This is a genomic window from Tardiphaga robiniae (assembly GCF_013359755.1).
Lineage (GTDB): Bacteria > Pseudomonadota > Alphaproteobacteria > Rhizobiales > Xanthobacteraceae > Tardiphaga > Tardiphaga robiniae.
In genome coordinates this window covers 1-115,343 of sequence record NZ_JABMCJ010000077.1, presented here as the reverse complement: position 1 = coordinate 115,343, position 115,343 = coordinate 1, and the positions used below count along the sequence as shown (strand labels likewise).

Annotated in this window: 75 protein-coding genes (1 of these 75 running past the window's edge); 50 read left to right on the top strand and 25 right to left on the bottom strand. The window is 61.3% G+C overall.

Annotated elements, in window-relative coordinates:
- From HP556_RS09080 to HP556_RS09065, 4 genes are all read right to left on the bottom strand, one after another.
- Positions 1-394, bottom strand: partial view of an LLM class flavin-dependent oxidoreductase gene (locus tag HP556_RS09080; RefSeq protein WP_175366711.1) — the start only. Its footprint begins 632 nt before the window's first position; 394 of the gene's 1,026 nt are visible here — the first part of the coding sequence; it begins with the start codon at positions 392-394; its stop codon lies beyond the left edge, outside the window.
- A 78-nt stretch (positions 395-472) separates the two neighbouring features.
- Positions 473-1,171: a fumarylacetoacetate hydrolase family protein gene (locus HP556_RS09075; protein ID WP_175366710.1), complete on the bottom strand. Its 699-nt coding sequence runs from the start codon at positions 1,169-1,171 to the stop codon at positions 473-475.
- A 78-nt stretch (positions 1,172-1,249) separates the two neighbouring features.
- Positions 1,250-3,052: an ABC transporter ATP-binding protein gene (locus HP556_RS09070; protein ID WP_093761976.1), complete on the bottom strand. Its 1,803-nt coding sequence runs from the start codon at positions 3,050-3,052 to the stop codon at positions 1,250-1,252.
- A gap of 246 nt (positions 3,053-3,298) precedes the next feature.
- The gene (locus HP556_RS09065) at positions 3,299-4,108 is read right to left on the bottom strand and encodes an outer membrane protein (RefSeq protein ID WP_175366709.1); all 810 of its coding nucleotides are present in this window, start codon (positions 4,106-4,108) and stop codon (positions 3,299-3,301) included.
- A gap of 342 nt (positions 4,109-4,450) precedes the next feature.
- On the opposite strand from HP556_RS09065, the gene HP556_RS09060 reads away from it, so the two are divergent.
- Complete coding sequence (locus HP556_RS09060; protein WP_175366708.1) at positions 4,451-5,416, top strand: helix-turn-helix domain-containing protein; 966 nt, start codon at positions 4,451-4,453, stop codon at positions 5,414-5,416.
- 9 nt (positions 5,417-5,425) lie between these two features.
- Here the strand turns inward: HP556_RS09060 and galE are convergent, their stop codons facing one another.
- Positions 5,426-6,439, bottom strand: a complete 1,014-nt coding sequence (gene galE, locus HP556_RS09055) for a UDP-glucose 4-epimerase GalE (RefSeq protein WP_175366707.1) — start codon at positions 6,437-6,439, stop codon at positions 5,426-5,428.
- 115 nt (positions 6,440-6,554) lie between these two features.
- Between galE and HP556_RS09050 the strand changes: the two genes are divergently transcribed.
- On the top strand, positions 6,555-7,613 hold the full coding sequence (locus HP556_RS09050) for a glycosyltransferase family 4 protein (RefSeq protein WP_246297542.1): 1,059 nt from the start codon (positions 6,555-6,557) through the stop codon (positions 7,611-7,613).
- Here HP556_RS09050 and HP556_RS09045 read toward each other — a convergent pair.
- Complete coding sequence (locus HP556_RS09045; RefSeq protein ID WP_093761968.1) at positions 7,595-8,125, bottom strand: HAD family hydrolase; 531 nt, start codon at positions 8,123-8,125, stop codon at positions 7,595-7,597. The genes HP556_RS09050 and HP556_RS09045 overlap by 19 nt on opposite strands.
- Complete coding sequence (gene waaF / locus HP556_RS09040) at positions 8,122-9,195, bottom strand: lipopolysaccharide heptosyltransferase II (RefSeq protein ID WP_175366706.1); 1,074 nt, start codon at positions 9,193-9,195, stop codon at positions 8,122-8,124. The genes HP556_RS09045 and waaF overlap by 4 nt, the downstream gene beginning before the upstream one ends.
- Positions 9,196-9,387: 192 nt before the next feature.
- Here waaF and rfaD point away from each other — a divergent pair, with 192 nt between their 5' ends.
- From rfaD to HP556_RS09025, 3 genes are read left to right on the top strand one after another with little or no spacing between them, the layout of a single operon-like run.
- Positions 9,388-10,368: an ADP-glyceromanno-heptose 6-epimerase gene (gene rfaD, locus HP556_RS09035; protein ID WP_175366705.1), complete on the top strand. Its 981-nt coding sequence runs from the start codon at positions 9,388-9,390 to the stop codon at positions 10,366-10,368.
- A 22-nt stretch (positions 10,369-10,390) separates the two neighbouring features.
- Positions 10,391-11,860 carry a D-glycero-beta-D-manno-heptose-7-phosphate kinase gene (gene rfaE1, locus HP556_RS09030; protein WP_175366704.1) on the top strand — a complete coding sequence of 490 codons (1,470 nt, stop codon included), beginning with the start codon at positions 10,391-10,393 and terminating at the stop codon, positions 11,858-11,860.
- Positions 11,857-13,767, top strand: a complete 1,911-nt coding sequence (locus HP556_RS09025) for a nucleoside-diphosphate sugar epimerase/dehydratase (protein WP_175366703.1) — start codon at positions 11,857-11,859, stop codon at positions 13,765-13,767. The genes rfaE1 and HP556_RS09025 overlap by 4 nt, the downstream gene beginning before the upstream one ends.
- Positions 13,768-13,774: 7 nt before the next feature.
- Here HP556_RS09025 and HP556_RS09020 read toward each other — a convergent pair whose 3' ends face one another.
- The gene (locus HP556_RS09020) at positions 13,775-14,788 is read right to left on the bottom strand and encodes an MraY family glycosyltransferase (RefSeq protein ID WP_175366702.1); all 1,014 of its coding nucleotides are present in this window, start codon (positions 14,786-14,788) and stop codon (positions 13,775-13,777) included.
- Positions 14,789-15,044: 256 nt separating this feature from the next.
- Between HP556_RS09020 and HP556_RS09015 the strand changes: the two genes are divergently transcribed.
- From HP556_RS09015 to HP556_RS08980, 8 genes are all read left to right on the top strand, one after another.
- Complete coding sequence (locus HP556_RS09015; protein WP_175366701.1) at positions 15,045-16,043, top strand: NAD-dependent epimerase; 999 nt, start codon at positions 15,045-15,047, stop codon at positions 16,041-16,043.
- Positions 16,044-16,052: 9 nt separating this feature from the next.
- Positions 16,053-17,465, top strand: coding sequence for a mannose-1-phosphate guanylyltransferase/mannose-6-phosphate isomerase (locus HP556_RS09010; RefSeq protein WP_175366700.1), 1,413 nt, complete (start codon positions 16,053-16,055; stop codon positions 17,463-17,465).
- 392 nt (positions 17,466-17,857) lie between these two features.
- Positions 17,858-19,441: a TolC family outer membrane protein gene (locus tag HP556_RS09005; RefSeq protein ID WP_093761952.1), complete on the top strand. Its 1,584-nt coding sequence runs from the start codon at positions 17,858-17,860 to the stop codon at positions 19,439-19,441.
- 216 nt (positions 19,442-19,657) lie between these two features.
- Positions 19,658-21,844, top strand: coding sequence for a type I secretion system permease/ATPase (locus HP556_RS09000; RefSeq protein ID WP_089268213.1), 2,187 nt, complete (start codon positions 19,658-19,660; stop codon positions 21,842-21,844).
- The gene (locus tag HP556_RS08995) at positions 21,831-23,165 is read left to right on the top strand and encodes an HlyD family type I secretion periplasmic adaptor subunit (protein WP_116660556.1); all 1,335 of its coding nucleotides are present in this window, start codon (positions 21,831-21,833) and stop codon (positions 23,163-23,165) included. The genes HP556_RS09000 and HP556_RS08995 overlap by 14 nt, the downstream gene beginning before the upstream one ends.
- Before the next feature lie 224 nt (positions 23,166-23,389).
- Positions 23,390-24,427 carry a transglutaminase-like cysteine peptidase gene (locus tag HP556_RS08990; RefSeq protein WP_246297539.1) on the top strand — a complete coding sequence of 346 codons (1,038 nt, stop codon included), beginning with the start codon at positions 23,390-23,392 and terminating at the stop codon, positions 24,425-24,427.
- Positions 24,428-24,551: 124 nt separating this feature from the next.
- Positions 24,552-24,896, top strand: a complete 345-nt coding sequence (locus HP556_RS08985) for a hypothetical protein (RefSeq protein ID WP_089268234.1) — start codon at positions 24,552-24,554, stop codon at positions 24,894-24,896.
- A gap of 705 nt (positions 24,897-25,601) precedes the next feature.
- A complete protein-coding gene (locus HP556_RS08980; RefSeq protein WP_175366699.1) occupies positions 25,602-44,705 on the top strand; it encodes a VCBS domain-containing protein in 19,104 nt (6,367 codons plus the stop codon).
- Between the two features lie 121 nt (positions 44,706-44,826).
- Here HP556_RS08980 and HP556_RS08975 read toward each other — a convergent pair whose 3' ends face one another.
- Positions 44,827-45,306 carry a hypothetical protein gene (locus HP556_RS08975; RefSeq protein WP_175366698.1) on the bottom strand — a complete coding sequence of 160 codons (480 nt, stop codon included), beginning with the start codon at positions 45,304-45,306 and terminating at the stop codon, positions 44,827-44,829.
- A 274-nt stretch (positions 45,307-45,580) separates the two neighbouring features.
- Here HP556_RS08975 and HP556_RS08970 point away from each other — a divergent pair, with 274 nt between their 5' ends.
- The 5 genes from HP556_RS08970 (at position 45,581) to HP556_RS08950 (ending at position 52,336) form a co-directional block, all read left to right on the top strand.
- Positions 45,581-46,591 carry a Gfo/Idh/MocA family protein gene (locus HP556_RS08970; protein WP_175366697.1) on the top strand — a complete coding sequence of 337 codons (1,011 nt, stop codon included), beginning with the start codon at positions 45,581-45,583 and terminating at the stop codon, positions 46,589-46,591.
- Between the two features lie 78 nt (positions 46,592-46,669).
- A complete protein-coding gene (locus HP556_RS08965; protein ID WP_175366696.1) occupies positions 46,670-47,821 on the top strand; it encodes a DegT/DnrJ/EryC1/StrS family aminotransferase in 1,152 nt (383 codons plus the stop codon).
- 43 nt (positions 47,822-47,864) lie between these two features.
- Positions 47,865-49,397, top strand: a complete 1,533-nt coding sequence (murJ, locus tag HP556_RS08960) for a murein biosynthesis integral membrane protein MurJ (protein ID WP_175366695.1) — start codon at positions 47,865-47,867, stop codon at positions 49,395-49,397.
- Between the two features lie 102 nt (positions 49,398-49,499).
- Positions 49,500-51,797: a xanthine dehydrogenase family protein molybdopterin-binding subunit gene (locus HP556_RS08955; protein ID WP_175366694.1), complete on the top strand. Its 2,298-nt coding sequence runs from the start codon at positions 49,500-49,502 to the stop codon at positions 51,795-51,797.
- A gap of 92 nt (positions 51,798-51,889) precedes the next feature.
- Entirely contained in the window at positions 51,890-52,336 is a 447-nt protein-coding gene (locus tag HP556_RS08950) for a c-type cytochrome (RefSeq protein ID WP_093761935.1), read from the top strand.
- 77 nt (positions 52,337-52,413) lie between these two features.
- On the opposite strand, the gene HP556_RS08945 is transcribed toward HP556_RS08950, so the two are convergent.
- Complete coding sequence (locus HP556_RS08945) at positions 52,414-52,836, bottom strand: CHRD domain-containing protein (RefSeq protein WP_175366693.1); 423 nt, start codon at positions 52,834-52,836, stop codon at positions 52,414-52,416.
- 164 nt (positions 52,837-53,000) lie between these two features.
- On the opposite strand from HP556_RS08945, the gene HP556_RS08940 reads away from it, so the two are divergent.
- The 3 genes from HP556_RS08940 to HP556_RS08930 all read left to right on the top strand — a co-directional run bounded on the left by HP556_RS08940 (position 53,001) and on the right by HP556_RS08930 (position 56,759).
- Positions 53,001-53,921 carry a c-type cytochrome gene (locus tag HP556_RS08940; RefSeq protein ID WP_338117550.1) on the top strand — a complete coding sequence of 307 codons (921 nt, stop codon included), beginning with the start codon at positions 53,001-53,003 and terminating at the stop codon, positions 53,919-53,921.
- A 157-nt stretch (positions 53,922-54,078) separates the two neighbouring features.
- Entirely contained in the window at positions 54,079-55,053 is a 975-nt protein-coding gene (locus HP556_RS08935) for a DMT family transporter (RefSeq protein WP_175366691.1), read from the top strand.
- Positions 55,054-55,328: 275 nt separating this feature from the next.
- Positions 55,329-56,759, top strand: a complete 1,431-nt coding sequence (locus HP556_RS08930) for an aldehyde dehydrogenase family protein (protein WP_068738114.1) — start codon at positions 55,329-55,331, stop codon at positions 56,757-56,759.
- 199 nt (positions 56,760-56,958) lie between these two features.
- Here HP556_RS08930 and HP556_RS08925 read toward each other — a convergent pair whose 3' ends face one another.
- Positions 56,959-57,918 (bottom strand): SMP-30/gluconolactonase/LRE family protein, encoded by a 960-nt coding sequence (locus HP556_RS08925; protein ID WP_175366690.1) that lies wholly within the window; start codon positions 57,916-57,918, stop codon positions 56,959-56,961.
- A gap of 146 nt (positions 57,919-58,064) precedes the next feature.
- Between HP556_RS08925 and HP556_RS08920 the strand changes: the two genes are divergently transcribed.
- Positions 58,065-58,880, top strand: coding sequence for an NAD-dependent epimerase/dehydratase family protein (locus HP556_RS08920; protein ID WP_246297536.1), 816 nt, complete (start codon positions 58,065-58,067; stop codon positions 58,878-58,880).
- A gap of 88 nt (positions 58,881-58,968) precedes the next feature.
- Positions 58,969-60,675 (top strand): IlvD/Edd family dehydratase, encoded by a 1,707-nt coding sequence (locus HP556_RS08915; protein ID WP_175366689.1) that lies wholly within the window; start codon positions 58,969-58,971, stop codon positions 60,673-60,675.
- Between the two features lie 2 nt (positions 60,676-60,677).
- On the opposite strand, the gene HP556_RS08910 is transcribed toward HP556_RS08915, so the two are convergent.
- Positions 60,678-61,589: a ribokinase gene (locus HP556_RS08910; protein WP_175366688.1), complete on the bottom strand. Its 912-nt coding sequence runs from the start codon at positions 61,587-61,589 to the stop codon at positions 60,678-60,680.
- Between the two features lie 5 nt (positions 61,590-61,594).
- Positions 61,595-62,488: a sugar kinase gene (locus HP556_RS08905; protein ID WP_120291164.1), complete on the bottom strand. Its 894-nt coding sequence runs from the start codon at positions 62,486-62,488 to the stop codon at positions 61,595-61,597.
- A gap of 203 nt (positions 62,489-62,691) precedes the next feature.
- On the opposite strand from HP556_RS08905, the gene HP556_RS08900 reads away from it, so the two are divergent.
- A complete protein-coding gene (locus tag HP556_RS08900; RefSeq protein WP_175366687.1) occupies positions 62,692-63,537 on the top strand; it encodes a VOC family protein in 846 nt (281 codons plus the stop codon).
- A 97-nt stretch (positions 63,538-63,634) separates the two neighbouring features.
- Here the strand turns inward: HP556_RS08900 and HP556_RS08895 are convergent, their stop codons facing one another.
- Complete coding sequence (locus HP556_RS08895) at positions 63,635-64,396, bottom strand: sulfite exporter TauE/SafE family protein (protein WP_120291166.1); 762 nt, start codon at positions 64,394-64,396, stop codon at positions 63,635-63,637.
- Positions 64,397-64,627: 231 nt separating this feature from the next.
- Here HP556_RS08895 and HP556_RS08890 point away from each other — a divergent pair, with 231 nt between their 5' ends.
- From HP556_RS08890 to cnbZ, 12 genes are all read left to right on the top strand, one after another.
- Positions 64,628-65,287, top strand: coding sequence for a TetR/AcrR family transcriptional regulator (locus tag HP556_RS08890; RefSeq protein ID WP_309949136.1), 660 nt, complete (start codon positions 64,628-64,630; stop codon positions 65,285-65,287).
- A 194-nt stretch (positions 65,288-65,481) separates the two neighbouring features.
- Entirely contained in the window at positions 65,482-66,213 is a 732-nt protein-coding gene (locus HP556_RS08885; RefSeq protein WP_246297556.1) for an ABC transporter permease, read from the top strand.
- Positions 66,214-66,288: 75 nt separating this feature from the next.
- Positions 66,289-67,281, top strand: coding sequence for an ABC transporter substrate-binding protein (locus tag HP556_RS08880; RefSeq protein ID WP_089266958.1), 993 nt, complete (start codon positions 66,289-66,291; stop codon positions 67,279-67,281).
- 50 nt (positions 67,282-67,331) lie between these two features.
- The gene (locus tag HP556_RS08875) at positions 67,332-68,183 is read left to right on the top strand and encodes an ABC transporter ATP-binding protein (protein ID WP_175366685.1); all 852 of its coding nucleotides are present in this window, start codon (positions 67,332-67,334) and stop codon (positions 68,181-68,183) included.
- A gap of 11 nt (positions 68,184-68,194) precedes the next feature.
- Complete coding sequence (locus tag HP556_RS08870) at positions 68,195-69,607, top strand: enolase-like domain-containing protein (RefSeq protein WP_175366852.1); 1,413 nt, start codon at positions 68,195-68,197, stop codon at positions 69,605-69,607.
- Positions 69,608-69,609: 2 nt separating this feature from the next.
- Positions 69,610-70,761 carry a Gfo/Idh/MocA family protein gene (locus HP556_RS08865; protein ID WP_175366684.1) on the top strand — a complete coding sequence of 384 codons (1,152 nt, stop codon included), beginning with the start codon at positions 69,610-69,612 and terminating at the stop codon, positions 70,759-70,761.
- Positions 70,762-70,769: 8 nt separating this feature from the next.
- On the top strand, positions 70,770-71,969 hold the full coding sequence (locus HP556_RS08860) for a dihydrodipicolinate synthase family protein (protein WP_175366683.1): 1,200 nt from the start codon (positions 70,770-70,772) through the stop codon (positions 71,967-71,969).
- A gap of 1 nt (position 71,970) precedes the next feature.
- Positions 71,971-72,834, top strand: coding sequence for a sugar phosphate isomerase/epimerase family protein (locus HP556_RS08855; RefSeq protein ID WP_175366682.1), 864 nt, complete (start codon positions 71,971-71,973; stop codon positions 72,832-72,834).
- 655 nt (positions 72,835-73,489) lie between these two features.
- Positions 73,490-74,197, top strand: coding sequence for a TetR/AcrR family transcriptional regulator (locus tag HP556_RS08850; protein WP_175366681.1), 708 nt, complete (start codon positions 73,490-73,492; stop codon positions 74,195-74,197).
- A gap of 1 nt (position 74,198) precedes the next feature.
- Positions 74,199-75,395: an efflux RND transporter periplasmic adaptor subunit gene (locus tag HP556_RS08845; RefSeq protein WP_089266964.1), complete on the top strand. Its 1,197-nt coding sequence runs from the start codon at positions 74,199-74,201 to the stop codon at positions 75,393-75,395.
- Between the two features lie 116 nt (positions 75,396-75,511).
- Positions 75,512-78,601, top strand: a complete 3,090-nt coding sequence (locus HP556_RS08840; RefSeq protein WP_175366680.1) for a MexW/MexI family multidrug efflux RND transporter permease subunit — start codon at positions 75,512-75,514, stop codon at positions 78,599-78,601.
- Between the two features lie 127 nt (positions 78,602-78,728).
- Positions 78,729-79,472, top strand: a complete 744-nt coding sequence (gene cnbZ, locus HP556_RS08835; protein WP_175366679.1) for a 2-amino-5-chloromuconate deaminase CnbZ — start codon at positions 78,729-78,731, stop codon at positions 79,470-79,472.
- A gap of 3 nt (positions 79,473-79,475) precedes the next feature.
- On the opposite strand, the gene HP556_RS08830 is transcribed toward cnbZ, so the two are convergent.
- Together HP556_RS08830 and HP556_RS08825 are read right to left on the bottom strand one after the other, a co-directional pair.
- A complete protein-coding gene (locus HP556_RS08830; protein WP_175366678.1) occupies positions 79,476-80,939 on the bottom strand; it encodes a UdgX family uracil-DNA binding protein in 1,464 nt (487 codons plus the stop codon).
- A gap of 21 nt (positions 80,940-80,960) precedes the next feature.
- A complete protein-coding gene (locus HP556_RS08825) occupies positions 80,961-82,202 on the bottom strand; it encodes a putative DNA modification/repair radical SAM protein (RefSeq protein ID WP_175366677.1) in 1,242 nt (413 codons plus the stop codon).
- Positions 82,203-82,364: 162 nt separating this feature from the next.
- Between HP556_RS08825 and HP556_RS08820 the strand changes: the two genes are divergently transcribed.
- From HP556_RS08820 to HP556_RS08810, 3 genes are read left to right on the top strand one after another with little or no spacing between them, the layout of a single operon-like run.
- Positions 82,365-83,156 carry an ImuA family protein gene (locus HP556_RS08820; RefSeq protein WP_175366676.1) on the top strand — a complete coding sequence of 264 codons (792 nt, stop codon included), beginning with the start codon at positions 82,365-82,367 and terminating at the stop codon, positions 83,154-83,156.
- A complete protein-coding gene (locus HP556_RS08815; protein ID WP_175366675.1) occupies positions 83,050-84,636 on the top strand; it encodes a Y-family DNA polymerase in 1,587 nt (528 codons plus the stop codon). Before HP556_RS08820 ends, HP556_RS08815 begins: the two co-directional genes overlap by 107 nt.
- On the top strand, positions 84,633-87,986 hold the full coding sequence (locus HP556_RS08810) for an error-prone DNA polymerase (RefSeq protein ID WP_246297534.1): 3,354 nt from the start codon (positions 84,633-84,635) through the stop codon (positions 87,984-87,986). The genes HP556_RS08815 and HP556_RS08810 overlap by 4 nt, the downstream gene beginning before the upstream one ends.
- Positions 87,987-88,018: 32 nt before the next feature.
- Here HP556_RS08810 and HP556_RS08805 read toward each other — a convergent pair whose 3' ends face one another.
- The gene (locus tag HP556_RS08805; protein WP_089266972.1) at positions 88,019-88,306 is read right to left on the bottom strand and encodes a hypothetical protein; all 288 of its coding nucleotides are present in this window, start codon (positions 88,304-88,306) and stop codon (positions 88,019-88,021) included.
- Between the two features lie 98 nt (positions 88,307-88,404).
- Between HP556_RS08805 and HP556_RS08800 the strand changes: the two genes are divergently transcribed.
- From HP556_RS08800 to HP556_RS08785, 4 genes are all read left to right on the top strand, one after another.
- Positions 88,405-89,802, top strand: a complete 1,398-nt coding sequence (locus HP556_RS08800; protein ID WP_175366673.1) for a CoA transferase — start codon at positions 88,405-88,407, stop codon at positions 89,800-89,802.
- Positions 89,803-90,022: 220 nt separating this feature from the next.
- A complete protein-coding gene (locus tag HP556_RS08795; protein ID WP_175366672.1) occupies positions 90,023-91,192 on the top strand; it encodes an efflux RND transporter periplasmic adaptor subunit in 1,170 nt (389 codons plus the stop codon).
- A gap of 36 nt (positions 91,193-91,228) precedes the next feature.
- The gene (locus HP556_RS08790; protein WP_175366671.1) at positions 91,229-94,351 is read left to right on the top strand and encodes an efflux RND transporter permease subunit; all 3,123 of its coding nucleotides are present in this window, start codon (positions 91,229-91,231) and stop codon (positions 94,349-94,351) included.
- A 251-nt stretch (positions 94,352-94,602) separates the two neighbouring features.
- Positions 94,603-97,167, top strand: a complete 2,565-nt coding sequence (locus HP556_RS08785; RefSeq protein WP_175366670.1) for an HWE histidine kinase domain-containing protein — start codon at positions 94,603-94,605, stop codon at positions 97,165-97,167.
- 1 nt (position 97,168) lies between these two features.
- Here the strand turns inward: HP556_RS08785 and HP556_RS08780 are convergent, their stop codons facing one another.
- Positions 97,169-98,584: a TolC family outer membrane protein gene (locus tag HP556_RS08780; protein ID WP_175366669.1), complete on the bottom strand. Its 1,416-nt coding sequence runs from the start codon at positions 98,582-98,584 to the stop codon at positions 97,169-97,171.
- Between the two features lie 330 nt (positions 98,585-98,914).
- On the opposite strand from HP556_RS08780, the gene HP556_RS08775 reads away from it, so the two are divergent.
- Positions 98,915-100,765 carry an acetyl-CoA hydrolase/transferase C-terminal domain-containing protein gene (locus HP556_RS08775; protein ID WP_175366668.1) on the top strand — a complete coding sequence of 617 codons (1,851 nt, stop codon included), beginning with the start codon at positions 98,915-98,917 and terminating at the stop codon, positions 100,763-100,765.
- On the opposite strand, the gene HP556_RS08770 is transcribed toward HP556_RS08775, so the two are convergent.
- Together HP556_RS08770 and HP556_RS08765 are read right to left on the bottom strand one after the other, a co-directional pair.
- Positions 100,762-101,541, bottom strand: coding sequence for an enoyl-CoA hydratase (locus HP556_RS08770; RefSeq protein WP_175366667.1), 780 nt, complete (start codon positions 101,539-101,541; stop codon positions 100,762-100,764). The two genes, HP556_RS08775 and HP556_RS08770, sit on opposite strands and share 4 nt — an antisense overlap.
- 75 nt (positions 101,542-101,616) lie before the next feature.
- Positions 101,617-102,300: a hypothetical protein gene (locus HP556_RS08765; protein ID WP_175366666.1), complete on the bottom strand. Its 684-nt coding sequence runs from the start codon at positions 102,298-102,300 to the stop codon at positions 101,617-101,619.
- Positions 102,301-102,630: 330 nt separating this feature from the next.
- On the opposite strand from HP556_RS08765, the gene HP556_RS08760 reads away from it, so the two are divergent.
- Together HP556_RS08760 and HP556_RS08755 are read left to right on the top strand one after the other, a co-directional pair.
- Entirely contained in the window at positions 102,631-103,176 is a 546-nt protein-coding gene (locus HP556_RS08760; RefSeq protein WP_175366665.1) for a sigma-70 family RNA polymerase sigma factor, read from the top strand.
- Between the two features lie 2 nt (positions 103,177-103,178).
- Positions 103,179-103,817: an NrsF family protein gene (locus HP556_RS08755; RefSeq protein ID WP_175366664.1), complete on the top strand. Its 639-nt coding sequence runs from the start codon at positions 103,179-103,181 to the stop codon at positions 103,815-103,817.
- Between the two features lie 40 nt (positions 103,818-103,857).
- Here the strand turns inward: HP556_RS08755 and HP556_RS08750 are convergent, their stop codons facing one another.
- From HP556_RS08750 to HP556_RS08735, 4 genes are all read right to left on the bottom strand, one after another.
- Positions 103,858-105,186 carry a flavin-containing monooxygenase gene (locus HP556_RS08750; protein ID WP_175366663.1) on the bottom strand — a complete coding sequence of 443 codons (1,329 nt, stop codon included), beginning with the start codon at positions 105,184-105,186 and terminating at the stop codon, positions 103,858-103,860.
- Positions 105,183-106,157 (bottom strand): NAD-dependent epimerase/dehydratase family protein, encoded by a 975-nt coding sequence (locus tag HP556_RS08745; protein ID WP_175366662.1) that lies wholly within the window; start codon positions 106,155-106,157, stop codon positions 105,183-105,185. The genes HP556_RS08750 and HP556_RS08745 overlap by 4 nt, the downstream gene beginning before the upstream one ends.
- Before the next feature lie 190 nt (positions 106,158-106,347).
- The gene (locus HP556_RS08740) at positions 106,348-107,460 is read right to left on the bottom strand and encodes a DUF2336 domain-containing protein (RefSeq protein WP_175366661.1); all 1,113 of its coding nucleotides are present in this window, start codon (positions 107,458-107,460) and stop codon (positions 106,348-106,350) included.
- 69 nt (positions 107,461-107,529) lie between these two features.
- The gene (locus HP556_RS08735; protein WP_175366660.1) at positions 107,530-108,678 is read right to left on the bottom strand and encodes a GGDEF domain-containing protein; all 1,149 of its coding nucleotides are present in this window, start codon (positions 108,676-108,678) and stop codon (positions 107,530-107,532) included.
- 551 nt (positions 108,679-109,229) lie between these two features.
- On the opposite strand from HP556_RS08735, the gene HP556_RS08730 reads away from it, so the two are divergent.
- From HP556_RS08730 to HP556_RS08715, 4 genes are all read left to right on the top strand, one after another.
- Positions 109,230-109,799, top strand: a complete 570-nt coding sequence (locus HP556_RS08730) for a sigma-70 family RNA polymerase sigma factor (RefSeq protein WP_089266985.1) — start codon at positions 109,230-109,232, stop codon at positions 109,797-109,799.
- On the top strand, positions 109,796-110,530 hold the full coding sequence (locus HP556_RS08725) for a hypothetical protein (protein ID WP_089266986.1): 735 nt from the start codon (positions 109,796-109,798) through the stop codon (positions 110,528-110,530). Before HP556_RS08730 ends, HP556_RS08725 begins: the two co-directional genes overlap by 4 nt.
- 80 nt (positions 110,531-110,610) lie before the next feature.
- Positions 110,611-112,362 carry a S8 family serine peptidase gene (locus tag HP556_RS08720; protein WP_246297528.1) on the top strand — a complete coding sequence of 584 codons (1,752 nt, stop codon included), beginning with the start codon at positions 110,611-110,613 and terminating at the stop codon, positions 112,360-112,362.
- 407 nt (positions 112,363-112,769) lie between these two features.
- Entirely contained in the window at positions 112,770-113,291 is a 522-nt protein-coding gene (locus HP556_RS08715) for a TIGR03809 family protein (RefSeq protein ID WP_093761862.1), read from the top strand.
- Here the strand turns inward: HP556_RS08715 and HP556_RS08710 are convergent.
- On the bottom strand, positions 113,288-114,658 hold the full coding sequence (locus tag HP556_RS08710) for a TIGR03808 family TAT-translocated repetitive protein (protein ID WP_175366658.1): 1,371 nt from the start codon (positions 114,656-114,658) through the stop codon (positions 113,288-113,290). The genes HP556_RS08715 and HP556_RS08710 overlap by 4 nt on opposite strands.
- Positions 114,659-115,343 lie beyond the last annotated feature (685 nt).

Below are 115,343 nucleotides of genomic sequence, written 5' to 3'. Positions count from 1 at the left end.
TCTCATACTGGTCGAGCTTGAAGCCGAACAGCGGGAAGGATTCGGTGAACGAGCCGCGGCCGAGAATGACCTCGGCGCGGCCATTGGAGACCGCGTCTACTGTGGCAAAGCGCTGGAAGACGCGGATCGGATCGTCGGAGCTCAGCACGGTCACAGCGGAACCGAGGCGAATGCGCTTGGTGCGCGTCGCGATGGCCGCGAGCACGACTTCGGGCGCCGATACGGCAAAGTCTGCGCGGTGATGCTCACCGACGCCAAAGAAGTCGACGTCGAGCTGATCGGCGAGGACGGCCTCGTCGATGACATTCCGGATGACTAGTGCATGTGACAGCATTTCGCCGTCTGCACCACGTGTGACGTCACCGAACGTGTCGAGACCTAGTTCGAGCGGCATGGATCGCTTCCCTGATGGAGCCGAAACGAAAAAGGCCGCGCATCATGCGCGGCCTTTCGCAGTAAAGGCGTGCGGCCCTTACTTGGGCGCGGTGATTTCGAACTTCAAGGTGCCGATGCCATCGACGCCGCATTCGACCTTGTCGCCTGGCTGAAGCGCTGCAACGCCGGCCGGGGTACCGGTCAGGATCACGTCGCCGGCGCCGAGTTCGACCTGCAGCGAGAGCTTCGCGATGATCTCGGCGATATTCCAGATCATTTCGGACAGGTCACCCTTCTGGCGTTCGGTACCGTTCACCGAGAGCCAGATCTTGCCCTTGGAGGGATGGCCGACCTTCGAAGCGGGGACGAGCGCGCCGGTGGGCGCCGACATGTCGAACGACTTGCCGATTTCCCAGGGCTGCTCTTTCTTGCGCGAGATGGTCTGGAGGTCGCGGCGGGTGAGGTCGACGCTGACGCCATAGCCCCAGACGTGATCGAGCGCCTTGTCCGGCGAGATGTTGAGGCCGCCGCTCTTCAGCGCGACGACGAGCTCGACCTCGTGCTGCATGTCCTTGGTCAGGGTCGGGTATGGGATTTCGCTGCCATCAGGAACGATCATGTCGGCATGTTTGGCGAAGAAGAAGGGAGGGTTGCGCTCGTCATTGCCGAGTTCGCGGATGTGCTCGAGATAGTTGCGGCCCACGCACCAGACGCGGCGAACCGGGAATTTCGTAGTCTCGCCCTGAACGGCGATGGCGGCCTGCGGCGGAGGAGCGATAACGAACGATGCGGTCATGGACGGCTCTCGGGCTGGTTGTGAAGGCTGGGATCAAAACGGATGCCGCGCTTGCGCGGCAGAAAACAGAGGCAAGTCTTACGCCGACGCATGAAGCGGTGCCAGCGGCGAAGCATCACGATGTTGCAAGCGGAAGAACGAGGCGTAGCGCCCGCCACGGCGCAGCAGGTCGTCGTGGCGGCCGCGCTCGACGATCTCGCCGCCCTCGACCACCAAGATGGCGTCGGCATGCATGATCGTGTGCAGGCGGTGGGCGATGACAATCGTGGTGCGATTCTGGCAGAGATGCTCGATGGCTTCCTGCACCGATTTTTCGGATTCGGAATCCAGCGCTGCGGTAGCTTCGTCCAGCAGGATGACCGGCGCGTTCTTCACCAGCGCGCGCGCGATGGCGATGCGTTGGCGCTGGCCGCCGGAGAGTTGTGCGCCATGCTCGCCGACCGGCGTCTCGTATCCGAGCGGGAAACCCATGATGAAATCATGGGCGCAGGCGGCCTTGGCTGCCGCGACGATCTCGTCTTCCGTGGCGCCCGGTTTGCCGAAGGCGATGTTTTCGCGGATCGTGCCGCGGAACAGATAGACATCCTGGCCGACATAGGCGGTCTGGCCGCGCAGCGAGCGCCGCGAAACCTGGCCGATCGACTGGCCGTCGATGGTGATATCGCCTTCGCTGACTTCGTAGAGTCGCAGCAGCAGCGCGAGCACGGTGGACTTACCGCCCCCTGACGGGCCGACCAGTGCGGTCACCTTGCCGGGCTCGGCGACGAAGCTCATGCGGTTGAGCACGACCTCGTTGGGGCGATAGCGGAACGTCACGTCATGCAATTCGACGCGCGCATCGGTCAGCTTCAGCGCCGGCTTGTGGTCGTCATTCGGCTCGGAAGCCGGGCTGTCGACGATTTCCAGCAGCGTATGCGCGCCGATGATCTGACTGTTGAGGTCGATGTTCAGCCGCGCCAGCCGCTTCGCCGGCTCATAGGCCAGCAGGAAGGCGGTGACGAAGGAAAAGAATTGGCCGGGTGTCGCGCCCATCGCCACCACGCGATAGCCGCCATACATCAGCGACGCCGCGATGGCGAAACCGCCGAGGGTTTCCATCAGCGGGCTGGAGCGGCTGGAGACGCGCGCCATCTTGTTGGCGTTCTGCTCGACGGCCGTGATGCTCGCTTCCATGCGCTGCTGCATGGTCTGTTCGAGCGTGAAGGCCTTCACCGTGCGGATGCCCTGCAGCGATTCCTGCATCACTTCCAGAATCTCGGTGGTGCCGGTGAACTGGTTGCGGGCGAGCCCCTTGATGCGCCGGACCAGCTTGCGCAGCACCAGCATCGCAGGCGGCGCCACCAGGAAGCCGAACAACGCCATATAAGGATCCTGCATCACCATCACGCCGACTAGCGCGATCAGCGACAGCAGGTCGCGGCCGACGGCGTTGATCAGCAGGCTGAGCACCTGTGTCACCGAATTGGCGCCGGCGGTGAGCCGCTGCAGGAATTCTGACGAATGCCGCTCCGAGAAGAAGCCGATGCTCTCGTTCATCAGCTTGGCGAACAGCCGGCGCTGATTGTTCGCGACGATGGCGTTGGAGATCTTCGAGAGAATGACGGTATGGCCGTAGGTCGATGCGCCCTTGATCAGGAAGATCACCACCACGAAGCCCGAGAACAGCGCGATCCGCTCGATGCTCTTGTCCACATAGGCCTGGTTGATGACCTCGCCGAGCATATAGGCGGCGCCCGCGGTAGTCGCGGCGGAGACGGCCATCAGCAGGAAGGCCAGGAGGTAGCGCCGCCAATAGGTGACCGCCTGTTCGGCGACCAAGCGGCGGATCAGCGCCCAGGCGCCGTACGGATCGTCAGTGACTTTGCGAGTAATCTTGGCCATCCGCGGTCCAGCGACGGCGCCGGGCAGGGATTTGCCGAGGCGTCAGGGTCAGCTTGCGAAACAGCCGCCTGATTGCCCGTTAAATCGCGGTTTTTCAAGCCAAAATCGGGCTTGCCAAGACTTTGTTAACCCATTGGCCCGGCGGTGTCCGTCACCGGATTCGGGCCGATTTTGCCCTGGAATCTCTCGGAAGCACGGCACGCGACAGGTACGCGCCATGCTTCCGGTTGGCAGGATGTAACCCGATCAGAACCGGTAATTCACGCCCGCTTTCATGGTGTGGAACCTGGTATCGACCGCGATGCTGGAGTTGGATGAGAAGCCATTGGCGATGTCGTTGACGGCAGTGGAGAACAGCGTGCTCCGGCCAAGATCCACATAGAGATATTCGGTCTTGAATGACCACTGCGGGGTGAATGCGTATTCGAGGCCCGCGCCCGCGGTCCAGCCCCACTGTGTCTGGCCGGCCGACACCGCCGCAACCTGGCCGAGCACACCATTCGGGCCGGTCAGAGTAAAGTTCCCGTTGGTGTTGACCCGGCCATAGGCGCCGCCGCCGGTGCCGTACAGGAAGACGCGGTCCCATGCATAGCCGAGCCGTCCGCGAATCGTGCCGAACCATTCGACTTCGGAGCCGGTGCCGAATGCCGCGGACGTGGTCACGCCGTTATTGTTCAGCGTCTGATTGCCCTCGAAGCGGCCCTTGATGCCGGACCACTGGAAGTCGGTCTCGATGCCGACGACGAAGCCGCCGTTGTATTGATAGTTGTAGCCAGCCTGTCCACCGCCGAAGAAACCGCTCGAGGTCAGGCTGAAATTGCCGTTGGTGCTGGCAACGAGCGCGGCTGCCTCGGCCTGCAGCTGCCGCTGTGTAGCCTGAAACGGATAGTCGAACTTGTCGCCGCCGAAACCGACATTGGCGCCGACATAGAAGCCGGTCCAGGAGAACACCTGGACCGGCGCGACTGGCGCCTTCACCGGATAGGGCATGTCGGCCGCAATGGCAGGAACGGCTGCACCGACAAGCAGTGCTGCGCCAGCGAATACTCTCTTCATGATCAGGCCCCTCAGTTTCTTGCTCTCGGCAAGTGATTTCCGATGCATCGCCGTCATCGGCGATCGCATGTGAAGTGTCGTCGAGCCAAGGCATCTGCGAATGATGCCGGGACTCGCGGCTTCCACGTGCACAATGACAGGGCTGGCGGAGAGGTCTTGTTCATGCGCGTAGCAGATTTTAGCTCTCGCGCACTGCCACTAAACTTCGCGTCGATGTGGCGTTGTCGCAACAGCACATATGCGCACTATACAACCACGGTTACAGAACGTCGCACTGCCGAGATTTTTCGTGATGAGTTTGTTCTGTGTTGCTACACTATTCGTCGGAAATGAGTTGGACGTATGCATCAGGCCAGTTTCGTCTCAGATGGATTTGATCCGGAATTGCTGGATCACCAAAAATTCGCACTGTGGTGCGAAAACATGGAAGCGCTCACCTGCTGCGTGGACATCACACGTGCTGAAGATCAGCCATTCTCGGCTTTCGTGCACTGGGCAGATTATTCGAATGTGCGGGTCACCCGGTTCGGCGGCACGTTCAGTCGAATCCGACGATCCAGAACGGCAATCTCGCGCGGGCCGGACGATGATTTCTGTTTGATGTTTCATCGAGGCGAGGGGACGCTGGTCGTCGATCAGGTGGGGCGCGAAACGGCCTTGTCGTCAGACTGCGCTTTTCTCGGCACGAACGGACGTCCGGCAGATTTGCGATCGGATGCGGATTTCTCGTCGACGACGCTGACCGTCAGTAGGGAGCGCCTGTTGCCTCTCATTGGAAATGTCGACGATCTCCTGATCCAGCCGCTCGACGAACGGCGCGCAGCCGTGGCTCATCTGCGACGCTACATCGACATCTCGGTCGATCTGCTGCGCGATCCGCATGATGCGGAGCTCGACAGCCATATCAGCACGACATTGCTGGATCTGACGGCGCTCGCGCTAGGTGCCCGCGGCGACGCTGCACAACTTGCGTCGATGCGCGGTCTGCGCGCGTCGCGAACGCAGGAAATCATCGCCGAGATCGATCGCCATTTCGCGGAGCCGGGTTTCTCGGTGGGGCAGGTCGCGCGCCGGCTGGATGTGTCGCCGCGCTATCTCCAGGACCTTCTGCAAGATACCGGATCGAGTTTCACCGAACGCCTTCTGGAGCGCCGTCTGCAACATGCAATGCGTTTGCTGACGAGCGAGCAGGGTGATCGGCTGAAGATCAGTGAAATCGCGCTAGCCAGTGGCTTCAACGAGATCTCATACTTCAATCAGCGATTTCGTCGGCGTTTCGGCGAGACGCCGACGCAGTGCCGGCGCTGATCAAACTACTCAGGCCGATTTCGCCATCAATTCGATGCCATGGCGCTCGCGGGCGAGCTTCTCTTCCCAGGCCAGCGCGTGGCGGGCGATGGTTTCGAGATCGTCGTATTGGGGCGTCCAGTCGAGCGTCGCGCGGATTCGGGTGGTATCGGCGATCATGGTCATGATGTCGCCGTCGCGGCGCGGGGCGTACTGAACCGCGAAATTTCGGCCCGATGCACGGCGCACGGCTTCGATGGTTTCCAGCACCGAATAGCCGCGGCCATAGCCGCAATTGAGGGTCGTGGATGCGCCGCCTTCGCGCAGGTAGCTCAATGCGGCGCGGTGGGCCTGAACGAGGTCGCTCACATGAATGAAGTCGCGGATGCAGCTACCGTCGGGCGTCGGGTAATCGGTGCCGAATACGTCGATCTTGCTGCGCTGACCAGTGGCGGCCTCGACGGCGATCTTGAGCAGATGCGTCGCGCCCATGGTGGCGAGGCCTGTGCGGCCCTGCGGATCGGCGCCGGCGACGTTGAAGTAACGCAACGCGACAAACTCCATGCCATAGGCCGGTGCGATGTCGTGCAGCATGATCTCGGTCATCAGCTTCGATGATCCGTAAGGCGACAGCGGTCGTGTGGGGGCATCTTCTGCCACGGGCGTAAAATCGGGATTGCCGTAGACGGCAGCGGTCGATGAGAAGATAAATTTTTTGACGCCGCATTTCACTGCCGCGCTGAGCAGGTTGCGTGTCGTCATCGTGTTGTTGCGATAGTAGGCAAGCGGGTCGCGCATCGATTCCGGCACGACGACAGAGCCCGCAAAATGGATGATGGCGTCGATGCCATGGGCAGCAATGACGCCCTCGACAAGGTTCTCATCAGCGACATCGCCGATAAACAGCGGAACGCCCTCGGGGAGATATGTTGAGAAGCCCGTCGACAAATTGTCGATCACGACCACGCTCTCGCCGGCTTCCACCAGCGCATGGACCATGTGACTTCCGATATAACCGGCGCCGCCGGTGACAAGGACGGTCATTGGATTTACTCACTCTCCCGTTTTGGGAACGCTATCGCGCCCGGGATGAAGAGTGGGTTTCGACGGCCGGCAACTGGCCACTATGCTTAATGTTGCGTATAGGAAATCGGGCGAAATGGAGTCACCTGTGCCGATTGCGGGCAAAACGGCCGATAAACTGCAGCTGATCGTCACGAATCTGCACTGGCGCTACTCCGGTGTGACGGCGACCAACCGCATGGTGGCGCCGAAACTCGCAGACATGTTCGACGCGGCTTGGCTTGGATCCGACGCGCCCGCCGGCATTGCGCGCATGGATATCGGCGATCTCGTGAAATTGTGGCTGCGCCGCAAGCCTGTGATTTGGCACGCGCGGCGCAACAACGAGATGATTGCCGGCGTTCTGCTCAAGGCGCTCGGGTGGCCGATGAAACTGCTCTTCACCTCGGCAGCGCAGCGCCGTCATACCTGGATCACACGCTGGCTGATCAGCCGGATGGATGCCATCATCGCGACCAGCGACATTTCCGCGTCATATCTGAAACGGTCTGCGACGGTGGTGACGCATGGTGTGGATACCGACCGCTACGCGCCGCCCATCGATCGCCGAGCGGCGTTTGCCGAGGCGAAGCTACCGGGGCGCTATGCAATCGGCTGCTTCGGCCGCGTGCGCGCGCAGAAGGGCACCGATCTGTTTGTCGAGGCGATGTGCGAGTTGTTGCCGCGCTATCCCGATTTCATCGCCGTCATCGTCGGCGCAATCACGCCGGACCAGATCGGCTTTGCCAATGACCTCAAGAAGAAGATCGCCGATGCCGGTCTGCAGTCGCGCATCGTTATCACCGGCGAGTTGCCGATCGAAGAGGTCGAGCGATGGTATCAACGCCTGACGATCTACGCTTTCACTTCGCGCAATGAAGGCTTCGGTCTGACGCTGATCGAGGCGATGTCGGCGGGGGCCGCGCTGGTCGCAACGCGTGCGGGCGCCGCGGAGATCGTGGTCGAGGAGGGCGTGACCGGCAAGCTCGTGCCAACCGGCGATGCAGTGGCACTCACGCTAGCATTGGAGCCGCTGATGCGCGATCCCGATGCCGCTGCAGCCATGGGTGAACGTGCGCGCCAGCGTGTGCTCGACAAATTCAGCCTCGATGCAGAAGCGCGCGGAATCGCGGAAGTTTATCGCAGGCTGCTCTGACCCTGCAGGATATCCGCAACGAACGCGTCCAAGTCGCCGCCTGCAAACAGGAAGCCGGGCAGGTGCGCAGCCTTGGCCGCTTCGATATCCGAATCGCGGTCGCCGATGGCAAAACTACCTTTGCGTTGCACAGGCCAGTGCTGCATCAGGTCGAGGATCATGCCCGGGCTCGGCTTGCGCCAGTGATGATCTTCCAGATAGCCAGCAACTGATCCAGCCGGATGATGCGGGCAATAGCGGACGTCATCGATGCGGGCGCCTTGTGCCGCGAGTTCGGAGCGCATCCACTTAAACAGCGTATTGAGTTCGTCTTCGGTGAAATAACCGCGTGCGACGCCGGACTGGTTGGAAAACAGGAAGACGAAATAGCCGGCATCGTTGAGCCGGCGAATAGCCTTGGCCGCGTTCGGCATCCAGCGGATGCGATCGGATGTGCCCATATAGCCGTCGTCGTAATTGATGACGCCGTCGCGATCGAGAAACGCTGCGGGCTTTGCTTGCGTGGTCGTCATATCTGCGCGCTTCTGTTGGACGCCTCGGCCATCACGCTCTGGATAATCTCGGCGACATCGTCGGCCGGAATGTCCCGCATGCAGGCATGGTTGTTCATGGTGCAGACCGGTCTGTGACACGGCTGGCAGGGAACGATGGTCTTGGTCTGCACGGTGGCCGCCAGCGGATTGAGCGGTCCCCAAAGCTGCGGGCTGGTCGGTCCGAAAATGCCGACGGTCGGCGTGCCCACGGCGGCCGCAATATGCATCAGGCCGGAATCATTGGCCACGGCGACATTGGCGGCGGCCATGCCGATCACGCCATTGCGCAGGTCGCCCGTGGTGAGGTCGCGAGCGCGGGGACCGGCGGCGGCAATGATTTCGTTGGCGAGGTCCTTCTCGCCCGGGCCGCCGATGACCCAGACGTCCAGCCCGCGCTCGACCAGCAGTTTTGCGGCCTCGGCATAATAGGTCCAGCGCTTGGAGGAACCGACCGAGCCGGGACCGAGCGCGACCGCCGGACCGGTTCCCAGTCCATTGGTCTGCCGCCAGCGCGCGATCTCGTCGGCGGGCACGCGGAACTGGGGCACCGGCCATTCCGGCGGCAGTGGCGTGCCGTCCGGCAGCGCCAGCGCGCATTTCTTGTCGATCATGCGCGGCAGTTTCTTTTCGCCCCAGCGCCACTGATTGATCAGGCCGAAGCGCGCCTCGCCGACAAAGCCGATGCGCTCCGGGATGCCCGCCAGAGCGGGTGCCAGAGCCGATTTCCAGGTCCGCGGCATCACCAGCGCGGTGCCATAGTTCCGGGCGCGCAGGGTGGCCGCCAGTTCCCATTGCTTGGCGAGCGCGAGCTGGCTGCGAGGCAGGTCCCAGACGATGCCTGCGCGCACGCCCGGCATGTAGTCGACCAGCGGGGCGACCAGTCTGGTCACCAGCAAATCCACCGGCCGGTTCGGCCAGCGCTCCTTCAGGACCCGGACGACTGTATGACCCCGGACGAAATCACCGATCCACATATAGGGCACGATCAGGATCGGCCGGGTATCGTCCGGATCGACCATCACGCCCTGGTATGGGGAATTTACGTTCATTCTTTCAAGGACTTCGCTGTTCTGCCGCGGGCTATATCCGGCTCACGTCGGTACCCGCTCCATTCGGACAGGTAAAGCCATTTGGGATGTTTCCAACCATGTCCCCATGGCGGCGACGAACATCCCGTTGCCCAAGTTGCCTGTGGGGCAGGGTTGAGGCAAAGGTGGGTCAATCATGAGATCGGGGACTTCATGCTGCTTGTGACCGGGGGAGCCGGTTTTATCGGATCGAATGTCGTGGCCGCGTTGAATGACGCCGGCCGCGCGGACGTGGCCGTCTGCGACGTGCTCGGCCATGATGGAAAATGGCGTAATCTTGCCAAGCGGCAACTTGCAGATGTAGTGCCGCCAGCCGAGCTGATGGACTGGCTGAAGGGCCGCAAGCTCGATGCGGTCATTCATCTCGGCGCGATTTCGGAAACCACCGCGACCGACGGTGATCTTGTGATCGAGACGAATTTCCGCCTCTCGATGCGCCTGCTGGACTGGTGCACGGCCAATGCGACGCCACTGATTTATGCATCGTCCGCTTCGACCTATGGCGATGGTGCGCAGGGCTTTCGCGATGAGCAGACCATTCCCGAACTCAAAAAACTGCGGCCGATGAACCTCTACGGCTGGAGCAAGCACCTGTTCGACCTCGCGGTGGCCGAGCGCGTCGCCAAGGGCGAAAAGATGCCGCCGCAATGGGCCGGTCTGAAGTTCTTCAACGTGTTCGGGCCGAACGAGTACCACAAGGGCTCGATGATGAGCGTGCTGACGCGGCGCTTCGACGATATCAAGGCCGGCCGCGGCATCCAGCTGTTCAAGTCGCATCGCGAAGGTATTGCCGATGGCGATCAGCGCCGCGACTTCATCTATGTCGAGGACGTCGTCCGCGTAATGATGTGGCTGCTGGCGTCACCCAATGTCAGCGGCATCTTCAATGTCGGGACGGGAACCGCGCGCAGCTTCAAGGACCTGATGCTGGCTGCCTACACTGCACTCGGCACCAGGCCGAACATCGACTATATCGACATGCCCGAGCAGATTCGCGGTAGCTATCAGTACTTCACGCAGAGCGAAGTCGATCGGTTGCGCGGCGCCGGCTACAACGGCGGTTTTACAACATTGGAAGATGCGGTCTCGCATTATGTGAAGGGCTTCCTCGACCAGCCCGATCGCTTCCGTTGACGGCACAACAGGTACCGGTGTGATGTTTGATTTCGACGCCCTGTCGCACGCGATTGCCGACCAGACAGTGCTCTGCGTCGGCGATCTGATGCTCGACGAATTCGTCTATGGCGAGGTGTCGCGGATTTCGCCGGAAGCGCCTGCGCCGGTCATCGCGGTTCGGCGCAGCGAGATCAATATCGGCGGCGCCGGCAATGTCGCACGTAATATTGCAGCCCTCGGCGCGAAATGCATCTTTGTCGGTCTGGTCGGTGAGGACGATGCCGGTGCAACGCTCAAGAATGCGCTCGCGCAGGAGCCTCTGATCGAAGCATTGCTGGTCACGGATTCATCGCGCCCGACGACGCGCAAGGTGCGCTTTGTGTCCGAGCATTTCTCGACGCATATGCTGCGTGCCGACTGGGAACTGGCTGCGCCCGCGTCCGCCGCCATCGAGAAGCAATTGATCGATACAATTTTGCCGCAACTCGCGCGTGTCGACATCGTACTGCTGTCCGACTACGCCAAGGGCGTGCTGACCGCGCGGGTGATCCGCAACGTCATCGACGCAGCGAAGAAGCTCGGCAAGCGCGTCATCGTCGATCCCAAGAGCGCAAATTTTGCGATTTATCGCGGCGCGACCTTGCTGACGCCGAACCGCAAGGAATTCGCCGAGGCAACGCGCAGCCGTGCAGACAGCGACATCAACATCGCGACCGCCGCGCAGGAAGCGATGATTCTGGCGGACTGCGCCGCGATGCTGGTGACCCAGAGCGAGCATGGCATGACGTTGGTGCCACGCGATGGCGAGCCCATCCATGTGCCGGCGCTGCCGGTCAAGGTGCGCGACGTCTCGGGTGCCGGCGACACGGTGGCGGCGATGCTGGCTGTAGCGCTGGCGGCCGGAGCTGACTGGGAAGCGGCATTGCGCGCGGCAACTGCCGCGGCAGCGGTCGCTGTCAGCAAGAAGGGGACGGCGGTGGTCACACCGTCCGAACTGCGTCGCCGGATTTTGCCGCATGCATTTCTGGCCGCTGAAGAGAAAATCGTGGCATCGACTGAGCTCAATGCGCAACTGGCCGACTGGCGCAAGCAGCAGTTGCGGATCGGTTTCACCAATGGCTGTTTCGATATCCTGCATCCCGGTCATGTAAAGGTTCTGACGGCAGCGCGAGCGACTTGCGATCGCCTGATCGTCGGCCTCAACAGCGACGTGTCGGTGAAGCGTCTGAAGGGCGAAGGGCGCCCGGTGCAGGACGAACGCGCCCGCGCGGAAGTGCTTGCGGCGCTGGAAGCGGTCGATCTGGTCGTGATTTTCGAAGAGGATACCCCACTGAACCTGATTACGCAGATCGCGCCGGCGACGCTGGTCAAAGGCGGCGATTACACGCGAGAGCAGGTGGTCGGCCATGAGGTTGTCGCCGCCAACGGCGGAGAGGTGATCCTGATCGATATCCTGCAAGGCCACAGCACGACGTCGCTGGTCGAGCGCGCGCGCAGCGGACAGTCATGACACGCATCACACAGTTTTCTGCCCGCAACTGGCTGATTGCGACGCATGACGCCATCGTCACGGCGGCCGCGGTCGTTCTCAGCTTCGTGCTGCGTTTCGATGGCGAAAATCTGTGGGATCGGCTGCCGCTGCTCCTGAAGATCCTGCCGTACTTCGTCGTCTTCAGCTTTTTCGTCTGTTACCTGTTCAATTTGACGACGACGAAGTGGCGCTTCATTTCGCTGCCCGATTTGCTGAATATCATCAAGGCATCCACGGTGCTGACGGGCGCGCTTCTGGTGCTCGACTACATCTTCCTGGCGCCGAACGTGTACGGCACGTTCTTCCTCGGCAAGACAACGATCATTATCTACTGGTTCATCCAGATCTTCTTTCTGAGCGGATCGCGACTGGCCTATCGCTATTTCCGTTATACACGTACGCGCAATCAGGCGCGCGCGATGGATGCGTCACCGGCACTGCTGATTGGTCGTGCGGCCGATGCCGAGGTGTTCTTGCGCGGTATTGAGAGTGGTGCCGTCAAGCGCATGTGGCCGGTTGGTATCTTATCGCCGGCGATGTCCGATCGTGGACAGGCGATCCGAGGTGTGCCGGTCCTGGGCGGCATCGATGATCTCGGTAATGTCGTTGATGACTTCAGCACGCGGCAACGCCCGATCGAACGGATCGTGATGACGCCGTCGGCGTTTGAAGCAGAGGCGTTACCTGAGTCGGTATTGATGCGTGCGCGCAAGCTTGGGCTGACGGTTAGCCGGATTCCGTCGCTCGAGGAAAGCCGCGATACGCCGCAATTGGCGCCGGTGGCAGTCGAGGATCTGTTGCTGCGGCCGAGCGTCAAGATCGACTATGCCCGACTGGAGAATTTCGTGCGCGGCAAGGCGATCGTCGTGACCGGCGGTGGCGGCTCGATCGGCTACGAGATCTGCGACCGCGTCATCACGTTCGGCGCGGCACGGCTGCTCATTATCGAGAATTCAGAACCGGCGCTTCATGCGGCTATGGAAAAGCTGGCGGCCAAAGTCACCAGCGCAGCGATCGAGGGCCGCATCGCCGATGTCAGGGACCGCGAGCGCATTCATCAACTGATGATCGCCTTCAAGCCGGATGCGGTGTTTCACGCAGCCGCGCTGAAACATGTGCCGATCCTGGAGCGTGACTGGGGCGAGGGTGTCAAGACCAACATCTTCGGTTCTGTGAATGTCGCCGATGCGGCGCTCGCATCGGGCGCTGATGCGATGGTGATGATCTCGACCGACAAGGCAATCGAGCCGGTGTCGATGCTTGGCCTCACCAAGCGTTTTGCCGAGATGTATTGCCAGGCGCTCGATGGCGACGCCATCAGCGGCAGTGACGCCAAATCACCCATGCGGCTAATCTCGGTGCGGTTCGGTAATGTTCTGGCGTCGAATGGGTCCGTCGTGCCGAAGTTCAAGGCGCAGATCGAAGCCGGTGGGCCGGTGACGGTGACGCACCCCGATATGGTGCGCTACTTCATGACCATCCGCGAGGCCTGCGATCTGGTCGTCACCGCTGCAACCCATGCGATGAATGCGCAGCATGCCGACGCATCGGTCTATGTGCTCAGCATGGGGCAGCCGGTGAAGATCGTCGATCTCGCCGACCGCATGATCCGGCTGTCCGGTCTTCAGCCCGGCTACGATATCGATATCGTATTCACGGGTGTTCGACCGGGCGAGCGGCTCAACGAGATATTGTTCGCCGAGCAGGAGCCAACCAGCGAGATCGGTATTGCCGGCATCGTCGCTGCCCGCCCGAACGAACTGCCGTTGGAGACGTTGAACAGCTGGCTTGCGATCTTGCAGAAAGCCATTGAGGCGGATCAGCACGAGGTCGCTGTGGCGACGCTAAAGGATGCGGTGCCGGAATATCGGGCGGCGGCGCAGTGAGTCTGCGTCAGCGGCGCGGCGTCGAGAATGCCCGCAATGCCGTGGCGACGGCGACGCTGCCAAGGACAAGCAGAGCTGTGTCGGTGACGCCTGAGCGGAAATAGATCGACAGCCCGGCCAGGGCCGCCAGGCCGATATTGAGTACGAACACTGTTCGCACCACCTCGATCACGGTGAAGCCATTGTCCGTCGCGCGCTGATAGAAATGCGAGCGATGCGCCAGCCACACCGGTTCGCGTTTTGCCAACCGCCGCAGCAGGGTGATGGTCGCATCGGCAAGGTAATACAGCGGCAGCAGGATGGCGGCAGCCAGATGGTGCGCATAGGCGAGTTGCAGGAAGCACCAAGCCAGCAACAGCCCGATGGGGAGGCTGCCGACGTCGCCCAGAAACATCTTCGCAACGGGCCGATTGAACGGCGCGAAGCCGAGTGTGGCGCCGCAGAGCGCAGCGGCAATGAGCGCCGTTGATAACGGCAGTTGCCCGGAGAAGCCGATCAGCACCAGCGCCGCGGTGATCGGAATCACTTCGGCCACTGTGATCCAGTCGAGCCCATCCATGAAATTCACGAGATTGACGAACCAGAGTGCAGCCAGCAGCAGCAAGCCGCGTTCGATCCAGAGAGGCAGGTCCGGTGTAATCTGCAGTGTCGGGGGCAGAGCAAACAGGATCGCGGCAATACTGACGGCTTGCAGCAGCAGTCGCGGCGTCACGGAAATCGGACGCAGATCATCAATCGCGCCGATGGTCGCGATCAGGATCGTTGCCCCGAATAGTACCCACAGCGCCGGTGTCGCTGAAACGGAAAGACTTGCAATCGAGCACCCGGCAACCAGCAGCGCGACTGATATCACCGCGATGCCGGCGCCTTGCGGTGTCGGCACCTTGTGGGACGATCGGGCGTTCGGTCGCGCCATTGCATAGCGGATGAGCAGCGGATGAATAGCGTTGATGCAAACCGCGGACAGAACGGCGGCTACAACCAGAGCGACGAAGGTTGTAATCAATTCGAATGACGACATCGGGATGACATTGATCGCAGGAAAGACATGCGTTGCGGGGAAGATTTGGGTCGCAATGAGACAAATAGTTCGGAGTTATGCACGGCGGCTCTTCTTACCCTGTTTTCATGGCATAGCTAGCGGCGAAGGCCGCGCTTCTGACGCAATCGGATGCTGCGATGCCGAAGTGTTGCAACATCATCGCCTGGATGGCTAATGGAATGCGACACGGATCGTCATGCAACATGGCGATTTCTGGCGAATGTCTGGGGACACGATGTCTGAACAACCCATCCTTGTCACCGGTGCTGCCGGCTTCATCGGCTTCCACGTGACGCGGCAGCTGCTGGCCGAAGGCCGAACGGTCGTTGGTCTCGATAGCGTCAACAGCTATTACGATCCGGCGCTGAAGGAGGCGCGGCTGAAGCTGCTGGAGGGCCAGCCTCGCTTTACCTTTGTGAGAGCGAATCTGGCAGTTCGTCCCGCGATCTCGGCGCTGTTTGGCGAATACAAATTCCCTGTTGTCATTCATCTCGCTGCGCAGGCGGGTGTGCGTTATTCCATCGAGCAGCCACACGCCTATGCCGATGCCAATCTCGAGGGTTTTCTCAATATCCTCGAAGGATGCCGGCACAATGGCTGCGCGCATCTGCTCTATGCGTCGTCATCCTCGGTCTATGGCGCCAACAAGAAGAAGCCGTTCTCCGTCAGCGACAGGGTCGACAATCCGGTCAGTCTCTATGCTGCGACGAAGAAGGCCAACGAGTTGATGGCGCATTCCTACAGCCATCTCTATCGCCTGCCGACCACCGGGCTGCGTTTCTTCACCGTCTATGGTCCATGGGGCCGGCCGGATATGGCGATCTTCCTGTTTACCAAGGCGATCCTCGACAAGCAGCCGATCAAGCTCTTCAATCACGGCAACATGCGACGCGACTTCACCTATGTCGACGACGTTGTCGGTGCTATCGGGCGGCTGATTGATCATGTGCCGACCGGTAGCGAGGACGAGGCGCCAGCGCGAATCTACAACGTCGGTAACCACAAGCCAGAGGACCTTTTGCATGTGGTCTCGGTTCTTGAGAAGGAACTGGGGCTTGAGGCGATCAAGACGATGCTGCCGATGCAGCCGGGCGATGTGCCTGAGACCTTTGCCGATGTGGACGATCTGATGCGTGACGTCGGCTTCAAACCGGATACCTCGATCGAGGAGGGGATTCGGCAATTCGTGACGTGGTATCGCAGCCACTACGGTAATCTGAACGCGAAGGGTTGAGAGCGACTGATGAGCAAGCGCATTATTCCCCTGATCATGTGTGGCGGTGCCGGGACGCGCCTGTGGCCGTCGTCGCGTGAGGGGCGCCCGAAGCAATTCCTGCCATTATTCGGGCCGCGCTCTACCTTTCAGGACACCGTGATTCGCGTATCTGATGCTGGCCTGTTCGATCGTCCCATTGTCATCACCAGTGCCGCCTATCGGTTCATGGTGCGCGAACAGCTCGCCGAGATCGGGCTCGATGCAGACATTCTGCTCGAGCCGGCGCGGCGCGATTCAGGCCCGGCCATTGCCGCCGGTGCCGCGTTCGCCCAAACCCGCGATGAGGACGCGGTCGTGCTTGCACTTGCGGCTGATCACGTGGTGCGCGACGTCCCGGCTTTCGTGGCGGCGTGCCGGGCTGGTCTGGTGGTTGCCGATGCCGGGCACATCGTGACGTTCGGCGTGCAACCGGAGCGTCCGGCCACCGAATACGGCTATATTTCACCAGGCCAGTCGCTTTCTGACAAGGTGAAGAGCGTCGCCAAATTCGTCGAGAAGCCGGACCTGCAGACGGCAACCGGTTATATTGAGGCCGGCTATCTCTGGAACAGCGGCAACTTCATGTTTCGGGCGGGGATGCTGCTCGATGAATATCGTGGTGTCGACGCCGATAGTGTCGAGACCATCACCAGCGCTGTGGCGAAAGCCGGCCGCGATCTCGGCTTCTTTACGCTCGATGCGGACGCTTTCGGGAAGGCAAAATCGATCTCTGTCGACTATGCCGTGATGGAGAAGACGAGGAAGGCGGCCGTGGTGCCGGTGTCCTGCGGCTGGTCGGATGTCGGCTCGTGGCTCGCAGTGTGGGAGCTGTCCGACAAGGATGCGCAAGGCAATGCCGCGCAGGGCGTGGCTGTGTTCGAGGACTCGCGTAACTGCAACGTGGCCAGCGATGGTCCGGTGGTGGCGCTGGAGGGCGTCGACGATCTCGTGGTGGTGGCGACGCACGACGCCGTGCTGGTCTCCCGTCAGAAGGATGCCAACGGCTTGAAACGGCTTGTGGCGAAGCTGAAGGTCACGGCGCCGCAGGTCACCGAGGATCATCTCAAGGTGCATCGCCCATGGGGATCTGTGCAGGCCCTTGAGGATGGCGAGCGCTATCAGGTCAAGCGCCTTGTGGTGAAAGCCGGAGAGCGGCTGTCACTCCAAATGCACCACCATCGCTCCGAGCACTGGATCGTTGTGCGTGGCAGCGCGAAGGTGACGATCAACGATCTGATCAAGACCGTCCACGAGAACGAATCGATCTACATCCCGCTCGGTGCCACGCATCGTCTGGAAAACCCCGGCAAGATTCCGCTCGAGCTGATCGAGGTGCAGACGGGCAGCTATCTCGGCGAGGACGACATCGTTCGCATCGAGGATGACTACAAGCGGAACTAGCGGCCGTCGGGCGATACTCGCCCGAATCGATGCACCCACAGCGTGCATTCGCCTGAATTGGTGCCGGTGAGGGGTTACCGCGATCCCTTCATGCCGTATCTTTTTCCATTTTACGAAATAGCGATGGTTGCCACAATTGGGCGCGCTCTGGCCCGCCCAGCGCGCATTCATCGTCCTAGGGGCAGTTCTGCCACTCACGAAATCGTGTTAACCTGTTGTTAGGTATTGATAAATACCTGAAATCAGGGACGAAAATGACAGCGCCGTGACGGATAAGCGGACCGTGCCGCCTCCGGACGAGGTAATGCATTCTTGCAACAATGAGTCAGTTTTCGATCCAAAATGTGGCTTTCGGATTGCGGCAAGTTCCGTTTCTTGTTAGCGCTCAATCCATGAAGCAGATCGCAAAGATTTTCCTTGTAGTTGTATTGCTAGGATCGAGCGGCAAGTTCGCTCATGCAGCCGAGCCATTTTTCATTCTTGACGCCATCAATCAGGCGGTAAAGACGAACCCAGGTGTCGGCGAGGCGTCTGCCAATCGCCGCGCCACCGAAGCCGAGCTTCGCCAGAGCCAAGGTACTTTGCTGCCTCAGATCAGGCTGCAGGCGAATACCGGCCCCGAGATGTTGAACCGGGCAATCGTCCCTGCGCCGGCCGGCAATGGCTCTTATGTCAACGGCAGTGAGGCGTCGGTAACGGTGCGCCAGCTGGTGTTCGACGGCTTTGCGTCAATCAACGACATCTGGCGTCAGGCTGCGCGGGTCGATGCTGCGGCGTTCCGGGTGCTTGAACGGACCGAACTGATCGCGCTCGATGCGGCTGAAGCCTATGTCGATGTGACCCGCTATTTGCGTCTGGTCGCGCTTGCCGAACAAAATCTCAAGGTTCATCTCGAACTGCGCGCCAATGTCCGCGCGCGTTTCGCTGGCGGTCGTGCCGGTGAGGGCGATACCCAGCAGGCGGAAGAGCGTGTAGCCGCAGCAGAAGCCGTGTTGTCGGATTTCCGCCTCAGCCTCGATTTCGCGCGCGCCAAGTATCGCAAGACCGTCGGTCTTGAGCCGTTCAATGTGCGCTTCCCCGGTCGCTTGCCAGATATGCCGGCAACCAAGAACGAGTCGCTTGACGTCGCCTTCAAGTACAATCCGACGATCCGCGCCGCTGGTGCAGATGTCGATGCGGCCAAGCGTGCTTTCGACTCGACCGCCGGCGCATTCGTTCCGAACGTCGCCCTGGAAGGCCGCGCGCTGCGCGGCAAGGATTCGATCACCTATCCGGGCAACCGCGACGAAGTCAGCGGCAAGGTTGTCGTCAGCTGGGATATCTTCCGCGGCGGTCAGGATGCGTGGAAGCGCGCCGAAGCTGGCGAACGTATGATCGAGCAGCAGCAGCGCCATGCACGCCTGCAGCGTGATGCGCTGGAGTCGCTCGACAAAGCATGGGCTGCGCGCACGATCACGACGGAACGTGCAGCAGCGCTAGTGCGTGAAGTTGAAGCCGCTCGCCGTACTTTCGTGGCCTACAACAAGGAATATGAACTCGGTCAGCGCACGCTGATCGATCTGCTGAACTCGCAGAACCAGTATTTCAACGCCAACGTCTCGCTGGTGTCTGCACGCGGCGTCACCGTGTTCGCCGACTATCAGTTGCTGGCAGCCATGGGACAGTTGCTATCCTATCTGAAGACCGGCAAGCCGCCGGAGTCTGAGCCGATCGAGAGCCGTGCATCCGGCCTGATCCCGTATCGCCTGCCGCCGATCCTGCTGACGGCGCCGGAGCCGGGATCCGAACCGCTTAATACGGTTTTGCCCTTCCAGACCTGGAATTCGCCTTTCGCACCGGCGCTGGAACCGAAAGCCGTGCTGTTCGGTGATCGCTGGGCCTCGCAAGATCTGTCGAACGCCAACGCATTGTTCGTGACATCGGGCCAGGTCGGGCAGGGCAGCGTGTCGGCCGATGCTTCTGCGGGGCGCCGTTAACCAATTAAGCACGCGGATTTATAATCCGCGGTCGGGTTTACCGTAAGTTCAGCAATTCGTCTGAACCGCGAAATAGTGCAGGCGCTCCGCAAGGATCGCCTGTAAAGCTGGCAAGTCATATTTTGTAAGGCCAGTAGATCCGCGCACGGGTCATACAAGGCGCCTGGAATTTCCGAGGCTGCATTGAACATTCGCTCACCCCAGTTCGATATTGCAATGGACCTGCCGGCTGCGCCCGTAGCGGAGGTCGAGCATCAGCATGCTGATCCGTTAACGGACAGCCTGCTTTATCTCGCCGCTCATCACGGCAGAGCTGTCAGCCGCAGTGCGCTGCTTGCCGGTCTCCCGGTCGAGCGCGGCGTGCTGACAACGGCTCTGTATGAGCGCGCGGCGCAGCGGGCGGGCCTCGAGGCCGAACTGAACGAGCGACCGCTCAAGGATATCCCTGCGCTGGTCCTGCCTGCTGTGCTTCTGTTTCACGATGGTTCGACGCGGATTCTGCGCGGCATCGATCTGGCGAGTGGCCGTCTGACACTGGCAACCCCCGTCGGTGACGGTGCGATCGCCATGGAGCGGATCGAAGCCGTCGAAGAGAAATATGCCGGCTTCGTCTATTTCGTCCGTCCGGCGTCCGTCAGCGATCCGCGCGCGATCGCCGCCGGCGATCTGCCGAAGGCTCACTGGTTCTGGTCCGTCGTCAGCCGGTTCGGCTCCAACTACAGCCATGTCGCCATTGCAGCTTTCATCGTCAACATGCTGGCGCTCGCCGCGCCGCTGTTCACCATGAGCGTGTATGACCGCGTTATTCCGAATGGCGCGATCCCGTCGCTGGTTGCACTTGGTATCGGCCTGTCGCTGGCGATCGCTTTCGACTTCCTGCTCAAGGTGGTCCGCAGCCGCATCATCGACATGACCGGCAAGAAGATCGACGTGGTGCTGGCGTCGAACATCTTCGAACATGTGATGGCGCTGAAGATGGACAAGCGTCCGCCCTCGGTCGGCATTCTCGCCAATCAGATGCGCGACTTCGACTCGGTACGCGAATTCTTCACATCGGGCACGGTCGTGTCGGCGACCGATATGATATTCGCGATCATCTTCATCGCAGTGCTGTTCGTGATTGCCGGCCCGCTGGCCTGGATCCCGCTGGCGATGCTGCCTGTGATGATCCTCGTCGGTCTCTTGATCCAGCGGCCGCTCGATCGTGCGATGAAGCGCCTGCAGGCGGAATCGGCCGCACGCCACGGCATCCTCATCGAATCGCTGAACGGTATCGAGACCGTTCGCGCAGTTGCTGGCGAGAGCCGGGTGCAGACAGTGTGGGAACGTTCCGTCGCCGCGACGGCGCGTTCAAGCGAAGGCGTGCAGTTCTGGTCGTCGCTGGCGATGACCAGTGCGAGCGTGGCGACGCAGTTGTGCAGCCTGTTGCTGGTCGTGGTCGGCGTGTTCCTCATTCTCGACGGCAAACTGTCGGTCGGTGCGCTGGTTGCGGCCAATATGTTGTCGGGCCGCATTCTCGGTCCCATCGCCGGCATCGCGGCCGTGATGACGCGCGCGACACAAACCATGTCGGCCCTGCGGTCGATCGATCGCCTGATGGCGACGGAGCGCGAGCGACCGCCGGAAAAGATCTTCGTGGCCCGCGAGATCACCAAGGGCAGCATCGAATTCCGCAATGTCAGCTTTTCCTATCCGAACAGCCCGGCCAAAGCGCTCGACGGCATCTCTTTCCATGTGAAGCCTGGCGAGAAGATCGGCATCATCGGCCGGGTCGGCTCAGGCAAGACCACGGTCGGCCGTCTGGCGACGGCGTTCTATCCGCCGAGCGAAGGCAGCATCCTGATCGACGGCATCGATATCCGGCAATACGACCCGGCGGACCTGCGCGCCGGCATCGGTTTCGTGCTGCAGGACACCGATCTGTTCTATGGCAAGCTGCGCGACAACATCACGCTGGGCCGTCCCGATGCGACCGATGAGGAAGTGCTCGCGGCTGCACGGCTGTCCGGCGTCGAGACCTTCATCGCCGGTCATCCGCAAGGCTACGATATGATGGTTGCCGAAGGCGGCCGTAGCCTGTCGGGCGGCCAGAAACAGGCGATCGGCCTCGCGCGCGTGCTGATCCGCAAGCCGCGCGTATTGTTTCTCGACGAACCCACGGCGCATTTCGATGTGCGCAGTGAAGGTGAATTCCTCGATCGCCTCAAGACGCTCGCCAAGGGTGAGATGTCCATTATCGTCTCGACGCATCGCCCGTCGCTACTGTCGCTGGTCGACCGCATTCTGGTGTTCGACAACGGCAAGATCGTCGCCGACGGTCCTGCCGATCAGATCCTGACGCGCTTGCGTCCGCAGCCGCAGGCTCCTCAAGCCGCGGGGAGGCCGGTCAATGTCGCAGTCTGATTTCGCATTTTCGAACGACGTTCGTGCGGCCATGGAAATGCGCACGCCGCGCACGGCGCGGATGTTGTTGATGACCGTCACCGGTCTGCTCGTCGTGTTCCTGCTGTGGGCACACTTCGCCGTGCTGGATGAGGTGAAGCGCGGCAATGGCAAGGTGGTGCCGTCGCGCCAGACCCAAGTGGTGCAATCGCTCGAAGGCGGCATCATCAGCGAATTGCTGATTCAGGAAGGCGCCATCGTCAGGAAAGATCAGCCGCTGGCGCGCATCGAAGATACGAACTTCGCGGCGCAATTTGGCGAAATCCGCGAGCGGCGCGGTGCCATGGCTGCCCGCGTGATCCGACTGGAGGCAGAGACCTTCGGCAAGACCAGCGTCGAGTTTCCGGAAGACCTCACGAAGCTTGCACCGCGTGCGGTTCAGACCGAGCGCAGCGTGTTCGACGCCCATATGCGCAAGCTTGCGCAGGACATCGACGTGATTGCCCAGCAGGAATGGCAGAAGAAAAAGGAAATCGACGAGCTCCGTGCGTCGGAAACCCGCTTCTCCGAGACGCTGACGCTGTTGACCCGCGAAACCTTGCTGACGCGCCGGCTCTATGAGCAGAAGGTCGTTCCCGAGATCGAGATGCTGCGGTCCGACCGGCAGGCCACCGACATGCGCGGCCAGCTCGCGGTGGTGCAGGCGACCATGGTCAAGACCGAGGCCGCCGTGAAGGAAGCGCAGTCGCGGCTTTTGAATATCACCACGGCATTTCGTTCCACGGCGGAAGATGATCTCGCGAAATCGCGCGGCGATCTCGCGGTGCTCGACGAAAACATCAAGTCCGCGCAGGATCGCGTTCGGCGCACCGAACTGCGGTCGCCGGTCTACGGCATCGTTAACAGACTCAACGTCACCACCATTGGTGCGGTCGTTGCACCAGGCGCCAGCGTGATGGAGATCGTGCCGCTTGAGGATACGCTGCTGGTCGAGGGGCGCATTCGTCCGCAGGACATCGCCTTCATCCGTCCGGACCATGAGGCGGTGGTGAAGCTCAGCGCCTACGACTCTTCGGTCTATGGTTCGCTGCACGGCCGGGTCGAACGTATCAGCGCCGATACCATCACCGATGAGAAGGGTGACAAGAACGAGCGCGGCGAGACGTTCTACCGCGTCATGGTGCGCACCGAAAAGAACCACCTCGGCACTGCCGAGCAGCCGCTGCCGATCATTCCCGGCATGGTAGCGACAGTCGAAGTCCTGACCGGCAAGAAGTCGGTGCTGGATTATCTCGTGAAGCCTGCGCGCATGCTGCGTGACGAGGCGTTTCGCGAACGCTGATAGCGCTACGGAGCATCTCCGCTGCTCCGTATGTTACCTTGCTCCCAGCCCGTCAGAGTCAACGAACTCTTAAAACGCAGGCTTCACTAAAATTCGAGCGAATGCGTTGGTAGGCGATTGAGCGCGTTTAACGACATACAAGCCCAGGTTGACGTGTTTTAACCGGCCCGAAGCAGCCCCCGATTTATCCCTGATGCCACAAGATCCGGACGGGGATCGACGCAATGACGTCGGCTGATGCTCCGGACAACGGGGCGTCAGTCATGTTGCGTATCGATCAGACGCGGGCATTCCCGCGTGCGCTGGGGTTCGTGCTCGCCGGTGTTGTAAGCGTCAGCGCTTGCGATGGAGCATTTGCAAAGTCACGCGCGAAGAAGATGGTGCTTGAGCGCCCTGTGATGGAATCGGTGATCGCGGGCATGACCGCGCCGCCGGTTCGGTTCTTCACGATCAACCAGGTGCTGGCCAAGCGTGACAGCGAGAACCGTGCAAAGCCCGGCAATATCGAACTCGCATCCTTGGACGCGTCGCAGGGATCAGATGCCAAGGTAATCAGCGATGCGCCGTCTCCGGCCGCGATCCTGCCTGCCACCAGCGAGGAGCCGTTCGGCCTGTTCACGTTCCGCGCGCCTGAAGGGCTGCTATGGACGAAATGGCGCGGTGTGGAAGAGCGTATGCGCGCCGACTTGAAATCGATCGAGGATTGCAAGGCTGATAGCGAGAACTGCGCCGCCGGTGCGCGCAAGTTTGTTGCCGTCACGCGTTCCGCCGCCGAGTTGGGTCTGCGCACACGCGTCGAGGCGATCAATCGCGACGTCAACTATGCGATCCGCTATGTCGGAGACTATCAGCAACACGGCGTCGCCGATCTGTGGAGTTCGCCGCTTGAGACGCTATCTGCGGGCATCGGCGATTGCGAAGATTATGCGATCGCCAAATTCGCCATGCTCGTCGCAACGGGCGTGCCGGAGGCCGATATCAAGATGATGCTGGTGCGTGACATGGCGGTGCGCCAGGACCATGCGGTGCTGACCGTCCGTGTCGATGGCCGCTGGCTGGTGCTCGACAATCGCTACTCCCGACTGTCGGAAACACGCGATCTGCCGCATTTCATGCCGCTTTTCGCCATCGACCACAAAGGCGTCAGCCTGTTCGCCGCGCCCTATGCCGCGCGTCCGCATCATGAGAGCGAGACCGACATGTTGCCCGCGGCCGAGGTGGACGGCTTCGGCGGGGGCTCTTCCTTGCCGCTGGCGCTCTGAGATAGTTCGACAACACAACGTCGACAATCGGCCTGATATCGACTTTTTATGCGCTTCGCGATCTTGTACTTCCGTGCATCTTGGGCTCTTAATGCGCCAGGGTGAGGTCGACGAGGGGATTGAGATGCGCTTCAAGCACACGCTGTTGGGTTTGTTGGTGGCGGCCGGAATGGCTTCCGGTGCAACTGTCTCGCATGCCGAAGGCCTGCTTCCAGGCGCTGCCTTCTCCGTCGATTGTCAGAATGGGGCGGTCTACAAGCTGACCTCCGGCCGGGTGACCTTTCCCGGTGATATTGTCACCGGCCATCTGTACCTGACCCCGCACCGTGCAATGCCTGTTCGCCTGATCCCGATGGGTGAGGGATATCGCTATGCAGGCCGTGGCGTTTGGCTGGATGGCATTCGCGAGCACGCGCTGTTGTATCGGGCCAAGTATAGCCCGGTCGCGTGCGTCGTTACCCGCATCTAGACTTTTATCCTATCAATTATCTCCTGCGATAGCAGTCCTGCGATAGCAGTCCTGCGATAGCAGTCCTGCGATAGCAGTCCTGCGATAGCAGTCCTGCGATAGCAGTCCTGCGATAGCGAGTTGCGTATCTGCGCAGCTTGCCGATTCACGTCTGTGTCCGAGAACAAGTCCGCGATCCCAGAGATTCGCGGAATGCGCACTGCAAATGGCGACCTTGCCATCTGGCCGTGACACGAATGCGCTTTAAGCAACTGTCCCATTTCGAAATTACTCGCGAAGGGCGATCACTGCGCGACGGTTCGCGCGGCTGTCGATATCGGCTCGCGAAAGCAAATTCAGGCGCCCGTCCAATATTGGCGGAGGTGCCTGTGGTTGTGAGCTGATTTCGTTGTTCAGTGCGATATGAGAAGTCATCTTATCAAGTATAAAATAAGTCGTTTTTTCGAATACTTTCTTATTTTTACAATAGATACGCCGCGATTTGTGGATTTTTCCGGGCATTCCCAAAAATAGACTGTCTAGAAGAAGTATTACTGTGGAATGGTTCATCTTTATTAATACGCTGTTTCATTTTTGAACTTAACCAATGCAACGAAAACGCTTCAAATTTTACAGGTATTCATTGACGTCTCTACGTTCTTAAGAATATTTTAACCCTCGCAGGACTTGGACGTTTTTCGGTCCGATCAGCTTGAGGTTGTAGTCATGAACGCTCCCGTATTGCTCGCGCAGCTCGCCGGTTCCACCACGCAGACCCCGCCGTCTCCGAAGAACCTGAAGCTCGAGAAGCCGCAAAATGGGCAGGCGATTTCGGTCCATCTCGACGGGAACACCAAGCTCGATTTTGCTGATATCGCGAGCGAGAAGCTGACCTTCGTCAAGGTCGGTGAAAAGCTGATCATCCTGTTCGACAATCAGTCGACGGTGACTGTCGATCCGGTGTTCGACTCGATGGGCAAGCCGCTCACCGATCTCGCATTCGACATGGGCTCCGATCGCACGCTGACAGGCGAGCAGTTCGCGCAAACATTTCCGATCACCACCGATCAGTCCGTTCTGCCCGCAGCCGGCGGTGCAACGGGCCCGACAGGCGGCGCGAATTTCGGTGATGCGACCGTTGGCGCGCTCGGTGCTTCGGGCGCGCGTCTCGCGCTGCTGACGGGCGAAGACACTGGGGGCGGCTTCGACAATCTGGACGATGGAACGCCTAACCCGTCGCCGATTCCCGGCGGCGTGACGGCGGTGACGCTGAACGAAGACGGTTTTGCGGAAGGTAATCTCGGCGGCACCGGTGACACGGGCGGCACCGCGACGTCCGTGACCGGTTCGCTCAATGTCGATTTCGGTACCGATGGTTCGAATCGCAGCTTCGCATTCTCGCTCAATCAGCCGACGCTCGCCGGCCTGACCTCGGATGGTCAGACCGTTCAGCTCGCTTTCACCACCGTGAACGGCCAGCCCGTGCTGATCGGCTATGTCGGTGGCGATTTCAATGTCGCCGCCAATCAGGTCTTCACGGTGTCCCTGGATGCTTCATCGCTGCAGGGCAACTACACCTTCACGCTGTTGCGTCCGCTCGATCATCCGATCGGCGGCACCGAAGACACGATCAATCTCTCGATCAACGTGATCGCGACGGATGGTAGTGGCGACACTGTGGCCGTCACGATTCCGATCGGCATCAACGACGATACGCCAGTGATCGGCACGCCTGCCGATGCCGCGCTGACGGATCCGCTGTCCGGCAATCCGGCGACGCAGACGGGCTCGCTGGGAATCTCCTGGGGTGCCGATCGCTACAACGATCATGTCGATGGCGGCGTATCCGCGACCACCGGCGCAACGGGTGACCGCTCGGTCGTGTTTGCCAACACGCAGGTGACGGCCACCGGCGACGGCGCAACGGCCATCGGTACGCTGACGTCGCATGGCGAGACCGTCCACTACGTGCTGCTCGAAAACGGCACTGTGCTGGTTGCCTATACAGGCGCGACCGCCCCGACCAGCCTCGCCGACCTGCAGCAGAGCGGCACGCCGAGCGGTGAAGGCGAGGGTGGCGAAGGTGGAATCGCCAACAACGTCGTCTTCGTCGTGACCCTGTCCGACGCCAGCAATAGCGGCAGCTATGTCGTCACCCAGTATCGTTCGCTGGATCACGATAATGGTTCAGCCACGTTCCAGAACATCGATCTGGCCTTCAACTTCACTGCGACAGACAGCGATGGCGATACGGTCAACGGCACGCTGCATGCGGTGATCGCGGATACGGTGCCGGTTGTGACCGGTCCGGCCGACGCAAGCACACTGAGCGAAGGCAACGGCGAAACGCCGCCGAGCGAAGGTGGCGGGGACATGCTCTCCTTGCTGGTGGTCGGCGGTTCGTTTACGCCGAAGGACACGGGCGCCGTATCGCTGCACATCGATTGGCGTTCGGACAATCAGAATCCGACTGCTGCGGGCGGCGCGCATGATCGCTCGGTCACATTCACCGCTGCGACGCAAGCCGCTCTCGAAAACCTCGGCCTGACTTCCGACGGCGCGACGATCATCTACACGATCTCCGCGGGGGGCACTTTGCTGACGGCAACGACTGCTGCCACCGAAGGCCATAGCGCGCGCACCATCTTTACTGTGCAGTTGTCCGACAGCGGAAATGGCAGCTACGACTTCACCTTGCTGGACAATCTGGACCATCGGGGCAGCTCCGAAGGCAGCCAGGCGCTGACATTTGGCTTCATTGCGACCGACAGCGATGGCGACTCGACGGTTCCAGCGAGTTTCACGGTCAATATCACCGACGAAGCCTTGTCTTTCTCCGCCGAAGGAGTCGTGCCCCAGTACGTCGATGAAGAAGGCAATGCCGGCGACAGCTATCCTTCCAATCCGGGCGATCTGGCGGGCGAAGGCAAGACGGCAACGGCATCGCTGAACATTTCGTGGGGAGCAGACGACGGCAACAGCTCCGTGAACGGCGGCTTCAGCGGCACGCAGGTCAATGGCGATCGTTCGGTCGTCTTTGCGGATAACGCGATTGCTGCGCTTCAAAATCAGAATCTCACGTCGAACGGCGTCGCGCTGCAGTATGTCCTGTCGACCGATGGTACGACGCTGACGGCCTATCAGGGTTCAGGCCGTCTCGATGGCGACAAGGTGTTCGCCGTCACGCTGTCCGATCAGGGCAACGGTTCGTACAATTTCACGATGCTGGGTCATCTCGATCACCCGATTTCGGGCGTTGAAGACGATCTGACGCCGGTATTCAATTTCACGGCGCGCGACGGCGACGGCGATGCGATCTCTTCGAGCTTTTCGGTGACGATCAACGACGACGCGCCAGTGGTGCCAGTCACCACGCCGGTCAATCTGATTATCAATGGCGACTTCTCCGCCGGCGACTGGTCGGGCGTCGCGAGCTGGGGCAATTACAGCACCAATGTCACCGGCTGGACCATTACCGGCGACCGTCTCGAGCGCGTCAATAGTGGCTATCTCGGCGCGACCTTGCCGAATGGCGGTCACATGGTGGATCTGGAAGCCTCGCCCGGCGACCTGACCCTGTCCCAGACCATTGGCGACATGACCACCGGCCAGACCTATCATCTGTCCTTCGCGATCGGCGAAGCGACGGGGCCGTATGGTGCACATCTGGAAGTGTATTGGAACGGCACCCTGGTTGGCAGTTATTCGCCGCAAACCGGCGCGATGCAGACCATTGATCTGACTGTCGTTGCCGATGGCACCAGCAACACGCTGTCGTTCAAGGAAACGGGCGCCATCGATAACAGCGGCACCTTCCTCGCTAATGTCAGCCTGACGGCGGCAGCGGTCGGCATCGTCGATGAAGATGGTTTGGCCAACGGCGTGGCAGGCGGTGTCGGTGATGTCGCCGGTCAGGTGACCGTGGTCACTCATGCGCTGAATATTTTGTGGGGATCCGATAACGGCAACAGCGTCGTTGATGGCGGCATCACGGGCTTGCCGGTGAATGGTGACCGCGCCGTTACTTTCGATGCGTCGAACGTGAGCGCGCTGTCGGCCTTGGGCCTGACCCATAACGGCACCGTGATCACCTATCAAATCTCTGCCGACGGCACCAAGCTGATCGCCTCGGCAGGAGAGCAGGAGATCTTCCACGTCGCGTTGTCCGACGTTGACACCGGCTCCTACACTTTCACGCTGACCGGCAGTATCGATCACCCGCTCCATTCGGTCGAAGACAATGTGACGCTGAACTTCGCAGTTCGTGCGACTGACAGCGATGGTGACAGCATTCCCACGTCATTCGCCGTTCTGGTCAACGACGATGCCCCTTCGATCGGCAAGATCGGCGATCAGACGATTGCAGAAAGCACCAGCACCGAGTTCTCCAATACCTTCCTGACTCAGACTCTGTCTGACGTTTCGTTGAATATCTCGTGGGGTGCGGACGACAACAATTCCGGCGCGTTCAATCGCTCTGTCGCCTTCGATGCCGCGCTCGCTGGTACGGCACCGAGCGGTCTGACTTCGAACGGCGTTGCCTTGATCTATGTGCTGTCGGCTGACGGCACCGGGCTGACGGCCTATCGTTTTGACGGCACCAATTATATCGGAGTCGGTGGCGGCAATCTCGGTACCTCGCCATCGGATGCTGCACGCGTGTTCAGCGTGCAACTGTCGGATCTCGGCAACGGTAGCTACACGTTCCAGCTCTACGACAATCTCGATCACAAGACGGGCGATGGGACATCGCTCAATCTCTCGTTCGGTTTCACCGCGACCGACAGCGACGGCGATACGACTCCGATCTCGAATTTCACCGTTGTCGTCACCGATAATGTCCCGCTGCTGGTCGGTAATGCCGACGTCGGCGCGCTCACGGAAACGGGACTGCCGACAGTCTCGTCGACCTTTGGCAACCTTGGCATCGACTGGAATGCTGATGATCGTGGTTCGGCCCATCTTGAGTTCGTAAAGGATTCCAATGGCCTGGCTATCGTTCCGCAGGGTCTGACCTCGGACGGTGTTGCGCTTGCCTACACTGTGCGCCTCGCGGCCAACGGTGTTGATGAAGAGCTCGTCGCCTACAAGGTCGGCGACACTGTGGACCATCCCGTGTTCATCGTCGCGCTGAATGGTCTGGTCAATCCGGCCTTCGCTGCCACGCTGTTCCAGAATCTCGACCATGTCGGCGCTGGTAACGACAGCAGCCTGACGCTCACCTTCACGGCGCATGCGATCGATGGCGATGGCGATACGGTTGATCGCACCTTCACGATCACAGTCGCGGACACCAAGGCGACGGTCGGGACACCCGAGTCGGCTCGGGCGGATGAGGACGCGTTCGGCAATCCGGCCGGCCTCAGCCTGATCACGGACAGTGCTATCGACACCGATAACAACAACCGCACCGTCGGCGGAAAGCTCAACATTTCCTGGGGCAGTGACGATTCCAATACGGTCGTCAATGGCGGCACCACCGGCGCTCCGGTGGCCGGCGATCGCGCTGTGACATTCGACGCGTCGAATATCACGACGCTGCTTGGCCTGAACCTGACGCATAACGGAGCGGCGCTGAGCTATCAGATCAGTGCCGATGGCCAGACTCTGACTGCGAAGGCGAATGGCGAGGAGATCTTCAACGTCAAGCTGTCGGACGTCGACAACGGTTCCTACATCTTCACGCTGACGCGTAACCTCGACCATCCCGACCACTCGGGCGAGGACAATCTGCCTCTGTCGTTCAAGTTCAACGCGACCGACTCGGACGGCGATGTCACGGCCGGCAATTTCACCGTCGAAGTGAACGACGATAGCCCGGTGATCGGCACCCCGGCCTCGGCCCAGGCCGACGATAGTTCACTCGGCAATGTGGCGGGTCTGTCGATCATCACCGACTCGAGCATCGATACCGACAACAGCAGCAAGACCGTTGGCGGCAAACTCAATATCTCCTGGGGTGCCGACGACGGCAACAATCTCGGCAATGTCGGCATTACCGGTGCTTCCTCGGTCAACGGCGATCGCGCTGTGACGTTCGATGTGAACGCGACCAATACGGCACTTAACGCGCTTCATCTGACCCATGACGGTACGTCTCTGGTCTATAGCTACAGCTCGGGTAATTCGCTGCTGACGGCGAAGGCCAATGGCGCGACCGTGTTCACGGTGCAGCTATCGGATGACGGTTCGGGTAAATACATCTTCACGCTTGTCGACAGCCTCGATCATCCGACCCACGGTACGGCAGATAATCTCAATCTGACCTTCAATTTCATCGCCACCGACAGCGATGGCGACAAGGCGACCTCCACCTTTGCGGTCGCCGTCAACGACGATCTTCCGACCATCGGCAGCCCGGCCTCATCGCGTGTCGATGAAGACGACCTGTCGGCTGGCAACCATGACGGTCTTGCGCCGATCACCGATGTGACGGTCGATACCGACAGCAGCCGACTGACCGTGGGCGGCAAGCTGGGCATTTCGTGGGGTGCCGATGACGGCAACAGCTCCGTCAATGGCGGCATCAATGGCGCGTCAGTGAATGGCGACCGCGCCGTCACCTTCGATAGCGCGACGACGGCTGCGCTGACCTCGCAGCATCTCTCTCAGGGCGGCGTTGAGCTGACCTATGTCATCAGCAACAACGGCACGGTGCTGAAGGGCATGGCCGGTACGGCGGAAGTGTTCAGCGTCACGCTGTCCGACCAGAACGACGGTTCGTACATCTTTACGCTCAAGGGCAAGCTCGACCATCCGGATACGACAACCGAAGACAATATCGACCTGACCTTCAACTTCACCGCAACGGACAGCGACGGCGATACGGCCACGTCATCCTTCAAGGTCACCGTCAACGACGACGCACCGACCGCCGCTGGCGAAACCGCTACGGTGGCTGAATCCTCGCCGGCGCTCGGCACCGGCAACATCATTCTCGCTTTCGATCGTTCCGGAAGCATGAATGATGATCCCGATGGCTCGGGCGGTTTCTCGTCGCGGCTTGCGCTGGCGAAGGCTGCAGCCATTAATCTCTTGAATACGAGCAATGCTGATCAGGTTCTGATTGTGACATTCTCGGACAACGCCACGTCCTCGTCCTGGATGACCAAGGCGCAGGCGATCGCGTATATCAACAGCAATTCGTTCCCGGGAACGAACGGTGGCACGGACTACGACAACGCCACGGCCGCAATCCAGGGCGCCACGATTCCGTCTGGCGGTACCTCGGTCTACTTCTTCACCGATGGCCAGCCGACAGGTAACGGCGGTCTCAACAGCACGGAACGTGCTGCATGGGAAAGCTTCCTGCAAAGCAAGAGCATGACGTCCTACGCCGTCGGCGTGGGTAACAGCATCGGCGCCAACGATCCCGACCTCAACGATGTCGCCTATCCCGGCTCACCGCTGATCATCACAACGGCCAACGATCCGGCGCTGCTCGGCACCATCACGCCGACGCTGCCGACCTCGGTTACCGGCAATATTCTTAGCAATGACCACTTCGGCGCCGATGGTGGGCGGATTCTGTCCATCACGATCGGCAGCGTCACCTATACCTGGAATGGCGCGTCGACCATCACCAAGAGCGGCGGGGAAACCGGTACGATCCTCGGCAATGCGTTGTCGATCGACACAGGCATCAACGGTCACCTGAACTTCAACTTCTCGACCGGCGCCTGGAGCTACAACGCGCCGTCCCAGCTCGTGACCAACACGACCGAAACGTTCTCCTACACATTGATCGATGGCGATAATGACACCGCCGGCGCCAATCTGGTCATCAGCGTCACCGCGGTGAACGACGCGCCGACCAACACCGTTCCGACCGCGCGCGTTGTGAATGAAGACACTGCGATCGTTTTCAGTTCCGGCAATAGCAACGCGATCTCGATCGCGGATGCCGATCACAACGGTGGCAACGAAACCGTCACGCTGTCGGTGCTGCACGGCAATCTGACGTTGTCGGGTCTGAGCGGTCTCACCGTGACCGGAAATGGCACGGGCAATGTAACCGTCACAGGCACGGTTGCGGCAATCAATTCCGCGCTGAACGGCCTGAGCTATCTGCCGTCCAACAACTACAACGGCGCTGATACGCTAACGATCGTGACCAACGACAACGGTAACAATGGCGTGGGAGGCGCCAAGAGCGACACCGATACGATCGCCATTACCATCAACCCGGTGAACGATGCGCCCGTGATCACGCCGGAAACGCGTGAAGTTTCGTATATCGAGAACGGTAACGATCTGAAGCTGCTGTCGAACGCAGTGATCACCGATCCGGACAACCCGACCTCGCTCAATGGCGGCTTCATCTCCGTTACGCTCGGCAACACCGTTGCCGGCGACCAGCTGCAGATTGCCGACAACAGCAGCGTCCGCCTGCAGGGCAGCAATGTGCAGGTTTCCAACGGCTTCGGCGGCTGGACGACGATCGGCACGATTTCGGCCGGCGGCTTCGGCGGTACGTCCGTCACCATCACCCTGAATTCGAATGCCGATGTGGCTGATGTGCAGACTGTCGTGCGCAGCCTGGCGTTCTATTCGAGCTCCGACAATCCGACAGGCGTAGACCGCACGGCGACCGTCACCTTCAACGATGGCGGCCATGACGGAAGCGGCGGCCCATTGTCCGACACCTCGACGGTGACCATTCATGTCACTCCGGTCAACGACGTGCCGGTGATCGCTGGCGGTTCCGAGCGCTCGGTTTCGGTGGCGGAGAACACCACAGGAGTGACCACCGTAACGTCCACAGATCCTGACGGTGGCACGCCGACTTACTCGATTGTGCAGACCGCAGGCACCGACTTCGCGAAGTTCACGATCAATCCGGTCACCGGAGCGCTCAGCTTCAACGCAGCGCCCGATTACGAGAATCCGACCGATGTCGGTGGCACCAATAACAACAACACTTACGAGGTCGACGTCCGCGTGTCGGACGGCAATGGCGGTACGGCCGTTCAAACGATCAACGTCACCGTCACCAATGTGAACGAGGCGCCCGTGCTGGCGCCGGACACGAATTCGATTAGCTATACGGAGAACGGCAACGCGCTGAAGCTGATGCCGAACGCGTCGGTCACCGATCCGGATAGTCCGTCGAGCTTCGTGGGCGGTTCGATCACCGCCTCGCTCGGTGCGACCGCGGTCAGCGGCGACCAGCTGGTATTCGCCGGTAGTAGCGGCGTCTCGTTGGTCGGCAATGTCATCTGGGTTGGTTTCACCGTGGTCGGAACCGTGAGCGGTTACGGCACTGCAAACATGACGATCAGCCTCGCGGCTGGCGCCACCGACGGCAATGTCGAAACGGTGCTGAAGGCTCTCGCCTATCAGTCGACCTCTGAGAACCCGACGGGTGCGGATCGCACGGCGACCGTCACCTTCAACGACGGTGGCAATGACGGCAGTGGCCCGGCGTTGTCCGATACGTCGACTGTCACCATCCATGTCACGCCGGTGAACGATGCACCGGCTGCCATCAACGACACGGGCTCGGCTACGGAGAAGGGCGGCGTTGCCAATGCCACCGGCGGCAGCAATGCCACCGGCAATGTGCTGAGCAACGACAGCGATGTCGATGATCTCCAGACCTCGCTGGTGGTTTCCGGCGTGCGCGTCGGCACCGCCGGCAGCACCGGGACCGTCGGTTCGACTCTGACCGGCGCGCATGGCTCGCTGGTGCTCAATGCCAACGGGACCTACACCTATGTCATCGACGAGACCGATGCGCAGGTGCAGGCACTGAACGTCAATGGCACCATCACCGATACTTTCACCTATACGGTCCGGGATCCGAGCGGTGCGACCGACACCGCCCAGCTCACGATCACCGTCAACGGTGCCAATGATGCACCGGTGGCGACCGACGATACGGGCAGCGCCACCGAAAAGGGCGGCGTCAGCAACGGCAGCGGCGGTGTCACTGCGACGGGCAATGTGCGGACCAACGACGGCGATGTCGACAACACGACGTCCTCGCTGGTCATTTCCGCCGTTCGCACCGGCGGGGAAGCCGGTACGGGTACCGCAGGTACAGTCGGTTCGTCACTGGCTGGCCAGTATGGCAGCCTCAAGCTCAATTCCGACGGCAGCTACACCTACACGGTCACGGAAACGAACAGCACGGTCCAGGCTCTGAACGTCGGTCAGTCTGTCACCGAAACCTTCACCTATACGGTGCGCGATGCGGGTGGTCTTACCGACACAGCCCAGCTCGTGATCACGATCAATGGCGCCAACGACGCGGCTGTCATCACCGGTAACGTCACCAGCTCGGTGACGGAAGCGAGCGGCGTTGCCAACGCTACGCCCGGAATCCCGACCGCGACCGGCGATCTCAACGCGACCGATGTGGACAATGCTGCGACCTTCACGGTGCAGAGCAATGTCACGACCAGCTACGGCACTTTCTCGATCGGTGCCGACGGCGCCTGGACCTATAACCTGAACAACGCCAACAGCACGGTTCAGGGCCTGAACAACGGCGGCACGCTTCACGACCTGATCACCGTCACAACGGCAGACGGTACGTCGAAGCAGATCGACGTCACCATCAACGGCGCCAACGACGCTGCAGTTGTGTCTTCCGCAACCGTGAACCTCACCGAGACCAATTCGGCTGCGTCCATCAGCGCCACCGGCTCGCTGACGATCACTGACGTCGACAACCCTGCGACCTTTGTTGCCCAGAACAATGTTTCGGGCACCTATGGCAAGTTCTCCATCACCTCGACGGGCGCGTGGACCTACACGGCCAGCACCGCCCATGACGAATTCCAGGTCGGCCAGATCTATACCGACACGTTCTCTGTGAGCGCAGCGGACGGCACGCTGACCAGCGTGACGATCAAGATCGCCGGCACCAATGACGTGCCTGTGCTGACCGTGACGAATGGTATCAGCGACGACATCGGCGACGGTTTCCAGAGCGGTGGCTATACCGGCTCGACCGGCAGCCCGAACCTGTGGACCACCAACTGGACCGAAGTCGGTGACAACAACTCATCAAGCAACGGCGACATCCGAATTTCATCCAGCGGCGGTAACTCTTACGTTCGACTGGGTGATAGCGACGGTTCAAATTCATCCTTGCAACGCACGGTCGATCTCAGCGGGACGTCGTCGGCCACGCTGACCTTCGACTATCGGCGCGTTGATCTCGATAGTTCGAGTGACCAGGTTTTCGTGCAGGTCTCGACCGATGGCGTGAACTTCACGCAGATTGCTGTGATCGGTGGTGGAAACTTCGATGACAATGGCTTCTTGAGCGCCAGCATCGATCTCTCAGCCTACCGTTCGAGCACAACGACGATTCGCTTTGTGGCGTCGGGTGGGCTTGGCGACAACGATTACGTCTATCTCGATAACGTCAATATCTCCTACAGCAACGAGCCGACTTTCACCGAGAACGGCTCGGCGGTCGCGATTATCAGCAACGCGACGCTGTCCGACGTCGACGATGCAAACATGGCGTCGGCCACGGTTGTCCTGACCAACAAGCAGGCCGGTGATCAGCTCTGGATCAACAGCACGGCTCTGTCGAACGGTTCGACCGGCACCGTGAACGGTGTGTCCTACCTGGTGGCGGAATCCGCTGGCGCAATCACCATTACCTTCAGCGGGGCCGCGACCAAGGCGGCCTATGAGCTGGCCATCGAGGCGGTGAAATACGCCAGCACCAGCGAGAATCCATCCACGACGGATCGCTCGTTCCAGATCACCGTCAATGACGGACACGACAATTCCAACACCGGAACGGCTGTCGTCCACGTCATTGCCGTCAACGACGCACCGCTGGCGGTGAACGACACCGGCACGGCGACCGAAAAGGGCGGCGTGGCTAACGGCACCAGCGGCAGCAACGCTACCGGCAATGTGCTGAGCAACGACACTGATGCGGAGACTGCCAGCGCATCGCTGGTCGTTTCGTCCATTCGCACCGGCACGGAGGCTGGCAGCGGCACGTCCGGCACGGTTGGTTCGTCGCTGCTGGGCACTTATGGCACGCTGACGCTGAATGCTAACGGCAGCTACACCTATGTTCTCAACGATAACAACGGCACCGTCCAGGCACTGAATGTCGGTGGAACGCTGACCGATACTTTCACCTACACGGTGAAGGATCCGAGCAATCTAACCGATACCGCCCAACTTGTGATCACCATCAACGGCGCCAACGATGCCGCGGTGATCTCGGGCACGACGACGGGCTCGGTGACCGAGGCCGGAGGTGTCAGTAACGCAGTAACCGGCACACCTACCGCGACAGGCACGCTGACTGACACCGATGTCGACAATACGCCGAACACCTTCACGGCTGTATCGGTGGCGACCGGTACGACCAACGGTTACGGCACCTATACGATGACCGCAGGCGGGGTGTGGACCTTCACGCTGAACAACGCCAACGCCGCGGTGCAGGCGCTCAATGTCGGCCAGACGCTGACAGACACGTTCACCGCGCAGACGGTGGATGGCACGTCGCAGGCGGTGACCGTGACTATCAACGGCACTAACGATGCTGCGGTGATTTCGGGTACGACCACTGGCGGTGTGATCGAGGCCGGCGGTGTCAGCAATGCGACGGCTGGCACGCCCACCGCGACGGGCACGCTGACCGACACCGATGTCGACAACACGCCGAACACCTTCCAGGCAGTGTCGTCCGCGACCGGTACGACCAATGGTTACGGCACTTATACGATGACTGCCGGCGGGGTGTGGACCTACACGCTCAACGACAGCAATCCTGCGGTTCAGGCGCTGAACTCCGGTAACACGCTGACCGATACCTTCACGGTCAAGACGGCGGATGGCACGTCGCAGGTGGTGACCGTGACCATCAATGGCACCAACGATGCCGCAGTGATCTCCGGCACCACCTCCGGAAGTGTGATCGAGGCCGGCGGTGTCAGCAATGCGACGGCTGGCACGCCGACGGCGACCGGCACGCTGACGGATACGGACGTCGACAACACGCCGAATACGTTCCAGGCGGTCGCGGCGGGGGCGGCCACAACGGGTGGTTACGGCACCTATGCGCTGACCGCTGGGGGCGTATGGACCTATACGCTCAACAACGCCAATCCGACAGTTCAGGCGCTCGGCGCTGGTGGGATCTTGACCGACACCTTTACGGTCAAGACGGCGGATGGCACGCCGCAAGTGGTGACGGTCACCATCCACGGCGCCAACGATGCGCCGACGCCGCAGAACGACGTCTACGTCACGGACGAAGATCACAACGTGACGTTCAACGTCCTTGCCAACGATACCGATCCCGACGGCAATGTCCTGCATTTGACCGGCGGCCTCGGTGGCTTCCAAGGCCCGTTCGACTCGGCCAGCCTGGAGTCAAACGGCAACCTCACTGTCAGGCCGTCTGCGAATGCCAGCGGAACCGTGGTCCTGACCTACCAGGTGAATGATGGAACTCTGACGACCCAGGCCACCGTCACGGTCGATATTCGCCCGGTCGCGGATAGTGCGGTGCTAACGGCCTCGGGCGGCAACGAAGACAACGCCTTTGCCATCCACATTGCCTTGGGCGATACCGACGGTTCGGAGAAGGCCACCCATATCGAACTCAGCGGCTATCCCGCCGGGACGACCTTCAATCAGGGTTCGCTGCAGGGCGGCGTTTGGGTCATCGACAATCCTGCCGGGATCGACCTCGCGCACCTCACCGCAACGACACCCACCAATTACGACGGTACGTTCAACCTCGGTGTAAGTGTGACGGTCGTCGATCACGCCACGCTCACCACGGGTCTCGTAACCGATACCGCGACTTCGACTGGCACGATCGCAGTGACGGTCAATCCTGTGAACGATGCGCCGGTGCTGACGGCGGACGATGCGACGCTCACCGAAACGGCAGGCACGGACGCCGGGCTGCTAAGCACGACCGGCAATATCCTGAGCAACGATCACGACGTCGATGGCGACACGCTCAGCGTCAAGACCATCCGGGCGGCGAACGGCGTCCCGACCGATGAAAGTCCCATCGCCATCGCTCCGGGCGGCAATGTGACGTCGCATGGCATCTACGGCGATCTCGTGATGCATTCGGACGGCAGCTACACCTATACGGCGAATGCCGCCTTCGATGCGCTGGCGGACGGCGTCCAGAAGACCGACGTCTTCAAGTATGTCGCGACCGACGGTAACGGCGGCGATGTCGCGCAGTACCTGACGGTTCACCTCACCGGTGTTGATGACGCGCCGACCACGACGGCCGTGACGTTGACGGCGATAGCCGAGGACAGCGGGGCGCGTCTCATCACCCAGGCCGAACTGCTGTCTCACGCGACAGACGTCGATGGCCCGTCGCTGACCGCGACCAACCTCCAGATCGTGTCCGGCACGGGTTCGCTGGTCAACAACGGCAATGGCACCTGGACCTATACGCCGGCAGCCAACGACGACACCAATGTGTCATTCTCCTACACCGTGACCGATGGCGCGCTGACAGCCGCCGGTTCGGCGACGCTCGACATCACGCCGGTGAACGATGCGCCGACGACCACGCCAGTGATGCTCACCGCGATTGCCGAAGACAGCGGTGCGCATATCATCACCAAGGCGCAGCTGCTGGCTAACGCTGTCGACATCGACCACGACACGCTGAACGTCACCAACGTGCAGATCAACTCCGGCCTGGGTTCGCTGGTCGACAACGGCAATGGCACCTGGACCTACACCCCGGCGGCCAACGACGACACCAGCGTGTCGTTCTCCTACACCGTGACCGACGGCTCGCTGCCTGTCGCTGGCTCGGCAACGCTCGACATCACGCCGGTCGACGACATTGCGTCGCTGACCTTGGTCGACTTCACGCAAACTCTGACCGCGCCGAAAGTTGGCGACGTTCTGAAGGCAACGCTCGGCACCGATCCGGATGGCGCAGAGTCTAATATTGTCTATCACTGGCTCCGCGATGGAACCGAATTCTCAAGCGGCTCTTCGTCGACTTACACGCTTGTTTCGGCCGATGTCAGCCACCAGATCTCGGCCTACGTTACCTACAAGGACGCGCAGAACTACAACGACACGACCGCTACCGTCGCGATCACGCAGGCCGTGATCGGCGGCAACAACGCACCGGCCTTTACGACCAGCGATGTGGCAGGCGGCGTGGTTGAGGATGCCGGAACAACACAGGGCGCGACCCTTATCCAGAACGGCAACTTCGAAAACTATGACTATGCCAACTCCTTTGCCGCGAACTGGACGCCATCCAGTTCCGGCGGCTTCTGGAGCCCGGCTTGGTATGCAAACCACACAAGCTCGGGCTTCCTGGGGATGGTCGAATACGGCGGCAATGAAAGCTTCAGCCAGACCGCGATCCCGACCACTGCCGGCACAAGCTATCTCCTCGACTTCTGGGTCCTGGAATATTCGACCACTGCGACGCTCTACGTGCAGTGGAACGGCAATACGATCGCCGCTGCCAGCGATGGAACCGGGGGCTGGAAGGAATACAAGGTCACGGTGACCGGGACCGGCAACGACACGCTGACCTTCATCGGCAACGATCCCAACTATACGTCGATGCGCCTCGACGACGTTTCGGTGACGAAGTTCACCGCCAACACAACGCAGACCGCGTCTGGTGTGCTGCACTTCACCGACGAGGCTGCCGACACCCATACGGCCAGCTTCACGCAGGGCAGCGCGCTCAACTCTGCAGGGACGGCCTATCTCGGCACGTTCAGCCTCGATAGCGTAACGGAAACGAGTGGCACCGACTCGATCGGCTGGCACTTCTCGGCCAGCAACAGCGCCCTGCAGTCCCTCGCGGCCGGACAGACGGTAACCCAGACCTATGAAGTCGCGGTTACCGACGACCACGCCAACACGTCCATCAAGGAAGTCACGGTGACGCTGACCGGCGTCAACGACGCCCCGGTGTTCGGATCGGGCACCGCCACGGGGGTCGTGGCGCAATCGACCCTGCCGACGGGCAATCTGCTGACGAATGGCGGATTCGATACCGGCAATACCAGCGGCTGGACGGTGGTGGCGCAGCCCAATACTTACGCGCAGGCTGACAGCACGTTCAATTTTGCCAGCGGCAACACTTGGAATTTCGACGTCTATGGCACCAACCCTGCAACCAGAGAAGGCATCGCGACGATTTCGCAGTCGATCAGCACCGTCGCCGGTCAGCACTATCTGCTGGCGTTCGACTATGCGGGAGCCTATGGGCTGAGCCCGGATTCGACGCTGAAGGTCTCGTGGGCCGGCTCGCAGATCATCTCGTTGAGCGGCATCCAGAATACCAACACCGATAGCGGCGTTGGTTCGCCCTATACCTATCTGGTCACGGGTGATGGCAACTCCGACGCGCTGACCTTTGCTTTCGACGCGAAGAACCAGGACCTGCGCATCGACAGCGTCTCGCTGGTGCGGGCCGAAGTCGCGCAGGGGTCGATCAGCTTCAGCGACGTCGATCTGACCGACAACACGCATACGGTGTCGGTGGCGAGCAAGACCGTGAACCCCTACGGCTACATGACCGCGACGGTCGACGAGGCCACCGACCAGGTGAATTGGACCTTCGTGGTCAAGGATTCCGAGATTGCGGGTCTCGCCGTCGGCCAAAGTGTCAACGAAACCTACACGCTGACGCTCGACGATCATCATGGCGGCGTCGTCACCAAGGACGTTACTGTCACGGTGAACGGCTTGCCAGGAGCTCCCGTCATCACCGGTATCACGGCCGCCAGCGATAGCGGTGCGATCGGTGACAACATCACCAACGATACGACGCCGTCCTTCGTCGGCACGGCGCAGGCGTTCTCGACCGTCACGGTCAAGGACGGCGCCACGGTCCTCGGCACCACCACGGCAGACGCCAACGGCGCGTGGACCTTTACGCCGGATGCGGGGCATGCGTTGTCGTCGACCACGCACACCACCATCACCGCGACCGCGACCGATATCGCGGGACACGTCAGTGTTGCTTCCGCCAACTACACACTGACGATCGACACCTCGGCCCCCAGCAGCCTGGCTGGAACGACGCTGGATCTGACCGACGCTAGCGACAGCGCGGGTGCCAGCAACAGCGACAACATCACCAAGATTACGACGCCGACCATCACGGTGGGGCATCTTAACGGTATCCCAATGTCAGTTGGAGACGTCATCCAGATCATTGATACCAACCACGGCAACGCCGTGGTGGGCAGCTACACCGTCCAGGCAGGCGATCTGAATGGCAGCAGCCAATGGAATAGCGCCGGTGGCGGTGCTGGCGGCGTCAAGGATATCGTCCTCACAACCCTTGATGATGGTGCGCATAACTTCACTGTGCAGTTGGTCGACAAGGCCGGCAACACCGGCACCCAGGGCGGCACGTTGACGGTGACGGAAGACACCACGGCGCCGAGTGCGCCGAGCATTAGCGTTATCGACAATGTCGGTAATATCCAGAGCACGAACCTGGCGGACGGCGCGTTCAGCGACGATACGCAGCTTGTGGTGCACGTCAGTCTGACGGGTACAGGGGCTGTCGCGGGCGACACGGTGCAGCTCTCGAACAACACCACGGCACTGGGCGGTGCGGTGACGTTAACGGGCGCGAATATCACCGCCGGCTTCGTCGATATCACGACGCCGACGCTGACCAACGGATCGTCCTACAACCTGAGAGCTGCGATTACGGACGTGGCAGGTAATGTCGGCGCATTGTCCACCAACGGTGCCAATGACGTGACGATCGATACGACCAAGCCGACGGTGAGCGGCGAGGCCATCACCAGCGCGACCGGTATCCAGAATGGCTATCTCAATGGCGGCGATGTCGTGAGCATCACCGTCAACATGAGCGAGGTTGTGACGGTGACCGGCACGCCACAACTGGGGCTGAATATCAACGGCGCCACGGTGCAGGCGAACTACGCATCGGGCAGCGGCAGTTCGACGTTGGTGTTCACCTACACGATCGTGGCAGGTCAGAACGACAGCAACGGCATCAGCATCAACACCAATGCGCTGAGTTTGAACAGTGGCACGATCCGCGACGCGGCTGGAAACGACGCGACGCTGACCTTCGGTACGGTTTCGGACAACGCCAGCTACAAGGTCGATGCGATCGCTCCGAATGCTCCGACCGGACTGCAATACACTACGAGCGGTACCGATCGCTTCTTCTGGAATGCGGCGACGGACAACACAGGCGGATCGGGGATTGATCACTATCTCTATGAAACCGACACCGGAACACTGACGTCACCTGTTGGTAATTTCACTTCTACAACGGCTCTTTCCGTCAGCTATGCTCCGAGCGGAACCGCTGGCCGTACCGTTTTCGTTGAGTCGGTCGACGTTGCCGGTAATGTTAGTGCCGCCTCGCGGATAACGTTCACGGCTCCCGCCGGGACCTCTGGCGAGGCTATCAACCTCGCACTGACCGCTCCGACCGACCACGTCGGCTTGGTCTCGCTCACCATCGCCGGTCTCGCCGCCGGCTGGACTCTGAGCGAGGGTACGCACAACGCTGACGGAACCTGGTCGATCCTGACCAGCGACCCGTCGTCGCTCTCGGTCACGTCGCCCGACGGCTACACTGGCGCGCTGGTTCTCCACGTTACCGAAACCTGGACCAACGCCGACGGCAGCACGGGCACAGCCTATGTCGCCGACAACGTCGAAGCCTATGCCAAGGGTGCGCCGATCTTTGCCTGGTCGGGCGACGATACGCTCACCGCGTCGAGCGGGGACGACACGTTGGTGTTCGCCAACAAGATCGGCACCGACGTTGTGCACCACTTCGATACCGTGCACGATAAGATCGATCTGATCGGCTTCGCCGGCTTCTCGAGCTTCGCGGACGTTCAAGCGCATCTCGGCACCGATGCGGCAGGTAACGCCATCATCACGCTCGGCGATGGTCAAACGATCACCTTGAACGGCGTCAGTGCTGCGTCGCTCAGCGCGGACGACTTCCTGTTCAACGAGACCCCACTCACGCACAATGCGGGCGATATCGTACTCAGCAATGGTGCACTGATGCCGTTCAGCGGTGTGCTCGACAACACCGGCAGCATCCACCTCGCTTCGACCGGTGGTGAAACCGCCTTTGAGATCGTGCAGCGTGGTCTCACGCTGCTCGGTGGCGGAACGGTAACGCTGTCCGATAGTTCGTCGAATGTCATCTTCGGCAGCGCCGACGATGTCACGCTGACCAATGTCGACAACACTATCTCCGGCGCGGGCCAGCTCGGCGATGGCCATCTCACACTGGTCAACGAAGGCACGATCGTTGCCGACGGCAGCAATGCGCTCGTCATCGATACTGGCGACAACGCGGTCATCAACAGCGGCACACTGGAAGCAACCGGCACCGGTGGGCTCAATGTGCACAGTGATGTCGTCAACAATGGTCTGGTGTGGGCTAACGGCGGCGACCTGGACTTCGATGGCAATGTAACCGGCAGTGGTTCAGCGCTGTTGTCAGGCCATGCCAGCATCGAACTCGGCGGTGCGTTCAACGAGCACATCCTATTCGATGGCACGGCCGAAGGCACGCTGGTGCTCGATCATTCGGCCGACTTCGGCGGCTTGGTATCCGGCTTCGATGGCAACGACACCATTGATCTCGCCGACATCCTCGGGAGCACGGCTTCGGTGAACTACACCGAAAACGCTCAAGGCACCGGTGGTGTTCTGACGGTGACGGATGGCGCTCACACGGCCAACATCGCATTTGCCGGACAGTATTCGACTGCAGACTTCCACCTCAGCAGCGATGCCAGCAACCATGTGTTGGTCCAGCTCGAAAGCCAGGCCCGTCAATTGACGAACGCAGCCTGATTTTTGCGACAGCCGGGAAGGCACAACAAAAATCGCCGGAGGATAACTTCCGGCGATTTTATTTAATGGGTGTTATAAATGAAGGAATGGCCGCACGGGCCAGTGAGATCGGACTTGCCTGTCAGATCTTCTGCCCCGCTGGAGCCTTCGGCCCCGCGGGCACACCTCCGCCACTCCCGCCCACATCGATCCTGATCCGCTGCACCTCCGTGCGCCCGGCCGGATACTTCACCTCGATGGTCACTTCATCGCTGCCAACGAAGTCCGCCTTCGACTGATAGAAGGCGATGAACCCTGGTACTTCGAGCGCGAGGCACTGCTTGTAGTTGGTGGCGCTCACCTTGCCGCGCTTGATGCTGACGGTGCCATTCGCGGGTGGGGTGATCATGCGCAAGGCGGGCAGGGTGCCCGAGGTGCAGTCGGGCTGGACGTTGAGATAAACGCCGACCTGGAAGTTGCGCGCGGTCGGGCCCTTGGCGGTCCGCTCGACGACAGATGGTGTCGCGGCCGGCGGCATGGGCGAGGGCGTCTGCGCCCAGACGGCGGTTCCCGCCAGAGTGCTTATGACGAGACTCAGCGCGACAACCGGCTTGCGAAACATGGAATTTCTCTCGATGGGCGGGTGATAACGGCGCGTCGCGACATCCCAAGGATGTAGCAAAAGTGCTGTCATATCAATGGATCGGACGCCCGTGGGGCGGATCGACGAGGGGCGGTTGGCCGGTCTCACGGTTTGGTGTAATTCTTTGAATCAAAACGTGTTTGGGTAGCTCCGCGGGGCAATCGCCACATCTGTGGCGGGCATGCTAGGAGAACCCACGGCGCCAGTATGGTGAATCGCCGCGCCGGCCCTTAAGAATTCTGAGGTTTGTTGAATGGTGTCGAAAGAAACTTCCGCAGCGAAGGATGCGGTGCGCACGCTGCGTGTCGGCGTCGTGGGCGCAGGTGTCATGGGCACCAATCATGGCCGCGTGCTGGCCGGGCTGCCGGGCATCGACATGGTCGGCATCGTCGATCCCATGCTCGAACATCGCACCCGCGCCGAGAAACTGATCGGCTGCAAGACCTTTGCCGATCTGGACGCGCTGCTGGCTGCTGGCGTCGATGCCGTGACTATTGCAGCGCCCACTCACTTGCATCACGAAGTCGCGCTGGCCTGCATCGCCAAGGGCATCCATGTCCTGGTCGAGAAGCCGATTGCGTCCACCGTGGAAGAGGGACGCGAGATCGTCGATGCCGCGCAAAAGGCTAGCGTGACTCTGATGATCGGCCATGTCGAGCGTTTCAACCCCGCCGTCGCCACCATCAAGAAGGCGATCGAGGGCGAGGACATTCTGTCGATCGGCATCACACGCGTCGGCCCGTTCCCGCCGCGCATGTCCAATGTTGGCGTTGTCATCGATCTTGCCGTGCATGACATCGACCTGATCCGCTGGTTCACCGAGAGCGACATCGTCGAGGTGCAGCCGCAGCTGGCTTCCGCCGTCGCCGAGCGCGAAGACATCGCGCTGCTGCAGTTCCGCACGGCATCCGGCGTGCTCGCTCATATCAACACCAACTGGCTGACGCCGTTCAAGGCGCGCACCGTCACGGTCGCAACGCGCGGCAAATATGTGATGGGCGATCTGCTGACCCGGCAGGTCACCGAATGTTTCGGCTTCAAGACCGATGGCAGCTATTCGATGCGCCATCTGCCGGTCGGGCAGGACGAGCCGCTGCGCGCCGAATTGATGGCGTTTCTCGATGCGGTTCGCACCGGCGGCCTGCCGGCTGTGACCGGCGAGGAGGGCGTTGCCTCGCTCGAGATCGCGATCCAGTGCCTGGAAGCGCCAAAGAAGCGCGCGGCCACAGCATCACGCCCGGCGCCCCGCAAGGTGGTTGGCTGACGCAAGCGCGACCCGGCGCAAGCATGCGCCGGTTTCCAATATTCAGACTTCAAGACGACATTCTGCAGGCCAGGCATCATGAACCAGCACACCCGTATCGACCCCGTTCCCTTCATCGATCTCAATGCGCAGCGTCAGCGGCTCGGCACATCGATCGACGAGGCGGTCACCCGTGTGCTCAATCACTGCCAGTTCATTAATGGTCCGGAAGTCGCCAGGCTCGAAGCAGAACTCGCCAAATATTGCGGCGCCAAGCACGTGATCAGCTGTGCCAGCGGCACCGACGCGCTGATGATGGTGCTGATGGCCAAGAAGATCGGCCCGGGCGATGCCGTGCTGTGCCCGTCCTTCACCTTCTGCGCCACCGGCGAGGCCGTGGCGCTGGTCGGCGCGTCGCCCGTATTTGTCGAAGTCGATGAAGTCACTTTCAACATCAGCCCTGAATCCGTGAAGCGTGGCATTGCCACCGCCAGGAAGGCCGGTCTGAAGCCCCGGGCGATCATCCCGGTCGATCTGTTCGGCCAGCCCGCCGATCTCGATGCGGTCAACGCCATCGCCGAGGCCGAGGGCCTGTTCGTGCTGGAAGATGCTGCGCAGGCCTTCGGTGCCACCTATAAGGGCAAGCGTATCGGCACCTCGGCGCTCGCCACCACCACCAGCTTCTTTCCGGCCAAGCCGCTCGGCTGTTTCGGCGACGGCGGCGCGATCTTCACCGATGACGACCAGCTCGCCGAGGACCTGCGCAGCATCCGTATCCACGGTCAGGGCTCCGACAAATACGACAACGTTCGCCTTGGCATCACTGGCCGCCTCGACACCATTCAGGCCGCGGTGCTGCTGGAAAAGCTGAAGATCTTCGACGATGAAATCGCCGCCCGCAACAAAGTAGCCGACCGCTACGCCCGCAGCCTCGGTAACCTCGTCACCGTGCCGCGAGTCGCCGAAGGCAATACGTCGATCTGGGCCTGCTACGTAATCCGCCTGCCGAAGGGCACCGACCGCGACGCCTTTGCCAATGCGCTGAAGGCGCAGGGCGTGCCGACCGCGATCTATTACGCGAAGTCGATGCATATGCAGACTGCCTATAAGGACTATCCGGTCGTCGATGGCGGCCTGCCGGTCTGTGAGGCGCTGTCGGCCGATGTCATCAGCTTGCCGGTTCATGCCTATCTCGACGAGGCCACCCAGGATCGTGTCATTCAGGCTGTGCGCGACGCACTGGCGGCCTGATTTGGCCGTTTTGCGCAGCCGCTTCATGCTGTAGAAGCGGCTGATGCTGGGACGCATTTTCACCGTCGGCGGATATACGCTGCTCTCGCGGATTACCGGTTTCGCGCGCGACATCATGCTCGCGGCGATCCTTGGCGCCGGGCCGGTGGCTGACGCCTTCTTCGTGGCGCTGCGACTGCCCAATCATTTCCGCGCCATTTTCGCCGAAGGCGCGTTCAATGCCGCTTTCGTCCCGGCCTATGCCCATGTGACGGGAAAGGGCGGGCCGGCATCGGCACATCTGTTTGCCGATCGCATCTTCACGCTGCTGTTTGCGTCGCAGGTCGTCCTGCTCATCCTGGCCATTCTGTTCATGCCGCAGGCCATGAGCATCCTGGCGCCGGGCTTCACCGATGATCCCGCGCAGCGTCATCTCGCCATCGAGCTGACACGCATCACTTTTCCCTATCTGCTGCTGATCACGCTGGTGACGCTCTATGGCGGCATGCTGAACGTCATGCAGCGCTTTGCCAGTGCCGCGGCGGCCTCGATCTTCCTCAATATCTCCATGATGGCGACGCTGGCGCTGGCTGCGTTCTTTCCGAGTGCAGGTCACGCGGCGGCCTGGGGTGTGCTGATTTCGGGCTTTCTGCAATATTTCCTGCTCGCCGGAGACTTGCAGCGCCATGGCGGGCTACCGCGTTTCGCGCCGCTGCGCCTCGACGAGGACGTGCGCGGCTTCTTCCGCGCGCTCGGCCCGGCGACGCTGGGTTCCATGGGCACGCAAGTCGCATTGTTTGCCGACACCATCATCGCGACCTTCCTGCCGGTCGGCGCGCTGTCGGCGCTGTATTATGCCGACCGTCTCAACCAGTTGCCGATCGGGGTGATCGGCATCGCCATCGGCACGGTGCTCTTGCCGGAAATGTCGCGGCGGATGGCGGCAGACGATCACGTCGGCGCCATGGGCGCGCAGCGCCGCGCCTTCCTGTTCACGCTGTTGTTCTCGCTGCCCTTCGTCGCTGCATTCCTCGTGGTGCCCGATGTCATCATGCGCGCGATGTTTGCCCGCGGGGCCTTCACCAAGGCCGATGCTGCCGTCGCTGCGGCGACGCTCGCTGCCTATGCCATAGCGCTCATCCCTTTCGTGATGATTCGCAGTGCGGTCGCAACTTTCAACGCGCGCAAGGACACCACGACGCCGATGATTGCCGCGCTCACCGGTATCGCAGTCAACGTCGCGCTGAAGATTCTGCTGATGGGACCTCTGGCGCAGATCGGCCTCGCGCTTGCTACCGCGGCGGGAGCCTGGATCAATCTGTTGCTGGTCATCTTCTTCGCTATGCGGGCCGGCTATCTCGAATTCGATCGAGCGTTCCTGCTGGCGCTGGGCAAATTCGCGTTGACCGGCGTGGTCCTCGCTGCGGTGCTGTGGGGGACCGCGCGTCTTGTGGCGGAGCAGTTTGCGGGCCTCACCAGCCTCCGCGACGAAGCGACGCTGGGAGTTCTCATCATCGTGACCGTCCTGGTCTATTCGGCATTGGTCCTGATGCTTTTCGGCAAAAGCTGGCTGCACAGCCTGGTCCGCGCCAGATAGCTCGCTTCATCGTGTCCCAAAGTCGGGCAGGGCGACGCTCTGTGCCACTTGCCGCCATCCTCCCGCAGTGTAGATTGAGTCTAAACTGCATGCGGAGGAACGATGGCCCCCATCAAATTCGGCGTCGGACAGAGTGTCCTGCGCAAAGAAGACGACGCCCTCATTCGTGGCCGTGGCCGCTATACCGACGATCATGCGCCCGTCACGCTGCATGCCCTCGTGCTGCGCTCGCCGCATGCCCATGCCAATTTCAGCATCGATGTCAGCAAGGCGCGCACACTTCCGGGTGTCGCTGCGATTCTGACGGCGGAAGACACCAAGGACCTCGGCGGTCTGCCCTGCCTGTTCAATCTCGAAGATCATCCTTTCACCGGGCCGGATTATCCGATCCTCGCCGCCGGGGAAGTCCGCCATGTCGGCGACGCCGTGGCCTTCGTGGTTGCGGAGACTATCGCGCAGGCGCGCGATGCGATTGAGGCGATCGAGGTCGAATGGAAGTCGCTGCCGTCTGTGAACGGTCTGGTCAATGCCGTCGCCAAGGGCGCGCCGCAGGTGTGGGCCAAGCATGCCGGCAATGTGCTGTTCGATGTGCCGATCGGCGACAAGAAGGCGGTCGATGCGGTGTTCGCCAAGGCACCCGTGATCGCCGAAGTGAAGATCGTCAATCCACGCGTCATCATCAATTATATGGAGACCCGCGCGGCGATCTGCGAATACGATGCCAAGCGCGATTACGTGACGCTGACCATCGGCAGCCAGGGCAGCCATCGTCTGCGCGACATCCTCTGCGATAACGTGCTGAAGATGCCGAAGGACAAGATGCGCGTGATCTGCCCTGATGTCGGCGGCGGTTTCGGCACGCGGCTGTTTCCCTATCGTGAATATGCGCTGGTGGCCTTTGCTGCCAAGAAGCTCGGCAAGAATGTGAAGTGGGCGGCGGATCGCACCGATCACTTCCTCGGCGACGCGCAGGGCCGTGACAATGTCACCCATGCACGCATGGCGCTCAGCGAGGACGGCAAGTTTCTCGCCATGGATGTCGACCTGATGGCCGACATGGGCGCCTATCTGTCGACCTTCGGGCCATATATCCCGCATGGCGGTGCCGGCATGTTGCCGGGTCTCTACGATATCCAGACATTCCATTGCCGCGTCCGCACCGTGTTCACCAATTCTGTGCCGGTGGATGCCTATCGCGGCGCCGGCCGTCCCGAAGCGGCCTATGTGGTCGAGCGTCTCGTCGATCAATGCGCGCGCAAGCTCGGCATGTCGCCGGATGCGATCCGCCGCAAGAACTTCATTCCGCCGAAGGCGATGCCGTACAAGACCGCGACCGGCAAGGTTTACGACTCCGGCGATTTCACCGCGCATATGAAACGCGCGATGGATGTTGCGGGCTGGAAGGAATTTCCAAAGCGGGCCAAGGCCGCGAAGAAGGAGGGCCTGGTTCGCGGTATCGGCATGGCCACCTATGTGGAAGTCTGCGGCACCATGGGCGACGAGACCGCCAACGTTGCTGTTGGCGCCGATGGTGACATCACGATCCTGATCGGCACCCAATCCACAGGACAGGGCCACCACACCGCCTACGCGCAGATCGTCGCCGAACAGTTCGGCGTGACGCCGGATCGCGTGCACATCATTCAGGGCGACACGGCGAAGGTGGCGACCGGTCTCGGCACCGGCGGCTCCGCATCGATCCCGACCGGTGGCGTCAGCGTGCAGCGCGCCACCAGGCAGCTCGGTATCAACCTCAAGGAGCTGGCGGCGGATGTGCTGGAAACCAGCGCCGCCGACCTCGAGATCGATGGCGGCGTGGTGAAGATCGCCGGCACCGACCGCTCTGTGTCATTCGCCGATCTCGCGAAGAAGGCCGATCCGTCGAAGCTCAATGCGTCGGAAACCTTCAGCAGCGCCGACGGCACGTTCCCGAACGGCACCCATCTGGTCGAGGTCGAGATCGATCCTGCGACCGGCAAGATCGCCATTGTCAATTACGTCATCGTCGACGATTTCGGCGTCACGCTGAATCCGTTGCTGCTGGCCGGCCAGGTGCATGGCGGCACCATGCAGGGCATCGGCCAGGCGCTGATGGAGCAGGCGGTCTATGATCCCGAGGACGGCCAGCTCGTCACTGGCACTTTCATGGACTATGCGCTGCCGCGCGCGGCCGACGGCGCGCCGATCTCGTTCGAGACCCACAACATCCCCTGCGTGACCAATCCGCTGGGGGTGAAGGGGGCTGGCGAGGCTGGCGCCATCGGCTCCTGTCCGGCCGTGATGAACGCCATCATCGATGGTCTCTATCGCGAATACAAAATCGAGCACGTCGACATGCCTGCAACTCCTGAGCGGGTGTGGATGGCGATCCGCGAGCACGAACGGCTCCACACGCTGTAAAGCGCCGCCGCCGGGAATAGCCGGATGGCGGCGGGGTTCATCTACATGTTGCGAACTAGTCCTAATTGAATTCCAAACAGGGGTATTGGTTGATGAAACGTGCGCTTCTCGTTGTCGGAGCTTTGCTGTTGGGTGTGGGGGCGGTCTCGGCCCAGCAGGAGATCGTCAAGGAACGCCAGACGCTGATGAAGTCCAATGGTCGCGCTCTTGGCGGCACGCTCAGCGCGATGGCCAAGGGCGACAAGCCCTATGATCAGGCCGCGGTCGAGGCCGCGCTGACCGTGCTGGACGAAACCGCCAAGAAGCTGCCGACGCTGTTTCCGGACAGCACCAAGGGCCTGAAGGCTGAAGGTGACTATTCGACGTCACCGAAGGTCTGGGAAGACAAGGCCGGTTTCGATGCCCACATCGTCACCTTCGCCAAGGCCGTCACCGACGCCAAGGCCAAGATCAAGGATCTCGACAGCCTCAAGGCGAATGTCGGCGGCATCGGCAAGGCATGCGGCGGCTGCCACGAGACGTTCAGGCTGAAGATCTGAGCTCGATTGTGAACTCTGAATGAGAGGGCGAACGCCGTAGCGCTCGCCCTTTTGTTCAACCATCGTTGGTTCGAATGTTACTTCGTCACCTGTCCGCGGATCTCGCCGCCTTTGTTGGCCTCAGTGTGGACGTTGACATAGTACTTGCCGGCTAATAGGTCGGCGGCCTGTGCGTCGGTCAGCGTGGCGCTGCCTTCGGAGCCGGATGTGGCTGGTGTGATCGGTACGGCCACTCCGGCATTCTTGCCGGCTTCGGCGGGGCCGTGGAAATGCGCCATGGTCGCAGGACCCGTGAGGCCGGAATAGGTCAGCTTCCAGGTCAGCTTCTTGGTAGCGGGATCGAAGTCGATATCGGCGGTGCCCTTGCCGGCGCTGGTATTGGCGGGCACTTCGGAAGCGCTGTTGAGGGTCGCCTTCATCTTGTCGGCGCAAGCGGGGCCGGCGAGGGCGATGCTGGTGCCGAGCGCGAGGGACGCGAGCATGATCGAACGAGGTGACATGGTTTTCTCCCTGATGATGGTGAGGTCGTCATGGCTGGAAACATCCGAGACGCCAATTCATTCCCCCGGGAGCCTAAGGGATGGATCACGGTTTCGTTCCGGCAGCGGCTGTTCGACGCGCTTTATGTGCTGAAGTTTGACCCGGATACCAATTGGACATGCACGTGCTGAAACGGCTTTTCATTCTCGCATTTGTCGCGGCTGTCATCGGCCTCGGCGTGTTCTGGTGGCTGACGATTCCCGTAACGGTGGCTGCGAGCACGCTCCCGCCGCACACGCCCAATCCCGGCAATGGCGCAGTGGTCTTCAATGCCGGTGGCTGCTCGTCATGCCATGCGACGCCGGCGCAGCAGGATCGGCTCAAGCTCGGGGGCGGGCTCCCGCTGACATCGCCGTTCGGTACGTTCTATGTGCCCAACATCTCGCCCGATCCCACGGCCGGTATCGGCCGCTGGAGCGAGGCTGATTTTGTGACGGCGCTGCTGAAGGGCACGTCGCCGAACGGCTCGCATTACTTTCCGGCTTTTCCCTACACGTCCTACCAGCAGATGAAGGTGGAGGATATCAGGGACCTGTTCGCTTTTCTGAAGACGCTGCCACCGGTAGCCAGCAAGGCGCCGGATCATGCGGTGCCATTTCCATTTAACATCCGCCGCAACCTCGGCGTCTGGAAGCTGCTGTTCCTCGATGGCAAACCCTTCGAGGCGGATGCTTCGAAGTCGCCGCAGTGGAATCGCGGCAGCTATCTGGTGAATGCGCTGGGCCACTGCGCCGAGTGCCACAGCCCGCGCAATGCATTGGGCGGCATCGTGACGTTACAGCGCTTTGCCGGCGGTCCGAACCCCGACGGCGAGGGTTGGGTGCCCAACATCACCCAGAAGCGTCTCGGTGACTGGAGCGAAAAGGACATCGCGTATTTTCTCGAAACCGGGCAGACGCCGGACGGCGACACCGCCGGTGGCTCCATGGCCCGTGTGATCCGCAATACCTCCCAGTTGAGCGCAGACGACCGCTCGGCGATGGCGCTCTATCTGAAATCGCTCCCTGCGGTGGAGGGGCCCATTAGGCCCGCCAAAAAGGGCTAAAACCGTCCGCGCAAGGTTGGGTTGTGGCGAGGTGCAGCCTTGCATGGAAACCCGCCAAGCCATGTCGCATCGGCGGTTTTCGTGAGGAGGCTCACGTGATTGTGTGCTGCAACATGAAGACCCCCACGATTCCCCTGATCTCCATTTCCCCGAACTCATGAACATCTTCAAAGCCGTGTCGCTGAAGATTGCCAGCACCATGGCGTTTGCCATCATGGGCGCGCAGGGTCGCTATCTCGGCAGCGACGTGCCGCTCGGCGAGATCGTGTTTGCCCGCGGGTTGTTTGCGCTGATCCCGATCGTGCTCTTTTTCGGCTGGCGCGGTCAATTGCACGGCGCGCTGCGTACCAACCGCGTCTCCGCGCATCTGGTGCGCGGTTCGTTCAGCGTGATCGGGACGTTCTGCACCTTCGGCGCGCTGGCGCGATTGCCGATCGCGGATGTGACCGCCATTGCCTTCATCGCGCCGCTGATCACCGTGGTGTTCGCCGCGATCTTCCTGAAAGAGCAGGTCCATGCCTATCGCTGGTCAGCGGTGGCAATCGGTTTTTCCGGCGTGATCCTGATGCTGTCGCCGTATTTCCACGATCACGCAGTGCTGACCACGTCGATGATCATCGGTCTGTCGCTGGCGCTGCTCAATGCCTTCTCGTCGGGCGGTGCGACCATCCAGATCCGCCGGCTGACCGCAACGGAGTCCTCATCCGCGATTGTCATCTTCATGACGCTGATCGTGATGGCGGCGTCGCTGCTCACGGCGCCATTCGGCTGGCGCTGGCCGACGAGTTTCGAATTGGCGCTGCTGATCGGCATCGGCATTTCCGGTGGGCTCGGGCAGATGCTGTTCACCGAGAGCTATCGCTATGCGCCGGCGTCCTTCCTTGCACCGTTCGACTACACGGCGATGTTGTGGGCCTTCTTGCTCGGCTTCTGGATGTTCGGCGAAGTGCCGACGCCTTACGTGGTCGGCGGCGCGGTAATCGTCGCGGGCGCAGGCATCTTCGTCATCCTGCGCGAGCGCCATCTCGGCCTGAAGCGGCTGCGCGACACGCCAATGTCGCCGATTTCCACCATGGCCGACGATGAAGCCGACCCGGATGCGCCCATCGCTGTCCGCGCAAAGTCACGCTGATTTTTCGCTCAATTTTGTTGCAATGCACACTGCGCTTTGCTGGCAAGCTGTGCCATTTCGATTTTAGAACGCGCGCAAAACACGGGGCCTTGCTCCTGCCACGCGGCTGGATTTATATGCATTTGCTGCTTTCACGCGGCACCCCGTGCATGACGGGCTCATGAGGCGAAATGACCGCGCAAGGGTGCTTGCCGGACGTGTCGTTCCTTCCCAGATAGACCCGGCTGCACAGAATTTTCTGACGACAGACGTTCCCGCAATCAAAGAGGTTACCAATGGTCAACCGCCTGCAATTCTACATCGATGGCGCCTGGGTCGATCCCGTCGTCAAAAAGACCACCCCTGTCGTCAATCCGGCGACTGAAGATGCGATGTACGACATTGCGCTGGGCTCCAAGGCCGACGTCGACAAGGCTGTCGCCGCTGCCAAGCGCGCTTTCGAGACATTCTCCCAGACCACCCGTGAAGAGCGCATCGCGCTGCTCGAAAAGATCATCGCGGTCTACAAGACCCGCATGTCGGATATCGGTGCGTCGGTCTCCGACGAAATGGGCGCTCCGCTGCCGATGGCCGAGAAGCTGCAGGCCGGTGCCGGCCTCGGTCATCTCGTCGCCACGCTCGACGTGCTGAAGACCTACAAGTTCGACGAGGCGCACAATGCCGCCATGATCACGAAGGAGCCGATTGGCGTCGTTGGCATGATCACCCCGTGGAATTGGCCGCTGAACCAGATTGCCTGCAAGGTCGCGCCTGCGCTCGCCGCCGGCTGCACCATGCTCTTGAAGCCGTCGGAATATACCCCGACCTCAGCGCTGATCTTCGCGGAAATCCTCCATGAAGCCGGCGTGCCGAAGGGCGTGTTCAACCTCGTCAACGGTCTCGGCCCCGACGTCGGCGTCGCCATGAGCGAACATCCCGATATCGACATGATCTCCTTCACCGGTTCGACCCGCGCCGGCATCGACGTTGCCAAGCGCGCCGCGAATACCGTGAAGCGCGTCAGCCAGGAGCTCGGTGGCAAGTCGCCGAATGTGATCCTTGACGGCGCCGACTTCGTGAAGGCCGTCACCGGCGGCGTCGCGCACATGTTCAACAATTCCGGACAGTCGTGCAACGCGCCGAGCCGCATGATCGTGCCGCAGGCGAAGATGAAGGAAATCGCCGCCATCGCGAAGGCCCAGGCGGACAAGACTAAGGCCGGCGATCCGCGCGCTGATGGCACCGTCATCGGTCCGGTGGTCAATCGCGGCCAGTGGGACAAGATCCAGGGCCTGATCCAGAAGGGCATCGAGGAAGGCGCCACGCTGGTCGCCGGTGGCCCCGGTCTGCCGGAAGGCGTCAACAAGGGCTTCTATGTGCGTCCGACGATCTTCGCCGACGTCACCGAGAACATGACCATCGCGCGCGAGGAAATCTTCGGGCCGGTGCTCGTGATCATGGGGTCCAAGGACGAAGCCGATGCGCTCCGCATCGCAAATGACACCCCGTACGGCCTCGCTGGCTACGTCTCAGCTGACACGGTCGAGAACGCCCGCAAGTTCGGCCGCCGCATCCGCGCCGGCAACGTCAACCTGCAGGGTGCTCCGAACGACCGCACCGCGCCGTTCGGCGGCTACAAGCAGTCGGGCAACGGCCGCGAATGGGGTAAGCACGGTCTTGAGGACTTCCTCGAGGTCAAGGCAATCGCTGGCTACACCGCGGCGTAAGACCGCGTCGTTGAAGCGCAAGCTTCGTGACTAAAAACGCCGGCATGGAGCCATCCATGCCGGCGTTTTTGTTTCTACGATGGTCTCTCCGCCGTCATTGCGAGGAGCGAAGCGACGCGGCAATCCAGAAGGCCACAAGCGTGGAAAGACTGGATTGCTTCGCTACGCTCGCAATGACGTTGAGAGGGCGGTGTACCCGTCAGCCCCCCAACGCCCCCTGCGTGTTTACATACACCGCATAGATCGACTGGCTCGATGCCATGAACAGCCGGTTGCGTTTCACGCCGCCGAAACAGACATTGGCACAGCGCTCGGGCAGCGCGATGCGGCCGATCTGTTCGCCGTCGGGCGCGAAGATGAAGACACCGTCTAGCTCCGGCTTGCCCATGCCCCAGCCGCACCACAGATTGCCATCGATATCGCAACGCATGCCGTCGGGCGTGCCCGGGCCCGCATCGATCAGCACGCGCTTGTTCTTCAACGTCTTGCTGTCGGCGGCGACGTCGTAAGCGAGAATCTTGCGGTTCGGCACGCCGCGGGATTCCACGACATAGAGCAGCTTTTCATCCGGCGAAAAACACAACCCGTTAGGACCCAGCACATCATCGACAACAATGGTGGATTTCAGCGTGTCGCCATCGATACGGTAGATGTTCTGTCCGATTTCGGATGGCGCCTTGTTGCCCTCATAGTCGCTCATCAGACCGAAGGGGGGATCCGTGAACCAGATCGAGCCGTCGGACTTCACCACGACGTCATTCGGCGAGTTCAGTTTCTTGCCTTCGAAATTATCCATCAGCACCGTGATGGAACCGTCATATTCAGTGCGGGTGATGCGGCGCCCGTGTTCGCAGGTGATCAGGCGCCCCCGGCGATCCCGCGTATTGCCATTGCCGTAATTCGATGGTTTGCGGAAATCGCTGATCGCGCCGGTTTCCTCTTCCCATTTGATAATGCGGTTGTTGGGAATGTCCGAACACAACAGATAGCGGCCGTCACCGAAATAGACCGGCCCTTCGGCCCAGCGCATGCCGGTGGCGATGCGTTCAATGGCGCCGAGCTTGATCCAGTATTTTTCGAAGCGGGGATCGAGGGCGTGAATGGCGGGGTCGGGATAATAGGTCGCTGGCTGCCAGCCGCGCGATGTTATGTCGGACATTGGCGTCTCGTTCTCTGTCGTTTCCTCGGATGCGTTTGCTAACATCGGCGAGGGTAGGCGGCAAGCAATGCCGGTTCCACTGCCTTGCCGTTGCGCCTGTACCGCGCCATACTTGTCTGACAACTGACAACATTACGAGGGACGGAATGAAGATCTTGATGACGGGCGCATCTGGCGGAATCGGCACGCGCTTGCGGGAATTGCTCCCGCTGATCTATCCGGACCTCGTGCTGAGCGATCTCACAACGCCGCCAAATCTCAAGCCAAACGAAAATTTCAAGCAGGCCGATCTGGCCGATCTCGCCGCGGTGGAGGCGATCTGCGAGAGCGTGGACGGCATCCTGCATTTCGGCGGCTTCTCGGTGGAGGGACCTTGGGACACCATCCTGCAGGCCAATATCATCGGCGGCTACAATCTGTTCGAGGCCGCGCGCAAGAAGGGCGTCAAGCGCATCGTCTTCGCGTCGTCGAACCATGCGGTCGGCTTCTATCCACGCCACAGCAAGATCCCGCCGGATGTCACGGCGCGACCGGACAGCCGCTACGGCGTCAGCAAGGTGTTCGGCGAGGCGGTGGGCTCGCTCTATGCCGACAAATACGGGCTGTCGGTGACATGTCTGCGGATCGGCAATTTCGGTGATCGGCCGCTGGATCAGCGCCGGCTGTCGATCTGGCTGAAGCCTGAGGATCTGGTGCAGCTCTGCCAGATCGGGCTCGAACATCCCGCGATCCATTTCGAGGTGCTGTATGGCGCATCCTATAACGAGCGCGCCTGGTGGGATAACTCCCGCGCCTATGAACTCGGTTATCGCCCGATCGGTAAAGCCGAGGATCACCGCGAACACGCGATGGCGGAACAGGCGAAGATGAAACCCGATCCGGTCGGTGATTTCTATCAGGGCGGCGCATTTTGCAGCGCCGAATTCGCCGGCGATTTCAGCAAGGTGTGGGAGCCGAAATAGGGGCCCAGCCAGTCCGTCCCGCGCATTGACAAGAATTTTGGCGGCTTCATAAGAAGCATTCAAAACAAGCTTGGAATGGGAACGCGACATGGCCGACGGATTGCGCAAGGGGCTGACCAGTTACGGCGATGCCGGGTTCTCGCTGTTCCTGCGCAAGGCCTTCATCAAGGCCATGGGCTATTCCGACGATGCGCTGGATCGACCCATCGTCGGCATCACCAACACCCATAGCGATTACAATCCGTGCCACGGCAATTCGCCCCAGATCATCGAGGCGGTGAAGCGCGGCGTGATGCTGGCCGGCGCGCTACCGATGGTGTTTCCGACCATCTCGATCGGCGAAAGCTTCGCCCATCCGACCTCGATGTATCTGCGCAACCTGATGGCGATGGATACCGAGGAGATGATCAAGGCGCAGCCGATGGATGCGGTCGTCGTGATCGGCGGCTGCGACAAGACGTTGCCGGCGCAGATCATGGCGGCGCTCTCAGTGGACCTGCCGACGGTCGTGATCCCGGTCGGCCCGATGGTGGTCGGCCATCACAAGGGCGAGGTGCTCGGCGCCTGCACCGATTGCCGACGCATGTGGGGCAAGTTCCGTGCCGGCGAGATCGACCAGCAGGAAATCGACGACGTCAATGCGCGCCTCGCGCCGTCGGTCGGCACCTGCATGGTGATGGGCACGGCCTCGACCATGGCCTGCATCACCGAAGCCATGGGCCTGTCGTTGCCGATGAGCGCGACAATCCCGGCGCCCCATGCCGAGCGCTTCCGGTCCGCCGAAGCCAGCGGCAAGGTTGCCGCGACGCTCGCCAAGAACAAGGGGCCGAAGCCGAGTGAATTTCTGACGCCGGGTTCGTTCCGCAATGCCCAGGTGGTGCTGCAGGCGATCGGCGGCTCGACCAACGGCCTCATTCATCTCACCGCGATGGCCAACCGCACGCCGAACCGGATCGATCTCGCCGCTTTCGACGAGCTTGGCCGCGACGTGCCGGTGCTGGTCGATCTGAAGCCGTCAGGCGATCACTATATGGAGCACTTCCATCACGCGGGCGGCGTGCCCAAGCTGATGGCGCAGCTCGGCGATCTCATCGATCTCGACGCGAAATCCGTCACCGGCGAGACGTTGCGCGAGATCGTGGCGAATGCCGAAGAAGTGCCGGGCCAGGACGTGATCCGCTCGAAGGACAATCCGATCAAGCGCGAAGGCGGGCTGGCAATCCTGCACGGTAATCTGGCGCCGCGCAGCGCGGTCATCAAGCATTCCGCTGCGTCGCCCAAGCTGATGCAGCACACCGGCCGTGCTGTTGTGTTCGAGTCCGTCGAGGACATGACCAACCGCGTCGATGACCTTGATCTCGATGTCACTGCGGATGACGTGCTGGTGCTGCGCAATGCCGGTCCCAAGGGCGCACCGGGCATGCCTGAGGCCGGCTATCTGCCAATCCCCATGAAGCTGGCGCGTGCCGGCGTGAAGGACATGGTGCGTATTTCAGACGCGCGCATGAGCGGTACAGCCTTCGGCACCATTGTGCTGCACATCACGCCGGAGAGCGCCGTGGGTGGCCCGCTGGCGCTTGTGAAGAACGGCGACATGATCCGTCTGGATGTGGCGAAACGGTCGATCGATCTGTTGGTCGACGATGCCGAGCTTGCGAAGCGCCAGGCTGCGCTCCCGCCAGCGAAGACGCCGGACTGGGCGAAGCGCGGCTATGCGCATCTGTTTCACACCACGATCCTGCAGGCCGATGACGGCTGCGATTTCGACTTCATGACGGCGAAGGGGAAGGGTTGACGCTAGCCGGCAGCCGCCGACACCTCTTTCGCTGTCGGCATCGACGGCCCGGCGCCCATCCGCTGTACGCAAAGCGAGGCGGCGACATTAGCATAGCCAATGGCGCTCTGCAGTGAATGTCCATCCGCAAGCTTTGCGGCAACAGCCCCCACGAAACAGTCGCCGGCACCGGTGGTGTCAATGGCCTTCACGATGCGGGCGGCTTCGAGGTGGACCCGGCCATCGATCAGCGCGATCGCGCCGCGCTTGCCCAGCGTGATGCAGATGTTCGGCCGATGATCGGTTTGCAATGTCGATGCGGCGGCGATGAAGCGCGCATCGGGATCGGTGTCGTGCAGTTCGAGACTTGCAAGCAGGCCGAGTTCGCTTTCATTGAGGATCAGAATATCCACCAGAGCCATCAGCTCACGGTCAATCGGCATCGCCGGTGCCGGATTGAGAATTGTCGTTGCACCGGATGCGCGCGCCCGCGTGAAGAAAGCCGTGATGGCCGGCAGCGGAATCTCGAATTGGCTGACGGCGACATCGCCTTTTCGGAGTGCGGGCGCGGCGACATCGGCCGCACTCACCAGCGCGTTGGCGCCGGGAATGACAATGATGGTGTTGTCGGCATTTGCGACGGTAATGATCGCCGCTCCGGTGCCAACGCCAGTGACTTCGCGCACGTGAGCGAGATCGACGCCCTGCATGGCCAGAAATGCCCTGGTGTCGTGGCCAAAGGCATCCGCGCCGGTACAGCCGATCAGCATGGTCGCTGCACCAAGTTTCGCCGCAGCCACGGCCTGATTGGCGCCCTTGCCGCCGGGAAAATACAATACCTCGCGCCCTGCCACGGTTTCGCCGGTCGCCGGATGGCGGTCGGCGGTCGCGACCACATCCATATTGATGCTGCCGGCAACGATAATCCGGCCCATGGTGGTCACACCTGCGCCCGATATTCCTCACGCACCGCTGCGATGTCAGCCAATGTCGGTAGTCCCGCTTCGTTACCAAGTCGCTGGATCTTGAAGGTCGATGCGGCCCGCGCGAATTTGAAATGCTCGGCCCAGCTATGGCCGGGATTGGCCAGATACGAATAGACGTAAGCGCCGTGGAACACGTCGCCGGCTCCATTGGTATCGATCACCTTCTCGCGCGGGATCGGCAGCGCGGGCAGTGTATGTACGGTGCCGGCTTCGTCATACCAGAGCAGGCCCTTCTCGCCGAGCGTGACGCCGCCGACGCGGCAGCCGCGGCTCTTGAGATAGTCGAGCATTTTCTCCGGCGTCAGATCCATCTGCTCGCACAGACGTTCGGCGACGATGGCGACGTCGATGAACTCCAGCAGCTCATGGGTGTTGGTGCGCAAGCCGCCGCCATCGAGTGAGGTGAGGATGCCAGCCTCGCGGCAGAGCTTCGCGTAGTGGATCGCGGCATCGGGCTGATGGCCGTCGATATGCAGCGCGCGGCAGGCGCCGAGATTGAGCAGCGGGAAGGGATGGATATGTTCGTCGTCACGGCAGCGGACGATGGCACGCTTGCCGTCTTTCGGCATGATGAAGGACAGCGACGAACTCGCCACTTTGCGCGGATGGACCTCGATGGCGTATTTCGCCGACATGTCCATGAACATGCGGCCGAGCCAGTCATTGGCGACGGTGGCGATAAGATCGGGCACGATGCCCAGCTTGGCGCAGCAGAAGGCGGCGGTGACCGCATTGCCGCCGAACGACACGGCATAGTCGGAGGCGACATGTTTCTCGTCGCCGGTCGGCATATGGTCGGTAATGAACGTGACGTCGATATAGGTCTGTCCGATAAAGAGTGCCTTCATGAATCCGTCCGTCTCGCCTGAGGGATGGCTGCACCGTCCGGAGACGGCGCATCAGTCAGCTTAACAGCGGTTGCGACGAGGTCACCACCGAAATTGTGCGATGCCGCAGGATGCCGCAGCCGGGCGGAGTCGGTTTTCAGCATTGCGGCTCGAAAACTGGCATAGTTCGATCACAACAACGCCACGAAGAGGGGAGGGATGCGATGATCGCCGGGCTGGATCACGTCGTCATTTTGCTGGAGGACCTGGAGGTGGGGATCGCCACCTATCAGACCCTGTTCGCCCGCGCGCCCGCCTGGCGCAGCACCAGCGACGGTGCGGCCATGGCGATCTTCACGGTGGCCAACATGTCGGTCGAGCTGATGGCGCCTGTCGGTCACGGCCCGGCCGCCGATCGCATCAGGGCCGTGCTGCCGGAGCAGGGTGCGACGCTGGCCAGTATCTGTTTCCGGACTGGCGATATCGCTGGGATGCATCGCCGGCTCGATCGCCTGGCGCTGAAGCCTGATCCCATCGCCGAGGTCGAGAGCAGGGATACCGAGACCGGCGCCACACTCTCCTGGAAGCGTACCCGTGCGGCGACGGACGCGACGCGCGGTGTCCGGCAATTCTTTCTCGAACTGTCCGACGAGCGTCCGGTGTCGCCCCCGGTGGGCGATGCGCCGTTCCTTGGCCTCGACCATATCGTTGTCGCCACGCAGGATCCGGAGCGCGCCGCTGCGCTCTATGGCGCGCGACTGGGCCTCGACATGGCACTGGATCGCTCCAATCCGGAGTGGGGCCATCTGATGTTCTTCCGCTGCGGCGATCTGATCGTCGAGGTCGTGCATCGCCCCGACGACAAGGCCGACAAGAATCGCGACAAGCTCTGGGGCATGACCTGGCGCGTCGCTGACGCGGATGCCGTCCGCGAGCGCTTGCTCGCCGCGCATGTCAACGTGTCGGAGGTGCGTAGTGGCCGCAAGCCGGGCACCCGTGTTGTCAGCCTCCGCGATGGCACCTGCGGAATTCCGACGCTGCTGATCGAGCGGACGGGGAAGGATGTGTAGAGGTGTAGGATGGGTAGAGCGTCTTCGCGAAACCCATCATTTAAACGCATGAAAGCGATGGGTTTCGCTGCGCTCTACCCATCCTACGTATTGCCACCTACCGCCACAACATCGAACAGCCCTGCCACAGCAGCACCAGCGAGATCACCAGCAGCAGGGCATAGGCGATGTTGTAGAACAGATTGGTGGGCGTGTGTTTCACCAGCCAGATGCCCATGAAGTTCGCGATGATGGCCATCGGCAGCAGCGCCAGCGATGTCGCGAAATTGCCGGCGTGGAATTGGCCGAGTGCGAAATAGGGCACGATCTTCAGCGCATTGACGACGGCGAAGAAGATCGTCGTGGTCCCGACCAGCACCAGCTTCGGCAGCCGCTGCGGCAGCACATAGACCTGAAATGGCGGGCCGCCGGCCTGAGTCATGAAGGATGTGAAACCCGATACCGCGCCCCAGAATACGCCACCGGCCGGGCCCATGCGGGTCGGTTCGATTCTGGCGCGCTTGCGCCAGACGTCGATCACGAAGATGAGGCCGATCAGACCGACGGTGATACGCACGGCATTGTCGGAAATATAAGAGGCAAGCAGCCACGCCAGCGTCATGCCGGCGACGGCGCCCGGCAACATGATCTTCAGATTCGAGGCGTCCCACTCGCGGCGATAGACATAGATCGAGATCAGGTCCTGCGTGATCAGCACCGGCAGCAGCAAGGCGGCCGCTTCCAGCGGTGGCAGATACAGCGCCAGTAGCGGCGTGGCGGCAATGCCGACGCCGGAGAAGCCGCCTTTGGAGAGGCCAAGGAAAATCACCGCCGGAATGGCGACGGCATAGAAGAACGGGTCTGTGATGATGGCAGGCACAAGCAGGTCCGGTTGGGGCAGGGCAGTGATAGCGACGGCACCTGCAAAAGGCGATGCCCGTTTGCGTATATGGCCCGGAACATGCTTTGTTCTCAAGCGGGCAAACGCATGCTACACGCGATAGACGTGCGGCTGTTGCGTCATTCCGCTGAGCGACGGGATCCGGGTTTGGCAAAAACAACTAAAAAAGCGCCGAAGAAAGCATTGAAGTGGCAGCGTGACCCGGAAGGGATGCGTCTGCGCATTCTCGAGGCTGCCAAGAAGGAATTCGCGAGCAAGGGCCTAGCCGGTGCGCGCGTCGATCGCATCGCTGCGCAGGCCGGCGCCAACAAACGCATGCTCTACTATCACGTCGGCAACAAGGATGCGCTCTATCTTGCGGTACTCGAAGGTGCCTATGAGCAGATCCGCGCCGAAGAACGCACGCTCGATCTCGAACATCTCGATCCGCCTGAGGCCATCGAGAGCCTGATCGCCTTCACCTGGAACTATTTTATCCGCAACCCGGAATTCCTCGCGCTGCTCAACACCGAGAATCTGGAGCGCGCGAAGCACATCAAGCGCTCCACGAAGGTGAAGTCGATGCATTCGCCCTTCGTGGAGATGATCCGCACGGTGGTTTTGCGCGGCGTCGCGTCAGGCGATTTCAAGGTCGCGATGGATCCGGTGCAGCTCTACATTTCCATCGCCGCGCTGAGCTTTTTCTATATCGGCAACAATGCCACGCTCAGCGTGATTTTCGGCAGGGATCTCCTGGCGAAGGAGGCGAGGGACGAGCGGCTGGCGCATATGGTGGCGCTCGTCCTGGCGGCGCTCACCGGCCGATCCGTGGCCGAATTCCAGCTCCCGCCGGCGACGGTTGTCCACACCTCGGCCCGCCAAAGCGCCTGAAATCATTGTGTAATTTTCGCTAGTTAAGCGGCCAATTGACAACGGTGAAGCCATGCGCTGTATTTATCCAACGAGTTAAATGCGACCGCGAAGCCGGCATCTGGGAGACGAGACGCGTGAGTGAGAAGAAAGCACCCGGCAGTATATCGAAGCTGCTGAACGCCTCATGGCTGCGCCCATTCCTGTTGCTGGTGATGATCGTGGTCGGCTGGGATCTCGCGATCCGCATCTTCAACATTCCCGCCTATCAAATCCCTGCGCCCGGCGACGTCGTGAAGGTGCTCTACACCGATTGGCCCGAGCTGCTCGCGCAGTCAGGGCCGACGACTTACGCGACACTGCTCGGCTTCCTTGCATCCGCCGTGTTCGGCATCCCGATTGCCATGCTGATCGCCGGTTCGCGGACCGTCGAAAGCTATGTCTATCCGCTGCTGGTGTTCTCGCAGTCGATTCCCAAAGTCGCCATCGCGCCCTTGTTCGTGGTGTGGTTCGGCTTCGGCATCGTGCCGAAGATCATCGCGGCATTTCTGCTCGGTTTCTTTCCCGTCGTCGTGTCGGCGGTGCAGGGGTTCAAGTCGGTCGATCCCGATATGGTCGATCTCGCCCGCGCCATGAAGGGCAGCCGCTTGCGCGTGTTCTGCGCGGTGAACCTGCCACACGCACTGCCGGCGATCTTCTCCGGTCTCAAGGTGTCCGTCACGCTCGCCGTCGTCGGCGCGGTGGTCGGTGAATTCGTCGGCTCCAATTCCGGCATCGGTTATGTGCTGCAGCGCTCCATCGGCACCTTCGATCTGCCGACGATGTTTGCGGCTCTCGTGATCCTCGCGCTGCTCGGCGTCATTCTGTTCTGGCTGGTCGATCGCATCGAACGTTTTGCGATTCCCTGGCACGTCAGTCAGCGCGCGGATGTCTTCATCGGGTCCTGATCGGGGACGCGCAATTTCCAAACAAGCGGTCCGGCGAAACGGGCCGCGATCACCTGCTTCAATGGGAGGCTAAAAATGCTGAAATGGGTTACTGCTGTTTCGACTGCCGCGATCACCGTCACGCTCGCACTCGCCACGCCGGCGGCTGCGGCCGACAAGGTGACGCTGATGCTCAACTGGTATGTCTATGGTGAGCATTCGCCGTTCTATTACGGCAAGGCCAAGGGCATCTATGAAGCCGAAGGCATCGATCTCGACATCCAGGAAGGCCGCGGTTCGGCGGCCACCGTGCAGGCCGTTGCCGCCAAGAGCGTGAACTTCGGCTATGTCGACGTTCCCACCATGATGCGCGCAGCCGTGAAGGGCGCCCCGGTGATCGCCACCGGCGTGCTGCTGCAGACCTCGGCCATGTCGGTGATGGGCTTCGTCGACAAGAACATCAGGAAGCCGGACGACATCAAGGGCAAGACCGTGGCGATCACGCCGGCGGATTCCATGACCCAGATCTGGCCGCTGTTCCTCAAGAAGGCGGGCCTCAAGGAATCCGATTTCAAGACCGTCGCCGGCGACGGACAGACCAAGCTCAACGCCGTCATCAACGGCCAGGCTGACCTGCTGCTCGGCTACGTCATGGACCAGTCCATGAAGATCAAGGATGCCACCGGCAAGGATGTGTATCCGATCAAGTTCGCCGATTACGGCATTCATCTGGTGTCGTCGGGCATCATCACCAATACCGACTATGCCAAGGCCAATCCGGATCTCGTGAAGCGCTTCATGTCGGCCACCACCAAGGCCGTCGAAGCTGCGTCGAAGGAGCCGAAGGCTGCCGCGCAGTCGATCCTCGATGCCAACCCGAAGGGCGGCAAGATCGAGACCCTGACCCAGGGCTTCGAACTCACCATCCCGCTCTACACCACGCCGGAAACCAAGGGTAAGCGCCCGTTCCAGGTCACCGATCAGAACATGAAGGAATCGGTAGAGCTGATGGTCGAATATGGCGGTCTGGAAGCCAAGGCCAAGGAAAATCCGAAGGCCTTCTACACCAACGAATATCTGCCGAAGTAACCGGCCCGGTTATCTCGACCGAACTGACGAAATCAACAGGACCAGCCGTAATGACTGCAGCGATGAGGACCATGAGCGTCGATCAACCGAGTGCGCATCTTCGCGTCGTATCCGAGCAGTCCGCACCATCGAAGGCGTCGGGGATCAATCTCTCCGGCGTCTCCAAGACCTATGGGACCGGCGACGGCCAGGTGCAGTCGCTGCGTCCCCTGGACTTCCACATCAATGACGGCGAATTCTTCGTCGTGGTCGGTCCATCCGGGTGCGGCAAGTCCACGCTGCTTAAGCTGATCTCCGGCCTTCTTGCGCCGACATCAGGCGAAATCCACGTCGACGGCAAGAAAGTCACCGAGCCTCATGGCGATGTCGGTATCGTGTTCCAGAATGCGCTGCTGCTGCCGTGGCGGAACATCATCAACAACGTGTTGATGCCCATCGACATGAAGAATCTGCCGCGCGAGAAATATATCCCGCGCGCGAAAGAGCTTCTGAAGATGGTCGGCCTCGAAGGCTTCGAGAAGAAGCTGCCGTGGCAACTCTCCGGCGGCATGCAGCAACGCGCCTCGATCTGCCGTGCGCTGGTGCACGATCCCAAAATCATGATGATGGACGAGCCGTTCGGCGCGCTCGACGCCATGACGCGCGAGAAGATGAATGTCGAGCTGTCGCGCATCCAGCGCACCACCGGCAAGACGATTCTCCTCATCACCCATTCGATCCCGGAAGCGGTTTTCCTTGCCGACAAGGTGCTGGTCATGACCGAGCGCCCCGGCGGCATTGCCGCGATCTATGACGTGCCGCTCGGCCGCGAGCGCACGCTCGATGCGATGTCGAACCCGATCTTCACCGATCTGGTCGCGCGCATCCGCAAGCACTTCATGACCAACAGCACGCTGGACTAGCGCCCATGTCCATGTCGACACGGATCGCCTTGCGAGACATTACGCTGTTCGAGCGCCACGTGGCATTCGTGCGGCCGTTTCGCTTTGGTGCCGTGACGGTCAATGCCGCGCCGCAGGCTTTCGTGCGGGTCGAGCTTGAGGTCGAAGGCAAGGGCGTGTTCGTCGGCGCCTCAGCCGAACTGATGGTGCCGAAGTGGTTCGACAAGCGGCCGCATCTGGCCATCGGCGACACCGTGAACGAGCTGCGGCAGTCGCTGGTCATCGCCAAAGAGCTCTATCGCGCGCAGTCCGGTTTCATCTCGGCCTTCGGCCTGCATGCGGCCTGCATCGGCGACCAGATGAAGGCCTGCGCCGAACTGGACATTCCACCATTGGCGGCGGCTTTCGGGCCGGCGGAGATCGACAAAGCTGTGCTTGACGCACTGCTACGTGGCTTGGGCACGGATTTCTTCACGGGCATGAAGGCCAACGTCGCCGGTCTTACCGCGCGTCTTGCGCCCGATCTCGGCGCTGACGATATCGCGACGTTCCTGGCCAACCGTCACCGGCTTGGGCGCGTCGCGCTGCGCCACACCGTTGGCCTCGATGATGTGATCGAAGGCGAGGGCGGTGTCGCCGACCCCAGAGAGAGTAGCGGCGCACGATACTTCAAGCTCAAGATGAATGGTGATCCCGCGGCAGACGCCGCACGCCTGACCCGGATCGGCAACGCGCTGACGATGTTGCCTTACGATTATCAGGTGACGCTCGACGCCAACGAGCAATATGCCGATCTCAACGCGCTCGGCGCGCTGGTCGATCGCCTCGACAATGACAGCGCACTGGCGCCGATTGCATCCAGGCTACTTTACATCGAACAGCCGATGCCGCGCGACATCACGCGCGAATCGCCGCTCGGCAAACTGTCGTCGCGCAATTTCATCATTGATGAGGCTGACGACAATTGGGATGCATTCCCCGCCGCCAAGGCGCTGGGCTATCGCGGCATTTCCTCGAAATCCTGCAAGGGCTTCTACAAGTCGATTGCGAATGCGACTCGCGCTGCGGCGTGGAGCGCGCAGGGCGTCGATCATTTTATCACCGGCGAGGATCTCACCTGCCAGGCCGGCCTTGGCATGCAGCAGGATCTGGCGCTTGGCGCGCTGATCGGCGTCACCCATGCCGAACGCAACGGCCATCACTACGTCGATGGTTTCGGCACTGCACCAGCGGAGGAGGCCGAGGCCTTCCTGACGGCGCATCCCGATCTCTACCGCCGCGATGGCGATATCGTCCGTCTGTCGATTCACGACGGCGATCTTCTTACGGGATCGCTGACCTCTGCCGGATTTGCATCCGGCGCACATCCGGACTGGTCGGTGCTGTCGCCGCTCCAGCTCGCTTCATCCGATCATTCTCAAACTAAAGTTCTCCAGGAGTCCTGACTATGGCTGTCCACCGCCTCGGCATCATCATGAACGGCATCACCGGCCGTATGGGTCTCAACCAGCATCTCGTGCGCTCGATCGTCGCGATCCGTGCGCAGGGCGGCGTGACCCTGAAGAACGGCGACCGCATGATGCCGGATCCGATCCTGGTCGGCCGCAATGCCGAGAAGATCGAAAGCCTCGCCAAGAAGTATGGCATCGAGCGCTGGACCACTGATCTCGACAAGGCTTTCGCCGACAAGAACGACAGCATCTTCTTCGACGCGGCGACCACCCAGGCACGCCCGGGTCTGCTCAACCGCGCCATCGAGGCCGGCAAGCATATCTATTGCGAGAAGCCCATCGCGACCAATCTCGAAGCCGCGCTCGACGTCATCAAGAAGGCCAACGCAAAGGGTCTCAAGCACGGCACCGTGCAGGACAAGCTGTTCCTGCCCGGTCTGAAGAAGCTTGCGATGCTCCGTGACTCTGGCTTCTTCGGCAAGATGCTCTCGGTACGCGGCGAGTTCGGCTACTGGGTGTTCGAAGGCGACTGGCAGGAAGCCCAGCGCCCGTCCTGGAACTACCGCGCCGAAGACGGCGGCGGCATGATCCTCGATATGGTCTGCCATTGGCGTTACGTGCTCGACAACCTGTTCGGCGAAGTCGAGAGCCTGACGTGCCTTGGCACCACCGACATCCCGGCGCGCTGGGACGAGCAGGGCAAGAAGTACACGGCCACTGCCGACGACTCGGCCTATGCGACCTTCAAGCTGAAGGGCGGTGTCATCGCCCACATGAACATGTCCTGGGCCACGCGCGTCTATCGCGATGATCTCGTGACCTTCCAGGTCGACGGGACCCACGGTTCGGCCGTTGCCGGTCTCACCGAGTGCATGATCCAGGCGCGTCAGGCGACGCCGCGCCCGATCTGGAATCCCGACGAGAAGCGCACCCACGATTTTTATGCCGACTGGCAGAAGGTTCCGGACAACGCCGTCTATGACAACGGCTTCAAGGAACAGTGGGAAATGTTCATCCGTCACGTCTGTGAGGATGCGCCCTACAAGTACACGCTGCTCGAAGGTGCCAAGGGCGTGCAGCTCGTCGAATGCGCGCTGGAAAGCTGGAAGGAGCGCCGCTGGATCGACGTTCCCACACTCAAGGTCTGAGGTCCGCCATGAACAAGCCAGTCATGCCCACGTCGACTGCGTCGTCTCTGTCGCTGAAGCTGCCGAAGGCCGATCGTTCGATCGAGACCTATCGTCTCGCAGCGTCGCGCACGTTTCCGGCCAAGCTGGAAGGCACGCTGAACCGCATCGCCTTCTCGGCGGCGCATATCGTCGCCGATCCGCTGGCGGAGTGCGATCCGTGGCTCAATCAGACCATCGATTGGGACCGCACCATCGCATTTCGTGAACACGTCTGGGATCTCGGTCTCGGCGTCGCAGAAGCGATGGACACCGCTCAGCGCGGCATGGGTATGGACTGGCCGACCTCGCTCGAACTCATCACGCGCTCCGTCGCGGCGGCCAAGCCGCGCGGCGCGCTTGTGTTCTCCGGCGCCGGCACCGATCACCTCGCGGTGGAAGATGCCAAGTCGATCGACGACGTGATCAAGGCCTATGAACAGCAGTTCGAAGCGATCGAGAAGGTCGGCGGCCGCATCATCCTGATGGCGTCGCGTGCGCTGGCCAAGCTCGGCAAGAGCGCCGAGGATTACGGCCGCGTCTATGACCGCATCCTGTCGCAGTCGGCGCAGCCGGTGATCATCCACTGGCTCGGCGACATGTTCGATCCGGCACTGGCGAATTACTGGGGCACGTCGAGCCTCGACACCGCGATGGATATCGCCGTTGACGTCATCAACCGCAACGCCGCCAAGGTCGACGGCGTGAAGGTGTCGCTGCTCGATGCGCAGCGCGAGATCGACATGCGCCGCCGCCTTGTGCCCGAAGTGAAGATGTATACCGGCGACGACTTCAACTATGCCGAACTGATCGCCGGCGACGACAAGGGCTTCTCCCATGCACTGCTCGGCATCTTCGATGCCATCGCGCCGGCGGCATCCTATGCGCTGTCGCGTCTGGCGGCAGGCGACGAGGCCGGTTTCCACGACGTGCTTGGTCCCACGGTGCCGCTGTCGCGTCACATCTTCAAGGCGCCGACGCGGTTCTACAAAACGGGAATCGTGTTCATGGCCTATCTCAACGGCCATCAGGATCACTTCACCATGATCGGCGGGCAGGAGAGCACGCGTTCGACGCAGCATCTCGCCGAACTGTTCCGTCTCGCCGACAAGGCCGGTCTTTTGGCCAATCCCGAACTGGCGACGCAGCGTATGAAGGCGATCATGGCAACGCGTGGGATCGAAGCCTGAGATGCGGGACTTCTCGAATGACCATCGCTGGCTGTCGCTGAACACGGCGACAGTCCGCAAGCAGGGCGACTTCGTCGCCATCGCAGAAGCCTGTGCCCGCCACAAGATCCGCGGCGTCTCGCCGTGGCGCGATCAGGTCGCTCATGTCGGCCTCGACAAGGCCGTGAAGGCGGTGCGGGATCACGACCTCGAACTGTCCGGCTATTGCCGCGGCGGCATGTTCGTCTCGGACGAAGCCCATCGCCAGCAGCAGCGCGACGACAACAAGCGCTGCGTCGATGAAGCGGTGGCATTGGGCTCACCGTGCATCGTGCTGGTCGTCGGCGGCCTGCCGCAATATTCGCGGCCGGGCTCTGCGCCGTCGAAGAACATCATCAATGCGCGTGCGCAGGTCGATGATGGCATCGCCGAGATGATGGAATATGCGAGGCAGGCGAAGATGCCGCTGGCCATCGAGCCGCTGCATCCGGCCTATGCGGCCGATCGTGCCTGCGTGAACACCACCGAGCAGGCGCTTGATATCTGCGACCGGCTCGATCCCAACCGCACCGGTATGCTCGGCGTCGCCCTCGACGTCTATCACATCTGGTGGGATCCGGAACTGTATGCCCAGATCGCGCGGGCAGGGCAGGACCGTCTGCTCGCATTTCACGTCTGCGACTGGCTGGTCCCGACCAAGGACATCCTCAACGACCGCGGCATGATGGGCGACGGCGTCATCGATATCAAATCCGCCCGCGCCGCCGTCGAGGCGCAGGGCTTCGCCGGTTATTCCGAGATCGAGATCTTCTCGGAGAACTGGTGGAGCAAGTCGATGGATGAGGTGATGACGACCTGCATCGAGCGGCATAAAACGGTGGTGTAGAGCACGGTGTGGTGCCGAAACGCACGAACCTCTCAATTGTCATTCCGGGACGCGCTCTTGCGCGGGCCGGAATGACAATTGAGAGGTAGAGCTTAAACATTTTTTCCTATATATTCTGACAATATACCTAGAAGGATTGTCCTCCGCTCATCCGGTTCGCGAGGCGCGCTTCTAGAGGCGTCTTGAGGTGGAGCTGGGATTGTGGCGCCCGCGGGCGGCGAGGGGACGTACCTCGCGCATTCGGGAGGCCTTGGGTAGCCGTCCGGGCCCATTACGGGGCTCTGCCGGAAACGGCTGGACTGGGACAGGCAAAGCGGGGAAACCTGCCGGCGCCACGTCCCAGGAAGCACGGCCCGGGGACAGAAATCGCCCCTAGCAGTCGCAGACTACGTAAACTTGTCTGCGGTGTGGCGCGCCGTGAGGCGTTGCGCGGTTGCAGCTTACCGGCGTTCCGGTGGAGCGGATCGCGATAAAAACCACCCTTTGCGCCTCACGGCGCGCTGCCACCCCTCATCTTGAGGGGACCGCATAGCTTGGCGCATAGGCGTCGCGAGAATGCAACACTGTGGCGGCCAGATACCACCTGCAGTCATTCTCCGGATGCGATGCACCATTTTCTTGACACGAATAGAGGTGAGTGCTTACTCACGACGCTATGAGCACACTTCGAATGACCCATGACCTCAGGCGCGAGCTGATCCTCAGCGCGGCGAAGCGATGCTTTGCGCGCAACGGATTTGCCGGCACGACGACGAAGAGCGTGGCGGCTGCAGCGTCGATTTCGGAAGGCTTGCTGTTCAAGCATTTCCCGACCAAGTCGGCGCTCTATGCCGAGATCCTGGCGGAGGAATGCGAAGCCGATCCCGGACTGAACAAGCTGCTCGGTCTGCCGCCGTCGACCGAGACGCTGGTGATTTTGATTCGCGGCATGGTCGGGCACTTCCTCGACATTCCGCGCGATCCCGATCCCGATCATGAAGAGGCACAGCGCCTGCGGCTAATGGTCATCAGCCAATTGCAGGACGGTGAATTCGCCCGGCTGCTGTTTGACAAGATCGGCGAACTGATTGGCCCGACCTTTACGGCGTCACTTGAACACGCTGTCCGAACAAACGACGCGGTTCGGATCGGAAAAGAGCCGATGGGTCTTTTCTGGTTCGCGCACCACACCGCGATGATGGCGGCATTATCGCGCCTTCCCTCGGTTCCCTGTTTGCCTTATGCCAGCACCGCCGACAACGAGCGGCAACTTTGTGAGTTTATTCTCCGCGGTATCGGACTGAAAGACACGGCGATCGCGACGTATATCGATCGCGAGCTTCCGGCGTACCTGATGCCAGCGACTACGACAGAAAGCGCATGACATGACACTCACGACCGAACCCAACAGCACTACGGCGCCGCGTGCGACTGTCGAGAAGCCCCGTCCGCGTCCGCGGATGGTGCGTTGGTTCATCATCGTCGGCATCCTGCTGGCGATACTGGTGGGCGGCCTGGTGGGCTTCAACGCGTTCCGCGCCCACATGATCAAGCAGTTCTTCGCCACCATGAAGCCGCCGCCGACAGTGGTGAGTGTTGCGGATGCCAAGTCCGAAGTGGTGCCCAACCTGATCAGCGCCGTCGGCGATCTCGCCGCCGTGCATCAGGTCAACGTCACCTCCGACGTCAACGGCCGCATTACCGACATCCAGTTCACCGCGGGCGCGACCGTCAAGGCCGGCCAGCCGCTGGTGCAACTGTTCGACGGACCGGATCAGGGCGACCTCGCCAACTTCAAGGCGGCTGCCACTGTTGCGCGCATCAATCTCGACCGCGCCAAACAGCTCGCCGAGCGTCAGGTTGGTCCGCAGGCCACCGTCGACACCACGCAGGCGGCGTATGATCAGGCCCAGGCCAATATCGCCAAGACCGAAGCGGTGATTTCGCAGAAGCAGGTGCGCGCGCCGTTCGACGGCGTGCTCGGCACGCGTCGGGTCGAGGTCGGCCAGTACCTGACGGCCGGCACGCAGATCGTGTCACTCACCGATCTGTCCGCCGTCTACAACAACTTCACGGTCACGGAAAAAGACTCCGGCAAGCTGCAGGTCGGTCAGGCTGTGCGCATTTCGGTGGACGCTTATCCGGGCCGCAAGTTCGAGGGCAAGATCACCACGATCGAGCCGCAGATCAGTGCGGATACGCGCAACATTCGTGTTCAGGCGACGCTGCAGAATCCGGAAGGCATTCTGAAGCCGGGCATGTTCGCGACCACGACCGTCGTGCTGCCGGACAAACCGGCTGTGATCACCGTGCCGGAAACCGCAGTCGACTACACGCTCTATGGTGACTCGGTTTACCTGATCACCGAGAAGAAGACCGACGATGGCAAGACCGAGCTCTCGGCGGTGCGCACCTTCGTGCGCACTGGCGACCGCATCGATGGCCGTGCGGTGATCACGCAGGGCCTGAAAGCCGGTGATCGCGTCGTGGCGGTCGGACAGCTCAAGTTGCAGTCCGGCGCGCTGGTGTCGATCTCGACCGATCCATTACCGCAGATTCCGGCGAAGCCGCCGCTGAACTGAAACCCGATGGACGGGCCGCGACATGCGGTCCGTCCCGGTTCATCTGAATGAATTTTCTCGCATCGTCGCGCGGCCTGTGATGGCCGGCAGATGGTGCCGATGACGGAGCGACCGCAATGGTCTTCACGGATATCTTCATCAAGCGCCCGGTGCTGGCGCTGGTCGTCAGCTTGCTGATCCTGCTGATCGGTTTCAAGGCTGCAACCAGCCTGCCGATCCGTCAGTATCCGAAACTGTCGAACACCGTGATCACCGTCACCACGGTGTATCCCGGCGCGTCGCCGGACCTGATGCAGGGCTTTATCACCACGCCGATCGAGCAGGCCGTCGCGGCTGCTGAAGGCATCGACTACATGACGTCGGCATCGACGCAGGGCCAGAGCCTGATCTCGGTCTATATCAAGCTCAACGTCGATCCCAATGCCGCGCTCACCGAAGTGCTGTCGAAGGTCAATTCGGTCAAATATCTGATCCCGCGCGAAGCGAATGACCCCGTCATTCTGAAGTCCACGGGATCGACGACGGCGGTGATGTATCTCGGCTTCTCCAGTGAGGAACTATCCGGCTCGGCGATCTCCGACTACCTGACGCGCGCGGTGCAGCCGATCCTGTCGACGGTGGACGGCGTGGCGTCGGCCGAAATCCTCGGCGGTCAGACCTTCGCCATGCGCCTGTGGCTCGATCCGCTGCGCATGCAGGGCCGCGGTGTATCTCCGGACGATGTAGCTGCGGCGATCCGCGCCAACAACTTCCAGGCGGCGGCCGGTCAGACCAAGGGCTATTACATCGTCTCCAATGTGACGGCGAATACCGACCTGCAGAACGTCGAGCAATTCAAGCGCATGACGGTGAAAGCCAAGGACGGCGGCTTTGTCCGTATGGAGGATATCGCCACCATCGAGCTTGCCGCGCAGAGTACAGACGCGAGCGTGGCGTTTAGTGGCGAGCGCGCGATCTTTATCGGCGTGCAGGCGACACCGCTCGGCAATCCGCTCAACATCGTCAAGGGCGTGCGCGCGCTGTTCCCCGAACTCGAGCGTAACCTGCCGCCATCGCTGAAGATGAAGGTCGCCTACGACTCCACCAAGTTCATCACGTCGTCGATCGAGGAAGTTCAGAACACGCTGATCGAAGCCGTCGGCATCGTGATCGTGGTGATCTTCCTGTTCCTGGCTTCGTTCCGCTCGGTCATCATTCCGGTGGTGACGATTCCGCTGTCGCTGGTCGGCGTCTGCAGCCTCATGCTCGTCATGGGCTTCAGCATCAATCTGCTGACCTTGCTGGCGATGGTGCTCGCCATCGGCCTCGTGGTCGACGACGCCATCGTGGTGGTGGAGAACATCCACCGCCATCTCGAGGAGGGCAAATCGCCGGTGCAGGCGTCGCTGGAAGGCGCGCGCGAGATCGTTGGTCCGGTCATCTCCATGACCATCACGCTGGCGGCGGTGTATGCGCCGATCGGCTTCATCGGCGGTTTGACCGGTGCGCTGTTCCGCGAATTCGCCTTCACGCTGGCGGGCTCGGTGATCGTATCCGGCGTTATCGCGCTGACGCTGTCACCGATGATGTGCTCGGTGCTGTTGAAGCAGGAAGAGCCGGGCTGGTTCGCCAAGAAGGTGGACAAGGTGTTCGGCGCCACCACGCGCTGGTATGGCCGGCAGCTCGATCGCTCGCTGGACTATCGCCCCATCACGGCCATGTTCGCCGTTGTGATCCTCGGTCTCGTCGGCTTCATGTACATGAATACGTCGAAGGAGCTGGCGCCCGAGGAAGATCAGGGCATTCTGTTTGCGGTGACCAAGGCACCGAAATACGCCAACATCGACTACGCGGATTTCTATGGCGATCGCATGGACGAGGCGTTCAAGAAGTTCCCGGAAACCGATCTGCGCTTCATCATCAACGGCACCAACGGTCCGAGCAACGGTATCGCCGGCATGCTGCTAAAGCCGTGGGACGAGCGCAAGCGTTCGTCCACGCAGCTGAAGCCGCTGGTGCAGGCCGAACTCAGCAAGATCGAGGGTGTCAACGCCTTCGCATTCAACCTTCCGGCGCTGCCGGGCGGTCCCGGCGGTCTGCCGATCCAGATGGTGATCAGCTCGACCAACGGTTTCCAGTCGGTCTATGAGGAGATGGTCAAGTTGAAGGACACCGCGCGCAAGAGCGGCCTGTTCATCGTCAGCGACAGCGATCTCGATTTCAATCAGCCGGTGGTGCGCGTCTCCATCGATCGCTCCAAGGCCAACGACCTCGGCATTACGATGTCGAGCATCGGCAGTACGCTGGCGACGCTGCTCGGCGGCAACTACACCAACCGCTTCAACCTCGAGGGGCGCTCCTATCAGGTGATCCCGCAGGTGCCGCGCGGCATGCGGCTCTCGCAGGATTCGCTGGCGAACTACTATGTGCCGACGATCACGGGTCAGCAGGTGCCGTTATCGACGCTGGTGAAGGTCGAAACGGGCACCAACCCGAACGCGCTGTCGCACTACAACCAGCTGAATTCGGCGACCTTCCAGGCGGTGCCGATGCCCGGCGTGACGGTGGGGCAGGCGGTCGACTTCCTTGAGGGTGCCGCCAAGCAACTGCCGTCGGGTTTCAACCACGATTATCTCGCGGATTCCCGGCAGTATGTGCAGGAAGGCAATCAGCTGGCAGTGGCGTTCGGCTTCGCGCTGATCATCATCTTCCTGGTGCTGGCAGCGCAGTTCGAAAGTCTGCGCGATCCGCTCGTGATCATGATTACTGTGCCGATGGCGATCCTGGGCGCGTTGATCCCGCTGTTCTTCGGCATGGCGACGATCAACATCTACACCCAGGTCGGCTTGCTGACGCTGGTCGGTCTGATCTCGAAGCACGGCATCCTGATGGTGGAGTTCGCCAACGAACTGCAGCTCAAGGAAGGTCTCGATCGTCGTTCGGCCATCGAGATGGCTGCCCGCGTGCGTCTGCGTCCGATCCTGATGACCACGGCTGCGATGGTCACCGGCCTGTTGCCGTTGCTGACCGCGGCGGGCGCAGGTGCTGCGAGTCGCTTCTCGATCGGCCTCGTGGTCGTCTCCGGCATGATGATCGGTACGCTGTTCACGTTGTTCGTGCTGCCCGCGGTTTACGTGGCCATCGCCACCGATCACCGCGCCGGCAAAGAGACGGAGCGCGCCAAGCAGATCGAGGAATTCGATCTGGAGCATACGCGGACTGCCTGATCGCACGGACGCAGCCTTGCGAAGCTGAGCTTGCGGGGACACATGGTTTGAGGTTGGATGGCGGATCGCTTCATGCGATCCGCCATTATCTTTTGGCGGCCCGCATGGCCTCCACAGGACCCATCCCATGACGCGCGATTTTCCGGCCGGCAATTATCGCTATCTTCCCGCAGTTTTTCAGTATTCCAGCGGCGTTGCCGCCAATGCGGATTTCGAGATCGAGCGCGTTCGTTTCGACACTTGGCTGCCATTGGCCGATGGGTTTGCGCGTATTGCCGATTACATTCTCGCGGCGGATCGCCCGCTGACATCGTTCTGCGCCTGCGAGTTGCGCTCGCCTGCAGTGGTCGACGAAGCTGGCTTCCGGACATTCAACGAGCACTATGTCAAGACGCTTGCTGAATGGGGCATCTTCGACGGCACGAATAATCCCGTCGCGCGCAGCAATGTGTGCCTTGAGATCGATCCGCCGAGTGAACCGTCGTTTTACGCGTTCTCGTTCACGCGGCCGTCGCTCGGTGCCAAGCCGACTTTCGTGATTGCGGGTGGTGCTGAAGCGCGCGGCGGTCCTGGAACATATCCCGAGCGCATCACGCGCTATCGCGAGACCTCGCTGGACGCATTCCGGGAGAAAACGAGGATGACCATGAGCAATATGGAGGAGCGTCTGGGCGAATTCGGCTTCTCATGGCAGGACACGACTGCGACGCAGATCTACACGGTACAGGACTTCCATCCCGTGGTGGCCGATGAGCTGGTCAAGCGCGGTGCGTCGCGGCAGGGCATGACCTGGCATTTTGCGCGGCCGCCGGTGGTCGATCTCGAATTCGAGATGGATACGCGGCGTGTAATGCGTGAATTTGTGATTTGACCGTCAGGTTGCGCGCGCTGACGCGCTCAGATGCTTGGCGACGATGCGCAGGTCATCGACGAAATGCGCATATTCGCGGGCTTTGGCATCTTCGTCGGGTAATCGTAGCAGATAGGATGGATGTACGGTCACGAGAACCTGTGTGCCGTCGTCAGCCTCGATGATACGGCCACGCGTCTTGCCGATCGGCGTGATCTTGCCGAGTACGCTTTGCGCGGCTGTCGCGCCCATCGCGACGACGAGCTCGGGTTTCACGGACGCTTTTTCGCGCTCATACCAAGGACGGCACGCCTTGATTTCCGGCGTTGCCGGCTTCTGGTGCAGACGGAATTTTCCGCGCGGCACGAATTTGAAATGCTTTACGGCATTGGTCACATAGACTTTGTCTCTGACAATGCCGGCTTCCTTCAGCGCCTTGTCAAGCATCTGTCCGGCCGGCCCGACAAACGGCTTGCCGGCGAGGTCTTCCTTGTCGCCGGGCTGTTCGCCGACCATCATCACAGAAGCATGCTGAGGGCCTTCGCCGAACACGGTTTGCGTCGCATCTTTCCACAAATGGCAAGCACGGCAATCGGCGGCTTCGTCGCGCAATGCGGCAAGACTTTCTTTCCCGGTATCTTCGGCCGTTTTGGTTGCATGCGACTTGACCATCGTCTCCTCCCGACGTTGCGGTTTCCTGGGCGCGCTGGCTTCTGCCGTGATCATGTCACCTGTGATGCGTTCAGCTTGCGCGATCAGCGGCTTGATCAGCGCGGCTTCGGGCAGGTTGCGCCAGTATTTCTTCGGCATCTCGTTCTGCATCGCCTTGGTCTTCAATCGCGCCGGATTGAAGATGTTGGCGTAATAGGTCAGCCATACCTCTTCGAGCCGATCCTTGGTCGGCGCATCGGCCTTGCTGACGCCGGGCGTGATGGAAATCGCGTGGCCGTCCCAATGCGCGCAGAGATCCGGCGTCAGGATCGACCACGCCATGTCGGCGAAGCGCCGCGCGAAGAACGGCGCGGCGAGTTCAACGATGTGATGTTCGGGCTCGAACCAGGCGACGAAATGCGACTTCGGCTCACGGCCGAGTTCGCGAAACCGCACGAAAGCATGCATCTTGTGTTCGTCGCGCCGGACAGCCTTGGCCATCGCCTGCAATTTAGCGATGTCGGAATCGATCGCGACGTGGATCAGATTGGGATTGTCGCGCAGCCGCCACAGCAAGCGATAGAGCAGGGCGAAGCGTTCGGGATCGCGATGCAGGATCGCGGTGTGCGCCAGTTCGACGAATTTGGCCGAGACGTTGAAAGCGCCTTGCGTGGCGTCAGAGAGCAACGTCTCGGGCGAGGCCGGAAACAATTCAGGCTCGGCGCCTGCAACCGTCCATGTCACGTCAGTGGGAGCAATGTCGTTGATCGCCAGTTTGCGTGCCGCCTTGCGCCAGCCTTCGAAATCGGTGTCGCTGTCCAGCACGATACTGTGCATCAGGTCTCCTGAAATGAAACTCTAAAACCCAAATCCCAATTGCGTCGCCTTCGGCTTGAACCGCTCGGCCAGTCTCGCGCCGTCCAGCAAATTAACGGCCGGGCGATGATCCGGAAGAACGATGAAAGGCAGTGCCTTGTTCCGCGAGATATGCAGCCGGGCGAGATCGCCAACGCGGATAGACGAGATGCGGCGCGTTTCGATGATCCGCTGCACGGCCTTGGCGCCGAAACCGGGCACGCGCAAAAGGTCTTCACGGCTGGCGCGGTTGACGTCGAGCGGGAAGCGGTCGCGGTTTCGCAGCGCCCAGGCGAGCTTCGGATCCATGTCCAGCGACAGCATGCCGTCATTGTCATCGACGATCTCGTCGGCGTCGAAGCCGTAGAAGCGCATCAACCAGTCAGCCTGATACAGCCGATGCTCGCGGAGCAGCGGCGGGGCGCGCAGCGGCAGTGCGCGGCTGGCATCGGGGATCGGGCTGAAAGCGGAGTAATAGACACGCTTCAGATTGTAGGACCCGTACAGATTAGCCGAAGTCCGGATGATGGTTGAATCATTGGCGCTGTCGGCGCCGACGATCATCTGCGTGCTCTGGCCGGCTGGCGCAAAACGCGGCCCGACCTTGCCGCGCGGCGTCGGCTTGCGACCCTCGCGGGCTTCATCGAGCTTCAACCGCAATCGACCCATGGTGCGACGAATGGCGCGGACGTCTTTCTCCGGCGCCAGCTTTGCCAGGCTGTCTTCCTCGGGCACCTCGATATTGATCGAGAGCCGGTCGGCATATGTGCCGGCTTCGGTGATCAGCGTATCGTCGGCTTCCGGAATGGTCTTGAGGTGAATATAGCCGTGGAAGTGATGCTCCTCGCGCAGTTTTCGCGCGACGGCGACAACCTGTTCCATCGTGTAATCGGCGCTGCGAATGATGCCCGACGAGAGAAACAGTCCCTCGATGTAATTGCGCCGGTAGAAATCCAGCGTCAATTGCACCACTTCGTCGACGGTGAAGCGGGCGCGCGTCACATTGCTGGAGGCCCGGTTGACGCAATAAAGACAATCGTAATTGCAGGCATTGGTGAGCAGGATCTTCAGCAGCGAGATGCAGCGGCCGTCCGGCGCATAGGAATGACAGATCCCCATGCCTGCATCGGTCGAGCCGATGCCTTTGCCGTCGCGGGAGTCCCGTTTCTCGGTACCGCTGGACGCACAGGACGCGTCGTATTTCGCGGCATCTGCCAGGATCTCCAGCTTGCGCTTCAGGTCCATGTTCAAAAATCCCTTTGATTTCAAATGCTAAAAAAGTGGCTGATGATCCCGATTGACTCGGCTTGCCATCTTAGCTTTATATTAGAACATATCATGAACAAATGGGCCGGCAATGGGTTCACTAAAAACCCGTGATGGCAAAACAATTTCGAGGAGCGGCGCATGACCGGCGCACGCATGACCACGCTCGCGCAATTGCGCGGCAGCATCGAACGCATCGAGACCCACAGCGATACCTATGCGCCGGATCGCGTGTCGCTCGGTCATGCCGAGGCGGACGCGGCGCTGCAAGGCGGGCTAGCACGTGGCACCATGCATGAGGTGTTCGCCGAAGGCCGGCACAGCGCGGCGGCCACGGGCTTTGTCGCCGGCCTCGCGCACCGTGTCTCGGCAAAGCGGCCGCTGCTGTGGATCCGGCAGGATTTCTCCGAACGCGAATGCGGCGCGCTGGCCATGAGCGGCTGGCGTGAGCTCGGCCTCGATCCGCGCCTGCTGGTCACCGTGCGCGCGCCCGATGTCGAGACGGCATTGCGGACCACGGCTGATGCGCTGGCCTGCGATGCGCTGGGCAGCGTCGTGCTGGAAACCTGGGGCGACAGCAAGCAGTTCGACCTCGTCGCCAGCCGCAAGCTCACGCTGGCGGCGCGCGGCTCGGGCGTCACGTGCCTGTTGCTGCGGACTGCAGGCGTTCCGGTCTCAAGTACGGCAGAGACGCGCTGGATCATCCGCTCCGCGCATTCGCCGCCATTCAGGCCCTGGCAATCATGGGGCGTGCCCATGCTCGACGTGCAACTGGTTCGAAATCGCCACGGCCCGAACGGGCAATGGATCATGGAATGGAAGTGTGATGAGTGCGTTTTCCGTGACACATCGGCGCATCCTCAGCCTGTGGCTGCCGCGCCTGCCAACCGATCGCATCAAACGTCAGCTCGCGCGCAACGGCGCGCCAGCTAATCTGCAAGCAAGTATTGTCGTCGCCAAGCAAAGCAATGCGCTGCAGATTTCCGCGCTGGACGATGCCGCGGCGAAGCTCGGCCTTGAACCAGGTCTGCCGCTTGCCAATGCCCGTGCGGTCTGTCCGGACATTCAGGTGTTCGATGCCGATCCTGTCGCCGATACGCAGGTACTGACCGACATCGCCGATTGGTGCGACCGCTTCACGCCACTGGTGGCGCTGGATCTGCCGCATGGTCTGTTTCTCGACATCACCGGCTGTGCCCATCTGTTCGGTGGCGAGGCCGCACTGATGGAGCAGCTCTGCGCGGCGCTGTCGCGGCAGGGTTTTATTGTCAGTGCAGCGATTGCGGGGACATCGACATGCGCGCGCACGCTCAGTCGATATGTACATGGCCGGATCGTCGCCGCGGGCGAGGAGGCCAAGGCAGTGACGTCGCTGCCGTTGTTCACGCTCGGCGCCGATGAGGCGATCATCCGCGGATTGCGCCGCGCCGGCTTGAAGACCATCGGCGATGTCGCCTCGCGGTCGCGCCCTGAAATCACTGCGCGCTTCGGCGCGGAATTCACGACGCTGCTGGAACAGGCGCTGGGGCAAAGCGATGCACCGATCTCGCCGCGCAAGCCGCTGCCGGATTATATCGTCGAGCAACGTTTCGCCGAACCGATTGCCACCGATGGCGTGATTACGCTGACACTGGCCAAGCTGGCACGCACGCTGATCGATGCGATGGACAGGCAGGGCAAGGGCGCGCGGCGGCTGGAAGCGGCGTTCTTCCGCACCGACGGCGCGGTGCGGGTGATCACCGCGGAAACCGGCCTGCCGGTGACCAAGGGCGAGGTGATCGACCGGTTGTTCCGCGAGCGACTGGACGCGATTGCAGATCCACTCGATCCCGGCTTCGGTTTCGATATGATCCGCCTGTCAGCCAGCCGCACGGAAATCGTCGTGCAGCAGCAGCGCGACCTCGATGCCAATGTTCACGCCAATGACGAACTGGCCGACCTGATCGACCGTATTGCTGCGCGGATCGGGTCGCGGCGTGTGCTGGTTTATCTGCCCGTCGAGAGCCACATTCCCGAACGCGCGATGCTGGGGGTGCCGGCACAGCATCATCTGGCTGCCGCCATGCAGGCAGCATGGCCAGTGCGTGAAGACGAACCGCCTTTGCGGCCATTACGGTTGTTCGAGCAGCCCGAACTGATCGACGTCCCGCTTGCGGAGTTTCCAGACAAGCCACCGAAGAAGTTCACCTGGCGACGCGTCTCTCACAATGTCGTTCATGTGGAAGGTCCGGAGCGTGTGTCGATGGAGTGGTGGCGTTCGCAGGAAGCGAAGCCCACGCGCGATTACTTTCGCGTCGAGGATGAGGCAGGTCAACGTTTCTGGCTCTTCCGCGACGGGCTTTATGGTGAGATCAGAGACGCGGACGATCAAGCCGTTTCGCCGCAATGGTTCGTGCATGGGCTGTTCGCATGAGCACGGGCGGCGTCGGCGCGCCTGATTATGCCGAGATTGGTGTTACCAGCAATTTTTCGTTCCTGCGCGGCGCGTCGCATCCGCAGAACTATGTGCATCAGGCCAGTGCCGAGCGGCTTTATGCCATCGGCATTGCCGATCACAACACCATGGCCGGAGTGGTGCGTGCCTTTGCCGAGCTGGACCACAAGGATCTTGTCTACAAACCGAAGCTTCTGATCGGCACACGGCTGGTCTTCAATGACGGCACGCCTGACATCCTTGCCTATCCGTGCGATCGTGCTGCCTATGGTCGACTGTGCCGGTTACTCAGCATGGGCAAGCTGCGCGGCAACAAGGGTGAATGCCTGCTGCAGCTCGGCGATCTCGCTGACTTTAGCGAAGGGCTGCTGCTTGTTTTGATGCCGGCCTATCGTATTGAGAGCAACCTTGTCCTTCGCACGTTCGACGCACTGTCTCAATTTTCGACGGGCGGTGTATGGCTCGGCGCCAGTCCGTTTCATCGGGGTGATGACAAACGCCGTCTGGCCAAGTTGCAGCGCATCGCAGCCACTGCGCGCGTGCCCCTGATTGCTACCAATGATGTGCTCTATCACACGCCAAATCGCCGCATCCTGCAGGACGTGGTCAGTTGTATTCGCGAGAAGACCACCATCGAGCAGGCCGGCCGCGTGCTGGAAATGAATGCCGAACGGCATCTCAAGTCAGCGGCCGAGATGGTCAGACTGTTTCGTGATTATCCCGATGCGATCCGTGAAACCATCCGTTTTGCCGATCGCATCACGTTTTCATTGAACCAACTCCAATACCAATATCCCGACGAACCGGTGCCGCCGGGAAAGACCGCGCAGCAGCATCTTGAAGATCTGACCTGGGAAGGAATGAAACGGCATTTTCCTAAGACAGAAGATCCGAAGCTTGTTGCCACCTTGGAAAAGGAACTCGCGCTCATTAAGGAGCTCGGCTATGCGCATTATTTTCTGACTGTCCACGATATCGTCCGCTATGCGCGCAGCCAGAAGATCCTGTGTCAGGGGCGGGGCTCGGCTGCCAATTCAGCAGTTTGCTACATGCTGGACATCACCTCGGTGAATCCCGCCGAGGTCGACCTTTTGTTCGAGCGCTTCATCTCCAAGGAACGACTTGAGCCGCCGGATATCGACGTCGATTTTGAACACGTCCGGCGCGAGGAGGTGATGCAGTATGTCTATCGCCGCTACGGCCGCCATCGCGCGGCGATCATCGCCACCGTTATTCATTACCGCCCGCGCTCGGCGATCCGCGATGTCGGCAAGGCGCTGGGACTGACCGAAGACGTCACCTCGGCGCTGGCCGATACTGTCTGGGGCAGTTGGGGCAAAGGCCTCAACGAGATGCAGGTGAAGCAGGCAGGGCTTGATCCGTCCAATCCGATGATCGTGCGGGCCGTCGAACTTGCCACCGAGCTGATCGAGTTCCCGCGCCATCTGTCGCAGCATGTCGGTGGCTATGTGCTGACGCAGGACCGGCTCGACACCTATGTGCCGATCGGCAATGCGGCAATGGATGATCGTACCTTCATCGAATGGGACAAGGACGACGTCGACACCATGAAGATGATGAAGGTGGATGTGCTGGCGCTGGGCATGCTGACCTGCATCCGCAAATGTTTTGATCTGATCTTTCGTCACAAGGAGAGGCGCTACGAACTCAAGGACATCAAAGCGGAGGCCAAGGATGCCCCACCGGTTTTCGCGATGCTCCAACGCGGTGAATCTCTGGGCGTGTTCCAGGTCGAAAGCCGCGCGCAGATGAATATGCTGCCGCGGCTGAAGCCGAAGACATTCTACGACCTTGTCATCGAGGTGGCGATCGTTCGTCCGGGGCCGATCCAGGGAAACATGGTGCATCCCTATCTAAAACGACGGGCGATGAAGCCGGAAGATATCGAATATCCACACCCCAAAGGGGGGGATGAAAATGAGTTGCGCAAGGTTCTGCACAAAACCCTCGGCGTGCCGTTGTTCCAGGAACAAGCCATGCGCATCGCGATTGAAGCGGCGCATTTCACTCCGGAGGAGGCTAACGGTCTGCGCCGCGCCATGGCGACGTTTCGCAATGTCGGCACCATGCATACGTTCGAGGAGAAGATGGTCGGCAAGATGATCGACCGTGGTTACGACAAGGCTTTCGCCACCAGTTGCTTCGATCAGATCAAGGGCTTTGGCAGCTACGGTTTTCCCGAGAGCCATGCGGCGAGTTTTGCGCAATTGGTCTATGTCTCGTCATGGCTGAAACATTATCATCCGGATGTATTCTGCTGCGGGCTCTTGAATTCGCAACCGATGGGATTTTACGCACCTTCGCAGATCGTGCGCGACGCGCGCGACAACGACGTCGATGTGCGCCAGATCGATGTATCCTTCAGTCATTCGCAGAATACGCTGGAAGAACCCAGTGGAGACTATTGCGCCGTTCGCCTCGGCTTTCGCCAGATCGATGGATTCAAATGGGCGGATCCGGATGAGAAGCGCGAACGTGAAAAAGTTGGCAAGCCGCCGGGAGAAGACTGGGGCGAGCGCATCGTTGCCGCGCGAGAGCGACAGCCTTTCACCTCGCTGGAAGATTTCGCCCGCGATACCGCTTTGCCAAAACGCGCGCTGATCATGCTGGCCGATGCCGATGCATTTCGCTCGATCGGGCTCGATCGCCGTGCCGCACTATGGGCGGTAAGGCGACTGCCCGATGATGTGCCGTTGCCGTTGTTCGAAGTTGCGACCGCACGCGAGCAGCCGGACGAGAATGCGAAGCCTCTGCCTGAGATGCCTTTGCCCGAACAGGTGGTCGCCGATTATCAGACTATCCGGCTGTCACTGAAGGGACATCCGATGGAGTTTTTGCGGGCGAACTTCACTCGCGAGAAAGTGGTGACCTGCGCGAGCGTCACACATGCCAATGACAGACGGCGGGTGCGTTGTGCCGGCGTCGTGCTGGTGCGGCAGCGGCCGGGCAGCGCCAATGGCGTTGTCTTCATGACACTGGAGGACGAGACCGGCATCGCCAATATCGTGGTCTGGCCGAAGGTGATGGAGCAGTTTCGCAGGGAGGTCATGGGTTCCAGACTCATCCTGGTCGAGGGGCGCATCCAGAGCAGTCCAGAAAAGGTCGTCCATCTGGTTGCCGAACGGCTGATCGATCGCTCGGACGATCTGAAGTATCTTGGCAACGATGCGCTTGGTGGACCCCGACAAATGCTGTCAGGTCCAGAGCCGATCAATGACGATCGCCGCGAGCATCCCGACAATCCCGCCCAGCGCATTCGCCATCCGCGCAATGTACGGATCCTGCCGCGCTCGCGAGATTTCCATTAAGCGCCGTTCAGAAACCATTCAGCCGTTCTTACCTATTCAGGTGATGCACCGACTGGCGGTCCGCCGGGCGGCCGGTGCAGGAAAGTAATAGTGGCATAGGCGCCGATCCATGAACCGACGGCGGCGAACCCCACATACATCCAGTTTTCGGTATAGCTGATGACGGCATAGGACGAGAGTACATACCAGACGCTGCTCCAGGTGGCCGCAGGGATGCGCCGACGGGCCACCACCGCAGAGGTGAACATCACATAGACCGCGTCGGTGGCAGCCGTGGCCAGCACCACGGCGCCGGCTGTCAATGGATCGATGGTGGCCATGGTCTCTCCTCCATGCTTGTACAAGATGATGCGATGACGGATGTGGTCACCTGGAAGCGTGAGCTGAATCGGTGGCGTGGGAAAGGGGGAGGACGTTGATGTACGGCATTCGTGAACCGCTCGCCGACCTCTGGCGGCAGGTTGGCGGTGATATTGCGGCTCTCCAGCGTGTCACGCTGACCGGCAATGAGCCGCAATTGCCATCGTCATTCCATGTCGGTGCGGCCGCTCAGGTCAGCATCGCTGCGGCCGGAATGGCGGCTGCCGAAATCTGGCGGCTACGCAGCGGGCAGACGCAGACTGTCTCCGTCGATATGCGCCATGCCATCGTCGAATGCCGCAGCGAACGCTATCTGCGCTGCGACGGCAATCCGCCGCCGCCCGCCTGGGATGCGATCGCTGGTGTCTACAAGACCGGCGATGGCAAGTTCGTGCGGCTGCATACCAATTTCCCGCATCATCGCGACGCTGTCTGCCAGGTGCTGTCATGCGCGCCGGAGCGTGAAGCGGTGCAGGCGGCTCTGATGCAATGGAACGGCGAGGCCTTCGAGACCGCAGCCTATGCAGCCGGCGGCGTCGTGGCGCTGATGCGCTCCCATGACGAATGGATGGGGTTGCCGCAGGCCAAAGCCGTTGCTGAACTGCCGCTCGTCGAGATCATCCGGATTGGCGACGCCGAACCGAAGCTGTGGCCGATCGGCGCCCGGCCGCTCGCGGGGCTGCGCGTGCTCGATCTCTCGCGCGTCATCGCCGGTCCGGTCGCTGGTCGTACGCTTGCGGCGCATGGGGCCGAGGTGATGCTGGTCTCCAGCCCCGATCTGCCGGCGATCCCGTGGCTCACTATCGATACCGGCCGCGGCAAGCTCTCGAGCTTCGTGGATCTCCAGAGCGGGCAGGGGCGCGACACCTTGCGAGGATTGCTCGCGCAGGCGGATATCTTCTCGCAGGGCTACCGCCCGCAATCGCTCGCGGCGCTCGGCTTCTCGCCGGAGGAGGCGGCCCGTGTCAGTCCCGGTATCGTCTATGTCTCGCTCTCCGCCTATGGCCGTTCCGGGCCGTGGGCCGGGCGCCGCGGCTTCGATTCTCTCGTGCAATGCGCGACCGGCTTCAACCATGCCGAAGGGCAGGCGGCGGGCGTCGATGGGCCGAAGGAATTGCCGGCCCAGATGCTGGATCACGCCACAGGCTACTTAATGGCATTCGGCGCCATGATCGCCCGTGCACGTCAGGCGCGTGAAGGCGGCAGCTGGCACGTGCAGGTCTCTCTTGCCCGCACCGGTCAATGGCTGTGGGATATGGGAAGAATCGCGGAAGGTCTCGCGGTCGACGACCTCAAGGGTGAGATGGTCAAAGCCTTTACCGAGGATATGCCGTCCGGCTTCGGCCAGTTGTCGGCGGTCCGTCATGCAGCCGTGTTATCGCGAACCCCGGCATCGTGGACGCGTCCGGCCATGCCCCTCGGCAGCCATCCGGCGGTATGGCCGTCCGGCAATTGAAACCCATTTGCAGGATTTCAAAATTTTAACGAAGATTCGTAAGTGCACACGCGTTTTTAGATTGTCTGAACGCCCAGATGCGCACTATTAGCGCGTGAATGGGACAAATCGCCGCGGAATAAGTGCGTTTCCTACCAAGGACTGGACAGTGACGAATTTAGATCAACGATCTCAGCTGTTTAGCGGAAAGCGCCTAATTGCGGGCGGTTGCATTGCTGCCATGCTGGTCGCCGCAGGCATCGGCTACGTGCGGCTGTCCACCCCGTCGAAGGGGCATTCCGACGTTTCGAGCCAGTCGCGGAAGAATCCGCAGCGCTATACGACGTCGCCGTCTGAATGGGCCAGCCTGACCATCGAGCCGGTAACCGTGCGTGCCTTCCGCGCCGAACACGTCACCGAGGGCAAGATTGCCGTCGATGAGGACCGCTCGACCCCGATCTTCTCACCCTATGCCGGCCGCGTCACCAAGCTGCTCGCCAAGCCAGGCGACCACGTCGAAAGGGGCCAGCCGCTCTTTGTGATCGAAGCGGCCGACACCGTCGGCGCGCAGAATGATTTCGTTGCCGCGACCACGGCGCTCAACAAGGCGAAGTCGCAATTCGACCTCGCACAGATCCAGGACAAGCGCGCCCGCGACCTGTTCGAAGGCAAGGCTGTGCCGCTGAAAGACTATCAGCAGAGCCAGGCCACGCTGCTGCAGGCACAGAACGATCTGCGCACCGCCGACACGGCACTCGAAGCCGCACGCAATCGCCTGCGTATTCTTGGCCTCTCGGAAGATGCCATCACGGCGTTTCAAGAGAAGGGCCGCATCAATCCGGAAACGACGATCTACGCGCCGCTTGCCGGCACGGTTGTTCAGCGCAAGATCGGCCCCGGCCAGTACATCAGCGCCGGCGCTGCCGACCCGGTCTTCGTGATCGGCGATCTCTCATCGGTGTGGCTCACGGCCTTTGTGCGCGAGACCGAAGCTGCTGCCGTACAGATCGGTCAGGAAATGAGTTTCACCGCACTCGCGCTGCCGGGCCGTGTGCTCACTGGCCGCATCAGCTATGTCGCGACTGCGCTCGATCCCGCGACGCGCCGTCTACTGGTCCGCGCCACGCTGGACAACAGCAACGGTTTGCTGAAGCCCGAAATGTTCACCACCGTGACGATCTACGCGCCTGGCGACCAGCCGACGATAGGCGTGCCGAAAACGGCGCTGATCTATGAAGGCGATCAGGTCCGCGTTTGGGTCGCGCACGACGACAAGACCATCGAGCTGCGCACGATCAAGACCGGTATGACCAATGGCAATCTCGTCGAGGTCCATGGCAACCTGAAAGCCGGCGAACGCATTGTCACCAAAGGCAGCCTGTTTATCGATCGCGCGGCCTCCGCCAGCTAAAACCCAGCTTCGGCTCTTCTGAAAGGTCCGATCTGGATGGATCGTCTTGTTGCCCTGGCCGTCGACCGTCGCTTCCTGATGGTGGCGATGTTCGTCGCCGTATTCGTCGGCGGTTTGTTCGCGTTCAATCAGCTGAACATCGAAGCCTATCCCGATCCGACCCCGCCGATGGTCGATATCGTGACCCAGAGCAACGGTCTCTCTGCCGAGGAAATCGAACGCTACATCACGATTCCGATCGAAGCGCAGGTCGCGGGCATCAAGAACCTCAAAACGATCCGCACCATCTCGCTCTACGGCCTCTCGGACGTCAAACTGCAGTTCTCGTTCGACTACACCTATGACGAAGCGTTGCAGCAGGTCCTGAACCGGTTGTCGCAGCTCGGGACCTTGCCGGGCAATGCGCAGCCGACGATATCGCCGATCTCTGCGGTGGGTGAAATCTTCCGTTACCGTCTGGTGGGACCGCCGAACTACAGCGTACTCGATCTCAAGACTCTGCAGGACTGGGTGATGCAGCGCCGCTTTCGTGCGGTGCCTGGCGTCATCGACGTCATTGGTTGGGGTGGCAAGACCAAAACCTATGAGATCCAGGTCGACTTCAGCAAGCTCGTTGCCTATGGCTTGACGCTGCCGCAACTGCTGACCGCCGTCGGCAACGCCAATATCAATGTCGGCGGCAACACCGTGAATATCGGCGCGCAATCGGCCGTGGTGCGCGGCGTCGGCCTCATTCGCTCGATCGACGACCTTTCCAATACGATGATCTCCCAGACCAACGGCAATCCGGTTCTGGTCAAGGATGTCGCCACGGTGTCGGTCGGCGAGAAGCCGCGCCTCGGCATTGCCGGTCTCAATCAGGAGGACGATATCGTCCAGGGCATCGTGCTGATGCGCCGCGGCGAGAAGAGTTCACCGACCATCGCGCGTGTCGAACAGCTGGTGCAGCAGATCAATCGCGGAGGCATCTTGCCGCCCGGCGTGCGGATCGAACGTATCTATGACCGCAAGGACCTGATCGACACCACCACGCATACGGTGCTGCACAACATGGTCGTCGGCATCCTGCTGATCGTGCTGCTGCAATGGATGTTCCTCGGCAACTTGCGCAGCGCGCTGATTGTTGGCGCCACTATTCCGTTCGCCCTGTTTTTCGCTGTCATCATTCTGGTGCTACGCGGCGAATCCGCCAACCTGCTATCGGTGGGCGCCATCGATTTCGGCCTGATCGTCGATGGTACGGTCATCATGGTAGAGGCCATCTTCAGACGGCTGACCCAGACAACGGAGCTTTCCGAAGCGGAGCGTAGCCACATCTCGCCCGAGACCATCATGGGGATGAAGAAGCATGGCATCCTCAGCGCATCCGCTGACGTGTCGCGCTCGATCTTCTTTGCCGCCGCTATCATCATCGCTGCGTTCCTGCCGCTGTTCACGCTGTCTGGCGTCGAGGGCAATATCTTTGGACCGATGGCGCGGACCTATGCTTATGCGCTGGCCGGTGGCCTGATCGCGACATTCACCGTCACGCCTGCGCTGAGCGCGATCATTCTGCCGGCGCATGTCCACGAGACCGAAACATGGATCATGCGCCAGCTGCATCGCCTCTATATGCCGGTGCTGCACTGGGCGGTCGCCAGCCGAAAGATCGTACTGGGCATTGCGATCGGTCTCGTCGTGGTGACTTTCTTCATGGCGCGTTTCCTCGGCCTGGAATTTCTGCCGAAGCTGGAAGAGGGTAATCTCTGGATCCGCGCCACGCTGCCGCCGACGATCTCGCTGCAGGAAGGCAATACTTACGTCAACGAGATGCGCAGGCTGATCCGCCAGCAGCCCGAAGTGGAATCCGTCGTCTCGCAGCATGGCCGTCCCGATGACGGCACCGACGCAGCTGGCTTGTTCAATGCGGAATTCTTCGCCCCGCTGAAGCCTGCCTCCGAATGGCCGGCGCCTCAGGACAAGGATGCACTGACGGCGCGCCTGCTCAAGGAACTGCAAACGAAATTTCCCGGCGTCGAGTTCAATTTCTCGCAATATCTGCAGGACAACGTCTCTGAAGCCGTCTCCGGCGTGAAAGGCGAGAACTCGATCAAGCTCTACGGCAACGATCTGGATGCACTCACCAAGACCGCTAACGAGATCAAGGCCGTACTGTCGACGGTGCAGGGCGTGACGGATCTCGCCGTGTTCACATCGCTGGGGCAGCCAACCATCCAAATCGACGTCGACCGCGCCAAGGCTGCGCGCTACGGATTGTCGCCCGGCGATATCAACGCCACCATCAAGGTGGCCATCGGCGGCGACTCCGCTGGCGATCTCTATGAGCCCGGCAGCGATCGGCATTTCCCGATCATGGTGCGGTTAGCGCCGGAATATCGCCGTAGCGCTGAGGCGATCCAGAATTTGCGCATCGGCGCACCCGGTCCGAACGGCACGATCGCGCAGATCCCGCTAAGTGAAGTGGCGTCGATCAATCTCGTCTCCGGTGCGGCCTATATATATCGCGAGAACCAGGAGCGTTATCTGCCGATCAAGTTCTCGGTACGCGAACGCGATCTCGGCAGCGCCATTCAGGAAGCGCAGGACAAGGTCGCCGCGCTCGTTCAGCTGCCGCCGGGCTCGCGGACCGAATGGGTCGGTGAGTTCGGCAATCTTCAGGACGCTATCGCACGGCTTTCCATCGTGGTGCCGATCAGCCTCGCTCTGATCGGCGTGCTGCTCTGGTTCAACTTTGGCTCGATGGCCGACACACTGCTGGCCATGAGTGTGATCCCGATGGCGATCTTTGGCGGCGTGCTCGGTCTACTGATCACGGGTATTCCGTTCAGCGTATCGGCGGCGATCGGCTTCATCGCGCTGTTCGGCATTGCTGTCATGGACGGCATCCTGATCCTGTCACAATACAATCAGCTGATCGACGAGGGCTATGAACGTATCAAGGCTGTGATCCGGACCGGCGAGTTGCAACTGCGGCCGGTGCTCATGACCTGCATCGTCGCGGGCGTCGGCCTGTTGCCGGCAGCGCTGTCGGAGGGAATCGGGTCTCAGGTCCAGAAGCCGCTGGCGGTTGTCGTCGTCACCGGCATGATGCTGGCACCTCTGGTGATCCTGATTACCCTGCCGGTGCTGATCTCGTTCTTCTCGAGCCGGGCGCGTTAAATCAGCTTGCGACGGGAGCGGCTCGGGCTGTCCCTGAGGCAGCCCAATGGCCCATATCCAAAAAACCGGCCTCGGCATGGATCGAAACCGGCGCTTGCCCGTTGACCGGTTTCCCACCGGGCTATTCCAGCCCCCGTGGCGTTTCGGTAGGTGCTCTTGAACGCTGTATTTACTGATCTTTTTTCAAAGATGCAGCCGTGCCATGCTGGCGGCCGTCGTTTCGAGCGCCGCATCTTTTCAGAGACTTTTTGATGCTCACCAAGACCGCCTCTGTCGACCTGACCAATTGCGACCGCGAGCCAATCCACATCCCCGGCAGTGTTCAACCCTATGGTTGTCTGCTCGCCTGCGACGGATCCGTCGGGATGGTCCGGCGCCATTCGGTCAATGCCGGCGCGATGCTGGGCGTGGGATCAGGCGACATCAATGGCCGCAGGCTGGACGATCTGATCGGCGAGGGGCCGGCGCACGACATTCGCAACGCCATCGCCAAATGGGGCAACCAGCAGCGCCCCGGATTGCTGATCGATTTCAAGGTCGCGCATTCGCAGACCGCGTTCAACGTCGCTGTGCATCGGCACAAAGGCGTCAATATCATCGAATTCGAGCCGGCTGATGCCAGCGATGCGACACCCCCTCTGGAGTTGTCGCGCTTGCTGATCGGCCGCATCGGCCAGTGCAACGATCTCGATGTGTTGTTTGACAATGCGGCGCGGCTGCTGCGCGGCGCACTCGGCTACGACCGGGTGATGGTCTATCAATTCGCTCATGATGGCTCCGGCCGGGTGATCAGCGAGGCGCGCCGCGGCGATCTCGAGAGCTTTCTGGGGCAGCACTTCCCGGCCGGCGACATCCCGCAGCAGGCGAGGGTGCTCTACGTGCAGAACACCGTGCGGATCGTCTCGAATGCGAGCGGCGAGCGCGTGGCCATTGAGCCGGAATTCGACACGTCCGGTGAACCGCTCGACCTGTCCTTTGCACATCTGCGCAGCGTTTCGCCGATCCACTGCGAATATCTGCGCAATATGGGCGTCGGTGCGTCGATGTCGATTTCCATCATCCACGACGGCGTGCTCTGGGGGCTGATCGCCTGCCATCATTATGCACCGCGCGCGCTTTCCATGGAGAAACGCGTTGCTGCAGAGATGTTTGGCGAGTTCTTTTCCATGCAACTGGCCGGGCTTCTTCAAAAACGCAAACTGGCTGCTAGCGAAAGCGCGCGGCGCTATCTCGACCAGCTGTTGCACAATGTTTCGCATCACGGCGATGTCGAAGACCTGCTCAAGGAAAGCATTCGCGATTTTAGCGTACTGATGCCGTGTGACGGTATTGGCCTATATCTCAACAAGACCTGGACGTCTTATGGCAGTGCGCCACCGGCTGCCGCAGCGCCGGCGCTCATGGGCTTCATCAATTCAGTGGCCGAGGGCAGGGTGTGGGCGACGAGCGCATTGTCAGATCGATTGCCGGCGGCTGAAGACTATGCCGTTGCCGTTTCCGGCGTGCTGGCCGTGCCCTTGTCGCAACTGCCGCGCGATTATCTTCTGTTCTTTCGTAGCGAAGTTGCGCAAACCCTGAACTGGGCGGGTGATCCCAACAAGACGTACGAAATCGGTCCATTGGGCGATCGGCTGACACCGCGCAAGAGCTTCGCGATCTGGAAGGAGACCGTACAGCGCCAGTCCCAGCCATGGTTGCAAAACGAGCGCGACACCGCCGAGGCCGTGCGCTCGGCTTTGGTGGAAGTGGTGCTTCGCCACAACGAATTACTGGCGGATGAGCGGCACAAGGCTGACCTGCGCCAGAAAATGTTGAATGAAGAGCTCAATCATCGCGTCAAGAATATCCTGGCACTGATCAAATCGCTGGTCTCCCACCCGGTCGAGGATGGCCGCAGCATCGAGGATTATGTCGCCTCCCTGAAGGGACGTATTCAGGCCTTGTCGCTTGCGCATGATCAGGTCATCCGCGGCGCCGGTGGCGGTGCGTTGAAGGGATTGCTCGATGCGGAATTTTCGCCGTATCGCGAGTCGGTGAAAGCGATCGAGGTGACCGGCCCCGATGTTTCGCTCGACGCTCGGGCCTATTCGGTACTCGCATTGGTGCTGCACGAACTGGCCACCAATGCCGCCAAATATGGTGCGCTTTCCGTAAGCACGGGGCGCTTGTCGCTCCAGTGGAAACGCACCGATATCGGCGACTGCGAAATCCACTGGCTTGAGCGCGACGGCCCCCTTGTCACACCGCCATTGCGGCCGGGCTTTGGATCGATGCTGATCAGTCGCAGCATTCCCTATGATCTCGGGGGTGAAAGTGATGTCGATTATGAGCCGGCGGGCGCGCGCGTGCGGTTGCTCATCCCGGCGCGCTTCGTTGTCTGGCCCGCGCCGGCGGCGGCGCGCAACGTGCGCGCCCGACGCGAGGATGACAGGCCGATGGCGTCGATGCGCGGCTTGAAGGTGTTGATGGTCGAGGACCAGCTTCTGATTGCCATGGACGTCGAGACCATGCTGACCCACGAGGGCGCGGCATCGGTCGAGACAGCATCTTCGGTCAAGGAGGCATTGATCGCGCTGGCGATCATGAGGCCTGATGTGGCCATCCTCGACGTCAATCTCGGCAATGGCAGTTCGGTGCCGGTAGCCCAGGCATTGCGCGAGCGGGGCATCCCCTTCGTCTTCGCCACAGGCTATGGCGAAACCAGTCTGATCCCGGCGTCGATGGATGACGTGCCGATCGTACGCAAACCCTACGACCTCGCATCGTTGGTCGCCGCGATGACCACGGCGATGGCAAAGAAGAGTTCAGCCGGATAATTTATTGCCCCGAAGGCGTGCGGAGCCCGTGCCAGGCATCGCGCACCTGATGATAGTGAACTTCTGGCAGGTAGTCTGGCGTGTTCAGCCCGAGCGTCTTCACGTCTAGCCTGCCGATTGCGCTGAGCAGCGAATAGGATGCGATGACCCGGTCACGCTGCGCGCCAATCAGGCGTGCCTTTGCCTGTACGAGATCCTGCTGTGAGTTCAGGACGTCGACAGTGGTGCGCTGACCGCCTTGGGCCTCGCGCTGTACGCCCTGCAGTGCAACGCCGGCAGCGCGTACTTCGGCTTCAGCGGCACTCACCGCCGTCTTCGCGCCTTCATTTGACACCCATGCACCGACGACTGCGGTGCGGGCCTGATTGCGGACCTGTTCGAGCACCAGGCGGCTGACCGACGACAGTTCCTTGGCCTGGCGCGTCTGCGCAGCACCGAGGCCGCCGTCATAGATCGGCGCAGTCAATTGGCCGACGATCGAAGCCTGGTCGGTGCCAAAAGTGCCAAGCGTCGGATCCGACTGGCTGGATTTGCTGGCGCTGCCTTGTAGCGTCAGAGTAGGCAACAGGCTGCTCTCGGCCACTTTGATGGTCGTGGTCGCCACGTCGACATCGTAGCCGGCTGCCAGCACGGCGGGGTGCGCCTTGAAAGCCTGATTGACGGCATCGTCGCGGTTGCGCGGCAGCAGCCGATCCATCGGTTCCGCCGGACTGAGCCGCGAGGGTGCAGCACCAATCACCTGCGTATAAGTTGCCTGGCTGATGGCGAGATTGACCTCGGCGGCGTTGAGATCGGCCTGGCCACGCGCCAGTCGCGCCTCCGCCTGCGAGGTGTCGGTGGGTGTGACGTCCCCGGCGTTGAGCCGCTTCTGGGCGATGCCGAGGGTTTCGCGCAGGGAGGTGACGTTGGTGCGCTGCGCTTCGACCAGCGATTGGTTGGCGAGAACATTGGTATAGGCAACGACAGCATCGAGCAGCACGCCCTGGCCGACATTGCGCAGCGCTTCCCGGCCGGACTGGACCTGCAATTCCGCGACGCGGACACTGTTGGCTGTCTTGTTTCCGTTATAAAGCGTCTGGGTGACCGTGACGCCGATGGTCCATGGCTTCAGCGTTGCGCCCTGGATGGTGTTGTCTACGAGCAGGTTGCGCACGGCCTGAAGGCCATAGCTCAGCGTGGCTGCCACCTGAGGCCGGTAGCCGGCCATCGCCTGTGGGACGTTCTCATCGGTGGCGCGCTGGCGGGCCCGTTCGCCGTTCAGCTGCGGATTGGATTGATAGGCTTTGGCAAGGGCTTCCCACACCGTTTCGGCACGGGCATCGACGGCAGCAAAAATGCCATAGCCAATCAGGCTCAGGGCCATGCCTGTCCGAAGCGCGCGCCTTGCGGCGAGGCCAAATATGCCGTGACGAACCATATTATCCCAAAGCAATCTTCGGACGTCCGCCCCCGCTGACGTCTAGGTATGTTTAGAGGGCGTTGCCTTTGCAGGCAAACCATCCGGCGAAGAACCTCCGGGCTTTTGCGCTTTCCCCACAGGGCATTTGGCTGCCCCGATTTGCTTGATTGATCAGGACTCTAGGGAGGATGGGGCGCTCCGTGAATGCGACGAATAAACCCGCTTCACATGGCCGCGTGTGTTGCATGTCGGGCACATTTCTGAATAACCGCACGCAGTGGTAACTCTATCCGGCTTTGCTGCGCGATTGCGCTGAGGAGCTGCCGATCCTGCCCAGCCGGAATGCTTATGCCCAAGATCTTCACTGATCCCGACGCCATCGCTGAAGACATCATTCGCGACGTCGGGACGACGCTCGTGGTCGGGCTGCCGCTCGGGCTTGGCAAGGCCAACCATATCATCAATGCGCTCTATCAGCGCGCGCTGGCCGATCGCAATGTCAGACTGACGTTCTTCTCTGCCCTGACACTGGAGAAGCCGAGACCATCCAGCGAGCTGGAGAAGCGCTTCATCAATCCGGTGATCGAACGGCTGTTCGGGGGCTATCCCGATCTCGCTTATGCAAACGCGCTGCATAAAGGTGAGCTGCCGCCAAACATTCAGGTCAACGAATTCTTCTTCCTTGCGGGAAAATGGTTGCGGGTTGCCGACGCGCAGCAGCACTATATTTCGGCGAACTACACCCATGCGTCGTCCTATCTTCTGACGCGCGGGCTCAACGTCATCACGCAATTGGTGTCGAAGCGTGTGGTCGATGGCGCCGCGCGCTATAGTCTGAGCTGCAATACCGACACCACACTTGATCTGATGCGGGCGCGCAATGAAGGTCGCGTCTCGTTCAGGCTAATCGGTCAGGTCAATTCGGAATTGCCCTTCATGCCGGGGCAGGGTGATCTTACCAGCGATGAGTTTCACGCGGTGCTCGAAAGCCCGGAGACTGAATTTCCGCTGTTTGCGCCCCCGTCCGAACCGGTCAACGACACCAAATACGCGATTGGATTACACGCTGCCGGCCTGGTGTGCGACGGCGGCACGCTGCAGATCGGCATTGGGCAAGTGGGCGATGCGCTGGCGCAGGGCCTGATCGTTCGCCACCGCGACAATGCGGCGTTTCGTAATCTGATGCAGCGTCTTGCCCCCGACGCGCCTCCGAAAGAAGTCGCGACGTTCGAACGCGGCCTCTACGGCGTCAGTGAAATGCTGTTCGAAGCATTTCTCGGTTTGATTGATGCGGGCATTCTCAAGCGCGAGGTGGATGACACCATCGTGCATGGCGCGTTCTTTCTTGGGCCGAAGGCATTCTATCAGGCGCTGCGCGACATGACGCCGGAGCGTCTGGCGAAAATCCAGATGATGCCGGTGTCATTCACCAACGAACTCTACGGTGACGAAGATGCCAAACGCCGTGCGCGCGTCGATGCGCGCTTCGTCAACAACACGATGATGGCGACGCTGATGGGCGCTGCGATCTCCGACGGTCTCGAGAACGGCCAGGTCGTGAGCGGGGTCGGCGGGCAGTATAATTTCGTCTCACAGGCTTTTGCTCTGGAGGGTGCACGCTCGATCCTGACTCTCGAAGCGACGCGCGCCGGCAAGAAGCCAGCCTCCAATATTCGCTGGAGCTACGGTCACACCACAATCCCGCGACACCTGCGCGATATCATCGTGACGGAGTATGGTGTCGCCGATCTGCGCGGGAAATCCGATGCGGATGTGATCGCGGCCATGCTGCAGGTGTCCGACTCGCGCTTTCAGCCGGAGCTGATGCGACAAGCCAAGGAGGCCGGAAAGCTTCCCAGGAGCTATGACATTCCTGCAGCATATCGCGACAACGTGCCCCAGCGAATCTCCGCTGTCCTCAGGTCGGCGCGGGACGCCGGTCTGCTGCCCATGTTCCCGTTTGGTAGCGACTTCACCGAAGTAGAACAGCGCCTGATCCCCGCACTACAGATCCTCAGCGCTGCATCGGCGTCGCCGCAGAAGCTCGCTGGATTGTTCTGGGAGGGCATGACACATACAGCCAGCGCATCTGATGAGGCGGCGCTGGCGCGGCTCGGGCTCGATCGTCCGGCCACATGGGCCGAACGCGCCTATCGTGTGCTGGTGTCCGCCGCGCTCGCGCGCAGCGGCTCAGCCTAGCGATTCTTGTTGACCGGCTTCCGCTTCTCGATGAAGGCGGCCATGCCTTCTGAACGGTCTTCCAGCGCGAATGTCGCATGAAACAGATCGCGTTCAACCTTGAGGCCTTCGGTGAGCGGCGTCTCGAAGGCGCGATTGACGGCGTTCTTTGCCATCGTCGCTACCGGGCGTGACATGGCGGCGATCTTTTCCGCCATGGCGATGGCTTCTTCCATCAGCTTGTCGGCCGGGACAATGCGGCTGACGAGACCGGAGCGCTCGGCTTCCGCCGCATCCATCATGCGGCCCGTCAGGCAGAGGTCCATCGCCTTTGATTTGCCGATGGCGCGGGTGAGGCGTTGGGTGCCACCAATGCCGGGAATGGTGCCAAGAGTGATTTCCGGCTGGCCGAACTTCGCGGTGTCTGCGGCGATCATGATGTCGCACATCATGGCTAGTTCGCAGCCGCCGCCGAGCGCATAGCCTGAGACGGCAGCAATGGTCGGTTTGGTACAGGTGGCGACACGGTCGCCGCCGATCGCGGTGAAGTCGCTGGAGAACATGTCGATGAAGCTCTTTGGCTGCATCTCCTTGATATCTGCCCCGGCGGCAAATGCCTTCTCGCTGCCGGTCACGATGATGCAGCCCACGGCGGTGTCGGCTTCCAGCTCGTCGATGGCGATCTTGATTTCGCCGAACACACCGAAAGAAAGCGCATTCAGCATCTTCGGGCGATTCAGCGTGATGATGCCGACCGCGTCTTTGCGCTCAACGATGAGGTGTTCGTAGCTGCTCATGTTCCATCCCGCGGATTTTTGCGAAGCTGCCAGGATCGACAGCCCCGCGCAATTTGCCCGCTCGGGGGATGGGGTTCAAGCCATAAACATACGGGCCGCAGAGGCCATGGTCAGCAAACCGCCAAATGCGATGAAGATCTTACCAACAAGGGAGGTCTTGTCCCAGGTCGTGCTGCTCTCGGTGGCGACTTCCGGTGCCGGTGTGTCGATGGTGGCCTTTGCGAGCGTCAGCGGCGGCTTATCGTTGCTGATGGCACGATCGAGGTCGTTGAGCTGGTCAGCGGCAACGAGCTGCGCGTTGCTGGCGCCGGAATCCGGCGACGTCGTTGCGGGCTGTTCCTGCTGGCCGCCGATTTGGCCAAGCGCGCTGCCGGCTTGCGATGACATGTTGTAGGTGTTGGTCGCTGCTGTCTCAGAGGGCCATTGCGCATTGGCATTGGCGACCAATGACGGGATGGCAGTATCGCTGCTTCCCGGCTTCGCGTCTTCCGTTTTGGCAGTGTCCTCATCAGCCGATTTTTTCGACGTCTTGGTTGCCTGCCGGTCGGACTTGCGCGATTTCGTTTCGCTCTTCCTGGCACTGCGGTGCTTGGTGGCCTTCGCTGCTGGTTCGGCGGACGTGTCTGCAGCGCTGCCAACCGCTGCGGCCGGCTCGGATGCTGGAGCGTCGTTTTCGGTCGCGTGAAGCGGTGCCGATGTGCAGATCCACAATCCGGCTGCGATGACCAATGCCGCACGTCCGCTGGCTCTGATGTTCATGGAAATCTCCCCAAAGTACCGGCCCCCAATGGCCGCAAGGGAAACTGCGCAGGTGTTCACACCGGGGCAAAAAAAGGGAATCTTCGGACGAGTCCGGCAAAAACGGGGCATGAACGCTGCCGCAATTATCGTCTCCACAGGCGTCAGCTAAAATCTGCCTTTGAAATCAAGGCGACGGATGTCACTCTGACGGTTCGATGGTATGAGCCGGATGTCTTTGAATCTTCGGCTCGGGATTGGGGCGTAGGTAAGGGCTTCACGGTTCCGTGATTTTTCTCTCAGCTAGCGTAACAAACTGAATTATCCGCCGAATTGGCTTTAGGAGCGCGCGTGCGCGGACGTGACGACGAATGGACCGATCTGATGCGGTCGGCCAATGCAGGGGATAGCGTTGCTTATCATCGCCTGCTGAAGTCGGTTACGCCCGTGCTGCGCGCCGGAGCGCGGCAGGGCCTGTCACGGGCTGGCCAGCCGCCCGATCAGGCCGAGGATATTGTGCAGGACATTTTACTGGCGGTGCATTTGAAGCGGCAGACCTGGGACGCGAACGCGCCATTCGCGCCGTGGCTGTTTGCGATCGCCCGCAACAAGCTGATCGATGCGCTGCGTCGCCGCGGACGTCGCGTCTTCGTCAATATCGACGATTTTGCCGAGACGATTCCGAGCGAGCCGCCGGCCGAAACATTGCCCACCGTCGAGATATCCAATCATCTCGCCGATCTTCCGCCGCGGCAGCGCGACGTGTTGAGATCGATCGCGGTGGAGAGCGCATCCATCAAGACCACGGCGTCGAAATTGTCGATGACCGAAGGCGCCGTGCGCGTGGCGTTGCATCGTGGGCTCGCGAGCCTCGCAGCCAAGCTGCGAAAGGATTGACCATGGATACCGATCGCCTGATTCAAACGCTCGCCGCCGACAATGATCAGAGGCCGCGTCCCGTGAGCACGCAGCTCGCGATGGCCTTGTTGGTCACGCTGCCGGTGGTGGCGGCGATGTTGCTGGTGACGCTTGGCATTCGCCCGGACTTCATGTCGGCGATGCGGAATCCGTTCTTCGATACGAAGTTTCTGGTGACCTTGGCGCTCGCCATTCCAGCCATCGTGATCAGTGTCCATCTGTCCCGGCCCGAGGCGTCGTTGGGGCGCTGGATCTGGCTGTTGCTGCTGTCGCCGTTCATACTCATCGTGGCGTTGATCGTCGAAATGACGATGCCGCAGCGCGCCCCGATGATGGTGCGCATTATCGGCAGAAACTCGTCGCTGTGTTCGGCGGCGATCACGCTGCTGTCGCTGCCGATCCTCGGCGGCGCGATGATCGCGCTGCGCCACGGCGCGCCGTCACGCCCCGCCGTTGCCGGTGCACTCGCGGGATTGATGTCAGCCGGGCTAGGGGCGACGTTTTACGCCGCGCATTGCGCGGACGACTCGCCGCTGTTTGTCGCGACCTGGTACACGCTCGCAGCCCTCGTCGTGGCGGCGCTGGGTGCAGCCATCGGTTCGAAAGTACTGCGCTATTGAGCGGTGCGAGAGCCACGCGTTCCGCGAAAAATGAATCCGGTCAGGCCGATGCCATGGCCGCTGGACGCCCACTTGCCGCCTTTGCAATGTCGCCGTTGAGCTCGCCGGCATAATCCTTGAAATCGACTTCCAGCGTGTAGCGCGCTGAATTGAGCCAGGTGCTGATCTTCCTCTGGTGAAAGTCGCGGACCTCCAGCGCCATATCGCCAGGGCTGGGCAGGGCGACCTTTCCGGTCAGCACAGATGCGATCCATCGGGCCTGGATTTCGACCAGCGGTATGGTCGGCCCGATGGGCTGCACCAATCCGGCAAAGAACAGGCCGGGTCGGTTCGGCGGCGTGATGCGCCGATAGAGATCGACCATGCCGCCATCTTCCGGCACCGAGAAGATCTCGGGCGCGAGGAACGGGAAGCTGGTCTTGTAACCGGTTGCGTAGATCACCGCGTCGAAGCTCTCCTGCGTGCCATCGGCGAAGGCGATGGCGTCCCCCTCCAGCGCGGTGACGTTTGGCTTGATGCTGATCCAGCCATGGCCGATATAAGGCAGCAGCTCCTGGCTCAATGTCGCATGTTCGCGCCACATGGGATGTTTCGGCTTCGGCACGCCGAAGCGGGTCTGGTCGCCGACAGCGAGATAGATCAGCCGTGCCATGATCATGCGTGTCAGCAGTGTCGGGAATTTCAGCTTGCGCGCGAAGAAGGCCGACCAGCGATCGATCGGGATGCCCATCATGTATTTCGGCATGATATGGGCGCCGGTTCGCGTGGACAGCACGACGCTGCTGGCGCGCTTGCAGAGATCGATGGCGATATCGACGGCCGAATTTCCGATGCCGACGACCAGCACCTTCTTATCCTCGAAAGGCTGCGCGGTGCGATACTGGCTGGAATGAATCGCCGTGCCGTTGAATGTGCCAGAGAACGTCGGCCAACGCGGATCCCAGAGATGGCCGTTGGCGACAATCACCGTCTTGTATTCGCGGGTGCCTTCCTTCGTCGTGACGCGCCAGCCGTCATCGGTCTTTTCGACCGAGGTCACTTCGCAGTTGAAGCGGGTGCGAGATCGTGCGCCAAACCGATCCGCATAGGCTTCCAGATATTCCAGCAACTGCTGGTGCGACAGGAAGTCGGGCTTGTCGGCTGGAATCGGAAAATCGGAGTAGCCGAGATTGTTGCGGCTGGTGTCGATATGCAGACTGCGATAGGCGCAGGACAGGCCATTGTCATTGCCGTAGCGCCACATCCCGCCGATATTTGAGCCCTTCTCGTAGATGTCGAAACTGAGCCCCTTGTCGTGCAGGGCCTTGGCAACGGCAATACCGGATGAGCCGGCGCCAATGATGCAGATGTCGACTGCAGGCTCGGTCATGCAGCAGATTTTTCGGCAAGACGCTGGCGATACTGGCTCACGATGTCCTCGAAACTCTTGTCGGCGACGACGCCGAGGGATGGCGCGCGGGTGGAGATGAAACCTTTCGGCCAGCTATCGACGATCTTCTTGAGATCGGAATCGAGGGCATATGTCACGTTCGGCGTGGTGTTGGTGACACGTGCGATCGATTCAATAATGTCTTCCATGCTGATCGTCAAAGCAGGTTGATTGAGCGCGCGTTTCCCGCGCATCTTGGCTGGATCGGCATTGTGAAGCGTGATCAAATTCTGCGCAACGGTCTCCACCGAAACGACCGGCACTTTGGTGTCCGCGCGCAATGGGCAAATCGACGGCTTTCCGGCGACGCCATCACGAACGATGCCTGCGATACGGTCAGATACCGACTGTGTTGGCGGGCCGGGGTGCACCAGCACGATCGGCAGGCGCAGGGCGCGTGCATCGACCATTCCGTGACGCGTGGCGTCCGCCAGCATCAATTCGGCGATGGCCTTGTGCGTGCCATAGGAGGTTTGTGGACGCTGCAAATGATCGTCATCGACATGATCAGGCAATAGGCCGCCGAAGACCGCGATCGAACTTGGAAAGATCAGGCGCGGCGGAGCATCTTTCGCGCCGATCGCGTCGATCAATTCCGCCAGTGCCGAAACATTCACCGCCAGCGCGCGCGCCGGGTCCTGTTCTGCGGCGCTGGTCAGCACAGCGGCGAGATGAAACACGCTATGGGGTTTCCATGCAGCGATTTTCTTCAGCGTATCGGGTGCGTCGATGTCGGCTTGCAAGTGCCTCACACATCGGTCGGATGCTGGCGGCAGATGTGTGTCGAGAAGGAGGAGCTCCTCGATTGTTTCGCTTGTGCCTGCAGTACTGGTGAGCGCGCCTGCTTGAAGCAGCACAGAAGTGAGTGTTCTGCCGATGAAGCCACCGGCGCCTGTAATCAAGACGCGCATGAATCCCGCCCTGCTTGATGCCAACCCGTTCCGGCGTTATTCGCCGTGATCGAGGCATCACTATCAGCGCCTTCACCGGCAAGTCGATGCCTGCTGACGGAATGGCTGCTCAGCGCAATTGGCGTTGCGGCGCTCCGTCTCAATGGCCAGACTGCGGCCATTCGCGTGGAAACATGTCGACTGACAAACGTCAGGCGGCAGGTAGGTCGGACGTCGCCTGCTGCATACGGTGGAAGCGCAGGACCTGTTGTGCCGCGGAGATGCGCAGACGTTCATAGGTCTCGCGGTCGGTCGCGCTGTCAGACATTTGCGTTCCAGCGAGTTGCTCGCGCATGTTGATGATGGTCTTGACGGTCTTCCATGAAAAATTCGCGACCTTGCACAGAATGAAAATGCCCTCGCTGCGGGATTCGACCATCATGGTTTCCGCGACGGAGATTGGCACGTTGGCCAGGCACGCGAGCGCGGCGTTAGCCTCGTCGAACTTGCCGGCTTCGGCGAATTTCGCCACTTCGTTTTCATCCAGCCGACCGTCTTCAAACAGGGAGCGTACGAGACCATGGGCGATGACGGTCTGCTGACTGATGCTGCCTGGTGCGGAGCGAGCCCGCCGGGCGACCTGCTGAACCACCAGAGATATGTCGGCGGTGTGGTGGACGTGGGCGGCTTCCAGCTTCGCCCGGACCGAGGCCGACGCCTTGGCGACGAGCTTCAGATAGTGGTGGCGCGGAATGGAGGGACGCAGGCCAACACATGTCGCAATCGTGTCGTTGCCCTCGGCACGGGAGAGCAGGGTATTGTAGCCGCGCTCTGTAATGTCGGCGCCGCGGTTGTTGACGGTGCTGGTGACGACGGCGTCGTTGCCGCGTTCGACAAGAACATCCGTCAGGGCGCCGCTCAGGACCTTGCGCGTCGAAATCGCGAGCAGATGGTCCTGGCTCTTGGTGCGTGCATTTTCGATCAGCGCATGATCATCGAGCTGCTCCGATTGTGAGAGCACGGGGGCGGCGACCTCGATCAAATCGTCGAATGCGAGGGTCCGGACGACCCGGGGCGGTGCGACAGGGATGGGTGCCAGTCGCTCGGCCAGAAGGGCCTTTGCAGACGCTTCCATATGCGTCAGCAGGCAATCGAAGACGTCGTCGAACACTGCGATCTGCGCGTCGGAGTAATCCACGGCATTGTTGACGAACAGATCCGTGACGCGGCGCAGCGTTTCCACGCGCCGTGCGACCGTTCCGTGGGCCAGTGCGGCGTCAAGTTCGTCGAGTAAATTTGCCGATAACGGTGACTTCGAAGACATAAATCAAATCCCGTAATTCTAATCGTGTCCTGCCGCTAATATGTTGCGGCCAGGGGTCGTAAAATTCGTTCAGGCGCTTGCAATTCGATTTCGTCCGCGCTCCTTGGCGGCATAGAGTGCGCTGTCGGCGCGTGCGAGTAAGGTGTCTGGCGTGTCGTTCGGACCCAATGTGGCAACGCCGCCCGAAATCGTCACGGTCAAGCCGTCGGAAAATGCGCTCCAATCCAGGGCTTCGACAATCCCCCGCAAACGGTCGAGCATTTGCACGGCCTTGTCATGCGGCGTGTCCGGCAGCACCAAAAGGAATTCCTCGCCGCCATAGCGGCCGAATTTGTCGATGCTGCGGATATTGGCGAAAATGGTGATGGCGAAGGTCCGCAGTACTTCGTCGCCGGTTGGGTGTCCGAAATTGTCGTTAATCCGCTTGAACCAGTCGAGGTCGATCAGCGCGGCGGTGCAGGGTGTGTTGCTGCGCTGTGCGCGGATGATTTCATCGTCAAGCAGCCGCATGATGCAGCGGCGATTGAACGACCCCGTCAGTTCATCAAGTTCTGCGAGCTCTTCGATGCGCTTGTAGGCGGCCTCGAGTTCAACGCGGCGCCGAAACAGCGCGTCGCGTAGTGAGCTGGAGAAAATGCCAATGAACATGCTGCGGGCGATGGTCATCGAGAATGTCAGCAATGTGCCGAAGCGTTCGATCGAGTTGCTGGAGGGGAGCGTCAAGGGCAGATCGACGAAGAAATACAGCAGTGCTAGGCCGCCGGTCATGACGGTCCAGGCGCCGACACCTTCACGGGGCGAGGTACGCAAGGCGATGACATTAGCCACAAGAAACAATGCGCAGAGAAACACGACGGCGACATTGGGCGCGGTGTAAACGAAGGCGAGCAGAAGTGCGTACGTGACAGCCGTGTAGGGCGCTGCGAAGAAATGATCGCGCCAGTCATCCGTCAAGCCGCTCTCGGAGATCGCGAGGAAGATCAGGACAGAGGCAAAAGCGCAGCCGGCATAGGCCGCGACGATGGTGCCATCGATAGTGCCTGCTGCAAGGAAGACGAAAAGCAGCACGACATTGACGGCATGACTGGCAGCCGCGAGTGCGAGCATTTGCCGTCGCCGCTTCAGGCGACGTGCCAGCATATCAGACCGCAACTCTCCATCGACGGCTTCGAAGTCGCCGTTGACTGGATTCAAGACTGATGAAGCGGCTGCGGTCATTGAGCCCATCGATGGGTTTCGCTGACGAAACTCTAGTGCTCAAAGCCTTTAGGTTTGGTATCTATTGCCGCAAGTCAATCTGGTAACCGGCTACTCATTTGCTGCTCCCGGCGACATCTGTCGACAGATCGCGTGCAGCGAGACTGACAGAAGGTTTCAAGAATAGCTTTGTTATTTAAGTAAAAATGCCCGGGCCGATGACGAGCCCGGGCGAGTTCACTTGATGTGGCGGACAAGACGCCAGGGCAAGTTACGGTATTCATTGATGAGGGTTTCGGGATATGGCTGCAAAATGCAGGTTCCTCCGTCTCAAGGCTGTTCCGGAAGCCACGACTTGGTAAGGTTGCCGTGTGAATCGCTGGCGTTCGGGTCGGAAATGCCCCAGCATTATGCTACCTGTTACCCGTTCCGCCCAAGAAAAGGGCGGTAAAAGCCCGTTCGGCGCGGTTAAAAGCAGCCGCGACCGGTATATTCCTGCCCATTCGAGAAGATTTTATCTTGTCAATCGAACCTCTTACATCCTCATTCAGACCAACCTTGCGAGACGGGCAGTGAGTGCAACACAGGCGGCATCGGATGAGATTCTGATCGCCCGGATTGCGCAAGGCGACCGTCTTGCCATGCAGGTGCTTTATGGCAGGCACCACGTCCGGGTGTTTCGCTTCGGCCTTCGGCTGGTGCGGAACGAACAGATTGCTGAGGATCTTATCAGCGAAGTGTTCCTGGATGTGTGGCGGCAGGCAGGCAAATTCGAGGGCCGTTCCGCGGTCTCGACCTGGCTCCTGGCGATTACGAGGTTCAAGGCGCTGTCCGCGCTGCGCAAGCGCAAGGACGCCGAACTGGACGACGAGACGGCCAACGCGATCGAGGATACGTCCGATAACCCCGAAGTGTCGGTTCAGAAAAAGGATACCAGTGACGCGTTGCGAAAGTGCCTGACATCCCTTTCGCCCGAGCATCGGGAAATCGTCGATCTCGTCTACTACCACGAGAAGTCCGTGGAAGAGGTGGCCGAGATCGTCGGAATTCCCGAGAACACCGTCAAGACGCGCCTGTTTTATGCGCGCAAGAAATTAGCCGATCTGCTCAAGGCAGCCGGCATTGAACGAGGCTGGCCATGATGGCGATGAGCAACAAAGTGCCGACCCAGGAGCCAGGTGAGATCGAGGCATTGCTGCCTTGGCACGCCGCGGGCACGCTCAACGCGCGTGATGCTCGCCGCGTCGATGATGCACTGGCCAAGGATCCGGAACTGGCGAAGCAATATGCCGTGATCCAGGAAGAATATGCGGAGACCATTGGCCTCAATGAGAGCCTCGGTGCGCCGTCCTCACGGGCAATGCAGAAGCTGTTTGCTGCGATTGACGCCGAGCCGGTGCGCAGCGGATCGACATCGGTCGGTCTGTCGGCGCGGATTTCCGGATTTTTCGCATCGCTTTCGCCGCGGACGCTGGCGGCTTCGGCCGCTGTTGGCGCGCTCGCTATCATGCTGCAGGCCGGTGTGATTGGTACCGTGCTGATGCAGCGCGATACACACTCATTCCAGACCGCATCCTATGAAGCCGCGCCGTCGCCGGCGAGTGCACCGACCACTGTCACCCGGTCGCTCGCGCCGGCACCGGCCTCGGTGGAAGCCCCGACGCGCCTGTTCGTCCGTTTTGCGCCGACTGCACGGGTGTCTGACATCACGGCGCTGCTCGATGGCTATCAGGGTACGATTGTTGACAGCGGCAAGGACGGGCTGTTCCGGCTGCAGTTCGGCAATCGGGTGATGACCAAGGACCAGATCGCCGGGCTGATCCGCCGGCTGGAGAACGAGAAGATCGTCAGCATGGCGGTTCAGGCGCAGTAGGCGCCGTCGGTTGATCCGATCCGCATTGTGCGTGCGAGGCCTGTTCCATGAGACATGATCGTGGTGCCTCCGGACCGATAATGAAATGCACGGCCGCTGTGCTTTCGCTCGCCGTCGCATGGCCGTTCAGCCTTTCGGTCGCTGGCGCGCAGAGTATGATGCGCTCGCCGAGCCTCAATATCGGATCGCGCGTTCCCACGATCGCACCCAGCACAACACCGCGCATCAATCCGAACATCGCTGCCGGCGCGGGTCGCATCGCCGGCCGTGGCCCGAATATCGTGAGCCGCGGACCCATTGCTGGTCGCGTCGGTATCACCAGCGTCGGCCCGCGCGGTACGGCGATCGGGACGACGGCCAGCCGGGCACCGCCGATATCCTCGCGGCCAGGGCGTACGCCACCGTCGAAGATCGTGGGCGTGCTGCCAACCATTCCTTATGTGCGTTATTCGCCCAACACCTATCCGAGCTGCGCCTATGCCAATCGCGCGGCATCCGGCGAATGCAACGAGAAGCCATTAGTTGCTGATCTCGGCGGCGGCGGCCCGACGCCCCGCAGCCAGAATGCCGGTGGTGGACCGCGCAGCAACGGCCCGCAGGCGGCCCTCAACACGCGTTACGTCCCACGACAGATCGTCGCCGAACTCGACAGCGCGCTGACGCCCGACCAGACAGCTGCGCTGGCGCGCCGTCTACGCCTGGAGCGTCTGTCGTCGCAGGATTTTCCGCTGATCGGCGCGACGATCAACCTGTTCCGGATCACCGACAATCGTTCGGTCGAAACTGTCGAGTCCCAGATGCGCGCCGAGGCTGACGTACGCGCTGTGCAACCCAATTTTCGCTATGTGTTGCAGGACCAGGTGACAACGCCGGTGCTGGGCGAGGGCGATCCTGCACAATACGCGCTGGCGAAGCTGCGTCTGCCCGAGGCGCACAAGCTGTCCGCCGGTGCCAATGTCACGGTCGCTGTGATCGACTCCGGCATCGACGTCGCGCATCCCGAACTTGCTGATGCCATCGTGGGTTCGTTCGATGCGCTTGGCAGCAAGGCAGGTGCGCATGTGCACGGCACTGGCATTGCGGGTGCGATCGTGTCGCATGCGCGGCTGATGGGCAGTGCGCCGCGTGCGCGCATTCTTGCCATTCGCGCTTTTGGTGTGTCGCAGGGCGGTGCCGAGAGTTCGTCTTTCGTGATCCTCAAGGGTATCAACCACGCGGCCATGAATGGCGCCCAGGTCATCAATATGAGCTTTGCCGGCCCGCAGGATCCACTGATCGAGCGCGGTATTGCGGCCTCAGCCAGCAAGGGCATCGTGATGGTCGCAGCATCAGGCAATGCCGGACCGAAATCGCCGCCGCTTTATCCTGCTGCCAGCCCCAGCGTGATCGCAGTCAGCGCCACCGATGCGTATGACAGGCTGTTCACCGCGTCGAACCGCGGCAGCCACATCGCGGTGGCTGCGCCGGGCGTCGATATCTTCCTGCCCGCACCGGACAACAAGTACCAGATGACGTCGGGCACCTCGTTCTCGGCGGCTTACATCAGCGGGCTCGCCGCATTGATGATCGAGCGCAATCCGCAACTACGGCCGAACGAGATCCGCAGCATCCTGATGACAACCGCGCGTGATCTTGGTGCGCCCGGCCGTGACGACCTGTTCGGTGCCGGCGCGGCGGATGCCTATAGTGCGGTATCGGCAGTGCAGGGCGCTCAGCACCCCGTGGCGACAGGGCCTGCGCCTGTCACGCCTGTTGTCGTCACCGCGCCGGCGCCGACGACGCGTGCGGTCGAGGCATCGTCGCCGTCGATGGCGTCAGACGTCCAAAAATAATCTCCTGATCGTTGAACGTTTGGCCGGGTGGACCGGACATATGGATGTGGGAGCGGCATTCCCTCCCCAACGAGGCCATATCCGGCGCATGCGCCCAAACATTCGCGCCGGTATAGCTTGACCCGTCCGGTTGTCCCCCCGGACGGGTCTTTCGTTTTTGTTAACCAAAAATTTTAACCTTCAGGTCATAGATTGCCGGTGCATGGCCCGGCATCGAGCAAGGCTCAAGCAAGGCTTGACTGCAATACCTCAGGTTTGACGGGGCTTTCTCACGTGTTTCCAACGCAATTGTCCAAGTTTGACCACATTGCGCTGGACCCCGAAAACTTTTCCACAGAAACTCTCCAAGTATTGGTGAGTGATTCGTTTGTTGCTTTGCGTCCGTTTTTTCTCTTGCGGACATTTCCATGTCATCTCACCTGAATTTTCCTTACCCGCATGCCGGCATCGGTCGGCCACTGGCCCAGCGCTGGTGCGCTCTTGCCGAGAGTCGACTGGATTACCTGACAGAACTGTTCGAGAGTGGGCGGTGGCGCCGTTTTCACAGCGAAGCCGAGTTTCTCGACAACATTCAGGAAGCCAAGGAAGCGGTTGAACGCTGGCGGCTGATGGTCGAGGGCGAGACTGCCGCCGTGAGGCGCGTGCTGTCTTCGGAAGGGGTGATCTACCGGGCGCCGCGCGCCTCTGAACCACCACGGCCGGCTGCCGTCGCGGCTCCTGCCATCGCAGCGCCCGCGGTTGCGCCGTTGCAGCCAGACATCGAGCCGGTGGCTGAAGCGGCTTCGCCCGTCTTGATCCCGATCGAAACCCTGTTGCGGCAGGCTCCGCCACGCCAAGCGGCGGTGACGCCGGCAGATCTGGATTGGCAGAAAGCGCTTGATCCTCTGGTGATGAGCGCGCGCTATCCGATGCTGCGGACGGCGCTTTAGCGCACCATGTTCCCGGAGAGGGCAATCTGCTGATAGCGCTGTGCGCCATCGGCGGTGAGGTCCGGCGTCACCGGCTTTGCATGATCGAGGCCGACCACAGCGCCGCGCGGCGCGCCTGAAATCATGTTGTTGCTGACAAGCGCGGTGCCGGCGCCCGGCGCGACCGATACGCCGATGCCGATGAAGCTGTTGCGCACCACGTTGCCGGTGATGGCGACATCGCGCAGATACTTGCCCCAGCCCACGATCATGCCAAAGGACGGCGCGTTCTCGACGACATTGCCGCTGACGCTGGCGTCCGCCTCGATATAGATGCCGATGCCGGCATCGTCGTCGGGCGCCGTACCGATCGGCCGCTTCGGGAGCAGGTTGCGGATGATGTTGCCGTGTACGACGGCGATACGGCCGCCTTCGTTGAAGTTGCAAACGGAGACACCGAGCGCCGCACCATCGACGGTGTTGTTGGCGATCACCGCGGCCTCGAAGGCGAATTCCGAATAGAGCGCGACTTCGCGCACGCTCGACACGCTGTTGCCCGTGATGTGGATGTTCGATGCGGAGTTGCCGCGCACCGCCGAGTAATCGCAATTGCGGATGCGATTGCCGGAGACGATGACATTGCCCGCACGAAAAGCGTTGATGGCGTTGCCATACTGACCGGAGCCGCCGGGGCCGGCCTTGATGTCCTCGATACGATTGTCGATCACTTGCGTGCCGTCATCGCCGATGGCGGTGCGCAGGATCTCGATGCCGTTGCTGCTGGTGCCGGAAATGGTGTTTTGCGCGACGATCAATCCCTGCGCATCGAACGAGACGATCGCCGTGGTGGCGATGTTGGCGAGTGTATTGCCGGTGATCGCGCCCGCCGTGTTGTCCAGCCAGATGCCGGCGCCGCCGCTATTGCTAACGGTGCAATCGCTGATGCGGAGTTCGCGCGCCTGGACCATGTGCAGCAGCCCGCGCCGCGGCGGCAGTTTGGCGAAGTTGCCGTCCAGCGTGAGGCCGCTGAGGCTGACATAGTCCGCGCCTTCGCCTGACAGCAGTGACGCGCCGCCGCTGAAGGTGAGGGTCGTTGCGCCGCGCACACCGATGATCTGCGAGCCGCGCGCGAGCCTGAGCATGCCGGTGCGATAGTTGCCGGGCGGCAATGCGAGCGGTGCCTGCGCGCGTGCCGCCTCGTCGATGGCGCGTTGCAATGCGCGGGTCTGGTCGTCCTGGCTATTGGCACGCACACCATATTGCGTGGCGTCGCGTCCGAGCGTCGAGGTGAGCGTGGCGGCGCGTGCCGCGTCACTCGATGCGGCGAATGCGCCGGCGGCGAGACCCGCGCCGGACGCAGTCAGCAGATGGCGGCGATGCAGGTCCATGGTTCAAGGTCCCGGTGGATGTCCGCTGATGACGTAACGCAAGATGATGCGTGTGACGTTGCCAGGCGAGAGTGGCCGCGATGAATGTGCAGGGTAGGGTTAATGATGCGCTCACCTGCGCGCTGGAACGCAGCATGGGCTCGCTCCGGAGCGATGCGCCCGTGCTCTACCGATCCTGCGATCTCGCGTAACGCTCTCGGTCGTCATGCGCGGACAGCGCGAAGCCAGCTTCGCAATGACCCAGGCCTCTCCCACGTCATGGTCGGACCTGTTCCGGCCATCCACGCCTTGCTTTGTCGCCAAGACGTGGATACCCGGCATGCGCCGGGCATGACGGCGTTTGGTTTGAGCGTGCGCGCGTCACGCTAGTTCAGATTCAACTGTCAAACAGCCACTGCTCTTCAGACATGCGTCATCGCCCCCATTGTTTGCGGCGCGGGGGCGCCGTCGTGTCTTGCATTCCCGCCCTCTGTTGAGAGGGCGTGCGGAACGCCGGGTGCCCGTTGCACCCTTGGGCCTGATGCGATGCGGTCTTCCGCAATTTAGAGTGCATCAGGACTTTCGGAGGCGCCGAGCGATTGCCCGACGTTCCGCCTGCGGTGTTTTTTCGGTTGCCTGCACATCTGCCTTGGCGAACGGCCCCATCACCAAAATTAGTGTCCCAGGGCGGAGGGACAGGGTAGCC

Coding starts and splice junctions, on each gene's coding strand:
- HP556_RS09045 (WP_093761968.1), bottom strand. CDS start 8,125: ATGACGACCACGCAAGCAAAGCCCGCAGCGTTTCTCGATCGCGACGGC.
- galE (WP_175366707.1), bottom strand. CDS start 6,439: ATGACCGTCCTTGTCACCGGCGGCGCCGGTTATATCGGAAGTCACATG.
- HP556_RS08860 (WP_175366683.1), top strand. CDS start 70,770: ATGAACAAGCCAGTCATGCCCACGTCGACTGCGTCGTCTCTGTCGCTG.
- HP556_RS08865 (WP_175366684.1), top strand. CDS start 69,610: ATGGCTGTCCACCGCCTCGGCATCATCATGAACGGCATCACCGGCCGT.
- HP556_RS08745 (WP_175366662.1), bottom strand. CDS start 106,157: ATGCGCGTCTTGATTACAGGCGCCGGTGGCTTCATCGGCAGAACACTC.
- HP556_RS08725 (WP_089266986.1), top strand. CDS start 109,796: ATGATGGCGATGAGCAACAAAGTGCCGACCCAGGAGCCAGGTGAGATC.
- HP556_RS08925 (WP_175366690.1), bottom strand. CDS start 57,918: ATGTCCGACATAACATCGCGCGGCTGGCAGCCAGCGACCTATTATCCC.
- HP556_RS08965 (WP_175366696.1), top strand. CDS start 46,670: ATGAACCAGCACACCCGTATCGACCCCGTTCCCTTCATCGATCTCAAT.
- HP556_RS08910 (WP_175366688.1), bottom strand. CDS start 61,589: ATGGGCCGGATTATCGTTGCCGGCAGCATCAATATGGATGTGGTCGCG.
- HP556_RS08990 (WP_246297539.1), top strand. CDS start 23,390: ATGACGTCGGCTGATGCTCCGGACAACGGGGCGTCAGTCATGTTGCGT.
- HP556_RS08710 (WP_175366658.1), bottom strand. CDS start 114,658: ATGGACCTGCATCGCCGCCATCTGCTGACTGCGTCCGGCGCGGGTCTC.
- HP556_RS08975 (WP_175366698.1), bottom strand. CDS start 45,306: ATGTTTCGCAAGCCGGTTGTCGCGCTGAGTCTCGTCATAAGCACTCTG.
- HP556_RS09000 (WP_089268213.1), top strand. CDS start 19,658: ATGGACCTGCCGGCTGCGCCCGTAGCGGAGGTCGAGCATCAGCATGCT.
- rfaD (WP_175366705.1), top strand. CDS start 9,388: ATGCTGCTTGTGACCGGGGGAGCCGGTTTTATCGGATCGAATGTCGTG.
- HP556_RS08915 (WP_175366689.1), top strand. CDS start 58,969: ATGGCCGACGGATTGCGCAAGGGGCTGACCAGTTACGGCGATGCCGGG.
- HP556_RS08780 (WP_175366669.1), bottom strand. CDS start 98,584: ATGGTTCGTCACGGCATATTTGGCCTCGCCGCAAGGCGCGCGCTTCGG.
- HP556_RS08945 (WP_175366693.1), bottom strand. CDS start 52,836: ATGTCACCTCGTTCGATCATGCTCGCGTCCCTCGCGCTCGGCACCAGC.
- HP556_RS08790 (WP_175366671.1), top strand. CDS start 91,229: ATGGATCGTCTTGTTGCCCTGGCCGTCGACCGTCGCTTCCTGATGGTG.
- HP556_RS08855 (WP_175366682.1), top strand. CDS start 71,971: ATGCGGGACTTCTCGAATGACCATCGCTGGCTGTCGCTGAACACGGCG.
- HP556_RS08740 (WP_175366661.1), bottom strand. CDS start 107,460: ATGTCTTCGAAGTCACCGTTATCGGCAAATTTACTCGACGAACTTGAC.
- HP556_RS08850 (WP_175366681.1), top strand. CDS start 73,490: ATGAGCACACTTCGAATGACCCATGACCTCAGGCGCGAGCTGATCCTC.
- rfaE1 (WP_175366704.1), top strand. CDS start 10,391: ATGTTTGATTTCGACGCCCTGTCGCACGCGATTGCCGACCAGACAGTG.
- HP556_RS08875 (WP_175366685.1), top strand. CDS start 67,332: ATGACTGCAGCGATGAGGACCATGAGCGTCGATCAACCGAGTGCGCAT.
- HP556_RS09050 (WP_246297542.1), top strand. CDS start 6,555: ATGGAGTCACCTGTGCCGATTGCGGGCAAAACGGCCGATAAACTGCAG.
- HP556_RS08750 (WP_175366663.1), bottom strand. CDS start 105,186: ATGACCGAGCCTGCAGTCGACATCTGCATCATTGGCGCCGGCTCATCC.
- HP556_RS09065 (WP_175366709.1), bottom strand. CDS start 4,108: ATGAAGAGAGTATTCGCTGGCGCAGCACTGCTTGTCGGTGCAGCCGTT.
- HP556_RS08715 (WP_093761862.1), top strand. CDS start 112,770: ATGTCATCTCACCTGAATTTTCCTTACCCGCATGCCGGCATCGGTCGG.
- HP556_RS08795 (WP_175366672.1), top strand. CDS start 90,023: ATGCTGGTCGCCGCAGGCATCGGCTACGTGCGGCTGTCCACCCCGTCG.
- HP556_RS08785 (WP_175366670.1), top strand. CDS start 94,603: ATGCTCACCAAGACCGCCTCTGTCGACCTGACCAATTGCGACCGCGAG.
- HP556_RS08905 (WP_120291164.1), bottom strand. CDS start 62,488: ATGAAGGCACTCTTTATCGGACAGACCTATATCGACGTCACGTTCATT.
- HP556_RS08900 (WP_175366687.1), top strand. CDS start 62,692: ATGATCGCCGGGCTGGATCACGTCGTCATTTTGCTGGAGGACCTGGAG.
- HP556_RS09025 (WP_175366703.1), top strand. CDS start 11,857: ATGACACGCATCACACAGTTTTCTGCCCGCAACTGGCTGATTGCGACG.
- murJ (WP_175366695.1), top strand. CDS start 47,865: ATGCTGGGACGCATTTTCACCGTCGGCGGATATACGCTGCTCTCGCGG.
- HP556_RS09020 (WP_175366702.1), bottom strand. CDS start 14,788: ATGTCGTCATTCGAATTGATTACAACCTTCGTCGCTCTGGTTGTAGCC.
- waaF (WP_175366706.1), bottom strand. CDS start 9,195: ATGAACGTAAATTCCCCATACCAGGGCGTGATGGTCGATCCGGACGAT.
- HP556_RS08985 (WP_089268234.1), top strand. CDS start 24,552: ATGCGCTTCAAGCACACGCTGTTGGGTTTGTTGGTGGCGGCCGGAATG.
- HP556_RS09075 (WP_175366710.1), bottom strand. CDS start 1,171: ATGACCGCATCGTTCGTTATCGCTCCTCCGCCGCAGGCCGCCATCGCC.
- HP556_RS08870 (WP_175366852.1), top strand. CDS start 68,195: ATGTCGACACGGATCGCCTTGCGAGACATTACGCTGTTCGAGCGCCAC.
- HP556_RS09070 (WP_093761976.1), bottom strand. CDS start 3,052: ATGGCCAAGATTACTCGCAAAGTCACTGACGATCCGTACGGCGCCTGG.
- HP556_RS08890 (WP_309949136.1), top strand. CDS start 64,628: ATGCGTCTGCGCATTCTCGAGGCTGCCAAGAAGGAATTCGCGAGCAAG.
- HP556_RS09010 (WP_175366700.1), top strand. CDS start 16,053: ATGAGCAAGCGCATTATTCCCCTGATCATGTGTGGCGGTGCCGGGACG.
- HP556_RS09060 (WP_175366708.1), top strand. CDS start 4,451: ATGCATCAGGCCAGTTTCGTCTCAGATGGATTTGATCCGGAATTGCTG.
- HP556_RS08800 (WP_175366673.1), top strand. CDS start 88,405: ATGTACGGCATTCGTGAACCGCTCGCCGACCTCTGGCGGCAGGTTGGC.
- HP556_RS08720 (WP_246297528.1), top strand. CDS start 110,611: ATGAAATGCACGGCCGCTGTGCTTTCGCTCGCCGTCGCATGGCCGTTC.
- HP556_RS09005 (WP_093761952.1), top strand. CDS start 17,858: ATGAAGCAGATCGCAAAGATTTTCCTTGTAGTTGTATTGCTAGGATCG.
- HP556_RS08950 (WP_093761935.1), top strand. CDS start 51,890: ATGAAACGTGCGCTTCTCGTTGTCGGAGCTTTGCTGTTGGGTGTGGGG.
- HP556_RS09015 (WP_175366701.1), top strand. CDS start 15,045: ATGTCTGAACAACCCATCCTTGTCACCGGTGCTGCCGGCTTCATCGGC.
- HP556_RS08955 (WP_175366694.1), top strand. CDS start 49,500: ATGGCCCCCATCAAATTCGGCGTCGGACAGAGTGTCCTGCGCAAAGAA.
- HP556_RS08930 (WP_068738114.1), top strand. CDS start 55,329: ATGGTCAACCGCCTGCAATTCTACATCGATGGCGCCTGGGTCGATCCC.
- HP556_RS08880 (WP_089266958.1), top strand. CDS start 66,289: ATGCTGAAATGGGTTACTGCTGTTTCGACTGCCGCGATCACCGTCACG.
- HP556_RS08775 (WP_175366668.1), top strand. CDS start 98,915: ATGCCCAAGATCTTCACTGATCCCGACGCCATCGCTGAAGACATCATT.
- HP556_RS08980 (WP_175366699.1), top strand. CDS start 25,602: ATGAACGCTCCCGTATTGCTCGCGCAGCTCGCCGGTTCCACCACGCAG.
- HP556_RS08935 (WP_175366691.1), top strand. CDS start 54,079: ATGAACATCTTCAAAGCCGTGTCGCTGAAGATTGCCAGCACCATGGCG.
- HP556_RS08735 (WP_175366660.1), bottom strand. CDS start 108,678: ATGACCGCAGCCGCTTCATCAGTCTTGAATCCAGTCAACGGCGACTTC.
- HP556_RS08840 (WP_175366680.1), top strand. CDS start 75,512: ATGGTCTTCACGGATATCTTCATCAAGCGCCCGGTGCTGGCGCTGGTC.
- HP556_RS08820 (WP_175366676.1), top strand. CDS start 82,365: ATGACCGGCGCACGCATGACCACGCTCGCGCAATTGCGCGGCAGCATC.
- HP556_RS08970 (WP_175366697.1), top strand. CDS start 45,581: ATGGTGTCGAAAGAAACTTCCGCAGCGAAGGATGCGGTGCGCACGCTG.
- HP556_RS08805 (WP_089266972.1), bottom strand. CDS start 88,306: ATGGCCACCATCGATCCATTGACAGCCGGCGCCGTGGTGCTGGCCACG.
- HP556_RS08815 (WP_175366675.1), top strand. CDS start 83,050: ATGAGTGCGTTTTCCGTGACACATCGGCGCATCCTCAGCCTGTGGCTG.
- HP556_RS08825 (WP_175366677.1), bottom strand. CDS start 82,202: ATGGACCTGAAGCGCAAGCTGGAGATCCTGGCAGATGCCGCGAAATAC.
- HP556_RS08845 (WP_089266964.1), top strand. CDS start 74,199: ATGACACTCACGACCGAACCCAACAGCACTACGGCGCCGCGTGCGACT.
- HP556_RS08920 (WP_246297536.1), top strand. CDS start 58,065: ATGAAGATCTTGATGACGGGCGCATCTGGCGGAATCGGCACGCGCTTG.
- HP556_RS08885 (WP_246297556.1), top strand. CDS start 65,482: ATGATCGTGGTCGGCTGGGATCTCGCGATCCGCATCTTCAACATTCCC.
- HP556_RS08770 (WP_175366667.1), bottom strand. CDS start 101,541: ATGAGCAGCTACGAACACCTCATCGTTGAGCGCAAAGACGCGGTCGGC.
- HP556_RS08765 (WP_175366666.1), bottom strand. CDS start 102,300: ATGAACATCAGAGCCAGCGGACGTGCGGCATTGGTCATCGCAGCCGGA.
- HP556_RS08995 (WP_116660556.1), top strand. CDS start 21,831: ATGTCGCAGTCTGATTTCGCATTTTCGAACGACGTTCGTGCGGCCATG.
- HP556_RS08755 (WP_175366664.1), top strand. CDS start 103,179: ATGGATACCGATCGCCTGATTCAAACGCTCGCCGCCGACAATGATCAG.
- cnbZ (WP_175366679.1), top strand. CDS start 78,729: ATGACGCGCGATTTTCCGGCCGGCAATTATCGCTATCTTCCCGCAGTT.
- HP556_RS08810 (WP_246297534.1), top strand. CDS start 84,633: ATGAGCACGGGCGGCGTCGGCGCGCCTGATTATGCCGAGATTGGTGTT.
- HP556_RS08830 (WP_175366678.1), bottom strand. CDS start 80,939: ATGCACAGTATCGTGCTGGACAGCGACACCGATTTCGAAGGCTGGCGC.